The organism is Chitinophaga niabensis (assembly GCF_900129465.1).
GTDB classification, from domain to species: Bacteria; Bacteroidota; Bacteroidia; order Chitinophagales; family Chitinophagaceae; genus Chitinophaga; species Chitinophaga niabensis.
On sequence record NZ_FSRA01000002.1, the window covers coordinates 2,590,542 to 2,705,884 of the forward strand.

The 115,343-nt window shown below is 45.9% G+C and carries 93 protein-coding genes and 2 tRNA genes (1 of these 95 only partly in view); 45 read left to right on the plus strand and 50 right to left on the minus strand.

Annotation, left to right across the window (positions count from 1 at the left end; genetic code table 11):
* Positions 1 to 73: 73 nt before the first annotated feature.
* The 10 genes from BUR42_RS27930 to BUR42_RS27975 form a co-directional block, all read right to left on the minus strand.
* Positions 74 to 631: an RNA polymerase sigma factor gene (locus BUR42_RS27930; RefSeq protein ID WP_084185867.1), complete on the minus strand. Its 558-nt coding sequence runs from the start codon at positions 629 to 631 to the stop codon at positions 74 to 76.
* A gap of 87 nt (positions 632 to 718) precedes the next feature.
* Positions 719 to 2,038 carry an oxygen-independent coproporphyrinogen III oxidase gene (gene hemN / locus BUR42_RS27935; RefSeq protein ID WP_074242819.1) on the minus strand — a complete coding sequence of 440 codons (1,320 nt, stop codon included), beginning with the start codon at positions 2,036 to 2,038 and terminating at the stop codon, positions 719 to 721.
* Positions 2,025 to 2,699 carry a sulfite exporter TauE/SafE family protein gene (locus BUR42_RS27940; protein WP_074242820.1) on the minus strand — a complete coding sequence of 225 codons (675 nt, stop codon included), beginning with the start codon at positions 2,697 to 2,699 and terminating at the stop codon, positions 2,025 to 2,027. The genes hemN and BUR42_RS27940 overlap by 14 nt, the downstream gene beginning before the upstream one ends.
* On the minus strand, positions 2,696 to 3,133 hold the full coding sequence (locus tag BUR42_RS27945; RefSeq protein ID WP_074242821.1) for a FixH family protein: 438 nt from the start codon (positions 3,131 to 3,133) through the stop codon (positions 2,696 to 2,698). Before BUR42_RS27945 ends, BUR42_RS27940 begins: the two co-directional genes overlap by 4 nt.
* A 10-nt stretch (positions 3,134 to 3,143) precedes the next feature.
* Entirely contained in the window at positions 3,144 to 4,559 is a 1,416-nt protein-coding gene (ccoG, locus tag BUR42_RS27950; RefSeq protein ID WP_234979817.1) for a cytochrome c oxidase accessory protein CcoG, read from the minus strand.
* On the minus strand, positions 4,504 to 5,433 hold the full coding sequence (locus tag BUR42_RS27955) for a cbb3-type cytochrome c oxidase N-terminal domain-containing protein (RefSeq protein WP_084185868.1): 930 nt from the start codon (positions 5,431 to 5,433) through the stop codon (positions 4,504 to 4,506). Before BUR42_RS27955 ends, ccoG begins: the two co-directional genes overlap by 56 nt.
* A 1-nt stretch (position 5,434) precedes the next feature.
* Positions 5,435 to 5,614, minus strand: a complete 180-nt coding sequence (locus BUR42_RS27960) for a cytochrome C oxidase Cbb3 (protein ID WP_074242823.1) — start codon at positions 5,612 to 5,614, stop codon at positions 5,435 to 5,437.
* A gap of 4 nt (positions 5,615 to 5,618) precedes the next feature.
* Positions 5,619 to 7,733: a cytochrome-c oxidase, cbb3-type subunit I gene (gene ccoN, locus BUR42_RS27965; RefSeq protein ID WP_074242824.1), complete on the minus strand. Its 2,115-nt coding sequence runs from the start codon at positions 7,731 to 7,733 to the stop codon at positions 5,619 to 5,621.
* A complete protein-coding gene (gene ccoS, locus BUR42_RS27970) occupies positions 7,730 to 7,891 on the minus strand; it encodes a cbb3-type cytochrome oxidase assembly protein CcoS (protein WP_074243265.1) in 162 nt (53 codons plus the stop codon). Before ccoS ends, ccoN begins: the two co-directional genes overlap by 4 nt.
* A gap of 62 nt (positions 7,892 to 7,953) precedes the next feature.
* The gene (locus BUR42_RS27975; protein WP_074242825.1) at positions 7,954 to 10,290 is read right to left on the minus strand and encodes a heavy metal translocating P-type ATPase; all 2,337 of its coding nucleotides are present in this window, start codon (positions 10,288 to 10,290) and stop codon (positions 7,954 to 7,956) included.
* 134 nt (positions 10,291 to 10,424) lie between these two features.
* On the opposite strand from BUR42_RS27975, the gene BUR42_RS27980 reads away from it, so the two are divergent.
* Both BUR42_RS27980 and BUR42_RS27985 read left to right on the plus strand, forming a co-directional pair.
* On the plus strand, positions 10,425 to 11,834 hold the full coding sequence (locus BUR42_RS27980) for a hypothetical protein (protein WP_200798378.1): 1,410 nt from the start codon (positions 10,425 to 10,427) through the stop codon (positions 11,832 to 11,834).
* Positions 11,835 to 11,897: 63 nt separating this feature from the next.
* Entirely contained in the window at positions 11,898 to 13,550 is a 1,653-nt protein-coding gene (locus BUR42_RS27985; RefSeq protein WP_074242826.1) for a L,D-transpeptidase family protein, read from the plus strand.
* Between the two features lie 192 nt (positions 13,551 to 13,742).
* Here the strand turns inward: BUR42_RS27985 and BUR42_RS27990 are convergent, their stop codons facing one another.
* From BUR42_RS27990 to BUR42_RS28020, 7 genes are all read right to left on the minus strand, one after another.
* Positions 13,743 to 14,396: an NADPH-dependent F420 reductase gene (locus BUR42_RS27990; RefSeq protein WP_074242827.1), complete on the minus strand. Its 654-nt coding sequence runs from the start codon at positions 14,394 to 14,396 to the stop codon at positions 13,743 to 13,745.
* Positions 14,397 to 14,493: 97 nt separating this feature from the next.
* A complete protein-coding gene (locus BUR42_RS27995) occupies positions 14,494 to 15,111 on the minus strand; it encodes a Crp/Fnr family transcriptional regulator (protein ID WP_074242828.1) in 618 nt (205 codons plus the stop codon).
* Between the two features lie 9 nt (positions 15,112 to 15,120).
* Positions 15,121 to 15,717 carry a class I SAM-dependent methyltransferase gene (locus tag BUR42_RS28000; RefSeq protein WP_234979818.1) on the minus strand — a complete coding sequence of 199 codons (597 nt, stop codon included), beginning with the start codon at positions 15,715 to 15,717 and terminating at the stop codon, positions 15,121 to 15,123.
* Between the two features lie 67 nt (positions 15,718 to 15,784).
* Positions 15,785 to 18,835: a T9SS type A sorting domain-containing protein gene (locus BUR42_RS28005; RefSeq protein WP_074242830.1), complete on the minus strand. Its 3,051-nt coding sequence runs from the start codon at positions 18,833 to 18,835 to the stop codon at positions 15,785 to 15,787.
* Positions 18,836 to 18,985: 150 nt separating this feature from the next.
* Positions 18,986 to 20,494, minus strand: coding sequence for a RagB/SusD family nutrient uptake outer membrane protein (locus BUR42_RS28010; protein ID WP_074242831.1), 1,509 nt, complete (start codon positions 20,492 to 20,494; stop codon positions 18,986 to 18,988).
* A 17-nt stretch (positions 20,495 to 20,511) separates the two neighbouring features.
* A complete protein-coding gene (locus BUR42_RS28015) occupies positions 20,512 to 23,754 on the minus strand; it encodes a SusC/RagA family TonB-linked outer membrane protein (protein ID WP_074242832.1) in 3,243 nt (1,080 codons plus the stop codon).
* A 213-nt stretch (positions 23,755 to 23,967) separates the two neighbouring features.
* On the minus strand, positions 23,968 to 25,098 hold the full coding sequence (locus tag BUR42_RS28020) for a redoxin domain-containing protein (RefSeq protein WP_074242833.1): 1,131 nt from the start codon (positions 25,096 to 25,098) through the stop codon (positions 23,968 to 23,970).
* Between the two features lie 198 nt (positions 25,099 to 25,296).
* On the opposite strand from BUR42_RS28020, the gene BUR42_RS28025 reads away from it, so the two are divergent.
* Positions 25,297 to 25,779 (plus strand): hypothetical protein, encoded by a 483-nt coding sequence (locus BUR42_RS28025; RefSeq protein ID WP_074242834.1) that lies wholly within the window; start codon positions 25,297 to 25,299, stop codon positions 25,777 to 25,779.
* 293 nt (positions 25,780 to 26,072) lie between these two features.
* Here BUR42_RS28025 and BUR42_RS28030 read toward each other — a convergent pair whose 3' ends face one another.
* The 3 genes from BUR42_RS28030 to icd all read right to left on the minus strand — a co-directional run bounded on the left by BUR42_RS28030 (position 26,073) and on the right by icd (position 29,911).
* Complete coding sequence (locus BUR42_RS28030) at positions 26,073 to 27,203, minus strand: TlpA disulfide reductase family protein (protein WP_074242835.1); 1,131 nt, start codon at positions 27,201 to 27,203, stop codon at positions 26,073 to 26,075.
* A gap of 86 nt (positions 27,204 to 27,289) precedes the next feature.
* The gene (locus BUR42_RS28035) at positions 27,290 to 28,522 is read right to left on the minus strand and encodes an NADP-dependent isocitrate dehydrogenase (protein WP_074242836.1); all 1,233 of its coding nucleotides are present in this window, start codon (positions 28,520 to 28,522) and stop codon (positions 27,290 to 27,292) included.
* A gap of 72 nt (positions 28,523 to 28,594) precedes the next feature.
* Positions 28,595 to 29,911 carry an NADP-dependent isocitrate dehydrogenase gene (gene icd, locus BUR42_RS28040; protein WP_262488017.1) on the minus strand — a complete coding sequence of 439 codons (1,317 nt, stop codon included), beginning with the start codon at positions 29,909 to 29,911 and terminating at the stop codon, positions 28,595 to 28,597.
* A 60-nt stretch (positions 29,912 to 29,971) separates the two neighbouring features.
* Between icd and BUR42_RS28045 the strand changes: the two genes are divergently transcribed.
* The 5 genes from BUR42_RS28045 (at position 29,972) to BUR42_RS28065 (ending at position 33,678) form a co-directional block, all read left to right on the plus strand.
* Complete coding sequence (locus BUR42_RS28045; RefSeq protein WP_074242838.1) at positions 29,972 to 30,634, plus strand: FAD-binding oxidoreductase; 663 nt, start codon at positions 29,972 to 29,974, stop codon at positions 30,632 to 30,634.
* 120 nt (positions 30,635 to 30,754) lie between these two features.
* Positions 30,755 to 31,468 carry a LiaF transmembrane domain-containing protein gene (locus BUR42_RS28050; protein WP_074242839.1) on the plus strand — a complete coding sequence of 238 codons (714 nt, stop codon included), beginning with the start codon at positions 30,755 to 30,757 and terminating at the stop codon, positions 31,466 to 31,468.
* A 78-nt stretch (positions 31,469 to 31,546) separates the two neighbouring features.
* Positions 31,547 to 31,900, plus strand: a complete 354-nt coding sequence (locus BUR42_RS28055; RefSeq protein ID WP_074242840.1) for a DUF4288 domain-containing protein — start codon at positions 31,547 to 31,549, stop codon at positions 31,898 to 31,900.
* Positions 31,901 to 31,904: 4 nt separating this feature from the next.
* Positions 31,905 to 32,972 (plus strand): sensor histidine kinase, encoded by a 1,068-nt coding sequence (locus BUR42_RS28060; RefSeq protein ID WP_084185869.1) that lies wholly within the window; start codon positions 31,905 to 31,907, stop codon positions 32,970 to 32,972.
* On the plus strand, positions 32,947 to 33,678 hold the full coding sequence (locus tag BUR42_RS28065; RefSeq protein ID WP_074242841.1) for a LytR/AlgR family response regulator transcription factor: 732 nt from the start codon (positions 32,947 to 32,949) through the stop codon (positions 33,676 to 33,678). Before BUR42_RS28060 ends, BUR42_RS28065 begins: the two co-directional genes overlap by 26 nt.
* A gap of 27 nt (positions 33,679 to 33,705) precedes the next feature.
* Here BUR42_RS28065 and BUR42_RS28070 read toward each other — a convergent pair whose 3' ends face one another.
* Genes BUR42_RS28070 through BUR42_RS28080 form a run of 3 tightly spaced genes read right to left on the minus strand, consistent with a single transcriptional unit; the run spans position 33,706 to position 36,660 of the window.
* Positions 33,706 to 34,101 (minus strand): thioesterase family protein, encoded by a 396-nt coding sequence (locus tag BUR42_RS28070; protein WP_074242842.1) that lies wholly within the window; start codon positions 34,099 to 34,101, stop codon positions 33,706 to 33,708.
* 9 nt (positions 34,102 to 34,110) lie between these two features.
* Positions 34,111 to 35,991, minus strand: a complete 1,881-nt coding sequence (locus BUR42_RS28075; protein ID WP_074242843.1) for an Nramp family divalent metal transporter — start codon at positions 35,989 to 35,991, stop codon at positions 34,111 to 34,113.
* Between the two features lie 9 nt (positions 35,992 to 36,000).
* Positions 36,001 to 36,660 (minus strand): metal-dependent transcriptional regulator, encoded by a 660-nt coding sequence (locus BUR42_RS28080; protein WP_074242844.1) that lies wholly within the window; start codon positions 36,658 to 36,660, stop codon positions 36,001 to 36,003.
* Between the two features lie 107 nt (positions 36,661 to 36,767).
* On the opposite strand from BUR42_RS28080, the gene BUR42_RS28085 reads away from it, so the two are divergent.
* Positions 36,768 to 37,694, plus strand: coding sequence for a hypothetical protein (locus BUR42_RS28085; protein ID WP_143197619.1), 927 nt, complete (start codon positions 36,768 to 36,770; stop codon positions 37,692 to 37,694).
* Positions 37,695 to 37,699: 5 nt separating this feature from the next.
* Entirely contained in the window at positions 37,700 to 38,089 is a 390-nt protein-coding gene (locus tag BUR42_RS30065) for a VOC family protein (protein WP_074242846.1), read from the plus strand.
* Here BUR42_RS30065 and aat read toward each other — a convergent pair.
* Both aat and BUR42_RS28100 read right to left on the minus strand, forming a co-directional pair.
* The gene (aat, locus tag BUR42_RS28095) at positions 38,084 to 38,728 is read right to left on the minus strand and encodes a leucyl/phenylalanyl-tRNA--protein transferase (protein ID WP_074242847.1); all 645 of its coding nucleotides are present in this window, start codon (positions 38,726 to 38,728) and stop codon (positions 38,084 to 38,086) included. The genes BUR42_RS30065 and aat overlap by 6 nt on opposite strands.
* Complete coding sequence (locus BUR42_RS28100) at positions 38,729 to 39,025, minus strand: ATP-dependent Clp protease adaptor ClpS (protein ID WP_234979819.1); 297 nt, start codon at positions 39,023 to 39,025, stop codon at positions 38,729 to 38,731.
* An 88-nt stretch (positions 39,026 to 39,113) separates the two neighbouring features.
* Between BUR42_RS28100 and BUR42_RS28105 the strand changes: the two genes are divergently transcribed.
* Complete coding sequence (locus BUR42_RS28105; RefSeq protein WP_074242849.1) at positions 39,114 to 41,288, plus strand: cation:proton antiporter; 2,175 nt, start codon at positions 39,114 to 39,116, stop codon at positions 41,286 to 41,288.
* A 47-nt stretch (positions 41,289 to 41,335) separates the two neighbouring features.
* Complete coding sequence (locus BUR42_RS29935; protein WP_200798379.1) at positions 41,336 to 41,482, plus strand: hypothetical protein; 147 nt, start codon at positions 41,336 to 41,338, stop codon at positions 41,480 to 41,482.
* Here BUR42_RS29935 and BUR42_RS28110 read toward each other — a convergent pair.
* The gene (locus tag BUR42_RS28110; RefSeq protein ID WP_074242850.1) at positions 41,463 to 44,339 is read right to left on the minus strand and encodes a glycosyl hydrolase; all 2,877 of its coding nucleotides are present in this window, start codon (positions 44,337 to 44,339) and stop codon (positions 41,463 to 41,465) included. The two genes, BUR42_RS29935 and BUR42_RS28110, sit on opposite strands and share 20 nt — an antisense overlap.
* 131 nt (positions 44,340 to 44,470) lie before the next feature.
* On the opposite strand from BUR42_RS28110, the gene BUR42_RS28115 reads away from it, so the two are divergent.
* Complete coding sequence (locus BUR42_RS28115; protein ID WP_074242851.1) at positions 44,471 to 45,967, plus strand: PepSY-associated TM helix domain-containing protein; 1,497 nt, start codon at positions 44,471 to 44,473, stop codon at positions 45,965 to 45,967.
* Here the strand turns inward: BUR42_RS28115 and BUR42_RS28120 are convergent, their stop codons facing one another.
* Positions 45,968 to 46,429, minus strand: coding sequence for a YciI family protein (locus tag BUR42_RS28120; RefSeq protein ID WP_074242852.1), 462 nt, complete (start codon positions 46,427 to 46,429; stop codon positions 45,968 to 45,970).
* A gap of 163 nt (positions 46,430 to 46,592) precedes the next feature.
* Here BUR42_RS28120 and BUR42_RS28125 point away from each other — a divergent pair, with 163 nt between their 5' ends.
* Positions 46,593 to 47,438 carry a TIM barrel protein gene (locus tag BUR42_RS28125; RefSeq protein WP_074242853.1) on the plus strand — a complete coding sequence of 282 codons (846 nt, stop codon included), beginning with the start codon at positions 46,593 to 46,595 and terminating at the stop codon, positions 47,436 to 47,438.
* 45 nt (positions 47,439 to 47,483) lie between these two features.
* On the opposite strand, the gene BUR42_RS28130 is transcribed toward BUR42_RS28125, so the two are convergent.
* Positions 47,484 to 47,921 carry a VOC family protein gene (locus BUR42_RS28130; protein ID WP_074242854.1) on the minus strand — a complete coding sequence of 146 codons (438 nt, stop codon included), beginning with the start codon at positions 47,919 to 47,921 and terminating at the stop codon, positions 47,484 to 47,486.
* 243 nt (positions 47,922 to 48,164) lie between these two features.
* On the opposite strand from BUR42_RS28130, the gene BUR42_RS28135 reads away from it, so the two are divergent.
* From BUR42_RS28135 to BUR42_RS28145, 3 genes are read left to right on the plus strand one after another with little or no spacing between them, the layout of a single operon-like run.
* Positions 48,165 to 49,724, plus strand: coding sequence for a hybrid sensor histidine kinase/response regulator (locus tag BUR42_RS28135; protein WP_074242855.1), 1,560 nt, complete (start codon positions 48,165 to 48,167; stop codon positions 49,722 to 49,724).
* 13 nt (positions 49,725 to 49,737) lie between these two features.
* Complete coding sequence (locus BUR42_RS28140) at positions 49,738 to 53,271, plus strand: response regulator (protein WP_074242856.1); 3,534 nt, start codon at positions 49,738 to 49,740, stop codon at positions 53,269 to 53,271.
* Positions 53,268 to 54,095 carry a CheR family methyltransferase gene (locus tag BUR42_RS28145; protein ID WP_074242857.1) on the plus strand — a complete coding sequence of 276 codons (828 nt, stop codon included), beginning with the start codon at positions 53,268 to 53,270 and terminating at the stop codon, positions 54,093 to 54,095. Before BUR42_RS28140 ends, BUR42_RS28145 begins: the two co-directional genes overlap by 4 nt.
* On the opposite strand, the gene BUR42_RS28150 is transcribed toward BUR42_RS28145, so the two are convergent.
* Complete coding sequence (locus BUR42_RS28150) at positions 54,092 to 54,475, minus strand: response regulator (protein ID WP_074242858.1); 384 nt, start codon at positions 54,473 to 54,475, stop codon at positions 54,092 to 54,094. The two genes, BUR42_RS28145 and BUR42_RS28150, sit on opposite strands and share 4 nt — an antisense overlap.
* Positions 54,476 to 54,553: 78 nt before the next feature.
* Here BUR42_RS28150 and BUR42_RS28155 point away from each other — a divergent pair, with 78 nt between their 5' ends.
* Both BUR42_RS28155 and BUR42_RS28160 read left to right on the plus strand, forming a co-directional pair.
* Complete coding sequence (locus BUR42_RS28155; protein ID WP_074242859.1) at positions 54,554 to 55,705, plus strand: multiheme c-type cytochrome; 1,152 nt, start codon at positions 54,554 to 54,556, stop codon at positions 55,703 to 55,705.
* A gap of 82 nt (positions 55,706 to 55,787) precedes the next feature.
* Positions 55,788 to 56,294 carry a VOC family protein gene (locus tag BUR42_RS28160; RefSeq protein WP_074242860.1) on the plus strand — a complete coding sequence of 169 codons (507 nt, stop codon included), beginning with the start codon at positions 55,788 to 55,790 and terminating at the stop codon, positions 56,292 to 56,294.
* Positions 56,295 to 56,454: 160 nt separating this feature from the next.
* Here the strand turns inward: BUR42_RS28160 and BUR42_RS28165 are convergent, their stop codons facing one another.
* The gene (locus BUR42_RS28165) at positions 56,455 to 57,492 is read right to left on the minus strand and encodes a bifunctional transcriptional activator/DNA repair enzyme AdaA (protein WP_074242861.1); all 1,038 of its coding nucleotides are present in this window, start codon (positions 57,490 to 57,492) and stop codon (positions 56,455 to 56,457) included.
* Between the two features lie 248 nt (positions 57,493 to 57,740).
* Here BUR42_RS28165 and eat point away from each other — a divergent pair, with 248 nt between their 5' ends.
* Genes eat through eutC form a run of 3 tightly spaced genes read left to right on the plus strand, consistent with a single transcriptional unit; the run spans position 57,741 to position 61,124 of the window.
* The gene (eat, locus tag BUR42_RS28170) at positions 57,741 to 59,051 is read left to right on the plus strand and encodes an ethanolamine permease (protein WP_074242862.1); all 1,311 of its coding nucleotides are present in this window, start codon (positions 57,741 to 57,743) and stop codon (positions 59,049 to 59,051) included.
* Positions 59,041 to 60,414 carry an ethanolamine ammonia-lyase subunit EutB gene (locus BUR42_RS28175; RefSeq protein ID WP_074242863.1) on the plus strand — a complete coding sequence of 458 codons (1,374 nt, stop codon included), beginning with the start codon at positions 59,041 to 59,043 and terminating at the stop codon, positions 60,412 to 60,414. The genes eat and BUR42_RS28175 overlap by 11 nt, the downstream gene beginning before the upstream one ends.
* The gene (gene eutC / locus BUR42_RS28180; RefSeq protein ID WP_074242864.1) at positions 60,411 to 61,124 is read left to right on the plus strand and encodes an ethanolamine ammonia-lyase subunit EutC; all 714 of its coding nucleotides are present in this window, start codon (positions 60,411 to 60,413) and stop codon (positions 61,122 to 61,124) included. The genes BUR42_RS28175 and eutC overlap by 4 nt, the downstream gene beginning before the upstream one ends.
* Here eutC and BUR42_RS29840 read toward each other — a convergent pair.
* Positions 61,119 to 61,283 (minus strand): hypothetical protein, encoded by a 165-nt coding sequence (locus tag BUR42_RS29840; protein WP_159442361.1) that lies wholly within the window; start codon positions 61,281 to 61,283, stop codon positions 61,119 to 61,121. The two genes, eutC and BUR42_RS29840, sit on opposite strands and share 6 nt — an antisense overlap.
* An 89-nt stretch (positions 61,284 to 61,372) precedes the next feature.
* On the opposite strand from BUR42_RS29840, the gene BUR42_RS28185 reads away from it, so the two are divergent.
* The 4 genes from BUR42_RS28185 (at position 61,373) to BUR42_RS28200 (ending at position 65,319) form a co-directional block, all read left to right on the plus strand.
* A complete protein-coding gene (locus BUR42_RS28185; protein ID WP_074242865.1) occupies positions 61,373 to 61,981 on the plus strand; it encodes a phosphatase PAP2 family protein in 609 nt (202 codons plus the stop codon).
* A 5-nt stretch (positions 61,982 to 61,986) separates the two neighbouring features.
* Positions 61,987 to 63,594 carry an ArnT family glycosyltransferase gene (locus tag BUR42_RS28190; protein ID WP_074242866.1) on the plus strand — a complete coding sequence of 536 codons (1,608 nt, stop codon included), beginning with the start codon at positions 61,987 to 61,989 and terminating at the stop codon, positions 63,592 to 63,594.
* A gap of 74 nt (positions 63,595 to 63,668) precedes the next feature.
* A complete protein-coding gene (locus BUR42_RS28195) occupies positions 63,669 to 64,010 on the plus strand; it encodes a YciI family protein (protein ID WP_074242867.1) in 342 nt (113 codons plus the stop codon).
* 64 nt (positions 64,011 to 64,074) lie between these two features.
* The gene (locus tag BUR42_RS28200; protein ID WP_074242868.1) at positions 64,075 to 65,319 is read left to right on the plus strand and encodes an RNA polymerase sigma factor; all 1,245 of its coding nucleotides are present in this window, start codon (positions 64,075 to 64,077) and stop codon (positions 65,317 to 65,319) included.
* Here BUR42_RS28200 and BUR42_RS28205 read toward each other — a convergent pair.
* Genes BUR42_RS28205 through BUR42_RS28215 form a run of 3 tightly spaced genes read right to left on the minus strand, consistent with a single transcriptional unit; the run spans position 65,301 to position 70,351 of the window.
* A complete protein-coding gene (locus BUR42_RS28205; RefSeq protein WP_084185870.1) occupies positions 65,301 to 67,193 on the minus strand; it encodes an alpha-amylase family protein in 1,893 nt (630 codons plus the stop codon). The two genes, BUR42_RS28200 and BUR42_RS28205, sit on opposite strands and share 19 nt — an antisense overlap.
* An 11-nt stretch (positions 67,194 to 67,204) precedes the next feature.
* Positions 67,205 to 69,325 carry an alpha-galactosidase gene (locus tag BUR42_RS28210; protein WP_074242869.1) on the minus strand — a complete coding sequence of 707 codons (2,121 nt, stop codon included), beginning with the start codon at positions 69,323 to 69,325 and terminating at the stop codon, positions 67,205 to 67,207.
* 9 nt (positions 69,326 to 69,334) lie between these two features.
* Complete coding sequence (locus tag BUR42_RS28215; RefSeq protein WP_074242870.1) at positions 69,335 to 70,351, minus strand: GntR family transcriptional regulator; 1,017 nt, start codon at positions 70,349 to 70,351, stop codon at positions 69,335 to 69,337.
* 172 nt (positions 70,352 to 70,523) lie between these two features.
* On the opposite strand from BUR42_RS28215, the gene BUR42_RS28220 reads away from it, so the two are divergent.
* The 15 genes from BUR42_RS28220 to BUR42_RS28290 all read left to right on the plus strand — a co-directional run bounded on the left by BUR42_RS28220 (position 70,524) and on the right by BUR42_RS28290 (position 93,122).
* On the plus strand, positions 70,524 to 71,519 hold the full coding sequence (locus BUR42_RS28220) for a LacI family DNA-binding transcriptional regulator (RefSeq protein WP_074242871.1): 996 nt from the start codon (positions 70,524 to 70,526) through the stop codon (positions 71,517 to 71,519).
* Between the two features lie 242 nt (positions 71,520 to 71,761).
* Positions 71,762 to 74,875: a SusC/RagA family TonB-linked outer membrane protein gene (locus tag BUR42_RS28225; RefSeq protein WP_200798380.1), complete on the plus strand. Its 3,114-nt coding sequence runs from the start codon at positions 71,762 to 71,764 to the stop codon at positions 74,873 to 74,875.
* 19 nt (positions 74,876 to 74,894) lie between these two features.
* The gene (locus tag BUR42_RS28230) at positions 74,895 to 76,730 is read left to right on the plus strand and encodes a RagB/SusD family nutrient uptake outer membrane protein (protein WP_074242872.1); all 1,836 of its coding nucleotides are present in this window, start codon (positions 74,895 to 74,897) and stop codon (positions 76,728 to 76,730) included.
* A gap of 21 nt (positions 76,731 to 76,751) precedes the next feature.
* Positions 76,752 to 77,954, plus strand: coding sequence for a glycoside hydrolase family 172 protein (locus BUR42_RS28235; RefSeq protein ID WP_074242873.1), 1,203 nt, complete (start codon positions 76,752 to 76,754; stop codon positions 77,952 to 77,954).
* Between the two features lie 19 nt (positions 77,955 to 77,973).
* Positions 77,974 to 79,803 carry a sodium:solute symporter family transporter gene (locus BUR42_RS28240; protein ID WP_074242874.1) on the plus strand — a complete coding sequence of 610 codons (1,830 nt, stop codon included), beginning with the start codon at positions 77,974 to 77,976 and terminating at the stop codon, positions 79,801 to 79,803.
* A complete protein-coding gene (locus tag BUR42_RS28245; RefSeq protein WP_074242875.1) occupies positions 79,800 to 80,591 on the plus strand; it encodes a glutamine amidotransferase in 792 nt (263 codons plus the stop codon). The genes BUR42_RS28240 and BUR42_RS28245 overlap by 4 nt, the downstream gene beginning before the upstream one ends.
* Before the next feature lies 1 nt (position 80,592).
* The gene (locus tag BUR42_RS28250) at positions 80,593 to 81,804 is read left to right on the plus strand and encodes a hypothetical protein (RefSeq protein ID WP_143197620.1); all 1,212 of its coding nucleotides are present in this window, start codon (positions 80,593 to 80,595) and stop codon (positions 81,802 to 81,804) included.
* Positions 81,801 to 83,909 carry a hypothetical protein gene (locus BUR42_RS28255; RefSeq protein WP_074242877.1) on the plus strand — a complete coding sequence of 703 codons (2,109 nt, stop codon included), beginning with the start codon at positions 81,801 to 81,803 and terminating at the stop codon, positions 83,907 to 83,909. The genes BUR42_RS28250 and BUR42_RS28255 overlap by 4 nt, the downstream gene beginning before the upstream one ends.
* Positions 83,910 to 83,913: 4 nt before the next feature.
* Positions 83,914 to 85,089, plus strand: coding sequence for a glycoside hydrolase family 172 protein (locus tag BUR42_RS28260; RefSeq protein ID WP_074242878.1), 1,176 nt, complete (start codon positions 83,914 to 83,916; stop codon positions 85,087 to 85,089).
* Positions 85,090 to 85,098: 9 nt separating this feature from the next.
* Complete coding sequence (locus BUR42_RS28265; RefSeq protein WP_074242879.1) at positions 85,099 to 86,250, plus strand: glycoside hydrolase family 172 protein; 1,152 nt, start codon at positions 85,099 to 85,101, stop codon at positions 86,248 to 86,250.
* A complete protein-coding gene (locus tag BUR42_RS28270; protein ID WP_074242880.1) occupies positions 86,238 to 87,302 on the plus strand; it encodes a glycoside hydrolase family 43 protein in 1,065 nt (354 codons plus the stop codon). Before BUR42_RS28265 ends, BUR42_RS28270 begins: the two co-directional genes overlap by 13 nt.
* A gap of 19 nt (positions 87,303 to 87,321) precedes the next feature.
* Positions 87,322 to 88,596 carry a histidinol dehydrogenase gene (hisD, locus tag BUR42_RS28275; protein ID WP_074242881.1) on the plus strand — a complete coding sequence of 425 codons (1,275 nt, stop codon included), beginning with the start codon at positions 87,322 to 87,324 and terminating at the stop codon, positions 88,594 to 88,596.
* Positions 88,593 to 89,531 carry a family 43 glycosylhydrolase gene (locus BUR42_RS28280; RefSeq protein ID WP_074242882.1) on the plus strand — a complete coding sequence of 313 codons (939 nt, stop codon included), beginning with the start codon at positions 88,593 to 88,595 and terminating at the stop codon, positions 89,529 to 89,531. Before hisD ends, BUR42_RS28280 begins: the two co-directional genes overlap by 4 nt.
* A 13-nt stretch (positions 89,532 to 89,544) precedes the next feature.
* Positions 89,545 to 91,722 (plus strand): DUF2961 domain-containing protein, encoded by a 2,178-nt coding sequence (locus BUR42_RS28285; RefSeq protein ID WP_074242883.1) that lies wholly within the window; start codon positions 89,545 to 89,547, stop codon positions 91,720 to 91,722.
* Positions 91,723 to 91,727: 5 nt separating this feature from the next.
* Complete coding sequence (locus BUR42_RS28290; RefSeq protein WP_084185911.1) at positions 91,728 to 93,122, plus strand: sialate O-acetylesterase; 1,395 nt, start codon at positions 91,728 to 91,730, stop codon at positions 93,120 to 93,122.
* Between the two features lie 190 nt (positions 93,123 to 93,312).
* Here BUR42_RS28290 and BUR42_RS28295 read toward each other — a convergent pair.
* The 4 genes from BUR42_RS28295 to mtaB form a co-directional block, all read right to left on the minus strand.
* Positions 93,313 to 93,387 (minus strand) — tRNA-Val (locus tag BUR42_RS28295).
* A gap of 70 nt (positions 93,388 to 93,457) precedes the next feature.
* Positions 93,458 to 93,715 (minus strand): hypothetical protein, encoded by a 258-nt coding sequence (locus BUR42_RS28300; RefSeq protein WP_074242885.1) that lies wholly within the window; start codon positions 93,713 to 93,715, stop codon positions 93,458 to 93,460.
* Between the two features lie 280 nt (positions 93,716 to 93,995).
* A tRNA-Val gene (locus BUR42_RS28305) sits at positions 93,996 to 94,070 on the minus strand.
* A gap of 91 nt (positions 94,071 to 94,161) precedes the next feature.
* A complete protein-coding gene (gene mtaB / locus BUR42_RS28310; RefSeq protein ID WP_074242886.1) occupies positions 94,162 to 95,439 on the minus strand; it encodes a tRNA (N(6)-L-threonylcarbamoyladenosine(37)-C(2))-methylthiotransferase MtaB in 1,278 nt (425 codons plus the stop codon).
* 116 nt (positions 95,440 to 95,555) lie between these two features.
* Here mtaB and BUR42_RS28315 point away from each other — a divergent pair, with 116 nt between their 5' ends.
* Both BUR42_RS28315 and priA read left to right on the plus strand, forming a co-directional pair.
* A complete protein-coding gene (locus BUR42_RS28315) occupies positions 95,556 to 96,320 on the plus strand; it encodes a lysophospholipid acyltransferase family protein (protein ID WP_074243270.1) in 765 nt (254 codons plus the stop codon).
* The gene (gene priA, locus BUR42_RS28320; protein ID WP_074242887.1) at positions 96,317 to 98,761 is read left to right on the plus strand and encodes a replication restart helicase PriA; all 2,445 of its coding nucleotides are present in this window, start codon (positions 96,317 to 96,319) and stop codon (positions 98,759 to 98,761) included. Before BUR42_RS28315 ends, priA begins: the two co-directional genes overlap by 4 nt.
* A 30-nt stretch (positions 98,762 to 98,791) precedes the next feature.
* Here the strand turns inward: priA and BUR42_RS28325 are convergent, their stop codons facing one another.
* Positions 98,792 to 99,424 (minus strand): NAD(P)H-binding protein, encoded by a 633-nt coding sequence (locus tag BUR42_RS28325; RefSeq protein WP_074242888.1) that lies wholly within the window; start codon positions 99,422 to 99,424, stop codon positions 98,792 to 98,794.
* Positions 99,425 to 99,469: 45 nt separating this feature from the next.
* Between BUR42_RS28325 and murB the strand changes: the two genes are divergently transcribed.
* A complete protein-coding gene (gene murB, locus BUR42_RS28330) occupies positions 99,470 to 100,486 on the plus strand; it encodes a UDP-N-acetylmuramate dehydrogenase (RefSeq protein ID WP_074242889.1) in 1,017 nt (338 codons plus the stop codon).
* Here the strand turns inward: murB and BUR42_RS28335 are convergent.
* The 6 genes from BUR42_RS28335 to nagB form a co-directional block, all read right to left on the minus strand.
* Entirely contained in the window at positions 100,479 to 101,435 is a 957-nt protein-coding gene (locus tag BUR42_RS28335) for a YpdA family putative bacillithiol disulfide reductase (protein ID WP_074242890.1), read from the minus strand. The genes murB and BUR42_RS28335 overlap by 8 nt on opposite strands.
* Before the next feature lie 9 nt (positions 101,436 to 101,444).
* Positions 101,445 to 102,116, minus strand: a complete 672-nt coding sequence (locus BUR42_RS28340; RefSeq protein WP_074242891.1) for a type 1 glutamine amidotransferase — start codon at positions 102,114 to 102,116, stop codon at positions 101,445 to 101,447.
* Positions 102,089 to 102,589 (minus strand): GNAT family N-acetyltransferase, encoded by a 501-nt coding sequence (locus BUR42_RS28345; RefSeq protein WP_074242892.1) that lies wholly within the window; start codon positions 102,587 to 102,589, stop codon positions 102,089 to 102,091. The genes BUR42_RS28340 and BUR42_RS28345 overlap by 28 nt, the downstream gene beginning before the upstream one ends.
* Positions 102,586 to 103,305: a YqjF family protein gene (locus tag BUR42_RS28350; RefSeq protein ID WP_074242893.1), complete on the minus strand. Its 720-nt coding sequence runs from the start codon at positions 103,303 to 103,305 to the stop codon at positions 102,586 to 102,588. Before BUR42_RS28350 ends, BUR42_RS28345 begins: the two co-directional genes overlap by 4 nt.
* Before the next feature lie 5 nt (positions 103,306 to 103,310).
* Positions 103,311 to 104,675 (minus strand): DNA recombination protein RmuC, encoded by a 1,365-nt coding sequence (locus BUR42_RS28355; RefSeq protein WP_074242894.1) that lies wholly within the window; start codon positions 104,673 to 104,675, stop codon positions 103,311 to 103,313.
* A 69-nt stretch (positions 104,676 to 104,744) separates the two neighbouring features.
* Positions 104,745 to 106,667, minus strand: a complete 1,923-nt coding sequence (nagB, locus tag BUR42_RS28360; RefSeq protein WP_074242895.1) for a glucosamine-6-phosphate deaminase — start codon at positions 106,665 to 106,667, stop codon at positions 104,745 to 104,747.
* A gap of 356 nt (positions 106,668 to 107,023) precedes the next feature.
* On the opposite strand from nagB, the gene BUR42_RS28365 reads away from it, so the two are divergent.
* Positions 107,024 to 107,434: a hypothetical protein gene (locus tag BUR42_RS28365; protein ID WP_074243271.1), complete on the plus strand. Its 411-nt coding sequence runs from the start codon at positions 107,024 to 107,026 to the stop codon at positions 107,432 to 107,434.
* 145 nt (positions 107,435 to 107,579) lie between these two features.
* On the opposite strand, the gene BUR42_RS28370 is transcribed toward BUR42_RS28365, so the two are convergent.
* The 5 genes from BUR42_RS28370 to BUR42_RS28390 all read right to left on the minus strand — a co-directional run.
* Positions 107,580 to 109,904 carry a glycoside hydrolase family 20 protein gene (locus tag BUR42_RS28370; protein WP_074242896.1) on the minus strand — a complete coding sequence of 775 codons (2,325 nt, stop codon included), beginning with the start codon at positions 109,902 to 109,904 and terminating at the stop codon, positions 107,580 to 107,582.
* A gap of 27 nt (positions 109,905 to 109,931) precedes the next feature.
* Positions 109,932 to 112,844, minus strand: a complete 2,913-nt coding sequence (locus BUR42_RS28375; RefSeq protein WP_074242897.1) for a GH92 family glycosyl hydrolase — start codon at positions 112,842 to 112,844, stop codon at positions 109,932 to 109,934.
* A 115-nt stretch (positions 112,845 to 112,959) separates the two neighbouring features.
* Positions 112,960 to 113,739, minus strand: a complete 780-nt coding sequence (locus tag BUR42_RS28380; protein WP_074242898.1) for an endonuclease/exonuclease/phosphatase family protein — start codon at positions 113,737 to 113,739, stop codon at positions 112,960 to 112,962.
* Between the two features lie 91 nt (positions 113,740 to 113,830).
* Positions 113,831 to 114,715, minus strand: coding sequence for an alkaline phosphatase family protein (locus BUR42_RS28385; protein WP_074242899.1), 885 nt, complete (start codon positions 114,713 to 114,715; stop codon positions 113,831 to 113,833).
* A gap of 115 nt (positions 114,716 to 114,830) precedes the next feature.
* Positions 114,831 to 115,343, minus strand: the 3' portion of a protein-coding gene (locus BUR42_RS28390) for a copper homeostasis protein CutC (RefSeq protein WP_074242900.1). Its footprint extends 249 nt past the window's final position; the window shows 513 of its 762 coding nt (coding positions 250-762); its start codon lies off the right edge, out of view; its stop codon occupies positions 114,831 to 114,833.

A 115,343-nucleotide genomic window follows, 5' to 3' on the forward strand; every position in this document is an offset into this window, starting at 1 on the left:
CCTGAATAGATACTTTATCCGTTCCTCCATATACCTGTTAGACGAAGCAGCGAACAAATGTTCCTATCCGGGATCAAAAAAAGTTGAAAAAAAGTATGCAGAGGGGGCCGGTAGTTCTGATAACAAAACTACGGATGGTCTGTAATGCAGAAGAGAGCTGGTTTTTAACCGTATGCCGGGAGATGTGCAGTTCGGAAGCTATTTCCTGGTAATTCATACCGGCTTCCCGGTTCAGGCAATAGATCAGTTTCCGCTGAGGGGGAAGGAGGGCAATTGCTTTCTGGAGGATGTGATCATATTCATTCCCCGTTACCATGGTTTCGGTAGAATGGGCATTCTGGGGAAGGTTGTTCCAGATGGTTTCCCGCAGGCGTTCGTCAGCAGCAGCTTTACGAAGGAAGTCGATCACTTTGTTCTCGGTGAGCCGGTAAAGCCATGCTTCCATGTTCCGGATCTGGCGGATGTCTTCCCTTTGTTCCCAGAGCTTCAGAAATACTTCCTGGATAATGTCCTGTGCATGAGAAGCTGATTTCGTGAGTTTTAGCGCCAGGGCATATAACCTGCCTTCGTGTTTACGGAAGATATCCATAAACAGTAGCTCCTGGTCCATATTTGGCTGTTGGTTACTCATGAATAGCGGGGAATAGTTCTACATACATCGTCCATTTAAAAATAGTTAAAAAAAGTTACAATTCCTGCTACTTCTTTTACTTGAAAATTAAATTCCGCTGCTGAACAATGTCTTTTGAGGTAGGTTCCGCCACAAATGTGCATCAAAGGCCATACAAATATTCCGGATGAAGGGAGTTCCTTTTTCGGTTACCGTCAATCTCCCCGGTTCAATATATACCAGTCCCTCCCGCTCCATTTCTTCCAGGCGCGGCAAACATTCCGGTACCTTATACCACCTGGTTTCATGGTAACACATCAGTTCTTCAATATGTTGCCGCAAAAGCCGGTCTTCCCGGCTGAGTATATGCCCGCGGAACAATGGTAAATTCCCTTCCTGTACCCTTTGCCGGTAAAGGGCCAGCTGTTTTTCATTCTGGGCATAGGCATGCCCGGTATCACTGATAGCAGATACGCCTAAGCCAATCAGCAGGGAAGTATGGGTAACCGTATAACCCATAAAATTACGGTGCAGGCTGCCGTTCTGCCGGGCCAGGTTTAATTCATCATCCGGCAGCGCAAAATGGTCCATGCCTATTTCCTCATAAAAATATTCCTGTAACATACTTCTTCCCAATTCATACAAAGCCCTTTTGGCTGCATCTTTCGGAAGGTCTTTTTCTGAAAAGAGCCGCTGCCCGTTCCCTTTTATCCAGGGTACATGCGCATAGCTATAGAAGGCAATACGTTCCGGGTAAAGCTGCATCACCTGTGTAATGGTGCTGCTGATACTTTCGGATGTTTGTAAAGGCAGTCCGTATATTAGATCAAAGTTGATGGAAGTATAACCTATGCGCCTTGCTTCCCGTACTACTTTTTCCACGGTGCAGAAAGGTTGTACCCGGTTGATCACTTTTTGCACAACAGGATCAAAATCCTGTATGCCCAGGCTTAATCTTCTGAACCCTAATGCATACAATGTTTGCAGATGTTCCAACGTGGTATTGTTCGGATGACCTTCAAAACTCATCGCTGCATCCGGCATTATTTCGCAGCTACTGAAAATAGCCTGCAACAAGTGCGAAAGATGGGAAGCACTGAAAAAAGTAGGGGTACCTCCTCCCAGGTGCACTTCCCTGATCTTCGGCGGATATTTGAACAAGGCCCGGTAAAGTTGCCATTCCTTCAACAGCGTATCTATATAAGGTGATTCATATCCATGGTTCACGGTAATGTATTTGTTACAGCCACAGTAGGTACAAAGGCTTTCACAGAAAGGCAGGTGAATATAAAGGCTGATACCTTCCTCCGTATCCCTGATACCTGCTTTAAACTGTTCCTCACTAAAAGAGGTACTGTTCCAGTAAGGCACCGTGGGATAACTCGTGTAACGGGGAACAGGTATATTGTATTTTTCAATGAGTTGCATGGCAGGATTGTATGTTTTGTGCTTTAATAACAGGACTGATATAAGGTATCCCAAGGTTCAACCCCCGGAGGATCAATAACACAGCCATGATCGTGATCATCACCGGGATCATTTGCCGGATGCGCTGGCGGATGGGAATGCTGATCAACTGGCTGAACCAGGTTACGGCCATCATAGCAGGTAAAGTACCTGCTCCAAAAGCTCCCATAAATATCATCCCATGCAGGATGCCACCGGTGGCCAGGGCGCCTGCTATACCAAGATATACCAGCCCGCAGGGCAGAAAACCATTAAAGAACCCTATGCCGAATAAAGTGCTGAAACGTTGTTGAGCTAATAACTTCCCCAATATCTTTTTTACAAATACCAATTGAGGAAAAAAGTGCATCCTTTTTTGAAACAGCACCACCAGCAACAATAAGGTCCCCAATGAAATAGATAACCATTGCTGTAACCCTCCAAGAAAGAACTGCTTGCCCAGCCAGCCGAAAATAACGCCCATAAACATGTAGGCAACAATGCGCCCAAAGTTGTACAGGAGTATTCCGGCAATTTTACGGGGTCCTGAAAGATGCCGCACCGGTAAGGTTAATGCAATTGGCCCGCACATACCAATGCAGTGAAAGCTGCCCATAAATCCTAATAATAAAGCGAACATCATTGTATATAGTATGGCGTTTCCTGGAAAAAGGAAGCACTGTCTGCCTCCCATTGTATCTTGATCCGGTAGCTGCCTTTATCGAACAGAGATCTGCTAACGGATAATTTACCGGATGCATCTAAACGTAAGGGCACCGTAAAGTCCCTGTGCGAATCAGATGGACGGTAAAAATGAATGCTACCGGCCAATACTTTATCCCGCATCTCAGGAGGAAAAGTGATCTCAACACTGTCTGCCAGTTGTGCGATACTAACAGGAATGGATAACCGTTTCGCGTTTTGCTGCGCATCTATGTTCTGCTGGTATTTGATCTCTGCAGCATAATAATCTGGTGTTGCCATATCAATGCGGGTACGCATGCTTTTGATCACCAGTGTAAGGATGCCACAGGCAAATACAATGAATACTAAAATGATCTTATGTCCCCAGTTCATATGTAATGTTTTAAAGGCCTGGTCCCAGGAATGTTGTTTGCTTCGATCCTACCTGTTTGTTCCCTTCATACAATCCTATCGTAATGGATGATTTTCTTTTATGAATATGCTTACGGGGCAATACAATGAAGAAAGTGCCTTCTCCCTGTCCCTCCGCTTTTACCTGTATATGCGGATTCCCTATCACTTCTACCGAGCCGCCTGCATCTTCCAGTTTTAAACGGAGTTGCACTGCCGCCGTGGTTTTATTCACCAGTTTAATGCGATAGAGGTTACTGATGCTATCGGTCCCTCTTTCCTGGTAAAGCATCCCTGCTGTACGGATAATAGTGCCACTCACCGGTTTGCGGCTGATGAGCATAAATGTTACAGCCGTGGTAAGTAACAACAGCACAACGCTATACGCCTTCATACGTGGTGTAAACCGTAGGGGCTTTTTAGTAGCAATACCATTCTCGGAAGCAAAGCGGATCAACCCTTTCGGATAACCCACTTTTTCCATGATATGATTGCAGGCGTCTATACAGGCCGTACAGTTGATACATTCCAGTTGTGTGCCGTTACGGATATCTATGCCGGTGGGGCATACGTTCACACACTGCATACAATCAATACAATCTCCTTCATTTTTTGAGAACTTACCCCTTGGCTCTCCCCGTATATGATCATAGGCCACTACTACAGAATCTTTATCCAGCAACACGCTTTGCAATCTACCATAGGGGCATACAACAGTACACACCTGCTCCCGGAAGAATGCATACACTGCATAGAAAACGCCGGAAAAGATCAGCATAGCTGCAAAGCCGCCTGCATGTTCGGAAAGCGGATCTGTGATAATTTCCCCCAATGCCTTTACGCCAATAATATAGGCCAGAAAGGTATTGGCAATCACAACAGATAAAGCAAAGAAGAGAATATGTTTACTTGTCTTCTTAATTATTTTGGAGGTATCCCATGGTGCCCGTTGCAACATTTTCTGTGCAGCAGCATCACCTTCTATCCAGTATTCTATCCGGCGGAACAACATCTCCATAAAAACTGTCTGCGGGCAAACCCAGCCACAGAACAGTCGTCCGAAGGCCATCGTGAATAACACAATGAATAAAATGAAAGCCAGCATGGCCAACCCGAAAATAAAGAAGTCCTGCGGCCAGAAGATAGCACCGAAGAGGATGAACCGCTCTTCCAGGATGTTGAATAAGAACAAGGGCCTGCCATTTATTTGTATAAACGGCAGGCTGAAAAACACAATGAAAAATAGCAGACTGACTATGCTTCTGATGGTATATAATTCTCCTTTGGGCCTTTTAGCATAGATCCAATTGCGTTTACCTTGTTTATTAACAGTGGCGATACTATCTCTGAATTCATTCTCCATCTTTTTCTCCTTCTTTCGCTTTAGGATTGGGAGGGTTGCTGCCATGCACCGATTTGATAAAACTTGTGAGCTGTGCCAGTTGTTTGGGAGAGAAATCATCTTTCCAGGATTTCATCCCTTTCTCCGGTACGCCGTATTTAATGGTCTTGAAGATCGCTGGTACTTTGCCGCCATGCAGCCAGTAATCGTCTGTAAGGTTGGGCCCTACCAGTCCCTGTGCCTCCGGCCCATGGCAGGCAGCGCAGTTAGCAGAGAATAATTTTTTACCTGTTTCGATATCAGTTGCTTCCGTGAGCAGCTGTACATTGTTCTCATCAATGTTATTAGCCGCATTCTTCAGGTAAGCTTCTTTTTTTATGGCAGCTTCTGTTTCTGCTATTTTTAGTTCTTCCAGTTGTAAAGGCGCTGTTTCAGAAATATGGAACCGCCAGAGGTACACGATGCCAAAAAATATACTGAAGTAGAAACCCCATCTCCACCAGGGAGGGGTGGGGTTATTCAATTCCCGGATGCCATCGTAATCATGCCCCATGTCTGCCTCTGCCTCGGAGACAGCATCCAGGCTCTTCGTTTGGTTCAGTTTTTCTAACCAGTTTATTTTTTTCTTCTTTACCCGCACCGGCCTGACCTTTGTTTTAATCCCGGTAAGCACCCTTAACGTATGCAGCAAAGCAAGGATCACCAATAATTCCACCCCTATCATAGTTACCAGCAGGTAAAAGATAGGATCAGGGATCCCTTCTACCACCGGAATAGCGGCAAAACAAAGAGAGGTGTATCTATTCTTGATCTTCTCCCGGTAGATGTCCATCGCAGATAACACAGTATATCCAAGAAGAATGATCGCCAGCAGTAACCCGAAACTGATCACCAATAGCAGGATCACCACCGGGTGAGATAATGTGGAAAGTAAGAGCATACTATTGGTTTTTAGGTTCGTCGTTGTCTAAAGGGATATGACTGATCTGGTCCATCATCTTTTTATCTGCACGCAAAGCCCAAAAGGCAGCCAGCAGAAAGAATACAGAGAAGATCAGCAGTGATGCCATCGGGTATACGCTGATGCCGGTGATCGTTTCGAGGTATTTAATGAATTTCATGCGCTTAGTTTTTAACTTTTATATCTTTCCCAAGTCTTTGCAGGTAAGCGATCAATGCAACAATTTCCCGGTCTGGCTGGATCTCCATTTTGTCTTTGTGTAAGGCCGCGGTGATCTGGAGCGCCTGGATCTCATAATCTGCTTTGGCCTGCATCTCATAACCATCGGGATAAGGCACACCCAGTTTTCGCATTACGTTGATCATAGCAGGTGTAGCTGCTTTGTCTACCCGGTTATCAAACAACCAGGGATAGGCTGGCATAATGGATCCGGGAGACATAGAAGTGGGATCGAGCATGTGATTGTAATGCCAGGAATCGGGATATTTTCCACCCAGCCTTGCCAGGTCTGGCCCTGTACGTTTGGAACCCCATTGGAATGGATGGTCGTAAATGAATTCACCTGCTTTGGAGTACTCTCCGTACCGTGCTACTTCATCCCTGAATGGTCTTACCATTTGAGAGTGACAGGTGTAACAGCCTTCCCGGATATAAATATCCCGCCCGTGTAATTCTAATGGTGTATAAGGTTTCACGCTGCTGATGGTGGGAATATTACTGCGTATGAGGAAGGTGGGTACCAGTTCAAGTATCCCGCCTATGCCCACCACAATAAGACTGAAAACCGCCATCTGCACAGGTCTGCGCTCTATCCAGTTATGCCAGTGTGCCTTGCCGTAAGTAGTCATTACTTTAGGCAGAGGCGCTGCTTCCGCTGGTTCATTAGCTACAAACACACCGCGGCGGATAGTTTTAGTGAGGTTCACGATCATCAGTATCAGGCCGGATACATACAATAATCCACCCAATGCCCGTAAAGCATACATCGGCACAATAGTGGTAACTGTTTCCAGGAACTGGTACTTCAGTTGCCCTTCTTCCGTAAACTGTTTCCACATCATACTTTGCGTGAACGCGGCCCAATAAAGCGGAATAGCATAGAAGATTATTCCCAGCGTACCGATCCAGAAGTGTGTATTCGCCCATTTGCGGGAATAGAGGGTAGTAGAGAACAAACGCGGTATCATCCAGTAGAGGATGCCAAATGTGAGGAAACCATTCCAGCCCAGTGCCCCAATGTGTACGTGTGCAATCGTCCAGTCTGTATAGTGGCTGATCGCATTTACATTCTTAAGTGACAGCATCGGCCCTTCAAAAGTGGCCATACCATAACAGGTAAGTGCTACTACAAAGAATTTAAGAATGGCATCTTCCCGTACTTTATCCCATGCGCCGCGTAAAGTGAGCAAACCATTCAGCATACCACCCCAGGATGGCGCAATCAGCATAATGGAAAATACGGTGCCGAGTGATTGTGCCCATTCCGGCAAAGCCGTATATAACAAGTGATGCGGCCCGGCCCAGATATAAATAAAGATCAGTGCCCAGAAGTGAATGATAGACCAGCGATAGGAATAAACAGGCCGGTCAGCAGCCTTCGGCACAAAATAATACATCAGGCCCAGGTAAGGTGTGGTGAGGAAAAAGGCCACCGCATTATGCCCATACCACCATTGCACCAATGCATCCTGCACACCTGCATACCAGGAATAACTTTTGAAAAGCGATAAGGGCATTTCAAATGAATTGATGATGTGCAGCATTGCAATAGCTACCCAGGTACCGATGTAAAACCAGATCGCTACATACAGATGTGCTACCCTGCGCTTTAAGATGGTTCCCAGCATATTGGCCCCGAACACAACCCAGATAAGGGTAATGGCGATATCGAAAGGCCATTCCAGTTCTGCATATTCTTTACCAGTTGTATAACCCAGGAATAAAGTGAGGGCACCGCCGGCAATAATAGCCTGCCAGCCAAAGAAGTGGACCTTGCTGAGCAGGTCGCTGAACATGCGTGCTTTACAGAGGCGTTGCAAAGAATAATACACGCCCATGAAAATACCGTTCCCCACAAAAGCAAAGATCACGGCATTGGTGTGTACCGGTCTTAAACGGCCAAAGGTAACAGGCGCAAAACCCAGGTTCATTTCCGGGAATACGAGTTCAATAGCAGCCCAAAGTCCTGCCAGCATACCAATCAGCCCCCAGAACATGGTAGCGTAGGCAAACCATTTTACCGGCCGGTTGTCGTACGAGAATTTTTCGAGAGACGTCATACAGTTTTTTGTTTATCGCTTTTGTCTTCAAAGAGGATGCGGTGTGCAGGGGAGAAATCATCTTCATATTGGCCGTCTTTTACTGACCAGATAAAGGCTATAAGAAAAAATAGCGCTACCGCCAGGCTTGCGCCCAGTAATAATAGAATCACGCTCATGAGGGAAGTTTTATATGATATGTAAAAATAAGCCGGTATAGTGGCCTGTCTGATGATGGCAATCAAAGGCGGTACTGATACTCATCAGTCCGTAACCTGAGCCCGGCCCATTCACTTAATCCATAGGTGAGTAATACAATGCTGATGGAGCTGGCAGGCATTAAGATCGCCGCGGTTAAAGGTGATAAAATGCCCTGTACCGCAAAGTATAAACCCGTTATGTTGTAGAGCAGGGAGAAAATGAAACTGATGATAATGATCCGTTTGTTGGCTTTGCATAAACGGATGAATGCGGGGAGTTTCGGTAACTGTTTTGCTTCCAGGATACCATCGCTGGCAGGTGTGAAATTGTTGCTGTTCTCTGTGAGTGAAATACCAATGTCGCTTTGTTTTAACGCACCTGCATCATTCAGCCCGTCTCCGATCATCAGCACATGATGTCCTTTTTGCTGTAAGTCTATGATATAATCCAGCTTTTCATGTGGCTGTTGTTGGAAACGCAGGGTGGCATCTTTGCCCATGATCTTCCTCAAACGTGGTGCTTCTCCTGCATTATCCCCTGATAATACGGAGAGCGTATGTGTTTTTTGGAGTTGTTGCAGCATGGGCGTGATGCCTTCCCTGTATGTATTACCCAGTATAAAATAGCCTGCATGATCACCATTGATATTCACATGTACCGCACTGTCCTTTGTATCCTTAGCACCTACATAAGCTGCGTTACCTAATTGCACATGCATTTGGTGTACCCAGCCCTGTAATCCTCTCCCTGTATCTTCAGCAAAACGGGCAACATGGGTGATCACCGGTTTGCCGCAATAAGCAAGGATGGCTCTGCTGGCAGGATGTTGTGATTGTGCTGCAATAGCCGCAATGGCTTTTGTTTCTGACAATAAAAGTGATCTCCCATTCCAGCCGGCCTGTGTGGTAGTAGCGCCAGTGAGGGTACCTGTTTTATCAAATACAATATGATCTGCGTTCGCCAGGTTCTCTATGGCCTGTGCGTTCCGCAGGTATAATTTATTTCTGCTGAGGATCCTTAATATATGCCCATTGGTAAAAGATCCCGCCAGCAATAAAGCGCAGGGGCAGGCAACAATGAGGATGGAAGTAACTGCCGGCCAGATCTTTGATTGATCATAGATGCCCCAGTAAATAGCGGTGACTGCTGCAATGAATAATACCGTCCATGCAAAATATTGCCCGGGCAGATGAATAAAGGATTTGGAGGATTTCTTATGTTCTTCCCTGTTCCATAAACTGGTGAGGTAACTTTGTGCCACTTCTTTAATGGTCAGGACCTCTATATTGCCGGACAGTTGTTTACCACCTGCATATACGATCTCACCCATCTGCTTTTCCACCGGCATGGATTCCCCGGTCACAAAACTATAATCGATCACCGCGGAACCTTTTACCAGTATACCGTCTGCCGGTATCAGTTCCTGGTGATGGATGAGCAGTGTATCACCTGTTTTAACTTCCGGTAACTGCACCGGGCCTTTTCCGGTAACATGTACGGCTATGGGAAAATAGGCGGTATAGTCGCGATCAAAAGATAAACCCTGGTAAGTTTTATCCTGTAAGATCCGCCCGATGAGCATGAACAGCACAATGCCCGTCATCGAATCAAAATAACCACCACCGGTTCCGGAAAGCACGTCCGTTACACTGCGTACAAACGTAACAACAATTGCCAGTACAATCGGGGCATCTATATGCAGGAACCCATGTTTCAATCCGCTCCAGGCCGATCTGTAAAAAGCCTGCGCACTGAAGAAGAACACCGGAAGTGATAAGACCAGGTTCAGGTACCTGAAAACAGGCATCATGGCCCCTTCCCCTGAAAAGTATTCCGGAAAGCTCAGCAGCATGATATTAGCAAAACAGAAACCGGCCACACCCAGCTGGTAGATCAGCATGCGGTTAACAGGAGGTTTTTTCTTTTTCAGGTCCTGCAGGCTGATATAAGGCTCATAACCTGTACTGGTGAGCAGTTCTGCTACTTTTCGTAAGCTCGTTTGTTCCTGGAAGAATACAACGGTAGCTTCCTTTTTACTAAAATTAACATTCACCTGTTGTATGCCCGGATCAAGCCGGTGGAGGTTTTCCAGCAACCAGAGGCAGGAACTGCAATGGATGTTGGGGATGTGGAAGGTAATATGTGTTTGTGCTGCATCCTGGTAATGGATCAGTTGTTGTTGGATCCTTGCATCGTCCAGGAACGCAAATTTATCTTCCCGTACAACAGTACGTTGCGCCACACCTGGTTTGTCGTTCAGCTGATAGTAAGTACAAAGGCCATTCTCCTGTAATAGCTCATAGACCATTTTACAACCGTTGCAGCAGAACTTTTCATGAATGGTCAATTCCCCGCAGTGGACACATTGTTGTTGCATACCCAAAAGTAACGGCTGTTAACTCCCTGGCCGATGAGTGCCATCACAGGAAAAGATGATTATCGTCATAATCTTACAACAGCCCGCCATAATTGTATAACAATCAGTTAGCAGGATGGTCGTATTTTTGCCCCATGGGAAAGGTTATTATGAAAGTGCTCCGGTTCTTTGGATCGCTCTTCGTTAAAAAGGATTGTTGCAAGGTGCTTATCGGGTTAGTATTATTAACATCATTAAGCGCACAGGCACAGCATGACCATCACATGCCTGCAAAGAAAGATACCACCATGCAGCACGATCATGCTGCCATGATGAAACAGGATGAACATGCCGGGCATAACATGCACACCATGACCCACGCCTATTCCAAAAATCTCCCCATGAACCGCAACGGCTCCGGTACCAGCTGGCTGCCGGATAACAGCCCTATGTATATGTACATGGCCGGGAAAGGCAACACCAGTTTTATGCTGCATGGAAACATCTTTTTAAGATACACCTCCACAGATTTTACCGCCAAAGGCTCCCGGGGTGCCACTAAATTAGACGCCCCCAATTGGCTCATGGGTATGATGAACCACCAGGTAGGAAAGAAAGGCTTGCTCAACGCCACTGTTATGCTGAGTTTCGACCGTCCCATTATGGGTGGGGAAGGTTATCCGCTCCTATTCCAATCCGGCGAAACCTGGCAGGGCAAAGCATTGGTGGACCGTCAGCATCCGCACGATATGTTTGCCGCCATCAGCGTAGGTTACACATACGCCATTAACAAAAACATGGATGTATATGGTTATATAGGATATCCCGGAGAACCAACCATCAGCGCCCCTGCTTTTATGCACCGTGTATCTGCCATGAATAATCCCGATGCCCCTTTAGGCCATCACTGGCAGGATGCCACACATATTACATTCGGTGTGGGAACAGTGGGTTTCCGTTACAAACAGGTAAAAGCAGAGTTCTCTTCTTTTGCAGGCCGCGAACCGGATGAAGACCGCTACAATTTTGATAAACCTTTATTCGACAGTTATGCTTACCGCGTAAGCTATAATCCTGGTAAAGCATGGGCCTTACAATTCTCACAAGCCTTTGTACACAGCCCCGAAGCACTGGAGCCGGATGAGGATGTAACCCGCACCACAGCATCTGTTATTCATACAGTGCCCTTGCACAAACAGGGTAGTTTTATTGCTTCCTCCGCCGTATGGGGGTTAAACACCCGTGACCATGGGCATAAGGAACATTCCTTCCTCGCAGAATCCAATCTCCAACTACAAAAAAATGCCATATATGGCCGATATGAATTTGTAGAAAAATCCACCCACGAACTCCAGCTGGAAGATACTTTCGGCGAAGCAAAATTTAACGTTCACGCCTTCACGTTAGGTTATGCAAGGACCCTGGCAACCGCCTGGAAAACCAATCTGGCATTAGGTGTGCAGGGTACGGTGAATGTGGAAGATAAAGCCTTGTATGGCATTTACGGAAAGAACCCGCTCAGTGCACAGATCTATTTAAGGATCAGTCCTGCCATACATAAATAAGTTAATATAAAATCCCACATTAATTTCAACACAGTTTTTGCAATTTATCCTACTTTAGCTGTGATGAAGTATCTTTCGAAGGGCTGGATATTACTCCTCATCTTAGCAGTAGCCGCCTGTGGCCGTAAAAAGGGGCAACCCCGGCAACAGGAGATCGTAAAAGACCTGCGGCAGCTGGATGAAGTGGTGCCAGAGCAAATAGCAGAGCGACTGGAATATATTGCAGGCAACGATGGGGCTATGGAGGACAGTATAGCTGTTTTCCGCCTCTCCGCCCTCCAATACGTTTACCAGCAGAACAATGGAGCCGCAAAATGGTCCAAAGACGGCAGAGCGAATGCCGCGGTGTCTTCTATGTTGCAGCTCATCAACACGGCCGATGATTACGGCCTGGTAAAAGCCCATTACCATGCAGATCCCCTCCGCACCTCATCAGCACGATTAAAGAACGAAAAACGGGATGCCGCCCTCTGGGCAAAAATGGATGTATTCCTAACAGATGCATTCCTTAGGATGGCTTACCAGTTACATTACGGTATTGCTCCCCGGGATAGCATCACCCTCCGCAAAGATTCCCTTCTTTCTGATACGGTACTGGCTGGTCTTTTACAGGAAGCCCTTTCAAGAGGGAATGTAACGTCTGTGCTTGCACAGCAGGAACCTATCCACCCTGGTTATACTGCTCTCAAAGAAGGCATACAATTATATAAACAACATTACGGCAACCGCCACTGGGATACCTTGCCACAGGCATACACAGATACACTGCAGTTTCGGCATCAGTTAGGTCTGCGCTTATTACAAAGCGGGCACCTGGATACTACGGGTGTAGGATTAACAGATTCCCTCGCACTGAGAAAAGCCGTAAAAGCATTCCAGAATGAATTCAATATCTACCCGGATGGCGTGGCCGGAAAACGTACTATCCAGGTACTCAATAAACAGCCGGAAGACTGGCTCCTGCAAGCCGCCATCAACTTAGACCGCTGGCGCAAACTACCGGATACTTTGCCGCTGCGTTACCTGATGGTAAATATCCCTGCCTTCCGTTTAAACGTATACGAAAATGGTGATTCGGCTGTAGAATCCCGCGTGATAGTAGGTAATCCCCGTACACGCACACCCGTATTGAATTCCGTAATGACCAACTTTGTGTTGTATCCTTACTGGCGGGTGCCCTACAGCATTGTGTTCAAGGAAATGCTGCCACAGATCAGGAAAAATGTAAACTACCTCGCAGAAAAGAACCTGGAAGTGGTAGATCATCAGGGCAATGTGATCAGCCCCGATTCCATTAACTGGTCTAAACTTGGAAGGAATTACTTCCCTTATGTGTTACGGCAGATGGATGGCCTGGATAATTCCCTCGGCATCATGAAGTTCAACTTCAGCAACAAGTTCAGCGTATACCTCCACGACACCAATAACCGGAGCCTTTTCAGCAATTCCAACCGCGCACTCAGCCATGGCTGCGTACGTGTGCAACAATGGGATAGCCTGGCCATGTATATGGTCCGCCATGATCCCAAACCTTATATCCGTGATAGTGTGCGTACCTGGCTGGTGCGTGAGGAAAAGAAACAATACAATCTCACAGAAAGGATCCCCATCTATATCCGTTACTTCACAGCCGAATTGCGTAACCACAAAATGCAGTTCTACGAAGACATTTACGGAGAGGATAAAACACTGATGAAATACTTTACGGCTAAATAAGATATTGGGCCAAACGGCAGCTTATTAATTAAGCTGCCGTTGCGTCGCACATTTGTACGGAGGGAATTCTTTTGAGGAAAGAAGGGCTTTCCTCAAAAAGGAAACATACGCACACGCTGAACTTAGTGGCTGCAGTTCTCAAAAAGGAAAGCTGATCAATAGCGATCAGTTTTCAACCTTTACTTCTATATTTTATAATTTCGATTGTGCCGCTGCAAGGGTCACCGTTTTTCCCAACGCGCCAAATTCATGCAGATCACCAAACACTTCAATACGGATAGATTGGTCCAGACCTCCAATACGAATAGGATCAAAACCGCTGTCTTTAATCAGTTCTTCAACGGTGCCGTTGATACTGCTGTTGTCAGTAGCATAAAACAGCACAGATCGTTCAGGCTGTTGGAAAGCTGCACTCTCCAGGGTGGCAACGCCTAAAGTACCCAAGGCCTTCACCAGTTTCGCATTTTTAGGAAGGATAGCTTTGTTGATCTGGCCGGCGGACTGGTTGGCATCAATAATTTTCTTAAACCCGCCATTGTCGTCCGGAGCAATTGGGTTAGAAGGGTCCACGATTATCTTACCTTCAAATTCAGCAGCATATTTTTCAAGCAGTTCTTTGATAGTATTAAACCAAACAGCCAGAACTATAATATCCGCTTCTTTGATCGCTGCCTGAATGTCCCTTGATTGAGCAAGCGCGCCTAATTCAGCAGCCAGCGCCTGCGATCTCTCTGGTTTACGGTCAGCAATAATTACGGAACGGTTTCCTTTTACGAGATTGGCAGCTACTACCGTACCAATATTTCCTAAACCGATAACTGCAACTTTTGAAATGGACTGTGACATATTTTGTGTTTTTCTGTTGAATAATTTATAATGCAAATTTCCAACAGAAAGGCATGTCCGGCCAATGACCTGGTTTAAGAAATATTCTTGATCTGGTTTAAGATTTTGGCAGTTTTTTGGTTGTTTTCCTGCCTTTGAGCCTGCTCAGGAACTCTGGTGTGATACCCAGGAACGCGGCTATTTGGATCTGTGAGAGCCTGCCTGCCAGATGGGGATAGCTGTCCAGGAACGATTGATAACGTTCTTCAGCCGTTGAACTGATATTTTGCAGTAAGCGCTGTTGCAGCCTTACAAAACTGTTCTCTATTAAAACCCGGAAGATACGGTCAAACTTTGGTGCGGATGTATATAAAGTAATGAGATCATCGCGGCTGATCTGCAGCACAACCGTGTCTTCCACGGCATCAATGTTCAGCGCTGAAGGTTGCAGGCCATGAAAACTTCCCAGGTCACTGATCCAATGATCCTCAATGGCAAATTGCAGTATATGGATGACGCCGTTATCATCTATTTTGTACATCCTTAAACATCCACGAACAACAAAGTTGAAGTGTGTGCAGATCTCGTCCTCCTGCAACACGTATTGCCTTTTCCGGAAAAGACGGTGCTGGAACTTTTCCCGTACAAGGTCCTTTTCCATTTTATTGAGCGGAAGAAGGTCATCAAAATAATTAATTAAGGGTGCTACGGCGTCAGTGAGTGTCTTTTTTGCCATATCTTTATTTTATTTCCTGCATTTGATCAGAAAGAAAGGATAGTTTTCGGTAACCTCAGTGATCTCAAGCAATCCAGCCTGGTCAAACTCCGCATGAATGGATTCCCTGTCGTAAAAGAACATCTTAACACCACCGAACATCTCATAACGGTCCTTGCTTATTAATGTTCCCTGCCCATAGGTCTGCGCTTCCTTTGTAATAACCGTAAATACCATATACCCGCCTTCGGACAGTTGATGATAGCAATCACGGATCAATTTCGCCCTTTCATTACTATCCAGCAGATGTATCAAAGCATAACAAAAGATCCCGTCATACAGGTTATTGTCAAATGGCATATCAGTTACAGACCCATGATGGATCACCATATCCTGGCCATAATGTTTCCTCGCCATTTCAATAGCAGTTTTGGAGATTTCAATCCCCGTTACTTCCATGCCGCTATCCACGAAGATCTTAGCGTTCCGCCCATAGCCAATGCCAGGAATAAGCACCGTACGCACAGCGTGCTGAACAAAAAGATCCTTCGTTAATACAGCAGACTTTGCCGGCTCTAAGCCCCACATTTCCTGTTTTTCGTTAAAAGCTGATTCCCAGAATTCCATCATCAAATATAAAGAAAGCCCTCAGGAAAACATGTTTCCTGAGGGCTTTAATATAACATTGCTCCTCTTAATACTTCACAATCACCCGCAATGCATTACGTGTTCCTTCCAATACATGCAGATAATAAATGCCATCTATTGAAGAACTGATATTGAGGCTTACTTCGAAATATTTAGCATCATTCGGCGTAGCTACAGTAGACAATACAACATTTCCGCGATAGTCAACCACCATAAAAGTATGCGGCCGTGCCGGTGCATTTTCCAGTTTTACTTTGAACTGCCCTGATGTGGGGTTCGGGTACACTGTTGCCCTGATCTCCGGGATCAAGGTGCCAAGCCCTAATACAAGTATTTGTTGTGGAACAGGGGCGGCGGCCTCATAGTTATCATTACCTGCCTGATCAGCCTGGATGGTGATCAAACCTTCATAGTTTAACTTTAACATATTGCCATTGAGGTTCCCATTTCCTGATACAATAGAGAACCCAACCGGTAAACCGGAAGAAGCCGTGGCAGTAAGGTTCACCGTTTGCCCTTTTACTTTTGCAGCAATAGCGCCGAAGTCAATTGTCTGTTGTGCTTTATGCACTATAATAGTTTGCTCAGCAGCAGCCGGATCATAATTCTCATTCCCGGCCTGTATTGCTCTTACAATGATGGTCCCTGCTCCGGTGATCGTTACCAGTGAATCTGCCAATACACCCGGCCCGCTGACTAACTCGAACCTTACCGGTAAACCGGCATCAGAGCTGGCATGCAACACAAAAGCGCTATCCCCGAAAGTCTTCTCAGGCACCGCCTCAAAACTGAGCTCCTGTGAAGCTTTAGCAACGTTTATAGAGATCTCCGCTGTAGCCGGGAAATAATCTGTTGACCCCGCCTGTGTAGCCCTGATCACAATCGTTCCTGCACCTGTAAAATGCAAAGCAGAATCTGTTAATGTACCCGGCCCGGAGATCACTTCTAAAGTAACCGGCAACCCAGATGTACTTACTGCCCCAAAAAGTTCCAATGGTTCATCGCCATAAGTGATGTCCGGCACTTCATTAAAAGATACAGATTGGTGACGGCGCTCAAACAATTCCCACTCTGAAAACTGCGTACCCGTATGCCCATTATTGGCTGTAACATTCAATCTATAATAACGATAAGCGATAGTATTACTATCAACAGAAAATGTTCTCGTCAGCTTTCTCGTAGCAAAGCTTTGATTGATCTGGCTATCGATCAATGCCCAGGTTACGCCGTCGTTAGAACCAACAAGGTTCCAGTTCCTGGGATCACGCTCCGGAACATCATTGCCTGATGTTAAAGTATAACGCGTAACAATCCCCGGCTGCGTAGAAGCATATTGCACCCACAATGCTTTCCTTCCGCTGATATAATATTTGGTACTGGTATTGTTATCTATCAGACTGGTAAAATTCTCAGTAGGTTTGGAAGTATTGGGATATTGCCCTGTAATAACACCACCATTGTCAGTGAGGTCAAGAGAAGCAATAACTGTATCTGCACCATACCGCACCTGAGGTTCCGCAAGGATACTTTGTCCGCGTGCGCGCAATGAATCCCACAGCGGTGCAAGCAGCTGTTTGGGAATGGCAATATTGGCCACCGCAGAATCTCCAAGACGCTCCTGTAACTGTTGCAGGTAAAGACTTCTGGGTATTACATGTGTGCCCCAGCTTTCCCAATACCCATTGCCACTTTGCTTTTTACCGATGTTACCGATGCCCCAGTTCCTCGCACCAAAAGGACTGGACACGAGAATATCGCTCGTGTAGGAATAAGCATTCCAGAACAAGGTCTGTGCGCCAGACCATCCATGCCCTGTTCCTGATGCACCGCGGTTCTGCACCCTGATCTGTCCGCCATAGATATTATCATACAACTGCCCGGTAGACCATCTGTGATGCGGCCCTATATCAGCCTTTGTATTTTCAGAACTGCAATCCAGGAATACATTCGGCCCGGGAACTTTGGAACCGCTCACCAGGTCGTGACGTCCTCCCCAGGTAATGCAACGTTGGTATAAGTTACTGGTAGCATTGCCATCCAGGTTAAAGGAATATTTCCTTCCGCCGGTAGTAATGGATTTTGGATCAATCATTGCACAATCTTCCACCGTATTAAAACGGCTCATATTACTAAGGCTCACCAACCCATTGCCAAAGTACTTGCCGGTCACATGTTTGATCCAGCTGTTTTCCGTACGGGTAAAAACAATTGCATACCAGCCATGGCTTTCATCTTCATCATTCTGAAAATAAGACTCTATCCGCATTTGCTCCAGGCCACATTCACTGATCCTGCCTGTAATATTGGAACGATAAACCTCACCACCACCCAGGGTAGTTTCAATGGGATCTACGATAGGAATGTCAATGGTGATGGTAGATCCGCTAACCGCAGTAATGGTTCGCTCATAAGTAGTTTTATACCCTGAAGCCGTCCATCCATACTGGCGCATATCCAGTGTATCGATCCAGAGATCGTTGGGCGTTTTCTGTACCACTACTTTATCACCTGCATGGAAAGTGTGATTGGCAGCCACATCAAAAGTTTTACTACCGGTAGGCACATAGGAAGAAGTAATGCGGAATTTGCTGCCGCTCACTTCTCCATACCCACTACCGGCACCCTGTACTTTGATGAGGTCATGCTGTGTTTTCTGTGTGGCAATGATCACCGTTCCGTTTACCCCGTTTCCTGCTCCCCGCAGAACAACCCCGCTGGCCTTAATGAAAATGGAGCCTTCCACAGGATATACCCCGGCCTTCAGTAACAACACTCCGCGATGCCCGTTAGCTTGTAAAGGCAATGCAGATACCCTGTCGATCGCTGCCTGGATATGTGCGCGATTATCTCCTTCAACAGGGGAGATACTGTCTGAAACACTCCATACCGGAATGCGGACCCCGCCACCGCGATACCCTGCATTTGAAAAGTCAGGTATCTGGTTGACCGTATCGGTCTGTCCCTGGTTGGCATATTTTTTATAGACCAACCTTCCATTTTCCATGGAAATTAATTGTGCCTGTGTGCTGTGGCTAACAGCGAGCAAAAAGGGCAAGAGAAGCCCGGCCAAAAATCCTTTGAGTGTAGATTTTTTCATAAGTGGAATTTTAATATCCCAAAAAATAGAGATATTATCTCAGCCATGTTAATACCATATTCGCTTCCTGCGATACCATTTTCATAAAGAAAGAAGGCTGCCTCCCATTACAGGAAACAGCCTCTTTTTTCGGCTTTAAAAATAGAAAGGTTAGAAAGGCCTGGTGTCCAAAGGAATACCCCAGTTGGGATTGAATTTCAGGATAACATTAGAGATAGGTAAAATGAAAGTGCCGGAGTTCACCGTTCCTTCAAAACTTTCAGTCCCTATTTTATGTACGATCTTTGTTTTGCTCCATGGTTTGCCTGCCTCGAGCGAAAACCTCTTCAGATCGAGGAAACGTTTAATGGAACCTATTGGCAGTTCACGTCTTCTCTCATCCAGTACTGCCTGTATCACCTGGTCAGCACTTAAACCTGCGTCAGACAACTGAGGCGTACCAGTTTTGTAACGATACCTGCGCAGGGTGTTCAGATCAGCAATGGCCTGTGCTGGTTTATTTGTACGTGCATATCCTTCAGCACGCAGCAGCAATACTTCAGGGTAAGTGATCCCGGATGTGATCTGGCTTTTAGAACCGCGGAAATTCTGCACGCGCGTACCATCATCATAGGTCACCCCATTGAAGGTAGCTTTATAGCCAGGCGCAGGGAGATAGAAATAAGTATAACGAAGATCGTTCTGCTGATCATGTAATGCAATCAGTTCCGCAGAAGGATAAGCACTGCCTGTTCTGCCTGTACCTGCATCTGCACTTCTGAAAAGCAGGATCTCTTTGCTATTGGGTTGTGTGAAGAAATTGTCGCCTGCGTTGATGCCGCTGTTGATCAGGTTGGCAGGGTCTTTCCAGGAAAAAGTATTGTAATCATACAACACTTTATCTTCTCCGCCTGCAATAGCAGCCGTCCAGGCAAGATTGGCATAGTAGGCAACACTGTCGTATTTCTGTGTGAACAAATGGATATTGGCCAGTAATGCATAAGCCGCAGTTTTATTAGGGCGCGATGGATAATTGGTTTTCAACGGAACGTTGGGTAATGCATCATAGAGGTCCTGCAATACACGGGTAAATGTTTCAGCCTGTGTGGAAAGGTCTGGTGCTTTCCCTGCTGCGTCAATACCAGTTACATAAGGAATGGTCTTGGTCTCATTTTTACCTCCCGGCTGATAAACCGGGCCATATACCAAAGTAGTATTGAAATAAGCCCATGCTCTTCCTACCAATGCCTGTGCAATCACTTCCTTGCCATATGTTTCTGTATCTGCTGTAATAGAAGCACGAACACCTTCTATTACATTGTTGAAATAAGCCGCGGCGCGGTAAGTACCCCAATCCCAGAAATAATCAGAGGTGTTGGGATTCTTGAAGGGTTGGCGGAAAATGTATGCGTAATAACGGTCCAGGTTAGGATGGTTATTAGCGAGGTAACTGATCTTGCCCAGGCCTTCGGAAAGTTCCACATTATCTGTAAGGTAGGCCAGCATACAGCCGGTATTATTATCGAGGAAAGTAAATTGAACAATATTCACATTGTCCAGCAGGTGATCAAAGTCCGCAACCGTAGAAGGGATCAGTTTCCCCTTTGGTTTTACATCCAGGTACTTGTCACAGGAGCTGAATAACAGTACAGTTAAAGCAGCAGTATATAAGAATTTCATGATCTCGTATTGGTTGGTTAGAAAGTAAATGATAAACCGGCATACAGTTCAGGCCTTAATGGGAGGGAAGTAAATCCCTGTTCTGTGAAAGCGCCTGTACCACCTGTAGTATTGATCTCAGATATTTCCGGATCAAGCCCCTGGCTGTTAGCTACCACCGTGATGAGGTTCCTGCCCTGAAGGTAAAGTTTCACAGAGCCGAGTCCTGCCCGTTTCACTAAACTCCTGTTCAGCTGATAGGATAATGTAACATCCCTTAACTTCAGGTAATTGGCACTTTCAAGGAAGGTATCGGAATAGGGATAATAGAACATATCCATGTTCCAGGAACTTAACAGCGGATAAATGGTTGTCTTTTCATCTCCTGGTTTACGCCATCTGTTGGCTACATACCGGTTGATGTAATTGGAGCCGGAGAATACATCCTTCCTTAGCACATGACCCAATTTTGCAATGATCATAAAAGACAGGTCAAGATCTTTATAGCGGAAAGAATTGGTAACATTGATCACATGTTTGGGTCGCAGCGTACCACCATATACAAGATCATTCACGGCTACACTTCCACCTACTACTTTTGTTCCCTTTTCTGTATAGAACTGCGCTATACCGTTATTGTCCAAACCTGCAAAACGATAGGCAAAAATGGCATCCAGCGGATAACCTTCTCTTTTGATAGCGCCATTGGTAGCTGTGCTGGTATATTGATAGTTGATATTGTAGGTAAGTACTTTATTCTGATTAAAGCTGTAATTGGCAAATACGTTCCAGGAGAAATCCTTCGTACGGATCACATCTGCATCTATACCTAATTCAATCCCGTTATTTCTTACACGGCCCACATTTTTGGTGAGGGAAGTAAATCCTAAAGAAGGATCGATGGCGTCACTGGCTAACAGGTCCACGCTGTTCTTGAGATAATAGTCTATGGTAAGGTTCACCCGGTTATTCAACAAGGCAATGTCTGTACCGATATTGGTGATCTTTGTTTTCTCCCAACGCAGGGAATTGTTAGGAGGGGAGGAAATACCATAAGAGATATCGCCTGTTAAAGCAGAATAAGAACCCGGGGAAATGATCAGGAAAGGGCCTGAAGTAAGAGAGATATTTCCATTAAAACCATAAGAGCCTCTCAGGTATAATTTATCGATCCAGGAAACATCAAAGAACCTTTCATTGGAAAGTTTATAGGTACCACCCACAGACCATAAAGGTTTGTAGCGGTATTTAGGATCAGTGCCGAAAAAGTTGGTCTGGTCCAGCCGGATACTACCGCTTACAATGAACCGGTTATTATATTCATAGGAACCATTGGCATACCAGGATACAAAACGGTTATCCCTGAAGCCGAAACTACCGATACTGGCAGATGGCCTTCCGCCGGAAAACAGCATATCACTGTTATAGGCACCCGCATTGTAATCCGTATAATTAAAAGTACTGAATATACCAGCCTGGTCATCGTGCCCGAAGCGGGTAGGATAAGCATTATTCTCATAGGTATCTTTACTTATCTCATAACCGCCGATCACAGAGATGCGGTGTTTGCTGAATAATACTTTGTTGTAGTTCAGCTGTGCCCTGAAAGTATAACTTTCATTGATGTTACGTGCCTCATTCAAAAATCCTCCTTCCGGGATGTAATGTTTAGCTGTATTGGTAACAGAAGTGGCATCGTTGAAAGCAGACCTTACACGGAATGCATTCTTTGAATAGGTTTGCCTGCTTACGGTATTTCCCCTTGTCCATGAACCACCTGCATCTCCCGTGAGGCCAGGTAATATGTTCACGCTGATATTACCGCCAAAACGTAATTGCAGGTTTTGTGATTTATCCGTTTCTTCAGCCAGGTCGAGGATGGGATTATACTCAAGGGATTTCAGGCCGGGAATGGCTTTATAGCGGTCTATCTTTTTACCATTCACTGCATCTACTGCCTGGGGCTGACCGGTGGCAGGGTTTACAATAAGATCATATGGTTGCAGGAGAGAAGTGGAAGTATAGCTCACAAATTCTTTCCATGAACGCACAGGTGCCGCAGTTCTGGAATAATTCACATTGGAGAACAGGCTGAAGGAAACATATTTATTAGGTTTCCAGTCATTGCTGATATCCACGATCAACCGTGAATCTTCATTTTGTATGGTGTTGTTCTGATTACCAATAAATTTGATGGCAGCATTTAATCTGCTGGTTTCCGTTCCGGCATTCAGCGAAATGTTATGTTGCTGTACCTGCTGGTTCCTGAAGATATATTTTTCTATCTGCCCTATTCCATCATTCGTTTTCAACTGCGCGATCTCATCATCGGCAGCTTTTGCCGTGATCCATCCCTGCGATTTAGCGATCAGCAGGTAATTCACACGGGAAGTGGCGCCGTAGTTATTATAAGTAGTGAGCAGGCTGTTGGCATTCTGATTGTACAGTTCAATTTCCGCATCAATATAATCAGCAGAATTTGCTCTGTGCAAATAAGACAGTTTAGGTTTCAATACTGTGCCGTAAGATCCCTTATAGCCGATCTGCAAAGAGCCGGCTCGGCCTTTTTTAGTAGTGATCACAATCACGCCATTGGACGATTTGGATCCATAGATTGATGCAGCTACCGCATCTTTTAAGATCGTTAATGTTTCGATATTATCCTGGTTGATGCTTTCCAGGCCGCCAGTGATCTGGAATCCATCCACAACTATCAATGGTTCTTTATTGGCTACAAAAGTAGAAACACCTCTTATTTCAATGGCACCTTCTTTGGTGAGTACTACGCCGGCAGCCTGTCCTTCCAGGTTGGTTTTAAGATCAGGTTTTAGTTTGCCTTCCAGGCGCACCGGGTTCACCACAGAATAGGAGCCTGTAGCACGTTCCCGTGAAATGGTCTGGTAGCCGGTGCTCACCACAGTTACGTCCTGGATATTGCGCACAGCGGCCTGTAAAGTGATAAAGAAAAAGGTCTGATGTTGAACCGCTTGCTGTAAGGGTTTGAACCCAATGCTGGAAATAGCAAGTACAGCATCGGAGGGCACATTGTTGAGTTTGAATTGACCCTTATCGTCTGTAGTAGTGGCCTGTTTGGAACCCTGGATGAGAATGGAGGCCCCGCTGATAAGTGCCCCGTTTGAATCGATCACCTGCCCCCGGATATTGATCCTGGTAGAGTCGTTGGCACTGAGTGTGCAGATGGACAGGAAGAAAAATGAAAGGAGTAGCGGGATGCTCCGCCGCGAAAATATCGCGACGGGCTGGCGTGTAGATCTCGGCATAGTAAAATGATTGGTTGGTTAGATAAATTACGGATTGGGCAATAGGATGACAGGTAACGTTGATGGGCCGTTACAAGTGCTCTATAATTGCAGGTAACATTGGTGGACTGTTACATAAGCGCTCTTCAAAGTAGCGTTGACGGATTGCAGCGTTGGCGCATTGCTACGGGTGTTCTGCAATACAGGATCAGCCTGTTGAATAATTTCTGATCCTTAGTGAATAACTTCCGCGAGCTTTTTGCTCAACTCTTCGCCTCTGAGGTTTTTAGCAATGATCTTTCCTGAAGGGTCCAGCAGGAAGTTCTGGGGAATGGCATTGATCGCATATTGCTGTGCTACGGCATTCTTCCAGAAGGCCAGGTCTGACACCTGTGTCCAGGCCAGTTTATCATCTGCAATAGCTTTCAGCCATTTGTCTTTAGCGCCTGGCTGGTCTAATGATACACCCAGGATGGTGAAGTTTTTATCCTTATATTCATGATACGCTTTCACAACCGCAGGATTCTCCGCACGGCATGGACCGCACCAGGATGCCCAGAAATCAATCAGCAGATATTTACCTCTGAAAGAAGTAAGCTTCACAGGGTTACCAGTCGTATCATTTTGTATAAAGTCCGGTGCTATCTGCCCGATCTGTGTGGCTTTCACTCTTTGGATCCTTTCCAGGTATTTCACCCCATCCACACTGTTTCTTACACTGGCATCCAGTGTATTAAATACAGCCTCTGCCTGTTCAGGATCAAATGCATAACCTGCCCATGACCGTAGTGCGTCCAGCGCTACAAGGGATTTGGGATGTTTGTCAATAAAGGTGCGTAATACTTTTTTCCTTTCATCTCCCAGCTCTTCATAGGAAGTTTTAAAAGCGGCAGCTGCTACAGAATCTTTCCTTTTTTCCGTCGATTGGGAATAATAGTTGTCCGTAAGGGCTCGCTGCTTTGTATTCACAGATTTAAGATCAGCCTCCAGTTGCTGGTTGTCTTTATTCAACTGCGGCCCTTTTACGACAGCATGTTGCAATGAATCTTTACTGTTTACGATGATAGTACCTTTTTCCAGGTAAACAGAAAGAAGGTCGTACTGAGTGTAACCCTTAGGGATAGCAGGATTATAATTGACCCTGATATATCCTTTCACGGGGTTGGCAACATCGCCTTTGAAGCTAAAAGAACCATTGGTAAGAGCAGAGGAATCCAGTTTTTGTGTACCGTCCACTGAATACTGAAGATAGATCTTGGCTGGTGTGTTCAGTTCCCCGATTTTTCCTTTAAGGGTAAATTCCTGTTGTGCGCTCGCCAGCACCGGGAGCAATAGCAGTGCCGGTAGAAAAGATGTCGTTTTCATGATAGAGATTTGAAAAAATGGTTGGTTTGTTCCTGGTGGCAGTACAAAGATATAAAAGGGATATTAATCTACCAAACTAGTAGACTAATAAGTTTGGGTTGAGCAGGGAGATCTTATAGTCCTCCTATATTTGATATTCGCTTGACATAGGCTTAAGATAGGTATTGCTATATGCCATCTTTGTCTTATCTTAGCAGTATGGCAGTATCTGAACATAACGTCATTATCCGCGGGGCAAGCGGCATGTTCGCGGACCAGATCGTCTTCCGCCAGCGGAATGGCAAAACCGTGATGTGCAAGCCCCCCTGCAAGTACCCTCCCAAAACCGCCAAACAGCTGGCCAACCAGGAGCGCTTCAAAAGGGCCAACGATTTCGCTAAAGCTGCCATCAAAGACCCCGAAAAGAAAGCCTACTACCAATCCATTGCCAAACCCACGCAAACAGCCTTCAACGCCGCCTTCCAGGACGCTTACAACAAACCGGAAGTAACCGTCACCATAAAAGATCAAACCGTAATCGTTAAAACAAAAGGAAAACACCGCGTAGAAAAAGTAACCATAGGAACTGCGAAAGCAATACAAAAGAACACCCACTGGGAATCCCCCCTGAAAGAAAAAACCTTCACCGTACAGGTACATGACGTTGCCGGCAATATCTGTACCATCGTCATGAAAACATAATAAGTAAGATTTTATTTTAGTCAGTCTTAGCTTAATATCCAGTCACCAACGCGTTGTGTAAGGCTATTATTGATATGAAAGAAAAGACCTGAACCCCACCCCAAAGCCCACCAGCGGAAATAAGCATAAAAAAAATTCGTCCGAAAACTGTTCCCTATTGCCTCTTATAACCACTGGGCTAGTTTTTTCGGTCGAATTTTTTTTATGCTTATTGGGAGCGGCGGAATAATTAAGAGTTCAAAAAAAAAGAGCACCCTCTCAGGCACTCTTTCTTCAAAAAAAATAAACCAATATTATTTGATCACCTCAGCCAGTTTATCCTCCAGCTTCTTACCACGAAGGTTCTTGGCAATGATCTTCCCGTTAGGGTCCAGCAGGAAGTTCTGAGGAATAGAATTCACCGCATATTGCTGCGCCACTGCATTCTTCCAGAAAGCCAGATCAGATACCTGCGTCCAGGTCAGGTTATCATCTGCGATCGCTTTTACCCATTTATCGTGCGCACCTTCCTGATCAAGTGAAACACCCAGCACTGTAAAGTTCTTGTCTTTATAAGCATTATACGCTTTCACTACAGAAGGGTTCTCTGCACGGCAAGGACCACACCAGGAAGCCCAGAAATCGATCAACACATATTTACCTCTGAAAGAAGCCAGGGAAACCGGTTTGCCTTCTGGATCGTTCTGTGTAAAACCAGGTGCGATAGCCCCAATAGCCACAGCCTTCACCCGCTCCAGCCGTTCTGCATACTTCACACCCGCCTCACTTTTTTGCACATTCGCAGCCAAAGTATTAAAGAGCGGTTTTATTTCCTCATAATCAGGGAAAGAACCAGCATATTCCTGTAAAGCCTCCAGGCCAAGAACAGACCTAGGTTTGGAAGCAATGAACTTCTTCAGCACTTCTTTGCGGTCTTTGACGATAGCATCGTTAGTAGCCATCACGCCTGCATAGAACACAGAATCTTTGCGTTCAGCTTCTGATTTGCTCATCCAAAGCTCCATCAGATCGGCGTTGCGTTTCTCCAATGGCTTCAGCAAAACATCCAGGTCATTACTTTCCTGGTTGGCAATACCGCCTTTCACTTTAGCGAATTTGATAGAATCCGCGCTCTCAACAGAGATCGTACCATTTTCCAGGTATACTTTAACCCTTTCTGTACCGTTCACAAAGCGGGAAGCAGTAGGGCCATAATATAAGGATACCGTAGCCCTGGTAGGTTCTTTCACCGTGCCTGCGAACTCAAAGGAACCATTTGTGAGCGTAGCGGAATCCGTTACCTGTTTACCATCTGCCGCATAACGGAGATAAGCCTTGATAGGGGTGTTGAGTTGCCCAACCTTGCCTTTAATGGTATAATTAGTTTGTGCGCCGGCCAAAGCGGGTAACAACAGTAGGCCGGGGAGGATAGATGATAGTCTCATTTTAATGTTTGTTGGTTTGATTTACTCCCGTAAAATAAAAAAAGTCCCGCAATTCCTGCGGGACTTTGTGATTATCGGTCAAAGCCTTATTTGTTCAGCTTCACTTTCAGTGCTTTATCCAGTTCCTCCAGGAATTCCTCTGTGTAGAGGTAATGTTTGCCATGTTCCACTTTGTTACCATGGATACATACTGCGAGGTCCTTCGTCATTTTACCGCTTTCTACCACTTCGATGCAAACCTGTTCGAGAGACTGGCAGAAGTTGATCAGGTCCTGGTTGTTATCCAGCTTACCACGGAATTCCAGGCCGCGTGTCCATGCAAAGATGGAAGCGATGGGATTGGTAGAAGTTGGTTTGCCAGCCTGGTGATCACGATAGTGGCGGGTTACAGTACCATGTGCTGCTTCTGCTTCCATGGTTTTACCATCAGGCGTCACCAGGGTAGAGGTCATCAGGCCCAGGGAACCAAAACCTTGTGCTACGGTGTCAGACTGTACGTCACCATCATAGTTCTTACAAGCCCAAACGAAGTTACCATGCCATTTCAGTGCGCTGGCTACCATGTCATCTATCAGGCGGTGCTCGTAAGTAAGACCGGCTTTATCGAATTCAGCTTTGAACTCTTGCTGGTAAGTTTCTTCGAAGATATCTTTAAAACGACCATCATATTTCTTCAGGATGGTGTTCTTGGTACTCAGGTACAAAGGCCATTTTTTGATGAGGGCCTGGTTGAAACATGCACGTGCAAAACCACGGATAGATTCATCGGTGTTGTACATAGCGAGTGCAACGCCATCACCTTTGAACTGGTATACTTCATGTTCTATCACTTCACCGTTCTCGCCTTCAAATTTGATGGTGAGTTTACCTTTACCTTTCACTACGAAATCGGTTGCACGATACTGATCACCAAAAGCGTGACGGCCGATACAGATAGGAGCGGTCCAGTTAGGCACTAAACGTGGAACGTTCTTCATCACGATAGGCTCACGGAATACAGTACCATCCAGGATGTTACGGATGGTTCCGTTGGGTGATTTCCACATTTGTTTCAGCTTGAACTCCTTTACGCGTTCTTCGTCCGGCGTAATGGTAGCGCATTTGATACCAACGTTATATTGTTTGATAGCATTGGCCGCATCGATCGTAACCTGGTCATTTGTCTGGTCACGGTATTCCATGCCAAGGTCATAATATTTTATATCTAACTCCAGGTAGGGGAGGATCAGTTTGTCTTTAATGAACTTCCAGATGATCCGCGTCATTTCGTCGCCATCCAGCTCAACCACAGGGTTTGCTACTTTGATTTTTTGAGACATTGATTAATAATTTTTTAAATGTGTGTCGATAGTAAACACGAAATATACAAATAGCCTGAATAATATGCAAACTTAGAGCTGTTTGATGATCTCATCCGCAAACTCGCTGCATTTTACCAGGGTGGCATCATCCATCAGTTTGTAGAAATCGATCGTTACTCTTTTACGCATGATAGCAGTGCTGAGGCCATGTACAATGATCTCTGCGGCTTCCTTCCAGCCCATGTATTCCAGCATCATTACGCCGGAAAGGATCACGGAAGAGGGGTTCATGGTATCTGTGTTGGCAAAGCGGGGAGCTGTACCGTGTGTTGCTTCAAATACGGCATGGCCGGTAGCATAGTTGATGTTACCACCTGGTGCGATACCAATACCACCTACTGCGGCGGCGAGGGCATCAGAGATATAGTCACCGTTGAGGTTGAGGGTAGCGATCACGGAGAAGTCCTGTGGTGCCAGCAGGATCTGCTGCAGGAAGTTATCTGCGATCACATCGTTAATGATGATCTTGTTATGTGCCTGCGCTACTTTGATCTCGCGGTTGGCTTCTTCTTCACCTTTTTCTGCTTTGGTTTTCTCCCATTGCTCCCAGGTATATACTTTATCGCCAAATTCGCGGGTGGCCAGTTCATAACCCCAGTTCTTGAAGCCACCTTCCGTGAACTTCATGATATTTCCTTTGTGTACAATGGTCACAGAAGGTTTTTTATGTTCAACAGCATAGGTGATAGCTGCGCGTACCAGCCTTTCCGTACCTTCTTTGGATACCGGTTTGATACCAAAAGAAGAGGTTTCGGGGAAGCGGATCTGTTTAACGCCCAGCTCTTCCTGTAAGAACTTCAGGAGTTTATCAGCGTTTGGCGTACCGTACATATATTCAATACCGGCGTAGATATCCTCTGTGTTTTCACGGAAGATCACCATATCTACCTTCTCAGGATGTTTAACGGGGGAAGGCACTTTATTGAACCAGCGTACAGGACGAACGCAGGCGTAGAGGTCAAGCTCCTGGCGCATGGCCACGTTCAGGGAACGGATACCGCCACCAACAGGCGTACTCAGGGGGCCTTTAATAGATACGAGGTACTCTTTCAAGGCATCCAGCGTAGTTTTAGGGAGCCATTCGCCGGTTTCCTGGAAAGCCTTTTCGCCAGCCAGTACTTCTTTCCATTCAATCTTACGGCTGCTGCCATAAGCCTTTTCGATAGCCGCATCAAACACCCGCACACTGGCACGCCAGATATCCGGCCCGATGCCATCACCAATAATGAACGGAATAATAGGATGGGCAGGGACCTTGATCTGCCCGTTAATCATCTGAATTTTTTCTGCCGGCATATTCTGAGTTATTGTTTTATTAATTGACCGCAAAGGTAACACATTTGTCATACGGATAGGGTATCCCAATTGTGATAATTACCTTAAATTAGATGAACAATTGGGTGAGTTATGACAGAACATATTGTTGCAATATTGGATATAACCCCTGTAACCCATAATGTTAAGAGATTCAGGATAGAAAAGCCCGCTGGCTACAAGTTTGTGCCGGGGCAAGCTACAGATGTGTCCATTAACAAACCCGGCTGGGAAGCAGAGCTTCGCCCTTTTACTTTCACGGCCCTTAACCACTGGGATTTCCTGGAATTCACCATCAAGATCTATAACGACCATCCCGGCGTTACTAACCAGCTCGGGCAGCTCAAGGTGGGAGACAGTCTCCGGATCCACGATGTATGGGGAGCCATCCATTACCAGGGGGAAGGTGTTTTTATTGCCGGAGGAGCCGGCGTCACCCCCTTTATTGCCATTTTCCGGGACCTGGAAAAGGAAGGTAAAGTGGGTAATAATAAACTGATCTTTTCCAACAAAACCCGCCAGGACATTATCCTGGAAGCCGAATTCCAACGTATCCTGGGCCCTAATTTCATCAATACCCTCACTGATGAAGCCATTCCCGGTTATGATCATCACCGGGTAGACGAAGTGTACCTGCGGGCCAAGGTGAAGGATTTTAACCAGAATTTCTATATCTGTGGCCCCGATCCCATGGTGGCTGCTATCCAATCCACCCTCAAAAAATTAGGCGGTAAATCCATCGTCGTGGAATTGTGATCATTTTCACCGGCAATTTCCCCGGTTTTACCGGCAATACCCCCATTCCTGCCTAAGCAGTATTGATACAGATACAGCCCCGGAGTAGATTTGTATCATAAAATTCAAAAACACAAAATAATGAGCAGACTTAATCGTCAACAAGATAATAGCGGTAATGGCCTTTGGGCCGGCGTGATAGTTCTTTGTATCGGTTTATTCTATTTCCTGGACCGTCTGGACCTTCACCTTCCGCACTGGGTATTCAGCTGGCCCATGTTACTGATCGTGATCGGTTTCGTCATGGCGGCAAGGCGTAAATTCCAGGGACCGTCGGGGATCATCCTGATGCTGGTAGGTACAGTGTTCCTGGTAGATGACATTGTTCCTTTTGCATGGGACCTGCGCCGTTTTATGTGGCCGATCATTATGATCATTATTGGTGTATACCTGATCGGTAAAGCCTCCACCCGTAAACAGCAATATGATGAATACGTTGTGCGGGGTGGCAGTACCAGCGATGATTTCCTGCAGGCCACCACTATTTTCAGCGGCTCCAATAAAGTGGTGCTGTCCAAAGATTTCAAGGGAGGTAATATCACCACTGTTTTCGGCGGCACAGAACTGAACTTTATGCAGGCAGACATTAACGGAGAAGCCGTATTGGATATCACCACATTATTTGGCGGTGTAGAGATCATGGTTCCTGCCAGCTGGGATGTAAAATTAGACGTGAACACCATATTTGGTGGGATTGAAGATAAACGCTTAATAGGAGTGATGCCCACACCAGGCAAAGTTCTGATCATCAAAGGTTCCTGCACATTCGGCGGGGTAGACCTGAAAAGCTATTGATCCTTTCCTTCCGCCATCCTTTGATCTATTTGTTTTTTAGCCCCTCCATCCTTATCATCACCTGTAAACCATAATAACATGTATTGGTTTGTTGCAAAGATCGTTTACCAGATAATATGCGGAAAAGGAGAACACCTCCCGCAATTCGACGAGCAGTTGCGCCTGATCAGTGCCATCAATAAACAAGAGGCCTGGAAAAAAGCACTGCAGATCGGAGAACAGGAACAGTATGCATTTAAGAATCAAAGGGAAGAGCTGGTAGAATGGCGCTTTATCAATGTGCCTGAACTCTACACGCTGGACGATCTGAAAGACGGAATGGAACTGTATTCCCGTGTGGAAGAACCTGAAAATGCCAGCAGCTATGTGGCCCTGTTGCAAATGAAAGCAGCGCAGTTACAATCCCAGAAGTCTTTTGAACTAAACGTATAGAACTGTGGCTACACACCTGTTAAAAGAACAACCTTACCGTTGGACGTTCATCATTGGTTTCGTTGTTTTCCTCAACCTGCACCGCATTATTTTATTCAACTGGCTGCACCTGAGGATAACCATTGCCGTAACGGAAAGTCTTGTTCACAACGTGCTGCTTTTTTTAGCCGTGGCGGCCATCACGCAAATGCAGGCATATTACCGGCCGGTTAACAGGAGATATGTGAATGTGGCCATCCTTACCACGGTAGTAAGCCTGATCTGGCTGGCAGCTGTGTATTGCCTGCTGAAAGCTTTCTTTGGAGATGAAGCAGTATATGCACAATGGTTATCAGACACACTGCCTATCCGTTTTGCATTAGGCTGGATGCTGATCACCGGCACAGGTTTCATCAGCTTCTTCATGTACGAAATGGAAGAAACAAGGCAGGCCCTCGCCAGGAAAGAAGCTGCAGAGAAATTATCTAAAGAGGCAGAGCTTTATAAACTGCGGCAGCAATTGCAGCCGCACTTCCTGTTTAACAGCCTGAACTCTATCAATGCCCTCGTATCCATCCGCCCTGAAGAAGCACGGCAGATGATCCAGAAACTGAGCGATTTCCTGCGTGGTACGCTCAAAAAAGAAGATCAGCTCTGGATACCACTAAAAGAAGAACTCGTGTACCTGGAATTATACCTGGACATTGAAAAGGTTCGCTTCCGCCACCGTTTAACCACCACCGTTAATATTGCGGAAGATATTTCAAACATGCAGATCCCGCCGATGCTGCTGCAACCCATAGTGGAAAATGCCATTAAATTCGGGTTGTATGATACAACAGAGGCGATCAATATAGCGATCGAAGCCTGGAGAGAAAATGATGTGCTCATCGTATCTGTTTCCAACCCATTCGATCCATCCTTACAACAGCAACCTTACCAGGGAACAGGTTTTGGCCTGAACTCTATCAACAGGAGATTGTATTTATTATTTGCGCGGCAGGACCTGTTGGAAACTAAGATCAACGACCATACATTTACCACCATCATTAAAGTACCACAACTCCATGATAAAAACAGTTCTGATAGATGACGAGCCGCTGGCCAGGGAACTGGTGAAAGAATTCCTGCAGGCACACCCGCAGATAGAAGTAGTAGCGGAATGTAACGATGGCTTTGAAGGACTGAAAGCCATCCAGCAGCATCAGCCTGACCTGATCTTCCTGGACATCCAGATGCCGAAGATCAATGGATTTGAAATGCTGGAACTCGTGGATAAAATCCCCTGTGTGATCTTCACCACCGCTTTTGAAGAATATGCCATCCGTGCGTTTGAAGTGAATGCTATTGATTACCTGCTCAAACCCTTCTCCCGCGACCGGTTTGATAAAGCCCTGCAGAAGATGCTGGAGCGGCGTACAGAAGTAACGGCTGCCATACTGGAAAGCACCTCACAGGAAATGCCCATGCAGCATAACAGGGTAGTGGTAAAGATCAATGGAAAGATCAAGATCATCCCGGTGCAGGATATTCATTATCTCGAAGCAGCAGATGATTATGTGAAGATCGTTACACAGGAAGGGTCTTTCCTGAAGAATAAAACAATGGCTTTCTTTGAGAAGATGTTGGATCCGCAGCAGTTTATCAGGGTACATCGTTCTTTCATCCTGAACGTGAGCCAGATCACACGTATTGATCCTTATGAGAAAGAAACCTATCTCGCTATTCTGAGAGATGGTAGTAAGATATTAGTGAGCAAAACAGGATATCCGAAACTGAAGGAAGTGTTGGGGCTATAGGCGCTGACACTTCTTAGCAGCCTGTTGCTAGTGCTGCAACTTACTAAACACCGCTTCCAGTTTCTCTTTTTTTAGAATTTTCTGCCCGTTTTCCCCTGTGGCAATAACTCTATCCCCCACCTTTATTTCCAGCGCACAAATGATCTCATGCCCGTTTAATGCTTTTACGGTTGCCGTGAAGTCCACAGTGCTGCCTTCCAAAGCAGGAGATACATGCTGCAAGCTAAGCATCGTTCCGATCCCTTCTTCGTCTGCCTCTTTCATGTCCAGCACAAACAACCGGCAACACCATTCCGCATCACGCGCCAGCGCGAATGTAGCATATACCGGATGCACCAGCCCGCTGTCAAATGCGGCACAATCTTCTTTCCGCACCACACGCCGGAAAGTTTTAACATCCCCTGGTTGAAATAATGTTTGCATGAAATGTTTTTATTGTACCACCAATACGGGAATATGCACATAGTGCCGTACGTTATTCACCGTTTCCCCATAGATCCAGTCCTTAATACCCGTATGCCCATGCCCACCCAGGACCAGCAGGTCTGCCTTTTCCTGTTTCACGATCCGCACAATTTCTTTTGCACGGTGGCGGTATCCTAATATTCCTTTTGCGGTAATGTTCTTGCTTTTCAGCAGCTCAAGGTAAGTATCCAGTTGCTCCTGGTCTTTCCGTGTTTCAAAGTCATCCGCATCTTTCCCGAAATACCTTGCGGAAGCACTTTCCACAATATGGATCAGTACATATTCCGTATCCTGTTGACCCTGGGCCAGTGCATTGGCAATGATCTTTTCATCGAACTGTGAAAAGTCCAGCGCCAGGGCAATCCTTTTGTATTTTGGTGCTTCCAGGCTACCCAATGTAACCTGCGTAGGATGCATGCGGGCAGAGCCTTTCTGACGGTAGCGGCTGAGGAAAGGATAGATAATGGTGATCACCAGCAATGCCACAAATACCACCCCGATGAATATGATCAGGGCATCTACCCATCCATTTTGGTTTTCACTGATAAAGGTACTGGCTTCGGAATATACCATACGTATATTAAGATACACCAAAATGCTGGCAATCAGCCATGCAAGCACTTTTACATGCCACCTGATAGCAAACTGCCCCATCGTTTGTTTATCACTTACAAAGTGGATCAATGGAATAACGGCAAAGCCTAGTTGTAAACTCAGCAATACCTGGCTGAACACCAGCAGTTGCCCGATCTTTTCTTCTCCGGAAACCCATATCACAATCAGGGCCGGCACAATAGCCACCAGCCTTGTGATCAATCTCCGCAACCAGGGATTGATCCGCAAACGCAGGTATCCTTCCATAACGATCTGCCCTGCGAGGGTACCTGTAACAGTAGAGCTTTGCCCTGCCGCAATCAAAGCCACCGCAAAAAGGATAGGTGCTAACTTGCCGCCCAGCAAAGGTTCCAGCATGCGATGCGCTTCATGCAGATCTGCAATTTCCGTATGCCCTGCTTTAAAGAATACCGTGGCCGCCAGTATGAGGATGGCCGCATTTACAAAGAAGGCCAGGTTCAAAGCAATGGTGGTATCCCAGAAATTTATCCTGATGGCTTGTTTAATACCTGCATCTGTTTTTTTGATCTTGCGTGTTTGCACCAATGCAGAATGCAGGTATAAATTATGCGGCATTACCGTAGCGCCAATGATGCCGATGGCAATATATAAAGCTGTTTCATCCGGGAGGGAAGGAACAAAACCTGTTACCACTTCCGATACATCCGGTTTGGCGAGTAATAACTGTATGAGGAAGGAAGTACCCACAATGGCCACCAGCGCAATGATAAATGCTTCCATCTTGCGGATGCCATAACGTTGTAACAGTAATAAAAGGAAAGTATCCAGCACCGTTAGCGTAACACCCCACATCAGGGGCATCCCTGTTAAGAGTTGTATCCCGATGGCCATACCCAGTACTTCTGCCAGGTCAGTAGCCGCAATTGCTATTTCAGCCAGGATGTACAATACAAAGTTCACCGGTGCGGGATACGTTTCCCGGTTAGCCTGTGCAAGGTCCCTTCCGCGAACAATGCCCAGCCGGGCACTGAGGCTTTGCAGCAGCAGGGCCATCATATTACTCATCAATAGTACCCAGAGGAGCGTATAGCCGAATTTACTACCACCCGCGAGGTCTGTAGCCCAGTTTCCCGGGTCCATGTATCCCACACTCACTAAATAAGCGGGGCCAAAGAATGCTAATATCCTGCGCCATTTGCTGGTGCTTTTGCCGGTTGTATCTATGCTTTGATGTACTTCGCTGAGAGATGCCGCGTGGTCCTGCAGTTTCATAAGGTTTTCTTACAATGATTTTACCATGATTGTTTTCGACACCTGCTCGCTGATGGTAAAGGCAGATTGATTTTTGATCTTGATCTCTACAGAGTTGTCAAAATCGTAGCGTTCAATGATTTCAATCTGTGTACCCAGCCTGATGCCCTTGGCATTCAGGAATTCCAGCAAAGAGGAGGATTGATCAGACACGCCGGCCACCTCCAGCCTTTTGGCCGTAGCTTTGTCCAGCGAAATGAGCTGTTTTGATCTGCTCATTTTGCCCTGTGCATCCGGAATGGGATCACCATGCGGGTCTGTAGTAGGGTTCCCCAGGAATTCACTAAGCCGGTTCACGAGTTTTTCACTCTTCACATGTTCCAGTTCTTCCGCGATCTCATGTACCTCATTCCAGCTGAAAGCCAGTTTGTCTACCAGGAAACATTCCCACAACCGGTGGCGGCGAACGATCTGCAAAGCATACCTGCGGCCTTCCGCTGTAAGCGTAATACCCTGGTATTTTTCATAGTCTATCAGTTTTTTCTCCTTCAGCTTTTTGGCCATGTCCGTCACCGAAGCCGGTTTGGTATCCAGGTCATAAGCGATGGCATTGGTACTCACCACTGCAGTACCATCCTGTAGCTTGAAAATAGCTTTGATGTAGTTTTCCTCCGCGTTCGTCAAATTCATGGTATCTAAAATATAATTTAGGCAAATCTAAATAATAATTTTCAAATTAGGAAGTTATGGGAGATATATGGAATTATATTTACCTTTTCGCTCAATTACAGCATGATATGAGCAGAATCCTACTCCTGACACTGATGTTTGGCCTGTTGATGGCCTGTACGAATACTTCCAAACCAGCCAATGATGAAGATCGTGTGCTCACTTTTAAGGATTTCCGGGAATTTTTCCCTGAAACGGCTTTAGCTTACCGGCTCAATGCAGATTCTTTGAAACACCGCATTCCGGACACATTTGCCCTCAAGGCAAAAGTGGTAAAGCAATTCCTGCCGGATACCCTGGCCAAGGGTACTTTTACGGCAGCAGAGAAACCTAAATTCTTTCCCCGTGCTTATATCAAAAAAGGAGACCAGCAATTCTTTATAGTAGAAGGAGCTACCAAGGCGGGGAATGTTGCCTGGCTGCTGATCTATGATAAAGAAGGAAAATTCCTGCAACGCCACCTGGCAGCAAAAAATACCGCCGCAAACAATACCCGCATGGGATTTGTAATGGATGCCAAAAATGATCTGAGGGTGACCACGGAAACCCAAAAAGCTCCCGGCCAGATCTCCACCCGCGATGACGTATATGCTATTAATCCGGATGGCAGCCTGGCATTGATCATGACCAATTCCAATGAACCTGCTGCTACAGGTTTATACAATCCCATAGATACCCTGCCCCGTAAACACAAGTTCTCCGCTAATTACGCTTCCGGTGAACAGAACCTTGTATCCATCCGTGATGGGGAAACTGCGAAAGAGTTTTTGTTCTTTATACATTTTTCGCGTGACAATGGCCAGTGCGTAGGAGAGTTAGATGGTGTGGGCCGTTTCACTACAGCCACTACCGGCCAGTTCAGAGATAAACACACTTCCTGCATCGTGGATTTTAAGTTCAGCGGCGGAAAGGTGAGTATCAGGGAAACAGGTTGTGGTGCGTATCGTGGGATCAAATGTTTCTTTGAAGGTACTTTTATCAAAAAGAAAAAATAACACACATGAAACGTGTAACCGGTATCGGCGGCGTCTTCTTTAAATGCGAAGATCCCGCAAAAATGAAGGAATGGTATGGTAAACATTTAGGTTTACCTGTTACCGAATGGGGCGCCAGTTTTAGATGGAGAACGGTGGAAGATCCGGAAAAGGTGGGCCGCACGGAATGGAGTACTATGAAGAACGACACGGATTATCTGCAGCCCAGCGATAAACCTTTTATGATCAATTACCGGGTAGATAACCTGGTGGCACTACTGGAACGATTGAAAGCAGAAGGCGTACAGATAGCAGGAGAGATGCAGGAATTTGAGTATGGTAAATTTGCCTGGATCATGGACCCTGAAGGGCATAAGATAGAATTGTGGGAACCACCTGCGGAGGAGCCGCTATAAGTTCCGCTGCACAATATCTGTAAAGGTGACCCTGCTGATAAAGCGGGCACCCAGCGAAGCTAAGTGATGTGTATGTACCTGGCAGTCCACCAAGGCCAGCTCATTTTCGTTTTGGCGGATAAAAGTGATGAAAGCAGCTTTGGAAGCATTGCTCACTTTTGCGAACATACTCTCCCCAAAGAAGCAACGCCCCATTTTTACACCATATAAACCACCCACCAGTTCTTCATTTTGCCAGCACTCCACAGACAGGGCATAACCTGCCTTATGTAAGCGCAGATAGGCTGCCATCATATCTTTGGTGATCCAGCTTCCATCCTGCCCCTCTCTTTCAATACTGCTGCAATTGCTGATCACCCCTGCAAAGTTTTCATTGACGGAAATACGGAAAGGTGATTTCTTCAACAGCTGTTTCATACTGTTGGATACTTTCAATTCAGCAGGGAATAATACAAAACGGGGATCGGGAGACCACCAGAGGATGGGTTTATGGTTAAACCAGGGAAAGATGCCGGAACGGTAGGCCAGTAACAGCCTTTCCATACTGAGATCTCCGCCGATGGCCAGCAGGCCGTCTGCTTCCGCCTTATGGAGGGGAGGAAAGATCAGTTCATTATCAGGTATCTGGAAAAGGGGCATTTATGAAGCTACAGTTTCTTCGAGGGTGGCGCTGATACCCCTCTCGAGCAGTGCTTCGAGCATGGGCTTCAGGTCTGTGTATTCACCTTCTTTCACGGCATATTTACCATTATGATGAATAATGAGCGCACATTGTTCCGCCTGCTGCTCCGTATGTCCGCAAACTTCCATTAACGACTGTATCACCCAGTCGAAAGTATTTACGTCATCATTCCAAACTACCAGGCTGAATGGATATTGTTCTTCTGTTTCTACCAGCACTTCCGTTTTTTCCTGAACGGAGGTCCTCGTACCCATATAACTCATATTCTGCAGATGTTTCCACAAAGTTACATTTTTTTGGCAATGACCATGGTTTTGGCAGAATGATCGTAAATTAACAGCCATGAAAGGATTGGTTTTATTAATGGATTTCAGCTTACCGCTGAAGGATCCAGTGCCTATATTCTCGTTGGTTTTGTTCATTATCCTGCTGGCGCCCATTATTTTGCGAAAATTCCGGATTCCCAGCATCATAGGACTGATCTTAGCGGGAATGACCATTGGAGACCATGGGTTTAAGATCGTAGAGAAAGGAAGTATCGACCTCTTCGGAAATGCCGGGTTATTATACATCATGTTCCTCGCCGGTCTGGAACTGGACATGACGGAATTCCGGAAGAACCGCCACCGCAGTCTTGTTTTCGGTGCCTTCACCTTTTTTATTCCGCTTATTATGGGATATGTGCTTTGCACGTATGTGCTGCACTTTAATCTCATGGCTTCCCTGCTGATCTCCAGCATGTTCGCCACCCATACCCTTGTAGCCTATCCATTGGCCAGCCGCCTGGGCATCACTAAAAATGAAGCAGTGACGGTAGCCGTAGGGGGCACGATTATTACAGATACTGCCGTACTACTCATACTCGCCATCATTACCGGGGCCGAAGCCGGGAATCTGAACACGGCCTTCTGGTTAAAACTGGGTATTTCCCTGGCGATCTTTGCAGGCATTGTGTTGTGGGGATTCCCCATTATTGGCAGATGGTTCTTTAAAAAGATCAAAGACGATAAGACCTCCCATTTCATATTTGTACTGGCACTGGTTTTCCTCGCAGGCTTTTTAGCAGAACTCGCCGGTGTGGAAGCTATCATTGGGGCTTTCCTGGCAGGGCTTGCCCTCAACCAGCTGATCCCGCATACTTCCCCACTCATGAACAGGATGGAATTTGTGGGCAGTGCGTTATTTATTCCTTTCTTCCTGATCAGCGTAGGCATGATCGTAGATCTCAGGGTATTGATGAAAGGCCCTGAAGCATTGATCATAGCTGGTGCTTTAACGGCCATGGCCCTATTCAGCAAATGGCTGGCCGCATTTTTCACCCAGCTTTCCTTTGGTTATTCTGCCACACAGCGGAACATTATATTCGGCCTCAGCAGTTCGCATGCTGCTGCCACCATTGCCGTGATCCTGATCGGTTTTAAGATGGGCATCATCAACGAAAATGTACTTAACGGCACCATTATCCTCATACTGGTCACCTGCATGGTAGGCTCATTTGTAACAGAAAGCGCCGGCCGTAAACTCGCGATCAGGGAAGCAGAGAAAAAGCCGGAGATCACCGGTGGCCCTGAAAAGATCCTGATCCCCATTGCCAATCCGGAACGCATGGAGTCCCTGATAGATTTTGCATTGATGATAAAAGACCCCGCCAGCAGTGAACCTATTCATCCACTGGTAGTGGTGCAGGACGATGCGGAAGCCCGTGATAAGATCTTTGTAAGTAACAAAATGATGGAGAAGGCAGTGATCCATGCTGCTGCCTCTGAAAGTAATGTGCAGGTAGTAACGCGTGTAGACCTGAACGTTACAGACGGTATTTCCCGCACGGTGAAAGAACTATTCATCTCTGATGTGATCCTGGGCTGGAGTGATAAGAACAGTGCCACAGACCGCCTCTTCGGCAATATCTTTGGTACCACCACAGATAACGTTTTGCAAAGCGTATGGGAAACCGTATTCATCTGCCATTTTAATCATCCTCTCAATACCACCAAAAAGATGGTGCTGGTATTGCCGAAGAACACCGAATACGAACTGGGATTTGCGCATTACCTGCAAAAGATCGTACTGCTTGCCAAACAGGCCGGTGCTAAAATGGTGATCTATGCAGGCCGTAAAACACAGGCTGCCGTGCAGAAATTTATCAGCAATACCAAAATCAGTGTGGAAGTAACTTTCCGTGATCTTGAAAACCTGGAAGACTTCTTAGGGCTGGCCCGCAGCATTTCCCGCGATGATCTGCTGGTAGTGGTTGCTGCCCGTAAAGGAACCCTGTCCTACCAACCATACCTGGAAGGTACACCTGCAAGGCTGGGCAGGCATTTCAAGGATAACAACGTACTGCTGATCTATCCTGAACAAACTGCCACAGAAAACAGTGAGCCGGGTATACAGGATGGTGATATCACCCTGATGCCGATCCAGGAACAACTGGTAAATATCAACCGGATCAGTAAAGCTGTTAAACGCATTTTTAAAGGAAATAAACCGAAAGGAAAAATGGAGGACGAAGAATAGGCTGGCATGGTTTTCCTGGTCTCTTTATTTCATCAAATCTTTCAAAGATGAAAAGTAAACAGCAAATGCCCAGGCCAGAGATCAGGGACAATCTTGACAGCCGTAAGAATGAAGAGCAGGATTTTAAAGGGGATGATATGACCCACAATAAAAAAGCCCGTAAGGACGATAAGCCTAAAAAGAAGAAGCCCTGATCGTCACCGGGCCTGTAAGGCCTGATGGCAGCAAAGGTGAATCAGGTTTATAAGGACTATACGTTGTAAAAGTATATCGTCCGCTTGTCCGCTTTTTGCCTTCCAGCAGCCACGCAGGCCATTGACCGTTCTTCACACCATCATCCGGTAGTTTTGCATCCCCTATCAGCCTGTTGGGCCAGAGGTTCACCACTTCTATTTCCAACAGGTTGTTTTTTTGCAGGGCGGTTGTAATATCCACGCTCCATGGTGCTGTCCACAATATGCCGAGGTCTTTGCCATTCAATTTTACACGGGCCAGGTTCTTTACTTCTCCCAGGTCTAAATAATAACGTTGATTGTTTTTTGCGAAAGGGAATTGCTTGCGGTAAATAGCTGTGCCGGAATAATATTTAATTCCTTCCTCCGGCCGTGTAGTCCAGTCCTGCAATTGATCAAAAGTGATCTTTGAGGGGCCACCCCATTTAGGGTCAAATGAAACCTGCCATGCGCCTTCTAACGTATCTGCAATATTTGTTTTTATAAAATTCTTTTTACCCGCCATTGCAGCTTTGCCTTTTTCAAATACAATAAAGAAGCTCTGGTATGGTTCAAATGTGAGCGGAATAGTAGTAGTACCGCTTTCTGTTTTAAACTCAGGCAACATGCGGGTAGTGCCTGTCAAAGGATCCCAGAGTTCCGGCGCACCCAGCGTTGTACGGAAAGTATTTTCGGTTTGTACCGCTTTATCCGTACGGTTGGATACAAAATAGATATCCCTGTTCTCCGTAACGCGGTGCGTATAACGGATGGCCCCTGTTGAAGAGAAGTCTTCTTTTACATCCAGTAATTTGGTGATGGCATCATAAGTTGGATATAATGAATCATAGGTTACATGCTGCAACTTTATGTTTTGAGCGATGGCCTGTAATTGCCCATCTGCGTTAGGATAATCCGTTAAACCTGGTGTTCGTGCAGGAGGCATGCCCACTACCAATGCGCCTTCTTTCACAAGAGATTGGATCTTTTTCAATAAGGGGATCGTCATTGTTTCAGAAGCAGGTAATACCAATACCCTGTAAGTGGCACCACCAGGGAATACAATACGTTTATCTTTCACACCGGCTTTGTATAATTGCCCGGGAGAGCAGCCATCAAAATTGTATCCTCTCCTGTCCGGCAAAAATTCATCTGCCGTTAATGCAGATAAAGGAGGTCTGAAAACATGTGGAGCGCCTTCCGGTGTAAGGTATAATATATCAGCTACCGAGCGCCCCTGTTGCAGGATGTATTGGCATCTTGAAATGTACCGGTGATAAGCATCTGCCATAGGCCACCAGGTTTGGCCCCTGTCCCAATGCACACCATAAGGTCCCATCGTCATGCCCGGTCTTAAAGAATCATTCAGTGACTGGTTGATGAAAGTATGATAGAAGAAGCGGTTAATGCCCATGGCGAAAGCCCAGTCTCCCTGGTTCTTTACAGACCCGGGATATTGTTTCCAGGATTCATTGTTCTCTGCCGTAAACGCTTCCGCCGCAATAACAGATGAGCCATTGATATGCCCGATGGAAGTGGCTTCAATGCAACTGAAGGAAGTATTATAGCCATATCCTTTACTCCAGAACTCACACATGGGAATATCTGCAAGGGCACCTTGTTCCAGGTCTGCAGTAGGATTCATGTCATAGGGTTCAATGGATAATTTAAACCCATTGCGGTGGCTGTAATCCTTTAAATGTTTTACATGGAAATCGAGTACCAGCTCCTGTGATGTCTGGCGGAGGTCCCAGAGGAAACGTTCACTGATAGCTGTACTTTCCACCACCTGGCCTAAATAAACAGGATAGAAAGGCTGGGGATCATATCCTCTCCGTTTGATGAACTCCTGCCTGAATGCTGCCGTCCAGTTCTGTGCGCCCATTTCCCAGCTATCCATATGCAGGTTCCTGAGCCCGCCACCGCTTGTTTTGCGTGGCCCTATCTTTCGTAAGAGTTTTCCCGTATAGGCTTCCAGGTGAGCATTCATGGCCACGGTATCAAACTTGTCCGCTTCAAATCCTAATCCGGGAAAAGGAGCGGGCCTTGTTACTGCTCCATTATTCCTGCTGCCGAACCGCATGATGGTCCAGTTGCCGGGAGGTACTTTCCACTGAAGCGTACCATCCTTTTGTAATTTATCCGTGAGTACAATGATCTGATCTTTGTTGATGGCGGGGCCTTCAGTTATTGCTGGTGTGAGGTAAGGTTTTACGCCTTTTACAGAGCTAAAGGGTGCGCGGTAATACAGCGCTTTTTCATCTGCATCTTTTATTTGATGTTCAGCGGAAGGAGTCGGGAAAGCCAATACGGCCACATCTTCATAGAACGCTTTCCACTGTGTTTTCATTACAGGGGTTAAACCCCCTTCCCCAAAGAAAGGTTTGCGCGGTTCAGGTATGGGGAGATTAACCGGTCCGGCAGATCCGCCAATCACTTTGGTAGTACTGGCTACGAGGTGTTGCATAGATTGGTTCGGAGTTACCCAGGGGCCGCCACTGCCGCTCCATCCGGGGCCAACACCTAATGTTATTTCAATGCCCAGTCTTTCCGCTTCATGAACAGCATGTGCAAACAGCTCCTGCCATTCTTCACTCAGAAAATCTACTTTACCACGCGGAACGCCCACATTCACTTCCAGGAACACCAGGTTCCCGATCCCCGCACGTTTCATGGATTCCAGGTCTGCCGTCATAGAAGTTTTGGATTGGTTGCCATCCATAAAGTACCAGTAAACACCCGGTCTTGCAGCAGGAGGTGGTTGCAGGAACCCGGCTTTTAAACTATCCGGCTTTTGCTGTAAAAGCATGATAAACAGAAAGAGTTGGGCGAGCGTCATAAAACTAAGATAACTTTTAGGAGGCTACAGGGCATCCTGTAGCCTCCTGCCTCTTCTTTTTCCCTATTGCGTAAAACTCTTTCCCTTTTGCGTAAACCAGGCACGTTGTTTTTTATCACATTTACGGTCTTATGAGACTTCAATGGGCAAAACATCAACAACGCTGGTTTGGGAAATGGCATGTATACCTGGGGATCATTGCAGGCGCTATTGTGGCATTTGTAGGAGTCACCGGCAGTATATTGGTGTTCCAGGATGAAATAGACCGGGCCTTGAACCCCGGGCTGTTCACCGTGATGGAGCAACAGCACAAGATGTCCTTTGCCGAGATCGTTCCGCTGATCCGGGAAAAACATCCGCAACTGCAATTCAGTTATATGATGATGGAGGTGGATGATAAACCCAACCTTGCTTACCGTTTATTCAATTTCAAAACAGAAGACGAATATTTCATCAACCCCTATACAGCAGAATTAAGTGGTAAACGCCTGCATGAAAGTTCCTTCATCCATATCGTAACAGAATTACACCGCACTTTACTTGTTCCCACAGTGGGAAGGTATATTGTAGGGATAGCCACGCTCTGCCTTTTAATTCTCACCATCAGCGGCCTTCGTTTATGGATCCCTGCCAAATGGAATCAGCTAAGGTCTGTACTGACGGTAAAGTTCAGCGCCGGTTTCAAACGTCAGAACTACGACTGGCACAACGTGCTGGGTTTTTATTCTGCTCCGGTAGTAACCCTGCTCTCCCTCACGGGCGTTTGCATCACTTTTTCTCCCCTGGTGATCGCATTGCTTTTTGTGCTGAATGGCCAATCGCCACAGGGTCTGGCAGCATTGTTAGGCGCTAAATCCGCTTATACAGAAGGAGCGCGTACCCTGCCTTTGAAGGACATTGTATCGCTGGCCGGTGAAGCCATGCCCGGCGGAAGGATTGCCGGGGTAGCTTTTCCTTCAGACAGTACTGGTAATTACCACCTGGATATAATAGGAGAGGGCCTGCCTAAAAGCGGTAAACGGGAAATGCTGATCCTCGATCAATACAGTGGTAAGGTACTGTTGAACAGCCGGACTGATTTCCCGAACGCGGGCAGCGCTTACTTAAGCTGGCTTACGCCTATTCACTATGGCAGCTTTGGCGGTATGCCCACAAAAATATTAGCGTTGCTGGGGGGGCTGATGCCCCTGGTCTTATTTGTAACCGGCTTCATTATCTGGTGGCCACGCTTCCGCAAGCAGAAAGAAAAAGTACGCAATGCAGAGATAGCAGACCTGATCGTGTTAACATTCCGCTATCGCTGGCATTATTTTTATTTCAACCTGAAAAAAGGATTCCGTTATGCTTTCTGGGTAGTGCTGAGTAGTATTGCCATTGGGGTTTTGTATGGCCTTCCCTCAGGCATAGTAGTACAACCTGCTGTATTTGCCGTTGCCTTCACCTGCCTGCTGGTGGTTGTTAATTTTGTAGTGGCACTGCCGGTTTGGGGCATTAACCTGCTTTTCTTTGCACCATTCCGGAGAGGCAGCCGGGGCATCATCCGTTATTTCGCCTGGTCTTTTTCTTTCCTGGTAGTATACCTTGCCTGTTATTTGTTATTGATGAATACAGGGATGCACATCTTCTGATCAGTGTTTCGTCTGCTCTACTTTTTCGTGGTACTCCAGGTATTTGGGCAGAGCGGCGGAGCCATACCAGGGATATATTTCAACATCGAATACTTTTTCTTTGATGGCTGCATCTCCTTCCAGCAGGCTATCTACTTCTTCCTTCGTTTTGGCGTTTAATACAAAGATGCCGCGGTACTGTTTATCATTTTTGCCCAGTGGCCCGGCAATAACCATCTTGCCATCCTTTACGAGTTTGTTGATGTTATCCATATGGCCTTTGAAAAGCTGGCCCATTTTTTCTTTGTCCGTCACCTGGTTACTGCCTGTTTTCAGGATCACCAGGTAATACATTTTCATACCATACTTATCGGCACCAAGGCTATCTGCCAGTGCTTTATCGTATTTGGGATTTTCTGACTGTGCGGAGGCATGTAAATAAGATGTGCAAACGAGCAGCAGGAGTAGAATGAGATGTTTCATGGTAGCACTGTTTGGCTCAAATATATCATGATTTGGCAGATCAGGGCTATTTTTGTAAATCACTGAAAATCATACACTTGACTATTTTAATTGCAATCCATTGCAAAAGCCGATTTTTTTAGAGAACTTGGCTTATCAGTCATTTACAATTAATCCATTAAACATGTCATCAAGAAGGGATTTTCTATTGCATGCCGCATTGGGTGTAGCAGCTACCACTGTTGCTCCATTCGTGGCCTCTGCCGGTAACGCTACTCGGAATATTGATAAGAAAGATCACCTGCCAGTGGGTATGGCAGGTTACACATTTGCCAAGTTCGATGTGGACAAGGCCATCGCGATGATGAACAGGGTAGCCATTAAGTATATTTCCATTAAGGATATCCATCTGCCGCTGAACAGCAGCGAGGAAAAGATCAAGGAGGTGCTGGGTAAATTCTCCGCAGGCGGTATCAATGTTTATGCAGTAGGAGTGATCTATATGAAAACAAAAGCTGCGGTAGACGAAGCATTCGCCTATGCGAAAAAAGTGGGTGTTCCTTTGATCGTGGGCGTACCTAATCCTGAACTGCTGGATTATACAGAAGAGAAAGTAAAGGAGTATAATATTAAGATCGCTATCCATAACCACGGTCCGGAGGATAAATTATATCCCGGCCCTAAAAATGTATACGACCTGATCAGGAACAGGGATGCGCGGATGGGTATCTGCCTGGATATTGGCCATGCCATGCGTGCCGGTGAAGAACCAGGGAAAGCGATCCGCGAATACAAGAACAGGATCTTTGATCTGCATATTAAAGATGTGACCCTGGCCGCGAAAGACGGAAAGGCAACAGAGATCGGAAGAGGGGTGATAGATTTCCCGGGCCTGATAGCTGCGCTGGATAAAGTGAAGTACCAGGGCATTTGCAGTATAGAATTTGAAAAGGATATGAATGATCCTTTACCCGGTATTGCAGAATCCACCGGTTATTTCAGAGGAGTGATCAATACCGTTGAAAAATAATCATCAAAGAGGGAAGTACACTACATACTTCCCTCTGCTTTTTATTTATGATGCATATGCCTGCTGTAATCCCTTCACATCTATCTTATTCATCGTAAGCATGGCATCCACTACTTTTTTCGATTTAACGGGATCTTTATCTCCCATCAGTTTCCCAAGGATAGAAGGGATGATCTGCCATGACAGGCCAAACTTATCTTTCAGCCATCCGCATCTTCCTTCCGAGCCGCCGTCTGCTGTTAATTTATTCCAGTAGTAATCCACTTCCTCCTGTGTTTCTACATTCACATAAAAAGAAACGGCCTCATTGAACTTGAAATGCGGCCCGCCGTTCAATGCCATGAATTGCTGCCCTTCTAACTCAAAGGTGGCAGACATGGGATTAATGTTACTGATCTTCGCATTTGTAAAAACGGTAGAATAGAAATTAATGGCTTCTTCCAGGTTGTTATCAAACCATAAGAATGGGGTGATCTTTTGCATTGTTGCTGTTTTAGGATACAAAACTACTGGCAGAAAACAAATTACAGTGGTGGTAAACGCGACATTAATGAGGTGGTTCACGACAATCGAAGAAAACCCCGGAGGCAGGCCCGGGTTTCCGCAACACATATACTGTGCCAATGTTAATCAGCTGTAAAACAGTGCTTTAGGTGTAGAGAAGAATCTACAGGCCTAAGGCTGTAAAATGTAATAAATTGCCTGCCTTTAGCTGCCCATTAAGTTATGATTCTAATAGTAGATGACCGTCCCGAAAATATTTATTCCCTACAAAAGCTGCTGGAGTTAAACCGCTATAAGGTTGATACCGCTTCTTCGGGGGAAGAAGCTTTACGGAAGATCTTAAAGAATACCTACTTTCTGATCATCCTCGATGTGCAAATGCCTGGCATGGATGGATTTGAAGTAGCAGAAGCGATCACAGGATATAGTAAATCGAAAGATATCCCTATCATCTTCCTTTCCGCCGTTAACGTGGAAAAGAAATTCATTGAAAGGGGGTATCTCACCGGTGGTTTGGATTATGTCACCAAACCCTTCGATCCGGACATCCTCTTATTAAAGGTGGGTACTTTCTACCGGTTGCATCAGCAGGCCCGGGAATTAAATGAGATGCAAAAAGTATTGCAGGATGAGATCACCGAACGAAAGAACGCCCAGGAGGCACTCGTGCAGAGCCTGGAGGAGTTACGTTCTGTACTCGAGTCTATTCCGCAGATTGCATTCACCCTGAATGAACATGGCCAGATCGAGTATGTGAATCAGTACTGGTATCGTTTTTCACCGGATAGATCACAGTTCCCGGATAATGACCATACGGTGATCCACAGTGTGGCTAAAGCTGTGGAAGATGGTCAGCCACAGGCTGTGGAAGTACTGCTCAAATCACTGGATACACAGGAATACAGGCATCATTCCCTTACTTTAACACCGGTACGCAAACAGGGCCAGGTAGTGAAGTGGGTAGGGATGTTCACAGATATCCATGAACAGAAGAAAACTACCCAGTTACTGGAAGAACGCGTGCATGAACGTACCAAAGCCTTGCAGGAAGCGAATAAAGAACTGGCGAACAGTAACCACGAGCTTCAGCAGTTTGCCTATGTAGCTTCGCATGACCTTAAAGAACCACTCCGCAAGATCCAGGTGTTCAGTAATATGATCAGCAGCAAGTTCGGGCACGAACAGCCGGAAGCGAACGGGTACCTGAACAGGGTAGTGCATTCTGCTGCAAGGATGAACAAACTGATCACAGACCTGCTGGACTATTCCAAATTAGCGATAACAGATGTTTTTCAACCTGCCAACTTCAATACCATTATCCTGGAGATCATGGATGATATGGAATTACTGATACAGGAAAAACAAGCAGTGATCAATGTAGGGGAGATACCTGTAATAGATGCCATCGCGGCACAGATCCGCCAGGTTTTTCAGAACATCCTCAGCAATGCACTCAAATTCTCCCGGGAAGGAGTACCACCAGATATCCGTATCACTGCAGATATTGTACGGGATCTGGCACCGGATAGCATAACAGATCAAAATGGTGCTTATTGCCGCATTGCAGTACAGGATAATGGAATTGGATTCAATGAATCTTATCTCCATAAAATATTCGTGATCTTCCAACGCCTGCATGGCAGGGCTGAATACGAGGGTACAGGTATAGGTCTGGCCATTGTGAAGAAGATCATTGATACACACAGCGGATTGATCACTGCCAGCAGCGAAGAAGGAAAAGGCAGCACTTTTTACATTTTACTACCCTTAAAACAATCATAATTTGTACAGGAAAATGAAATCAACTTTCCAGCGGAACCTGTTAATAGGTTTCGGGTTTTCATTAGTGTTGCTCATTTTTACCTCGGTTGCCTCTTATGTGAGTATACAGAACCTGGTCTTCAGCGCAGATATGGTAGATCATACCAACCAGGTATTACATGAGCTGGAAGCATCTATTTCAGGTATGAAAGATGCAGAAACCGCTCAACGCGGATTCCTGATCACAGGAAATGCTGATTTCCTGGAACCATACAAAGGTGCTGAGGATTCCATTAAAGCACATATCAATAACTTTCGGGACCTGACCACAGATAACCCGGCACAGCAGGAGGATGCTAAACGCCTGCAGGAAGCATCCACAAACCGGATGAAGATATTGAAGATCAATATCGATAAAAGTAAAAGCGGCCAGGAAGTAACATTGGCCGACATGGAAAGGGGGAAGCAGTACATGGACCAGGCGCGTGACCTGGTGAGCGCAATGAAGGACCGCGAACAAAAACTGTTACTCTCCCGTACAGAAAGGCTGAACGATTTTGCCGCCACTACTCCTACATTCATTATTATCGCCGCTTTACTGGCCATACTGATCACGGTGGTTTCATTCCTGAAAGTAAGCGCAGATTTCAGGCGCCGCCTGGAAATGCAACTGGAGCTGGAAGGGAAGGATGCTGATATCAGCAGGCGGATCAGGATCATCCAGGAGGTAGCTGCCAGGGTATCTGACGGGGATTATGAAATTCGTGTGGCAGATGAAGGAAAGGACGGATTAGGCATCCTGTCTGTTGCACTGAATAAAATGGCCGGCTCACTGAAATTTTCATTTGACCAGCTGAAAGATAAAGAATGGCTGCAAACAGGTATTGCCACACTGAACGACCGGATGCTGGGTGAATATGATATGCGCGTACTGGCCGGCCAGATCGTAGATCATATCACGGCCTATACGGAAAGCCATATAGCAGGATTTTATATAGCAGAGAATCAAGATACCCTTCGTTTTATAAAAGGTTTTGGTTTTGATGGAGAAGGAAATGAATATATCCCTTATGGAAAAGGCCTGGCAGGGCAGGCTGCGGAAAGCAAACGCATCCTGCATCTGAAAGAAGTAAAGGAAGACCTGCTGTTATTACACCATGCCTCCGGTACCATAAAACCGGCTAACATCATTGCCGTACCAATGTTCCATGAACGTATAGTGGTAGGGGTGATAGAACTGGCTGCGGCACAACCTTATCCGCAGCGGGTGCTGGAATTCCTCGAAGCGGCATCTCACACGATCGGTACGGTTATATTCGGAGTAGAAGGCCGTAAACGTTTACAGGAACTGCTGGAAGAAACCCAGTCACAGGCGGAAGAATTACAGGCACAGCATAACGAACTGGAAAATATCAACAGCGAACTGGAAGCACAGGCAGAGAAATTGCAGGCTTCGGAAGAAGAACTGCGTGTGCAACAGGAAGAACTGGTACAGGCTAATGAAGAACTGGAAGAACGTAACCAGCTGATCTTTGAACGGAACAGGGATATCCAGCAGAAAGTTTCTGAACTGGCGCTCAGCTCTAAATATAAATCAGAGTTCCTGGCCAATATGAGCCACGAATTACGGACCCCGCTGAATTCTATCCTCCTCTTGTCGCGCCTGATGGGAGAGAACAACAAACAGAACCTCACGGAAGAACAGCTGGAATACGCCGAAGTGATCCAGAATTCCGGGAAAGGCCTGCTCTCTCTTATCGACGAAATATTAGACCTCTCCCGCATTGAAGCCGGTAAAATGGACCTCAGCTTCTCTGAAGTGAACCTTCGGGAAGTGGCGCAGGAAATGAATGCGCTGTTTGCACCTGTTGCCAAAGAAAAAGGACTGGCTTTTGAGGTGCATACGGATACAAGGATGCCTGCCATGATTGAAACAGACCGGCAAAGGCTTGAACAGATCATACGCAACCTGCTTTCCAATGCATTGAAATTTACAGCAGAGGGAATGGTTTCGCTGAATATCGCACAGGATGATGATCCCGGTATGGTGGTATTTACAGTAAAAGATACCGGCATCGGCATTTCAAAAGATAAACAGGATGTGATCTTTGAGGCCTTCCAGCAGGAAGATGGCTCTACCCGCAGGAAATTTGGGGGTACGGGATTGGGGCTTTCCATTAGCAAAGAACTGGTGAAATTGTTAGGTGGCAGCATCCGGGTGAGGAGCGAACAGGGAACGGGCAGTGAATTTGAAGTACGCATACCTGTTACACCTGCAGCATATACTAACGCCATCACGGAAACAATACTGCAACCTGCAAGAGAGCAACGGTTTGTAAGTGCCGTGATCCCGGAACATGTGCTGGACGATCGTAAGGATGTAAACCCCGGCGATCCGGTGATCCTTATCATTGAAGACGACAGGACCTTTGCGCAATACCTGCTCGATTTCACCCGTCAGAAAGGATATAAAGGCATTGTAACTGTAAGAGGAGATGAGGCCCTGCCACTTACATTGCAATACCAGCCCAAGGGCATTCTGCTGGATATCCAGCTGCCGGTGAAAGATGGCTGGGAAATAATAGAAGAACTGAAAAATAACAGCGCTACCCGCCATATTCCGGTACATATAATGTCTTCTTACGAAGGCCGGTTTAAAAGCCTTTCTAAAGGTGCCGTTGATTTTATTGACAAACCGGTATCCTACAGCCGGATGGATGATGTATTCGCAAGGATAGAACATATCCTGAATAACAACTCCCGCAAGGTGCTGATCGTGGAAGAAAATGTAAAACATGCCAAAGCACTGGCTTACTACCTGGAAAACTTCTCGGTACATACACAGATCAGGAACAGTATCACAGATAGCATAGACAGCCTGCAGCAAAAAGAGGTGAACTGCGTGATCCTGGATATGGGAGCTTCCGGAGAACAATCATATGATATGCTGGACGAGGTGAAGAAACATCCCGCCCTGGAAAATATTCCCATCATCATCTTCACCGGCAAAAATATTTCCGGCGAAGAAGAGCAGCGCATCAGGCAGTATGCTGATTCCGTTGTTATTAAGGTGGCTAACTCTTATCAGCGTATTATGGACGAAGTATCGCTGTTCCTGCATCTGATGCAGGCCAAAAAAGAGGGAGAACGCCCGGGGAATGGTCTTGGTTTATTACAGGATGTATTGAAGAATAAAACAGTGCTGCTGGCGGATGATGATGTAAGGAATATCTTTGCGCTCACGAAAGCGCTGGAAACATATCAAATGCGTGTGATCTCTGCTATGGATGGTAAAGAAGCATTGAAGCAACTGAAAAAGAACCCACAGGTAGATATTGTACTGATGGACATGATGATGCCTGAGATGGATGGATATGAATCTACCCGCCAGATCAAAGCAGACCCTCAGTTTAAAAAACTGCCGGTAATAGCAGTAACAGCAAAAGCCATGAAAGGAGACAGGGAGAAATGTATTGCAGCAGGAGCTTCTGATTATATCAGCAAACCGGTGGACATTGATCAGTTATTATCATTATTACGGGTGTGGTTATACGACAGCAGCAAATGAGCGGACCTGAAGAATTGACGGATGATCAGATAGCACTCCTGCTTAAGGATGTGATGGAGGAGTATGGTTATGATTTTAGTGATTATGCCTTTCCTTCCCTCAGAAGAAGGTTGAACAGGTTATATACCCTGGATAAATTCCCGCACTTTGGAGCGTTTTATCAAAAGTTGATGCAGGACCCTGTTTACTTCCGGCATTTTGTAGAGGAGCTGACGGTGAATGTAACGGAGATGTTCCGGGACCCGGTATTCTTTCAGCGCCTGCGCGAAGAGGTACTGCCGGAACTGGCCCGTCATCCTTTTATCCGTATCTGGCATGCAGGTTGTTCCACAGGGGAGGAGGTCTATTCAATGGCCATCCTGTTAAAGGAAGCCGGTCTGCTCCAGCGTTCACTGTTATATGCAACAGATATAAATCCAGCCGTACTGGAGGTTTTAAAGAAGGGCATATATCCCCTTCGTTATATGAAGCAATATTCTGAGAACTATATTCAGTCCGGCGGCACACAGGATTTTTCCAGGTACTATACTGCCAAGTATGATTGGGCGAAGCTGGATGAAGGGCTGCAGAAACGGATGGTCATTTCCCCGCACAACCTGGTGTCTGATAGTTCATTTAATGAATTTCAACTGATCATTTGCAGGAATGTACTCATCTACTTCTCCAAAAAGTTGCAGAATAAAGCGCTGCAACTGATCGATAATAGTCTTGAGCCTACAGGTTTTATTGCATTAGGCGGAAAAGAAAGCCTCAAGTATTCCACCATTGCCCCACGCTATAAACAGTTGCCGCACCGGCAAAGGATCTGGCGGAAGATGGCTTAGAAATATTGTGCGAGGATATCCTTTAAAGAATTAATGTCGAATTGCTTAACGATGTAATCGCTGGCACCCAGTGATCTTGTTTCCGTTATATCCCTGGGGTCAGAAGAAGTGGAATAAATGATCACAGGAATGTCTGAAAGATGTGGGATGTTGCGGATAGCCGCCAGGCAATCCTTTCCACCCATACGCGGCATGTTGAGATCGAGGAAGATATAATGTGGCATAGGATTTTCCGGAGTGCTTAATAATTGCAGGCCGGCAGCGCCGTCATTGGCAGTAAGGAAGGATACTTTGTCATTTACATCCTGCAGGGCCAGTTTGAATATCTCCTGGTCATCCAGGTCATCGTCTATGAGCAGACAAGTGATTTTTTCCGCCATGGTTGTTTATTGTCTTAAGTAAAACAAATATAATAATTCCCACGCTGAGATTTGTATATTTAGTAATAATCCCGCGTTATGTACTCACGCCAGCTGTTTGTTTGCGGCCTTATTATCTCCTGTATCATCATCCTTTCCCAATGCATCGGAAGAAAGGTGGAAACAGATATCAGGGGGGAACAGTATGCAGTAGCTACCAGTTGCGCTACCTGTCACAAAAGCATCTGGGATACTTACCTGGCTTCCGCACACAACAATACCTCCGGCCTTGCTTCAATCTCAAATGTTAGCGGAAGTTTTCTTCCGCCGGATAATGTTTTTCATTATAGTAACGGATCAAAGGTAACAATGGAGCAGCGGGATAGCGGATTGTTCCAGGGAACCTACCGCTTTGATATCACCATTGGCTCCGGCAGAAAAGCACAAACCTATCTTTACTGGAAGGAAGGAAAATATTTCCAGTTGCCGGTTTCTTATTTCGTGCCGGCCCGGCAATGGGCGAACAGTCCCGGTTTTCCTGCCACACATCCTAAATTCGACAGGTTGATACCCGGCACCTGCTTTGGCTGTCATAGTTCCATGGTAGCACTGAAGGAAGTGAAGATGGAAAAGCTGCATATAGCAGAAGAATTTGAGCGGAACAAAATGGTGTTTGGAATAGATTGCCAGCGCTGCCATGGCCCCGCTGCTGAACATGTTCAGTTTCATACGGAACATCCGGAAGAAAAAGATGGCCGGTACATGGTTAGGGTAAGGGCTTTGGGAAATCAGCAGCAATTGGATATGTGCGCCATCTGTCATTCAGGATTAAAGACCCCGCAAAAGGCACCGTTTGGTTTTAGACCCGGAGATGCATTATCTGATTACTTCTATCCTGATCTTAGCCGCCCGGTGAAAGCAACAGAAATGGATGTGCATGGCAACCAGTACCAGTTGCTTTCAGCAAGCGAATGTTTTATAAAAAGCAAAGGGATCATGAATTGTTCCACCTGCCACGATCCGCATACGAACGAGCGGAGTAATATGCAGGTATTTTCCCGGCGCTGTATGAACTGCCATAGATCTGTAGAACATAAAAATACTGCTGTTCTTACTGAGAATTGTATTGATTGCCATATGCCAGCCCTTCCTTCCAGCGCTATCACTTTATTAACAAAGGGACAGGCAAGCCCAACACCGGATTCCGTTCGTACACATTTGATTGCCATCTATACCCGCCTGTCGCAATAACCCCTATTAATGTCGCCGTTACACCTCTTCTAAGTTAAATGCCAGGCCTATTTTTGTGATACAACACCAAAAATAGTAAACAATGGAAAAGAGACTTTCAACACAGAAGATCACCTCAAACCTCTGGTTTAACATGCAGGCAGAGGAAGCCGTTAATTTTTACCTCACTGTATTTAAGGACGGGAAAATTGGCCGGAAAACTTATTATGGTGCTGAAGGAGTAGAATTTCATGGGATCCCTGAAGGCACTGTAATGACAATAGAATTTATCATAGCAGGACAGGAGTTCGTGGCACTGAATGGTGGCCCGCACTTCCAGTTCACAGAAGCTATTTCCTTCATCGTTAATTGTAAGGATCAGAAGGAAGTGGACTATTACTGGGAGAAGCTCAGCGAAGGCGGAGATGAAAAAGCACAGATGTGTGGTTGGCTGAAAGATAAGTTCGGTGTATCCTGGCAGGTTGTTCCGGAAGGATTGACCGATCTGCTGCAAAGCCCTGATAAAGCTAAAGTAGCCAGTATGAGCAAGGCATTGTTCCAAATGAAGAAACTGGATATTGCAGCGCTGGAAAAGGCTTTTGGGAAATAAAATAAATGCGGTCTGTAAAGACCGCATTTATTTTTAATGTTCACAATGGATCATGAGGGAACGATAATATGCCATACTTAGTGCATAATAAAAAACGCCTAATATCCTTATCCCTGGGGCAAGCGATCTTGCATCGCTTTTTTCTTTTCAGTGAATTACCCTATTGATGTGATCTTTCGAAGTCCAGCAGCCATTGCTTTCTGAATATGCCGCCGCCGTACCCTGTGAGGTGCCCGTCCTCCCCGATCACTCTATGGCAGGGGATGATGATAGAGATCCTGTTCATGCCGTTTGCATTGCCAACAGCGCGTACTGCCTGTGGTTTGCCGAGAGTAACAGCTTGTTGGGAGTAAGAGCGGGTGGTACCATAGGGGATGGTTTGTAGTTTCTCCCATACTGCCTGTTGAAACGCAGTACCGGGAATGAATAAAGGGACTGTGAATACTTTTCTTTTGCCTTCAAAATACTCTTCCAGCTCTTTCCTTAACTGGTCAAAGTGTTTGTTGGCTCCCTGGATAATATTGGCATTAACCCTTTTAGCCAGGATCTTTAACTGGGATTCCAGCATTTTACGGTCTGTGAATTCCAGCAGGCAGATCCCTTCCTCTGTTGCGCAGGCAAACATAGTACCTAATGGCGTTTCAATCCGGGTGATATTGATGATCTTTTTATCCTTGCTATGAGAAGGGGATACGCCAAATACAGATTTGAAGGAATCAGAAAACCCACTCAGTGATTCGTATCCTGTATCATAAGCAACAGAACTGATCGCTTCTCCGCTTTGTATCTTATTGAAGGCAGAATTGATCCGGAACATCCTTTGGTAAGCATGGAAGGTTACCCCATGATTCTTCAGGAACCATCTTCTTATTTTGCTGGGTTCAATTCCTTTCTGCAGCAGGTCCCAGTCTTTGAACTTCAGGGAGGGATCAGCATTCAGGGCGTCTAATATCTCTTTGATCTCATCTGGTGTTTCACCCATTTTTTCTAATGGACTACAAACCTTGCAGGGTCTGTAACCTCTTAAGATAGCTTCCTTCGGGGTCTTGAAGAATTCAACATTTTCCTTTTTGGGTTTCCTTGCTGTGCAGGTGGGCCGGCAGAATATACCAGTGGTTTTGACGGCTGCTATGAATGTTCCCTCATAGGAAACATCTTTGTTCAGCAGTGCTTCATACATCATATCGTTCGTCAACATTCTCAGTTCTTTTTATCAAAAGTAGGCCAGGCAGACCGGCTGAACAACCGGAAAATTGACAAGTATTTTTTTAGTTAGCAGGCTCTGCAAACCTTCTTATGAATGAATATTAATTATTTATATTTATTCAAACCCGTGTATTTGATGTTAATATTAACGTTTGAAATTATTGATAATTAAAAGTTTGTTGTATTTTATTAAAATAATCAGAGTATTTACTTAATTATTTATATAGTTAAAATAATAATATGGCTGAAGCCCATACCTCCTCCTTAAAAAAAGCTATCCGTCCTATCCATTTATGGGCTATTTCAGTAGGCCTTGTTATATCAGGTGAATATTTTGGCTGGAACTATGGATGGGGGGTAGCAGGTACAATTGGCTTCCTGCTGGCTACCATCATCATCACCATTTTATACATTACTTTCATCTTTAGTTTCACAGAGCTGACTACAGCCATTCCGCAGGCCGGAGGCCCTTTTTCATATGCCCAAAGAGCACTGGGACCCATCGGAGGGTTGATAGCCGGTTACGCGACGCTGATCGAATTTTTACTGGCCACACCAGCCATTGCTTTAGCCTTAGGCAACTATCTGCACTTCCTGCATCCTGCTATTCCTGTATTATGGTCCGGGATTGCCGTATATGTTTTACTGACTGCCATTAACCTGCTGGGTATTAAAGAATCTGCTTCTTTTACATTGCTCTTTACTTTACTGGCGGTAGTGGAATTGTTAGTATACCTGGGCATAGTAGCACCTCATTTCCAGGCTGCCAACTTTCTGAAAGATGCATTACCTTTTGGTTACAGCGGCATCTTTGCAGCCCTGCCTTTTGCAATATGGTTATATGTTTGTATTGAAGGGGTAGCGATGGTAGCAGAAGAAGTAAAGAATCCGGCACGCAATATTCCGATAGGATACATTTCCGGGATATTAACGTTGGTGATCCTGGCTATTGCGGTGATGGTCTTTACAGGTGGCATTACCAACTGGCAACGTTTATCAGCTATCGACTACCCATTGCCGGAAGCCATCGGCATTGTGCTGGGTAAGGATAACAGCATCACTAAAATATTTGCGGGCATCGGATTATTTGGACTGATAGCATCCTTCAACGGCATTATCATCAGTTATTCCCGTCAGATCTTTGCATTGGCAAGGGAAGGTTATTTACCTGTTATACTGGCTGTGATCAGCCGGAAAAGACAAACACCCTACATGGCTTTGATCATCGGTGCATTAGCTGGTATGGTTGCACTGGTGGTTGGAAGAACAGATCAGCTGGTGATCCTTTCTGTATTAGGTGCTATTGTGATGTATGTGATCAGTATGGTGAGCCTTTTTGTGCTGAGAAAAAAAGAGCCTCAATTGGAAAGGCCATTCAAAGTGCCTTTTTATCCTTTGTTCCCTATCATTGCATTGGGTTTGTCAATCGTTTCCCTGGTAGCTATTATTTATTATAACTTTTGGCTGAGCATTATTTTTTTCATGGGACTGCTGGTTGTCTGGCTTTCCTACATACTGGTACAGAAACAAAAAGTAAAGTATGGCTTATAAGACCACCATACAGCAACATACTTATTCCTTCAGCGATCTGAAAACATTATTGGCGAAAGCCTCTCCATACAGGTCAGGAGATGTATTGGCAGGGCTGGCTGCGGATAGCTATGAAGAAAGGGTGGCCGCTCAGATGGCATTGGCTGAAGTGCCGCTGAAGAACTTCCTGCAGGAAACAGTGATCCCTTATGAAGCAGACGAGATCACCAGGCTGATCATAGATACACACGATGCAACAGCTTTCGCGCCTATATCTCATTTTTCAGTGGGTGCTTTCCGGGACTGGCTGCTCAGCGATTACGCAGACCTGCTCACGTTACAGCAGATCGCAAAAGGGATCACCCCTGAGATGGCCGCAGCTGTATCTAAATTAATGCGTAACCAGGACCTTATCAGCGTTGCAAAAAAGATAGAAGTGATCACCCGTTTTCGTAATACGATCGGTATGAAAGGCCGGCTATCTGTTCGTTTACAGCCCAATCATAATACAGACGATGTAAAAGGCATTGCTGCTGCTATGATGGATGGATTATTGTATGGCAGCGGTGATGCGGTGATCGGCATAAATCCTGCAACGGATAGTCCTGCTGCAGTAACAAACCTGTTAACACTCATCGATCAGCTGCGGCAGCAGTTTGATATTCCCACGCAGTCCTGTGTATTATGCCATGTTACCACAGCATTGCAGATCATGCATAAAGCACCGGTTGACCTGGTCTTTCAGTCTGTTGGCGGTACGGAGAAAACGAACAGGAGTTTTGGCATACAACTTTCTCTTTTGGAAGAAGCTTATCATGCTGCTTTGTCCCTTCAGCGTGGCACGATAGGAAATAATGTGATGTATTTCGAAACGGGGCAGGGAAGTAGTTTATCAGCCAACGCGCATGAAGGAGTGGACCAGCAAACCTGCGAAACGAGGGCTTATGCTGTGGCCCGGCATTTCAATCCCCTGCTGGTGAATACCGTTGTGGGATTTATTGGCCCTGAATATTTGTTTGATGGTAAACAGATCATCCGGGCTGCATTGGAGGACCACTTCTGTGGTAAACTGCTTGGATTACCGATGGGTGTTGATGTATGTTATACAAATCATGCCAACGCAGACCAGGATGATATGGATAACCTTTTAACACTTTTAGGAGTAGCAGGTTGTACTTTTATTATGGGCGTACCCGGTGCAGATGATATCATGTTGAACTATCAATCCACTTCTTTTCATGATGCCTTGTATATCAGGCAGGTACTGGGTTTACGGCCTGCACCGGAATTTGAGCATTGGTTGATAAAATATGGCCTGATGGATGGAAACGGGAGATCATTGCCAGTGGCGCCTTCTAATTTGTTACTAAAGAACTATCTATGATCATAGCTGACCCATGGCATGGATTAAAGGCATTCACCGCAGCGCGCATTGCATTAGGCCGCACGGGTACGGCGATACCTATGCAGGAGGTGTTGCGTTTCAAGCTGGCGCATGCACATGCCAGGGATGCTGTTCATTCTTCTTTGGATATTACCGCATTCCCCTGGGAAATAAATCTGCTGCATAGTAATGCAGCAGATCGTGCAGAATACCTGCAACGCCCGGATAAAGGCCGCCAGCTGCAGGAAAGTTCCCGTTTATCATTAACACCCGGGCATGCAGACATCGGAATTATACTGGTTGATGGTTTATCTGCTACCGCAGTTAATCATCATGCAGTTCCGGTACTGGCATACCTGTTTCCTATGTTGCAGGCAAAGAAAATATCCTGCGCGCGCATACAACTGGTGCAACAGGGGCGCGTTGCCATAGGGGACGAAATAGGCGAACTGTTGGGAGTGAAGCTGGTATTAGTATTAATTGGGGAACGGCCAGGCCTTACTTCTCCTGACAGCCTGGGTGCATATCTTACCTGGCAGCCAAGGCCCGGCTTAACAGATGAAGCCAGGAATTGCATTTCAAACATCAGGCCTGAAGGATTGCCTTATCAACTGGCAGCAGAGAAAATGTTCTACCTCATCAACGAGGCCCTGAGACTACATCTTACAGGAGTGATGCTGAAAGATAATTATAGCCTGCGCATCTCATAACTCCTCTTTGTTCCCTTGCTGCTCCTTTTTCTCATCAGACACGGCATCGCCTGACCCGGGAGGAAAAAGTTCTTTCCTGTCGCGCCGGTTCCTGTTGATCAGGAATGCCAGCAATGCTATAACAGCCAATGCAATAACAACAATGATAGCAGCGTCCATAATTCCTAATTTAAGGCCTTTTCATTAATTCCATGTTAAGGAATGCCGCTCTTAACAATAAGGAAACATCTGTTTAGGAATTTTTCAGGATGAACTGGAAAGATTGGTTACAAAACTTCGATGAAAACCTTTTCATCCATATTCACGATATAGGTACCAGTGAATACCTGGACCCGTTTATGCTGCTGTTGCGCAACGCAATCACCTGGGTGCCCCTGTATCTTTTTGTACTGATCTACCTCATTAAATACCGCCGGAATAAAGCCCTGCTTTTCCTTATAGGTACCCTGATCACATTTGCCATTGCTGATTATGGAAGCGCCAGTATCCTGAAGCCTTTATTCCAAAGGGTCCGGCCCTGTTATAATGAAGACCTGGAAGGGCACCTCCGTCATATAATTGGTTGTGGCGGACGATATGGTTTTCCTTCTTCCCATGCCTCCAATCATTTCGCCCTGGCTGCATTCTGGTTCTGGAGTTTCCGTTACATGGGCATTCGCAACTGGTATTGGGTTTGGATCTGGGCATTAGCGATCGGTTATGCGCAGGTGTATGTAGGAAAACATTATCCGCTGGATATATTGGGAGGAGCCATCTTTGGATTCATAACAGGCTTTTTGATCTCCCGCCTCTTTATCTGGTGGAATGAATCCGGTATCAGCTTTCGCAAGCACCCTCATCCCGATGCATTATCTTAGTACCCATGCAAACCTATCCTCTTACAACCAGGTATACCTGGTGTATTGCTATCATCATCCTATCCCTTATTCCGGGATTATTTACCACATTAATGGAGCCGGATGCGGCCCTTTATGCAGGCATCGCAAAACAGATCGTATGGCGTAATGATTGGGTGAACCTGTTTGCAGATGGAACAGACTGGCTGGATAAACCACACCTGCCTTTCTGGATCAGCGCCCTGAGCTTTAAAATATTCGGTATCAGTACATTTGCCTATAAACTGCCTGCCTTCCTCTGCTGGCTATCAGGTGCAAGATTTACTTATCTCTTTGCCCGGCATTTTTATGGCACAGCTACAGCACAAATAGCAGCGCTGATTTATCTTACTGCGCTTCATGCCATTATCAGCAGTAATGATGTAAGGGCTGAACCTTATCTTACCTGTTTCCTGGTTGCAGCCTCCTGGTACCTGGTGCAATCGCTAAGATCTGCCTGGTACATTATACCTGCTGCACTTTTTACCGCTTTTGCATTAATGACCAAGGGCCCCTTTGTATTGATCACCATTGGAAGCGGGCTATTGCTGCATTGGACCATTCAAAAGGACTGGCGGCAGTTCCTGCAATGGAAATGGTATGTTTATCTGTTGCTTGCAGCTGTTTTTACTTTGCCGGAGATCTGGTGCCTGTACCTCCAGTTTGATGCACATCCGGAGAAGGTGATCTATGGTCAGCAGGGAGTTTCCGGTATCCGGTTCTTCCTTTGGGAAAGTCAGTTCGGGCGTTTCTTTAATACAGGGCCCATCAAGGGCCATGGAGATCCTTTCTTCTTTTTACATACCCTGCTCTGGGCCTTTCTCCCCTGGAGCCTGTTATTTTACCTGGCACTTTTTCAACGGCTCAGGAAGCTAAGGAAGGGCGTGGAATGGATCACCCTGGGAGCTTCGTTGTGCACACTTTTACTTTTCTCCTTTTCCGGTTTTCAGTTACCCCATTACCTGAATATTTTATTTCCTTATTTCAGTATACTCCTTGCGGCCTGGCTTATTGATCTGCCGTTAAAAAAAGCAATGATCACTCAGCGTGTGATCGCATTGCTGATGGTGGTACTGCTGCTGGCCATCACCTTGCTGTTCCGTCCTCACTACTGGATAGCCTATGTTATTGTAAGTGCTGCTGCATTAACAGGATGGTGGCTGCTCCGTTCTCCTGATGATATTATTAAGGTAAGTATGCTGGGCAGTGTATGTGTTGCTATTTTCATCAACCTCTTCTTTTATCCTACACTGCTGGATTACCAGGGAGGATCGGTAGCGGCTGAATGGAAGAACAGGCAATTTCCGGGGGAGATCGTTCACTTTTACAGGAGTAACTCCCAGGCATTTGAATTTTATGCTGATGCACAGGTAGAGAGGAGGGATACTTCTTTTAAGAAAAAAGAATTAGTGTTCACCGGAAGAGCAGGAAGGCAGGCATTAGATCTTGCCGGAAAGGAATATAAAGAAGAAGCTGTATTTTCAAGTTACCCTGTTACCAGGCTGGATGGACAATTCATTAACCCTGCTACCCGGCATGAAGGTTTGGATACCGTCTGGCTGCTACGTGTGAATGCTTTATATAGCAATAAATAAAAAATATATTATTCCTGTCCAAGGCTTAAGCGTTGAGTTGTTATGATGTTTTAAAACAATTAAAATTTAAAACAATGAAAGAGTTCTTATTTGTATTCAGAGCGGACTTTAGCAAAATGGGTGAACGTTCTCCTGAACAAATGCAGGCGTCCATGAAAAAGTGGATGGACTGGATCAGTGGTATAGCTGCCCAGAACAAGCTGGTGGACCGTGGGAACCGCCTTGAGCCGGCAGGGAAAGTATTGAGACCGGATAACATTGTAACGGACGGGCCTTTTACGGAGATCAAAGAAACACTGGCCGGCTATACTATTGTGAAAGCTGATACATTGGAAGAGGCAACCGAATTGGCAAAGGGCTGCCCTGTTCTTGAAACCGGCGGAAATGTAGAGATCCGCGAAATAGGTAAGATGTAATTTAACCGCTGATGAAATTCGCAAAAGCCTTTGTAATTTACAGGATTACAAAGGCTTTTATCTTATGGCCAACGATGAATTGATACCGCATTTGTTCAGGACCGAATACAGCAAGATAACGGCTGTGCTATGTAAACTTTTTGGCTTTGAGAATATTGAAATAGCAGAAGATATTGCCAGTGATACCTTTCTCTCTGCTTCAGAGCTATGGGGCTTGAACGGCCTGCCGGAAAACCCTGTGGCCTGGCTTTATACCGTTGCAAAAAATAAAGCGAAGAATCACCTCAAACACCAGGCTGTTTTCCATAACAGGGTTGCCGGGCATCTCAGCCGTTCAACAGAAGGAATGGAGTGGCCGGAAATTGATCTGTCTGCCGGAAATATCAGGGACAGCCAGTTGCAAATGATCTTTGCTATCTGCCATCCTGCGATCCTGGCAGAGGCACAGATAGGCCTGGCGCTTCGCATTCTATGTGGTTTTGGCATCGGAGAGATCGCGGACGCTTTTTTAACGAATAAGGAAACGATCAATAAAAGATTGCTGCGGGCAAAGGATAAGCTCAGGGTAGAACATATAAAAATAGAATTCCCCGGTAAAGTTGAAATAAACAAAAGGCTCGAAACTGTACTCAGAACGCTTTACCTGATCTTTAATGAAGGGTATTATTCTGCCGGCAATAATATCACCCTGCGGAAGGAGCTTTGCTTTGAAGCCATGCGCTTAACACATTTACTGCTTGAGAATGAAGAAACGAATAAACCAGCCGTCAATGCATTGTTCTCATTAATGAGCTTTCAGTCATCAAGGTTTGAGGCAAGAATGGACCAACAGGGGGAGATCATTTTATATGATGAGCAGGATGCCAGCCTGTGGAACAGAGAGATGATCGAACAGGGGGAGCAGTTCCTCAATCTTGCATCAGAGGGAGATAAACTTTCAAAGTACCATTTAGAAGCAGGGATTGCTTATTGGCATACCATTAAAGCAGATACAGCAGAAAAGTGGGAGAACATCCTGCAGTTGTATAATCACTTATTGCAACTGGAGTATTCACCCATTGCTGCACTGAACAGAACATATGCCCTCTCAAAAGCAAATGGGAAAGCAGCAGCCATTACAGAAGCAAAAAAACTGAACCTGGCTAACCTTCATCTCTATCACCTGCTCCTGGGAGAACTTTATACAGGTGTTGATAACGGCGAAGCGAAATCATATCTGGAGCAGGCTTTAAAACTTACCAGCTCTGCTGCGGATAAAAAGATCATTATGCAAAAGATCGAAAGACTGGCTTATTTAGATAACCTGTAGATCACAGCATCTGCTGCGTCAACAGTGATACTTGTTTTTCCTTTGAAGCCGGTTATTTTTCCGGAGAATAATTCCTTCCCCTTACTATATTTTCGAAGATCTATTTCAAACGTGGCAGGTTGGTTATTATAATTTATAATAGCCAGGTAAGCATCATTCATAAAGATACTGGAAGGTGTTTCCCCCGTATGATGGTCCACCGGGCGGAAGATCCCTTCCTGCCGCGCTGCTTTGAGGATGTCCGGGTTTTGCAGCAGGAGTTGTGCAGCCGGTGAGGCATTACTGTATACCGAGTAATCGTCGCCGGTGATGAGTGTTCCGGTAACAATAGAAGATGTGAGCCTGGCCCTGTTGGCACCGGGTGTTTCATCTGCAAATACCACATGGTCCGCATCCGCGAAATCATATACTTTATTCTGCCACCAGCCCAGGCTGGTTCCATTGAGTGTGTAGGCTGTTTCCTGGATGCTCTTGTATGCATCACAGGCAATACGGCGCATGTGTACATATCTGCCGGTAGCCATATTAGGTGAGATAGCAGCGTATACCAGCATTTTTCCTTCCAGTTGGTCTATGAGGAATTCCATGCCCTTCCGGAAAGCCTGCATGCCTGTACGCACGGAAGGATCATAGAATGAATCCGCTTCAATGGCAGCATGCCCTATAAAGTCTATTTTGATCATTTCAAACCCTGCATCTTTAAACTGTTTGATGCGGTAAATGATCCTTTCCTTCGTAGCAGGGTGGGTAGGGTCCATGGCACGGGCGCCATCAAAATCGTGGTATTCACCATTTACTTTCGTCCATGTTCCTTTATAATTATAATTGCTTCCTTCTACTGTTCTGGCCTGTTTTCCCCAATCCACAAATGGTGCCCAGTAAATGCCGGCTTTACATCCTTTCTGTTTGCAATAACTTACAAATGCGGCAAGTTCTTCCTGCTTCATGTTATCCCAGTAGGAATCCAGGTCAATGTAGATCTGGCCATCTTTACTGCGGAACGCCTTGCAGGAGTCTGCGAAGAAATCAACTACTTTTTTGGCTTTGGCCAGTGATAGTTTTGTTTGCATACTTCCCCAGCTATTCCAGCCGAAAGGTTTAGCAGCTGTCCATGAATGGATGTAACGGGGTTCAGCTAAGCGGTTGGCACTGCCATATTGTTCCATACCCGCACGCCAGTCTGCAGCAGGCAATACCAGGACCTTTGGAGAGATACCTTCTGTAACAATGCCATGTTTTATCCTGTCCCGTGTACCTGTGCTATCCGTCCAACCGGCTATAACGGAGATATTATTTCCTTCCGCTTTAATGCCAGTCTTCCAGTTATTATGTTCTACTGATCCAATGATGAGCCCCCTGTTGCTCACACTGTCAAACAGCGCCGTTACTTCTGAACTGGTGAAAGAGGGTTGTTGCAGATCCGCTACTTTATATTTAACCCAGGCATCATTATCAAATGGAACAACCACAGCGCTGGTAAAAAGGCTCCTTTGGCCTGTAAGCGGGCTCATATAACGGGAACCTGCACCCTTTAATATAAGCGCAGTGCAGAACCCGTCTGTTCCATTGTATACATAGAATACCTGTTGCTTCTGACTGCCATTCGCAATTACGTACTGTTTCCCGTTTTTTATGGGAGAAACGGTAAAGGTCCGCGTTGCCTTTCCGGTATCGGGTTGTTGTGTTTCATCATAAAAGGCGTAGGCATCCTTTATCACTTCTTTTCCTCCTATCCATACAGAATAAATGCCCCTTTGCAGATCGTAGGCAATACGATCGTTTTTCCCGAAAGGGATGGTCTTTACATTTTGTGCCTTTGTTGTTAATAATGAACAAAGCAGTATTATAAGTGATAAAGGATACCTGGGATGCATATTGTTAAACTTTACATGGCTGTTATTTCAAATACCTTGCTGGTTAATTCTTTTTCCGAAGAAACCGGTAAACCTATTTTCATCAGATAGTCTCCTGAATAGGCTGATTCCTTTCCTTCCGCGTTGATCTCTTTCACTGTATATTTCTTTTGTGGATCAAGCCCGTTTAAACGCACCTTACGGAATTGTTCCCCATATTGTGTATGAAGATTGTAAGCGAATAATACGGACTTCGTTTTATTATCATTGACATACATCAGTACGGCCCTTCTTTCTTTATAAGGAGATACCAGGCGGTATAATGCACCATGCGCGATCACATCTTTTAAGCGATTGTAGTTTTTGATGGCCTCCTGGCTGAAACGCCACTCTTCTTCCGTGAACTTGTTCACATCTATATCATAACCCAGGCGCCCCATCATGGCTACATCTGTTCTGAACTTCAGGGATTGTTTGCCCCAGGAGGTAACATGGCTGGAAATTGTAAAGGAAGGGAAGAAGTAAGAATATCCCCACTGCATAAACACCCTTTCCAACCCATCTGTATTATCGCTGGGCCAGAATTCCGTGAAGTAACGTAATGCCCCATAATCCACCCGGCCGCCACCGCCGGAGCAAAGCATCATGGGAAGATGCGGATACTTTACACGGAGCTTCTCCAGTATTTTATACAGGCTTTGTGTGTAGGCAATAGATAAAGAAGATTGTTGTTCTTTCAGGAAGGGAGACCATGCATTCGTCATCATACGGTTGCAATCCCATTTGATATAAGCAATGCCGGGATTTTTTGTCAGCAGTTTATCTACCACATCATATACAAAATCCTGTACGGCCGGATTTACAAGGTCCAGCACCAGCTGGTTGCGGAAGTAATCTTCCGGGCGGTTAGGTAGTTTCAGTACCCAATCCGGATGATCTTCGTACAATTTACTCCTGGGGTTTATCATTTCCGGCTCCAGCCAGATGCCAAACTTTATCTGGTTGGCAGTGGCTTCTTTTACCAGGTGACCAATGCCATGTGGCAGTTTGGCTTTATTTTCCTCCCAGTCGCCCAATCCGGCATGATCACTATTCCGGGGGTATTTATTAGCAAACCAGCCATCGTCCAGCAGAAAGAGGTCTGCACCGAGTTTACGGGTTTCGGCAAAGAGGGAGGTCAGTTTTTGTTCATCAAAATCAAAACCTGTGGCTTCCCAGTTATTGAGCAATACCATCCTGGAACTATCTCCATCCATTACCCCATATTTACCTGCCCAGCTATGAAAGTTCCGGCTGGCAGTTCCTTTACCCGTAGTGGAATAGGTGAATATAAATGCCGGTGTAATAAAAGATTTACCAGCCGGTAAAGGATAATCAGCAGCATAATTATTCATGCCGGCTATCATACGCAGCGCATTCTGTTCATCCACTTCAAACGCAAACCGGAAGTTACCTGACCATGCCAGTGTACCTGCCAGTACTTCTCCATTGTTTTCATCAGCCGGCTGATCTAAGGAGAGAAAGAAAAAAGGTGGCTGGTACATATGCGCACGGGAACCTAATTTACTGTCCAGGATCTTGATCCCGCTGGTTAATTCTGTTTCCTGGACCTTCATTTCCTCTGCCCAGTCGCCATGGAATTGTGTAAGCCAGTAATGTGGCGCATCAAAATGTAACATCGCAGAAGCATAGTTGTGCAGGGTGACGGTCCCTTTTTCCTGGTGTGTGATCTCTGTAAAGCTTTTAAAGATGTTCTCCCGGTAATAGGCCGTGAGATGCAGCTTTACCTGGATAGGGTATACGGGATCTTTTAAGGTGATAATAGTAGTACTGGTGTTGGCATCTTCTTTTTTTGTTTCAACTCCTGCAAATACCAGGTCTAAAGAAGGATTGCCGTCTTTGTGGGTCACTCTTATAGCAGGTTCAAAAAGGTCGTTCATACCAGCTGCTATATACGCCTGGTGCCGGCTGGCTTTTACTTCTGCCGGTGTGGATAGTTTTTCACCAAGGTAACTTTGGTACAGTTTTCCTTTTTCATTTACCTGCAATAGCCATTGCAGGTGATTTGTTTCAATTGCGATCTGTTGCTGCGCCAATAGCTGCGCAGCCGGATAGAATACAGACAATACGATGATGAGTAGTTTCCTTTTCATTACTTTATTTTACAATGATTTCCTTCTGATAAGGATAGTGGGTAATACTTCCTGAATCTTTTCCCTACTCAGTACAAAGTCTGCAGCTTTCGCTGCCATGAGTTCAAAGTCCGTGGAATAAGTGGTGATACCGTTACAAATGATCTCCTTCACGATATCATCATTATGTGAGAGTATGCCTACATCCTTTCCGGGTATCAGTTCCTTTTCTGTACAATCTTTCAGGATGGACCATAGCTCTGTGTTATTGATCGTATAATAAACCTTCCCTTTGGCTACGGTACCGGGCAGATATGCTGTTTTGATCACGCCCTTTATTTTACAGTCTTTGATAAAGCGTTTGAAGGCTTTGAGTATTTCTATGGGCGTATCCGTAGCCGGACGATAATAGAAGATCATTTCGTCATAACGCCGGATGGTTTCTGCTAAAGAGCAGAATACCTGGTAGGATGATTCCCCGAATTCCTGTACAATGTAGGAGTAGTCTGCCTCTAAGGGTTCATGCCGGTCGATCATCAGGAATTTATCCATTGGCAGCACTTTCAGGATCTCCGCTGTTTTAGGATGTGGAATGGGTGCTACAACATACATACCGTACCGCCCTTTAATGGTAGACACAATGGATTCGAATACCTCTATATTATTATGATGGAAGAAAACATCCAGCTGGATGTTTTCGCCGATATTAGCGCGGAAGGTTTTATAGAACGTTTCCTGGAAGGTGTCGAAGGCAAACAGGAGCAAAGCTACTTTCAGTTGCTGGCCTGTATCATTGCTGCTTACAAAAAAACCTTTCCTGTTGCGGGAAGTCACAATACCTCTTTCTACTAATTCCTTATATCCCCTGGCAATTGTTTCCCGGGCAAAGCCCAGTTCGCTGATCAGTTTATTCACGGAAGGCAGGGCATCTCCCCTGGACAATAACCTGGCATTAATAGTATTGATGATCCCCTGCACCAGCTGCTCGTGTTTGGACATACCGGGTATCCCTTCCAGCTCATGTATCTGTTCATATATATCCTGCATCTGTTCTGTACTATACTATTCTACTAAACTAGTGTCTTTTTTTAATTCCTGCAACTCTTTTCCTAAAAAATAGAATTTCTGAGATTTATGTTCTTTTTTCCGAAAAGGCTATTATATTTGTAGAAATGAATGCGTAGTCATTTTTTATTCCACCTTCAGAAAAGACATTCTATTGGAGAAGAAAAATTATACATCACAGGATGTAGCAGATATGGCAGGGGTTTCCCAGTCTACTGTTTCAAGGGTTTTTGCCGGAAATACGAATGTTTCTGCCAAGAAGAGGAAAAAGATCCTCGAAGTGGCGGAGAAGCTGGATTATCAGCCTAATGCTATCGCCAGGGGCCTGATAACCAATAAAACGAAGATGGTGGGTATTGTGATCAAGTATTTTCATAATCCTTTTTACTCTGAGGTACTTTCTGCATTTTATAACAGGTTATCCTCATTAGGCTATCACCTTATTTTTATCAATTCAGATAACGATGAGATCCAGGCCAGCGAGATCAACCTGTTGATTGACTATAAGGTAGAAGGAGTGATCATCACCGATGCTATCCTCTCATCTTCCGCAGCCAAAAAACTATCGCGTAATAATACCACCGTTGTACTGTTCAACCGCTATATCAAAGACTCTGAGTCTAAAGCGGTGTACTGTGATAACTACTTTGCAGGCCGGCAGCTGGCCACCTATCTTGTAGAAATGGGGCATAAGTCGATCGCGTTTATATCAGGACCATTCAATACCTCTACCACAATAGACAGGAAACAAGGCTTCGAAGAAGTGCTGGCAGAAAGAGGGCTTCCTCCCTTACACGTTGAAAGCGGAATATATACATATGAGAGCGGGTTTAAAGCCGCCCAGGCTTTAGTGGCCATGAAAGAAAAGGTGGATTGCATCTTCTGTGCAAATGACATTACGGCCCTTGGTGCCATAGAAGCGATCCGGGAAATGGGATTAAGCATACCCGAAGACATTTCTGTTGTTGGATTCGACGATATCAATATGGCAAACTGGCCATCCTATTCCTTAACCACCTGGAAGCAGCCGATAGATGAAATGGTGGACAATGCCGTAAAACTATTATTGGGAGAAGAAACAAACCAGGAGAATGTAGTGAAACTAAAAGGGAACCTTGTGATCAGAAAATCAGTTAAGGCAAAGAAATGACGTGCCCTTTTTTTTGAATTAATATGACTACGTATTCAAATTGATATTTAATACTCAGCAATTGAATGGCTGACCAGGTACCGGTCAGTCAAACGATACACTATTGACCAAAATCAGCCATAGCTGCTCCTTGGAGCTATGCAGCAGATCAATCTATGTCCGGAAGAGAGGCAAGGAATGTATGATTCCTTACACGTGCGCAATTGTTAAATAAGGCAGAACCTTTTTAAACCTATTTCTTTATGCAATTGTTTACAAGTTCCATGTTTACCGATCGTCTGTTCGGAAAATGTTTATTGCTGATGCTGTTATGTTATTGCATCAGTCCACTTTCAACCAAAGCCACCATTACGCCTCTTTCTTTTGTTGTTTCCGGAACGGTCACCAATGAAAAGGATGAAGTGTTACCCGGATCATCGGTACGTATTAAAGGATCCGCAAAAGGTGTTACTACAGACATGAATGGAAAATTCATGATCGAAGTACAAAGGGAAGAAGATTCCCTGATCGTTAGCTTTGTTGGCTATAAGAACACTACCATTCTTGTGGGTAGCCAAAGGACCGTGATCGTTAAATTACTGCCGGATGAAGAAAGCCAGAAATTAAATGAAGTACAGGTAGTGGGTTTCGGAACGCAAAGGAAAAGCACCATGGTAGGTGCGGTATCCACTGTTTCCGTGAAAGAGATCCAGAAGGTGGCCACACCCTCCCTTACCAATGCTATTGGTGGTAAACTAGCTGGTGTGATCACCCGCCAGACTTCCGGCGAGCCGGGATATGATGCTGCCAAGATCTTTATCCGTGGCCTGGTTTCACAAAGTGGTACCAACAAACCACTGATCATTGTGGATGGGGCGGAACGTGAATTGCAGGATTACTGGACCACCATGAACATCCAGGAAATTGAAAGCTTTTCTGTATTAAAAGATGCTTCCGCTACAGCCGTATATGGTAACAGGGGAGCCAATGGTGTGGTATTGATCACTACCCGCAAAGGTACTGTGGGCAAACCCACCGTCACCCTGCGTTCAGAAATGGCTGCGGTGATACCGATGCGTATAGAAGATAACATCGATGGCTTTGAATATGCATCATTGCATAATGAAGCATTGGCGAATGTTGGGCTGCCGCCTAAATATTCTCCGCAGGAACTGCAAAAGTACAAGGATGGATCTGATCCTTATCTATACCCCAATGTTAACTGGTACGATGTTGTGTTGAAAAGGCGTACCCGCCAGCTCATGAATAACCTGGGTGTATCCGGAGGTTCAGAGGCTGTGAGATATTATGTGAACCTGGGGTATACTATCCAGGAAGGTATCTATAATGAAGATCCCGCAAATGCCTACAAAACAAACGCTGCTCTTAAACGATATAACTTCAGATCCAACGTAGATATAAAACTGCGCAAGAACCTTACCCTGGAATTAGGGCTGTCTGGTATCATATCCGGTGCTAATTTCCCCGGTCGTGATGCCGGCGGTATTTTCACTTCGCTGAAACTTACAGCACCCAATGCTTACCCTATCAAAAACCCCAATGGCAGCCAACCCGGTGCATTCGGCGACCTGGCATTGAACCCCTACGCTGTTGTTACGCAAACAGGCTATACAAAACAGTTCTACAATACACTGGTAAGCAACCTGGGTGTTAAATGGGACCTCTCGTCTGTAACGCCGGGATTGTCTGTACGGGGCCTCACTGCTTTTGATGTGGTGGATATTACACAGAACGTAAGGCAGAAAAGCCCGGCTACTTTCTTTTATACAAAGGACCCTGTTACCGGTGTTGAATCATACAGACCCATTGCATCAGAATCTGCACTGGGTTTCTATAACCTGAACGAAACTTACAGGACCATCTATGGGCAGGTTTCTGCTAATTACGACCGCTCTTTTGGAAACCATAATGTAACCGGGTTATTAGCTGCGGAAAGAAGGGAGTACGTGAATGTGAACACCACCAGTTCCATCGCTAACTTACCTGAACGCCGCCAGGGGTTGGTAGGCCGCTTTACTTACAATTACGATTTCCGTTACCTCTTTGAAGTGAGCGCGGGGTATAACGGATCGGAGAATTTCCCTAAAGGCAGACAATATGGATTGTTCCCTTCAGTGGGTGTTGGCTGGTTGATCTCCAATGAAAACTTCTGGAACAAGAATGTGGTGAGCACATTGAAAATAAGAGGTAACTACGGCGTAGTGGGCAACGACAGGATCGGGGGAGCAAGGTTCCTTTTCCTTTCAACCTATAATAAATCTGCCGGTGGTTATACATTCGGCCTGAACCAGAATATTAATCCCGGTGGTAAAAGTGAAGCCCGCATCGGCAACGAGAATGTGACCTGGGAAACAGCTTACAAATCAGATGTGGGGCTTGATCTTGAATTGTTCCAGGGCAAAGTGACGCTTACTGCAGATGTATTCCATGAACGCAGGGAAGGCCAGTTGCTGGAACGGAAGATCTTCCCGATCTATACCGGTTACCCTTCCGGATCTATTCCTTATGGCAACGTAGGTATCTCTACTAATAAAGGAATAGATGGAAGTATCCAGATCAGGAACACTACCAAAAGCGGTTTCTATTATTCTTTCAACGGCACCTTCACCTATGCTAAGAATGTGATCATTGAGAACGATGCGCCCAAAGCTTTGTACCCCTACCAGGACCTTAGAGGAAGCGCCATTGGATCCAACCTGGGTTACAGGGCATTGGGTTTCTTTCAGGACCAGCGGGATATAGATAACAGTCCTACTCAAACAGACCTTCAATCCATCATCCGCCCGGGAGATATTAAATATGAAGATATCAACAAAGATGGCAGGATCAATGATGCAGACCGTGTGATCATTGGCAGTTATGGTTCAGAACCGCAGATCATGTTTGGCTTTGGTGCCACAGCAGGATGGAAAGGTTTTGATGCAACGATCTTTTTCACCGGCGCAGCCAGAAGGGATTTCTTCTTCACACAAGGCTGGACGGCCTGGGCTTTCTCGGGAACGATCGGAAGTTATAATGTAATGCAGCAGGTATATGATAAACGCTGGGTTGCAGGGGCTGATAATTCAAATGCTGAATTCCCTGCTGTAAGGGCCGGTAGTACCAATAACTATATTGGTTCCACCCTCTGGCAGCGCAGTGGCGATTACCTGCGGATCAAGAATGCGGAGATAGGATATACGATCCCTGTGAACATCACACACAAAGCCACGCTTAAAAGCATCAGGGTGTTTGTGCAGGGTACCAACCTGGCTACCTGGGATCATATAAAAGTGATCGATCCTGAATCCAATTTTGGAACGGGTAACTACCCTGTTACACAGAACTTCAATTTTGGATTAGAAGTTAATTTTTAGCCTTTCAAAACAAGCTATTATGAAATCTATTATAACGCTGGTGCTCATTACGCTGCTTTTAATAACACCGTCCTGTATGAAGGACTACCTGAATAAAACACCGGATGAAGATCTGACGGTTGATAAGGTATTTACCAACCCTGCTTTTGCAGAGCAATACCTGGCCAATATTTACTGGCATCTGCCAAAGGAGATCGCTTTTGTGGATAATCCGGGAGCAGGTAATCCGCCCAATAATCCGTTTACAGCAGCATCCGATGAAATGGAGCTGAGTTACGAAAACAACTTCGCACAGGTGATGAATACAGGCAACTGGAATCCCACTACTTACACACAGGATATCTGGTCACAATGTTACATCGCTATCAGAAAAGCGAACATCTTCCTGGAGAACATCGACAAGCTGCAACCTTCAGAACTGGCCACTGCTGAACGGATCAGCCATTGGAAAGGGGAAGCGCTTTTTCTACGGGCTTTCTATCACTTCTGCCTGATCAGGGTATATGGACCGGCGCCGATCGTAGACAAAACCATTCCGCTGGACAATGACTTCAAAGCTACGAGGCGCCAGCCTATTGATAAATGTGTTGATTTTATTGTGAGTGAATGTGATAAAGCGGCTGCATTATTACAGCCGAGGATCACAGCAGAGAATGATTATGGCAGGCCGTCGAAGGCAGCCGCAGCAGCCCTGAAAGCAAGAGTGCTTTTGTATATGGCCAGTCCCTTGTGGAATGGTAACCCAGAGTATGCAGCCCTGAAAGATAAAGAAGGGATGCGCTTATTTCCGGATGCACAACCTGCCAGGTGGCAAACCGCTGCTACAGCTGCAAAAGCCTGTATAGATCTGGCGGAATCCGCAGGATTTAAACTATACAAATCTGCTACCAACGATCCTGTAAAGAACTATCAGGAAGTATTTTATGTTAACTTTAATGACGAGGTATTTTTTACCAGCAATGATCCCGGCTATAATAATATTGATGCATACAGCGAGCCAAGAGGTATGCCGGGTGCCTTCTGGCCATTGCAAACACCTTCCCAGGATATTGTAGATGATTATGAGATGGCGAATGGCCTGCGTCCCATTCTTGGATATAATGCAGATATGACGCCCATTATTAACCCGGCTTCAGGATATAGTGAAAACGCACAGGCTGCTACAGCAACTAATTATTATTATGCCGGTACACGCACGATGTATGTAGACAGGGAACCACGTTTTTATGCAAGCATCAATTTTACCGGCGCAAAATATAAAACAACACCTCCGCAAAGCAGAACTACGCCATTGCAGTTTTGGAAAGGAGGTCTGGATGGCCGCCCCGTTGCAAGTGGTGAAAATTTCAGCAGAACGGGGTATCTTCTGAAGAAACTTACACAGCCGGCTTTTGTGATGCAACCCAAGGCAGACCCTCCAAGGGTTTGGATCTTCTTCAGGCTGGGTGAACAATACCTGAATTATGCGGAGGCACTGAATGAAGCACAAGGCCCTGTTGCGGATGTTTATAAATACCTGAACCTGATCAGGGAACGCAGCGGCCTGCCTGGTTTACCATCAGGATTGTCGCAGGGGGACATGAGAGAAAGGATCCGCCACGAACGCAGGATAGAACTGGCTTTTGAAACACATCGTTATTTTGATACACACCGCTGGCTAACCGCAGAAGGCATTGATAACAAAAACATCTACGGCCTCGATGTGTTGACCTCAGGATATACCATAGCCAGCGATGCATTTTATAAAAGAACAGCAATAGAAAAAAGGGTTTTTCAGAAGAAACATTACTTATGGCCGATCCAGCAGCGGGAAATTGAAAAGAACCCGAACCTGGTGCAAAACCCCGGCTGGTAGAATTGATAAATTATTTTTCGGATGATAAGAACATTGTACGGTACGCTCCTGTTGCTCCTTTTTTGCGGGATAGTACAGGCACAGGAATTATACGATCTGCCAGCCGGCGCTGAAAGCCGTTGGATCAGTTTAGAGAACATTACCGGTGCCAAAGGAAAAGGCGGCATGGAAAACAAGGGAGCAAAAGGGCATGCTTCTGAATGGCTGAAAGCAGGTGAAAGTAAAGTAATGATGGACTATGAGGGTGCCGGTGTGATCAACCGCATCTGGCTGACCATCATAGACAGAAGCCCGGCAGCACTGCGTTCCATGTATATAGAAATGTATTGGGACGGTGCCACCAAACCTGCGGTATCTGTGCCGCTGGGGGATTTCTTTGGAATTGGCTTAGGCCGCAGAACAGCTTTTCAGAGTGCGTTGTTCTCAGATCCTGAAGGCAAGTCTTTCAACTGTAATATTCCCATGCCTTTTAAAAAGCATGCAAAGATCGTACTGGTGAATGCATCAAAAGTTAACCAGCTGTTGTTCTATGATATAAACCTTACACGCCTGAAGAAGCATCCGAAAGAAATTGCTTATTTCCATGCATGGTGGAGTACAAATGCGAATAGCAGCAAACTGGGAGAAGACTTTGAAATACTGCCACGCATAAAAGGGAAGGGCCGCTTCTTAGGTACTAACCTGAGCATTATCGCCGATAAAATTTATGGAGATACCTGGTTTGGTGAAGGAGAAGTGAAAGCATACCTGGATGGCGATAAAGAATATCCCACACTGGCAGGTACCGGTACGGAAGACTACATAGGCTCTGCCTGGAACTTAGGCGCTTTTTCGCACTTATACCAGGGCGCACCGATCGTTGACAAAGCAAAGAAACAATTTGCTTTCTACCGCTATCACATCCCTGATCCGATATACTTTAACACGGATTGTAAGATCACCATCCAGCAAATGGGTGGAGCAGGAAGGGACCTGATCAGGGGAATTGCTAAGGCTGGCGGTAAAGTAAAACCGATCTCGGTGATGACGGCAAAAGGATTGATCAAGCTATTGGAAGAACCCGCTTTCCCCGATATCAATGATGATAAATTCCCGGCGGATGAATGGGTGAACTTTTACAGGGTGGATAATTATTCTGCCACCGCTTATTTCTACCTGGATAAACCAGAGAATGAACTGCCTCCGCTGCAGCCATTAACAGAACGACTGACAGGCATACTTTGATAAACCGGAAATGTTGCATATGAATTGGCATCAATTAGACATTTTGATCGTAGCTGCGTACATCCTGCTGATGCTCGGAATCGGGTTCTGGCACCGCCGTTTTGCTAACAGGAGCATGGATAACTTTTTCCTGGGAGGCCGTAAGATCCCCGGGTGGTTAAATGGTGTGTCCTACACTTCGGCATTGGTGAGCCCGGACGCGGCTACAGGTTACGGAGGATTGGCTGTGGCAACAGGAGGTTTTATCTGTTGGTGGTACCTTAGCCGGTTTGGACTGGCTTTATTCCTTGGAGGTGTATTATTTGCGGTTTTCTGGAGGAGGTTGAATTTATTTACCACGCTGGAATTCTATGACCTGCGTTTTCCAAAGAAAGCAGCAGCTGCTATGCGGTTATGGATCGCTATCCGTACTTCCCTGATAGCCATGCCGGCCTGGACGGGTATTACCTTACTGGCTGCTTATAAGATCATGGGCCCTGCCTTTGATCTTACCAAACTGCAAACACTTTATCTCGTTGTTCCTATATCCCTGTTATTTGTTTTTTCTTCCGGATACAAAGGAGTAGTAATATCCAACTTTATACAGATGATCATTTTCCTGGCTGGTACTTTAATGCTGGCCTATCTCACCCTTGATCATTTTGGTGGAGCAGCTGCGATGGTGGAAGCCATTGGCAATAAATTCGGGCCCACTGGTAAGGAAATCCTGGGTTCGGTACCACCTAAAGACCATGCGATATTCCCATTGGCCGCAGCTTTCGGCTGGCTCTTAGGGCAAAGTATCGGTTATGGTGGAGACGCTGCTCCAATGGGTGGCGCGATGGAGGGGCAACGGATCCTCTCCACGCGTACTCCCGCGGAAGCATTGACCATGTATGTTGTGGCAGCTATCAGTATGTTCTTATTGCTTTTGCTGGTTACACTGCCAAGTATAAGCGCAGCGGTGATCTGGCCGGAATTGCGTGAGGTTGGCGCAGACAGGGAATTGGTATATGGGCGTTTGATGAAACTTTTATTACCCACCGGTGCCATGGGATTAATGGTGGCAGCGATGCTTGCCGCAACCATGTCTACCGTTGGAGACAACCTGAACTTTGGCAGCCAGGTATTGGTGAGTGATATCTACCGCAGATGGTTTGTACCTAAAGCAAAAGAATCGCATTATATGCTGATGGGCAAAATAGGCATGGTGGTTATCCTGGCTTTGTCTGTAGCAGTGGTATTCAATGTGCTGATCATTACGGATGTGGCCATATTCATGCTCTCGCTCAGTGCTGCGGAATTACCGGCAAACTGGGCACAGTGGTGGTGGTGGCGGTTCAATGGGCCAGCACGGGTTACTGCATCTTTTGGTGGAGCCGGTGTTTTTTGTCTTGTTGTAGTAGGACCCAAATTACTCGCCTACTTCGGAGTGCCCTGGGCAGACAGCCTGATCATTGCCTGGTATTGGCAAACATTATTAGTGATGGGCTTAACTACTGTATTATGGGTGGTGGTGGCCTTATTCACCAAACCCGATCCTGAGGAACTGTTGCAAAGCTTTTACCTCAGAGCACATCCATTAGGCTGCTGGACGCCGTTTAAACACCTTGATAAACCTGGCACAGAGGGTTCATTTAAACCCGTTTTCCAGGGGATCTTCATTGCCATCATCGGCACGGCAGCTGTTTCATTTTTTATTCTCGGGCTCACGCATGTCTGGTTTGCAAGATACCTGTCCGGCACATTAACAATAGCGGCATCCGTGATCGCATTTATTGTTTTCTGGCAACTGGCAAAGAGATATCTCGCCTTCCTGGCCATCCGTGCAGCTGATAACACAATAACGTATAAAAATAGTGCAACATGAAACAACGCGATCATTTACTTTACCTCGGAGATTGGGTATTCAGCGTAGGACCATTATTTATTGAAACACCTTTTGGCACTGAAACAAAAGATGCGGACCTGCATTTCTATGGCAGAAGACTGGTAAAAGCCATTGATCCGGTAGTGGATGTAACCAGCATGGCTAACTGGGAACTATATCGCATGCAGCCAGGCAGGCTGGAAGAGATCCTGGAAACCTCTGTAGGGCTCATCATCAGCGATGTGGAAGCAAAATGTTTTCACCTGTTCCCCAGCTTCTTTGATCGCGCGCTGCGTAAGGACACGGTGGTTACTTTCCCTGACAGGCTTACCTCTATAAAAAGCTGGATAGAAAAAGGTGGCGGATTAATGATGCTGGGAGGCTGGTTGTCTTTCAGCGGTGCTTTAGGTAAATCAGGCTGGGGAAGGAGTTCTTTCTCCAATGCATTGCCTGTTCAGTGTATGGCCACAGAAGACCTTGTAGAATCTTCCGCAGGTTTCACGGCCGAAGTATTAGTGCCAGACCATCCTGTGGTAAAAGGACTTTCATGGGAAACTTTCCCACCGATCTTCGGATACAACGAAGTGACGGAAAAACCGGAAGGAGAAGTACTGGTGCGTGTAAAAGAAACCGGGCATCCGCTGGTAGTAGTAGGAACTTATGGTAAAGGCCGTGTGCTCACTTATATGTCCGACCCCGCACCACACTGGGGGATCAATTTTGAATTGTGGGACAGCTATGATGCCTTCTGGCAGCAATCACTGAACTGGATCAAAAAGCAAAGCTGAAATGAATAATTTACAAGCAGGCACTGCCCAGGTAGATATTACGCCACCACTTGAAGTAGGCTTACTCACTTCGTCGGTGAAGGGTCTTTATGAACCATTTCAATCAGTGAGGCTGCCATTGAAAGCGCGCATCCTTGTATTGAAATCGGGAGAGGATATACTGGCTTTAGTATCGCTTGATCTGCTGGCCCTTAACGATACGGCTGTGGGTGGATGGCATAACTTCAAAAAGGCCTTGTCTGATATTATTCCGATTGAAAAGATCATTATCACTTGTACGCATACGCATAATGCACCGGAATCTGTTGCTTTATCCGATCTGTATCTGGATGCCGCCTACAGAAAATGGTTGTCGCGCATACAGGATGGCATTAAAAATGCCATCCTGCAGGCAGCCATTGCTACAAAGCCCTGCAGCGTAGCGATGGCTTCTTCTAAACTGGAAGGGTATTCCATGCAACGCCGTATACCTACGCCGGAGGGGATCATTATGTCTGATTCCATACAACCTGTCGCGCCTGCACTATTGAACAGGGAACCGGTAGACAGGCGTGTACGTTCTGTTATTTTCCAGGATGCAACAGGCCATGTGATCGCTACACTGGTACATGCTATTTGCCATCCTGTACATGAAATGTGTATGCCGCATATCTCTGCAGAATTCCCGGGTGAAATGTGTTTAGCCCTGGAAGCAAACGGAGAGAACGGAATGCCAATATTCTTAAACGGCGCGGCAGGAGATATCAATCCTCCCACCGTTTCCGAAGGGCCGGCATTTGCACAACGTCATGGGAATGCCTTAGCAGAATTGGTACAGGAACAGGGCAGGCTGTTTGTTGAATCATCCGGATTCAGATCCGTACATGAGGAAATAAAAATGCCGGTAAGGAATGAAGTGAAGCTGGCTAATGATAGAGATGCACTGGCCCGCTTAAATGTGATCAGCATCGGACCATTAGCGATCGTATTCATACCCGGAGAACCATTTGTAGAAACAGCGCTGGCAATCGAAAAAGAATCTCCTTTTAAACATACTATCGTAGCTGCCTATGCTGAAAATACGATAGGGTATATTCCCACATTACAGGCATCCCGCGAGGGTGGTTATGAAGCCGGGCCTGGTAAATGGTCGTTCCTCGAAAAAGGAACAGATGCATTGATCACAAAAGAAGCACTCAGGTTGCTAAAAGAATTATTTAATCAAGAAAGATGAAAAAGATTTCATGGATCTGTATCCTCCTGCTTACAGGGTTGGCGGCAAGTGCTAAAGACATCTATTGTTATGGCAGCCTGCAAAATGATCTGTACCAGCTGCTGAAGCGGGAAGGATTTTCCATTAAACAATACAATACACCGGAAGCTGCAGTAAAAGCTGCACCCAAAGGAGCAGGCGTATTTATCATTGCTGCCAGATACCCTGCAATGGACCCGCTGAATAAGATCAGCCAGCAGTTGCTTGATGAAGCGGGTAAAAAATCTCTAAAGCTATACATCGAATATCCTACGGCATTTCCGGACTTGAGCATTCCTGCCAAACCACTGGAAACCCATCTGGAACGTGGTGTTGTTACGGCCGATATTTTTGGGGCACAATTACCGCAGATGAGTTTGCTGGGTATTCATAACTGCCATGTATTACCTGTTGAAGTAAAAGACCCATTGATCGTACTGGCAAAGGTGGTGGGATTTGATAAAGCAGAATATGGGCTTGCAGACACCAAATCCTACCCCTTGCTTTTTGAACAGGGCAATGCATTGGTTTGTATGACCGGGCTCAGCAATTTTGAAACAGGACGGTATGGCCCCGAAGGCTCCATCAAAACGGTATGGAGTTATATCCTTTCCCGCATGGGGGTTAATAACCTGGATGCCTGGAAAGAAGATGTACATCCCATGTTTGGGCGGAATGATAAACTGCCTGCAACAGCAAGAGCTAACAGCATCAAAAAAGGCGTGGCCTGGTTTGATAACGGACGCTTCTTTATTCATCCCAGCTGGAAGCAGGACTGGCTCAAATATGGCTCCAACGGATTAACACCTGTAGGCCCAATGGTAAGTCAAAGTAAACCTAATGGAGATGGTAGCCTGGGTATACTGGAAGGGCATACCTCTACTATTTATTACGATGGAACACAGCAGTACCGTTACTGGATGCGTGCGGATGTGCAGGGAGAAGTAAGTATGGCACTTGCTGCAGCAGGAAGTTTTTTAAACAACAAAACATACAAAGAAAAATCTGCGAACCTCATAGATTATCTCTTTAAAACCTCCAACATGCGCGCCGGTGCAAAGAATGATCCGACCAGTGCAGCCTATGGACTCATTGGCTGGGCTACTACCAATGCAGGCACTTTTTACGGAGATGATAATGCGCGCGCAATACTGGGCATGATAGGCGCTGCCGGATACCTGCATACCAACAAGTGGGATAAAGAGCTGGCCGAAGCGATCATGGGTAATTTCAGAACAACGGGAAAATATGGTTTCAGGGGAGAACGGCTGGAAGAGGGAGATATCATCAAGAACGGCTGGCAGCATTACGAGAACAGGGATATCATATTTCCTTCTCCCCATTTTGAGTCCTGGATGTGGGCCTGTTATCTATGGCTGTACAATAAAACCAATTATGCACCATTGCTGACAAAAACTAAAGAAGCCATCAGGATCACCATGGAATCCTATCCCGATAAATGGAAATGGGGAAGCAGTATGCAAACCCAGCGTGCCCGTATGATCCTGCCATTGGCCTGGTTAGTGAGAGTGGAAGATACCAGAGATCATAGGGAATGGTTAGATAAAATGGTACATGAAATAACAAAATACCAGGATGAAAGCGGCGCTATCCGGGAAGAATTAGGCAAAGGAAAAGGTATGTTCAAATCACTGAGCAAAAATGAAGATTATGGCACAGATGAAGGATCGCTGATCTTCCGCAACGGAGAAAAAGCTGCCTGCATGTTGTACACCTGCAACTTTGCGCTGTTCAGCCTGAACGAAGCATACACCGCAACCGGAAAGTATAAAGACGTAGTTGATAAACTCTCAGATTTCCTGACAAGGGTACAGGTAAGCAGCCAGGTACATAAGGACCTTGATGGCGCCTGGTTCAGGGGTTTTGATTATGGCCGCTGGGATTACTGGGCCTCCAACTCTGATGCCGGCTGGGGTACCTGGTGTACATTAACCGGATGGATCCAAAGCTGGATCGTTACCACGCAGGTGCAGATCCAACAACAGCAAAGCTTCTGGGACGTTACAAAAAATTCTGCCATCGGTGGGCCCGGCAAAGCGGTTATCGAATCAATGATGAAAAAGTAAAAGCATGAAAATAAGAATGATCGTATGCCTGCTTGGTATTCTGACTACGCATGCATTCGCACAAACACCACAGAATGATCTTTCCTCATTAGCACAGATCCAGCAGGGCGTTACATCAAAGCGTGTAAGCAGCTATGATAGGAGTGGTGGTAACGATGATTTTCTCAAGATCGCAGATGGGGAGAAGAAAGTGATCTTTGACGAAAGCGGCGCAGGGATCATCAATCATATCTGGATCACCATGGCCCCTCATCCCGGAGCCATGAACCGCAACGATATTATTATCAGGATGTATTGGGATGGAAAAGAGTATCCCTCTGTGGTATCACCTATCGGTCCCTTCTTTGGCCAGGGCTGGAATGAAGCATATGAATTCAATGCTTTACCACTATCTGCCAGTCCTGATCATGGAAAAGGATTGGTGAGTTACTTTAATATGCCTTTTGGTAAAGGTGCAAGGATTGAAATAGAGAACCAATCCGGCCGCCCTATAGACGCTTTTTACTTTTATGTAGATTATGTAAGCATGGATAAGCTCCCTCCCGGTATGGGCCGTTTTCACAGCTGGTATAACAAACAGCTGATGGGCGCCTCCAAAGAAGAAGGGGAAAACGAATGGGCTATTTTAGGTAAATACGGAAACAATACTACCGGTAAGGATAATTATGTTTTTGCGGATATCAAAGGGAAAGGGCATTTCGTAGGCGTGAACTATTATGTGCATTCACCCACACCTATGTGGTATGGAGAAGGAGATGATATGATCTATATCGATGGATCTGAGAAACCCACGCTTCATGGTACAGGAACAGAAGATTACTTCAACACCGCCTTCTGCCCAAAAAATGTTTTCTCTCATCCTTATTACGGTTATGCAAGGGTAAACAATGATATGGGATGGCTGGGCAGAACACATCTGTACCGCTTCCATGTTACAGATCCCTTATTCTTCAATAAGTCATTTAAGTTCACAATAGAACATGGCCATAATAATGTGCTGACGCTCGATCTTGCCAGTGTAGCGTACTGGTATCAAAGTGAAGCATCGCCTGTTCCGCCTATTCCTGATAAGGAAACCAGGAGGCCTAAACCTTTCATCGGTACCGGGGATTTCCACAAATGGCGGAACGAGTGGAGAAAGAGTAAAGGCAATGATCCTCAGTTATGGGGCAACGAATAACGCAGACTTATGAAATGGACATTCCTCCTCATCATGATATGCAGCAGTTCATCTCTTTACGCACAGGAGATGACGGAGCTGAGCATCATCAAACAACAGGTGAAGTCGAAACGCATCAGCAGTTACGACAGGTCTGGCGATAACCATGATAATTTACAGCATATAAAACATGGGGAGAAGCGCGTGATCTTTGATGTAAAAGGCACAGGTATCATCCAGCATATCTGGATCACCATGGGGCCGGAGCCTGCTATACTGAGCCGGAATGACATCATCATCCGCATGTACTGGGATGGGCAGGCTTATCCTTCCGTTGAATCACCTATCGGCCCTTTTTTCGGACAGGGATGGAATGAATCTTACCTGTTTACTTCTGCGCCATTGGCAGCAACGCCAACGGATGGTATGGGACTGGTCAGTTATTTTGCCATGCCTTTTGAGAAGGGAGGCAGGATAGAGATCGAAAACCAATCCGGCAGGGAGATCAACACGCTTTATTTCTATGTTGATTATGTGGAAATGAAACAACTGCCACTACATGCCGGCAGGTTCCATGCCTGGTATAATAAGCAGCTTACCGGTCCTGTAGATAGTGTTGAAAACGAACATTGGATGTTTGGCCCGGGAAAGCCCAATAAAACCGGAAAGGATAATTATCTGATCGCGGATATAAAAGGTAAGGGGCATTTTGTGGGAGTGAATTATTACGTTCATTCTCCCACACCCTACTGGTATGGAGAAGGGGATGATATGATCTTTGTTGATGATAATGTTTTAAATGGCACAGGAACAGAGGATTACTTCAATACATCATGGGGAGCCCCCCAAGCACCCTATGCCACACCTTATTTCGGTTATGCCCGCGTGAATAACGATATCGGTTTCCTCGGCAGAACACATCTGTACCGCTTTAATATTGCTGATCCGATCTATTTTGATTCCCTGTTCAGATTTACAATAGAACATGGCAGCATGAATGTGCTCACACTTGACCTGGCCAGCGTTGCTTACTGGTACCAGGATAAAGCTTCACCAGTTCCTGCCATCCCGGATGCGGCAGCAAGAAAACCACAGCCCATGATCGGGCCATCGGAGATACACAGATGGCGTAACGAATGGAGAAAAAGTAAAGGTAATAATCCAACATTATGGGGAAATTAGTATTCAGAAGAAGTTATATAGTTAGCCTGATGGCCCTTATGCTTTCTTGTTCAGAAACGAAGAAAGCAACAGATTATCCGCCGCCGGATAAGGTAACCACCTTTTATAATCCACTGCTCGGCAGCGGCCCTGATCCATGGGTATATAAAAAGGATGGCAGCTTCTACTATATGCATACCATGGTAAATAGTATTGCCATCTGGAAAACACGGGCTATCTCCGAACTGGGTAAAGCGCCTGTTAAAACAGTATGGACGCCACCCGCTTCCGGTAACAATACAAAGAATATCTGGGCACCGGAGTTACATTTCCTGCAAGGGAAATGGTACCTGTATTATACTGCCGGCGCTACTACCAACCTGGCCACACAGCGGTGTTTTGTATTAGAGAACCCCAACCCCGACCCCACTACAGGCAGCTGGACGGATAAAGGGAAACTGGCTGACCCATTAGGTGATTATTTTGCTATCGACGGTACCATACTCGAATACAAGGACAAACTTTATTTCATCTGGAGCGGACAGATCTCAGGCACAGACATCAGCCAGCGGATCTATATAGCAGAGATGGAAAATCCCTGGACACTTAAATCTTCCCGCGTACAACTTTCCTTTCCACAGTATGATTGGGAAAAGAAAGGTTCTGCCGTGAATGAAGGGCCGGAAGTATTAAAGAACCCCGCCGGGAATGTTTTTGTGGTGTACTCCGGAAGTAATTGCGCAACGGATGATTACGGACTGGGTATGTTGAGGCTGAAAGAGAACGGCGATCCTTTAAATGCGGCAGACTGGACAAAAAGCCCGGTACCCGTATTTACAAAGAGCATTAATAATAATGTATTTGGTCCCGGCCATAATGGGTTCTTTAAATCCAGGGACGATAAAGAGGATTGGATCATTTACCACGCCAATGTACAAAGCGGACAGGGCTGTGGCGGTACACGGAGCCCAAGGATCCAACGGTTCACATGGAAGAGTGATGGCACGCCGGATTTTGGTGAACCCGTTGATGTATCCCAGAAATTAACAAAGCCTTCGGGCGAATCAGAGTGAAAACAATTAAATCATACGAATGACCAGGTTTTTGAAAAAAGGGAAAAGTGAATCTGATCTTAAGAACGCAGATTCAGGCGTGAGAAAAACAGTAGGAAAGATCATTAAGGATATTGAGGAGAACGGGGACCTTGCTGTTAGAAAATATGCCGCATCGTTTGATAGCTGGCCTCCGGATGCATTCCGGCTAACGAAAGACCAGATAAAGGAAATAGTGCAGCGTACGCCGGAACAGGTGATACAGGATATCTTGTTTGCACAACAGCAGATCAGGTTTTTTGCAGAAAAACAGCTGGCTTCTATTGCTGATATTGAAGTAGAAACCTTACCGGGTGTTTTCCTGGGGCATAAGAACATCCCGGTGAATAGTGTAGGCTGTTATATTCCGGGTGGGAGATACCCCATGGTAGCTTCTGCGCACATGAGTATCCTCACGGCAAAAGTAGCTGGTGTAAAAAGGGTGATCGCCTGTACACCACCCATCAATGGGAGGATACCCGAAGCCACTGTATGCGCCATGCATTTTGCAGGAGCAGATGAGATCTATATCCTGGGAGGTGTACAGGCATTGTGTGCCATGGCCATCGGTACAGATTCCATTAAAGCGGTGGATATGCTGGTAGGGCCTGGTAATGCATATGTGGCAGAAGCTAAAAGGCAATTGTTTGGAAGGGTAGGGATCGATCTCTTTGCCGGACCTACGGAAGTGCTGGTGATCGCAGATGAAACTGCCGATGCTGAAATGATTGCCTGTGATCTGTTAGGCCAGGCTGAACATGGCCCAACATCTCCGGCAGCACTGATCACTACTTCGGAAAAACTTGCACAGGAAACTTTAGTGGAAATAGAAAGGCAGCTGAAACAGCTGTCTACTGCCGATATTGCAGGTGTTGCATGGGAAGAGTATGGTTCTATCATATTGGTAGATTCCCTTGAAGAAGCCGTTCAAGAAGCTGATGCACTGGCATATGAACATGTTGAAGTATTGACCCGCGACCCACAGTACTTCCTGGATAACATGACCAATTACGGTGCCTTGTTCCTCGGCCCTGAAACCAATGTGGCCTACGGTGATAAAGTGATCGGTACGAATCATACCCTGCCTACCATGAAAGCTGCACGGTATACCGGCGGATTATGGGTTGGTAAATTCCTCAAGAATTGCACTTATCAACGATGCACACCTGAAGCAAGTGCCATGATCGGTAAATACGCTATGCGTTTATGTGAGCTGGAAGGGTTTGCAGCACACAAAGAACAGGCAGCATTACGGGTAAAACGTTACAGCAAATGAAATTCCCACTGATCATACTCTTACTGCTGAACTGCATTCCTTCATTCGCACAACTTATCCCGGAAATAAGCGGACCCTTTGTTCACATCTTCAACCCGAATGATCTGCGTAAAGAAGGAGATAGTTCCTGGTATACAAATGACCATACTTTTATTAAGGGAGAAGACGGTACATGGCATGCCTATGGCATCATTCACCATTTGCCTGTTGCACCCTGGAAAGAAACACGGCTTTTCCATATCTCTGCGAAATCCATCAAACAGGGAAAATGGGAAGATCACGGGTATGCATTAACGGCAAAACCAGGTGTGGAAAGGGTGCTATGGGCGCCTTATGTGATGCATGAAAAGGGTACGTATTATATGTTCTACAACGTAGGCAATATGCAGAAGAATGCGCCGGATTATGCTTCCTGGGGGCAATTATGTATGGCTGCCAGTAAAGACCTGTACACATGGGAGCGGCATAAACGTAATCCGCTCTTCAGTGATCCGGGGCATGCAAGGGACTCCTATATCATGCACTACAAGGGAAAGTATTATTACTACTATACAAGAACATACAGCGAAACAGACCTTCGTTCCGCCGTTGCTGTAAGGACCGGTCCCGATCTCTTTCATTGGAGCGGCCCGCAGATAGCCCATGTACAACCTTATGAAGTTTACTGGGGAGGAGATGCGGAAAGCCCCTTTGTGATACAGAAGGACGGTTTATTTTACCTGTTCATTTGTAAAGCCATGACGGAATACAATCTTACCGCCGTATATTGGTCTAAAGACCCGGAGAACTTTCCAATAGAAAACCTTGTATGTACTTTACCCGTGCATGCCGCTGAAATAATATACGATAAAAAGGACGGCTGGTTTATTTCAAATACAGGATGGGACAAGAAGGGACTTTACCTTGCTCCCTTACGTTGGAAATCAGCCAAATAAAATAAAGAAAAGTATGCGCTATTTATTGATCCTGGTATGTTGCATACCTGTTTATTCAAATGCACAAAAAATACCTATAGGCTATGATGCCTTCCGTTTATGGGAACAATTACCACAACAACGGATAGGTGTACGGGCATATATGCGTAGTACTTATTCCCGTACAGGCGGTTCCTATGATGCCTCCAATTTCCTCTTCATGAATAAAGAAGATGAGAATGTAACACTGGATGTAAAAGGAAACGGCGTATTGTATTTCTTTCGTACCAACCACTGGCATGGCAGTCCATGGCATTTTGTGGTAGATGGAAAAGATAACATCGTATCTGAAACAGCTACCGCTGACCCTGTTGATGCGGTGAAGAAATACAAGAACACGGTTTTTATTCCCACAAGCACTTTCCCGGAACCCCTGGCCTGGACCTGGGGAACAACCAAAGGCGCCAACCTAATCTGGACGCCGATGCCTTTCAGGGATTCCCTGCGGATTGCCTATTCCCGTACATTCTATGGAACAGGGTACTACATCTATCATCTGTACGCAAATCCAACGGGCCTTCCTTCCTGGAACCTTCATAAAACACCCGATAAAGATGTAGTAGACTTTGTGAACCGCGCAGGCACAGACATTGCACCAAAGGATATCAAAAAACTGGAAGGCACTATAAAGCTCAACAAGGAGCAGGTGGTACTGGCTAACATCACATCCTCTTCTTCCATCAGGGCCTTGAAATTGAGACTGCCGCTGGATAAAGCAGAAGCACTGGAACGTATCCGCATACGGGTAACCTGGGATAATGCAGCCTATCCATCTATCGATGCGCCGATCTGTCTTTTCTTTGGTGCCGGTACTTTCTTTAACAGGGAGCGCAAGGAATACCTGGTAAAAGGCCTGCCCATTAATATCCGCTACGATTATCCTAATAATAAAGTGGAACTGGCCTGTTACTACCCCATGCCATTCTTTAGATCGGCAAAGTTTGAATTGACAGGTATCACACCAGGAGACGCTGCCATCGATTATGAGATCCGTTATGAACGTTTCAAAACACCTGCCCACCAAAGCAGTTATTTTCATGCTACCTACCGTGATTTCCCAAAGCCTGAATTCGGGCAGGACATGACCTGGCTGGACACCAAAGGGGAAGAAGGACAGGAAGAATGGACGGGTAGTTTTCTTGGTACTTCCTTCATCTTTTCTCATAATGCCAACCTGCATACATTAGAAGGTGATCCACGTTTCTTCTTTGATAACAGCCAGTCGCCACAGGCATATGGAACAGGTACGGAAGAATGGGCCGGTGGTGGTGATTACTGGGGCGGGGAGAATATGACCCTTCCATTGGCAGGCCATCCCTGCGGCGCAACAGAAAAGAAAACAGCCGTTAACGATAAAGACCTCATTCAATCCGCATACCGTTTCTTAGTGGCAGACCTGATGCCTTTCGGGAACAGGGCTGTGATCCGTTTTGAACATAATGAAAACGTATCGCAGGAACACTACGAAGCGGTATCGTACTGGTATGGCCTCCCTGCATCTTCCTTAGTAAAGACGGATTCTATCGATATCGGTAAACCGGAAGATGAACAACGGCATGCCTACAATTCCCCACAAGCTTCCGAAGTTGAAACCATCCGCTCAAAATATGAATGGGGGCCGGATGTGTATCCTGCTCAAACATGGGGATATGATCTGCGAAAGAGGGACGAATATAAAGATCTGATCGGCAAGGAAATTTATCCGGCCCAGGAACAGGATGGCCGCCATACTACGGGCACTTCTGAATTCACGGTTAAACTCCGCAAAGATAACAAGGGAGTACTTTTACGCCGGACACTGGATTATAGCTATCCAAACCAGAACGCCGAAGTATTTGTTTCAACAGACGGGAAAAACTGGCAGAAAGCCGGCAACTGGTACCTGGCCGGTGCCAATACTTATATGATCTCCCGTCCTGAAGGAGAGCTCTCCCCCAGGAAATACAAAGTGGAGACCTCCAACCGCCGTTTCCGGGACGATGAATTCCTGATTCCCGCTAACTTGACAAAAGGCAAACCAGCAATACGTATAAAGATTAAATTTGTTCCCGGAAACCAGGAGTTATATCCCGGCCACCCATTTCCAAACGGAAGTGCCTGGAGTGAGCTGAAATATGATATCTACAATTACGTATTGCCAAACTTTAAATGACCGTTATGCGCAGAGTACTTACGATGGCACTTTTGTGTGCTGCCCTTTCTTCATTCAGTAATGTCCGGTTGCCCAGCATTATCAGCAGCAACATGGTGTTACAGCAGCAAAGCAAAGTAAAGTTCTGGGGAGCAGCTGACCCTAATGAAAAGATCTCCATTACCACTTCATGGAATAATAAAGCCTACGAAGCTGTTGCCACAAATAATGCCCGCTGGGAAGTACTTGTTGAAACACCTGCAGCAGGAGGCCCTTTTACCATTACGCTGAAAGGAAAGAACACCATCGTACTGAACAATATCCTGATAGGAGAGGTGTGGGTATGCTCAGGGCAAAGCAATATGGAAATGCGTTTAGGTAGTTTGAAGGACATCAAAGAAGAAGCGCCGGTTGCCTTCAATCCGAATATCCGTTTTTTCGACATCCCTAAAACCACTTCTTTGCACCCACAGGATAATTGTGAAGGAGAATGGACCATCTGCGACAGCAATACGATCAAATCGTTTAGTGCTGTAGGTTATTACTTTGGCAAGAACCTGCATAAAAATCTGAATGTGCCCATCGGTTTAGTGGATGCAAGCTGGGGAGGAACAGCAGCGGAGGTATGGACGCCTGATAGTATCATTTATGCTGATCCTGTATTAAAACAGGCTGCGTCAAAGATATCCATTCCGGGAGGCCGTCCATATATACCGGGTTATGCATACAACGGTATGATCGCTCCCATCACAAATTTTGATATTGCAGGTACTATCTGGTACCAGGGCGAGAATAACACCGGCCAGGCAAAAACCTATGCCAAACTGCTCCCTGTAATGATAGATAGCTGGCGTAATGCATGGAAGAAAGAATTTCCTTTCTACTTAGTGCAGGTTGCGCCCTATAAATATGGTATTAAGAACAGTGGTGCCATACTTCGGGAAGCACAGGCACAGGTAGCTGATCATCATCCTCATACCGGTATGGTGGTGATCACGGACCTCGTTGCAGATACCAATGATGTACACCCTACCAACAAAAAAGATGTAGGATTACGTTTGGCGAATCTGGCACTGGCGGATACTTATCATAAAGATGGTATCGCTTATAAAAGTCCCTCTTTCAAAGGGCTGACCGTAAAAGGAAATAAAGCGATCGTTACTTTGGATAATGCAGAGAAAGGTCTTGTAATAAAAGGTAAAACAGCCACGGAGTTTGTGATCGCAGGAGAAGACCAGGTATTTTATCCTGCAGAAGTTACTATTAAGAATAATACATTGATCGTTTCCAGCAAAGAGGTAAAGGTACCTGTTGCGGTACGTTTTGGTTTCCGTAATACGGCGGTCGGGAATGTGTTTGGTAAAGAGGGGCTTCCCTTGGCTCCCTTCCGGACCGATACCTGGGAAGTGGAAATGAAGTAATAAAAAAAGGGCTGTTTCTTTACCGGAACGGCCCTTTTTTGATTTTTGTGGATGGGCCATGGTAGCTTAATTCTTGCTTTATCCTTGCTTCATGTTGTGATTTGGTGCGGGTTTAAGCTACTTTAAAGCAAGGATAAAGCAAGGATTAAGGGCATAAAAAAAAAGGCCTTCGTAAAACGAAGACCTTTTGTGGGAGTTGACGGGGTCGAACCGCCGACCCTCTGCTTGTAAGGCAGATGCTCTGAACCAACTGAGCTAAACTCCCATTCCCTCTTTAAGAGGGTGCAAATATATAGAGTTTTTTATTTTAAAAAAATTTAAGCGGAATTTTTTTGTCAGCCTTCTGAATATGCACTGGCAGGAACTGCTGATGCATCTTCTTCAAATAAAGGAGGATGGAATATTTCCAGCAGCAGATATAATATCATATAGCAAATGCCTGCATAATTGTATCCCTGGTATAATCCGTAGACAGACATAATAAAGCCCATTACAATGATCCAGTTCGTCAATTTTGAATCACCTCTCAGTACATATGCCAGCGCATTTTCAGAAACAGTGGTGTGAACGTTTTTTTTAAGGCTGTAGATCAAAAGGGGAATCAGATTTAAAAAAGGCAGACAGTATAAAAAGCCATTATGGAGATCGATCGTTAAAGAACGGGGAAACCATAATATTCCGTAGCAGGGAGCCACTCAGCACAATGGTAGTAATAACATCAGCAGCCCGGGTATGAAGCTATATCTAAGCACGCTGAATTGAAGAGGTGACAGGTAGTTCGTAGGTGGTTTTCGGTTTACCGCACAAATATGTGATTTATTAAATATATAGGTATGGGCATAAAAAAAGGCCTTCGTAAACGAAGACCTTTTGTGGGAGTTGACGGGGTCGAACCGCCGACCCTCTGCTTGTAAGGCAGATGCTCTGAACCAACTGAGCTAAACTCCCTTTCTGTTGATCGTCTAACGCTTTTTCATTTGACGGGATTGCAAAGGTAAAAACTATTTTTATTCTGCCAAATATATTTTTAAAAATCCCCCTATCTCAGCTCCCAATCCACGATCTTGTTCTTCCATTCGTTCCGGAAAGGTGTGGTCACTTTGATATAGTTATCCGTAAAACCTTCCATGATCCCATCCTTTCCATGCTGCTCAAACAACACTTTCCTGGTTTGCCCGATATGCTGTTCATTAAAATACTGCTGTTTCTTGTGGCTCAGGTTCCTCAATGCTTTATTCCGTTCATTCCGCAGTTGAACAGGCACAATAGGTTTGATACCCAGGGCATGTGTATTAGGCCTTTCGGAATAAGTGAAAACATGCAGGTAGGATACATCCAGCTCATGCAGGAAATCATAGGTTTCTTTGAAATGAGCCTCACTTTCAGAAGGGAAACCCACGATCACATCCACTCCAATACTGCAATGCGGCATGAACTGTTTGATACAGGCCACTTTTTCTGCATATAATTCCCTGCGATAGCGGCGACGCATAGCTGCCAGGATGTCGTTACTACCACTCTGAAGGGGAATATGGAAATGTGGCATGAACTTTTTACTGGCGGACACAAATTCTATAATATCGTTGTTGAGCAGGTTCGGTTCGATAGAGGAGATCCGGTACCGTTCTATACCTTCTACATTATCCAGGGCCTGGATCAGCTCATAAAATGATTCTTCCCGTTTCTTACCACCCTCAAATCCTTTCCCGAAATCCCCCAGGTTCACGCCTGTGAGCACTATTTCTTTAACACCCGTAGCGGCAAGGGTTTGTGCATGCCCGATCACATTGGCCACACTATCGCTTCTGCTGATCCCGCGGGCCATGGGAATGGTACAGAAGGAGCAGTTGTAATCACAGCCGTCCTGTACTTTCAGGAAAGTACGGGTACGGTCGTTCAGAGAATAAGAAGCATGAAAGGTATGAACGTCTTCAATGTCGCAGGAGCAAATCTTAGCGCTGTCTCCTTTGGAGAGTTCGCGGATGTGTTCCACGATATTGAACTTCTCGGCGGCGCCTAAAACCAGGTCTACCCCTGGAATTTCGGCTATTTCTTTGGGTTTCAGTTGTGCATAACATCCTGTGATCACTACAAAGCTCTCCGGGGCACGGCGTTGAATGCGTCGCACTAACATGCGGCATTCTTTGTCTGCATTATCCGTTACAGAGCAGGTATTGATCACGTACACATCTGCCGTTTCCTCAAAATCCCTCTTTTCAAAACCATCCTTCTCCAATAACCTGCTGATAGTAGAGGTCTCGGAAAAGTTCAGCTTACAGCCGAGTGTATGAAATGCTACTGATTTTACCGCTGTCATAAGGAGGGCAAAGGTACGACATTCAAGGCATTTCAGCTATGCAGATATATGTAATATTTAATATGAATGCCAAAACGCTTTCGCCTGAACCTATTATTCTGTATCTTTCCGGTTTTATGCGTGTGCTATTGAAATGTTTGCAGGCTCTCTATAGCCTTTATGCCCTTATCGTTTGGCTGGGCATTATGTTCCTGATCCTACCACCCATCGTCCTGGTATCTTTCCTGGGAAAAGTGAGGGGAGGGAATATCGTATTTTATTTCCTCCGTTTCTGGGCGCATGTCTGGTTCCCTGCCGTAGGTATCTGGGTCACCAAAAAATGGAAATCTCCCAAAACAAACGATCCCTGCATTTATCTCGCTAACCACTCCTCTTACCTGGATGCTGCCCTGGCAGTAAAAGTGATGCCACTGGCATTTCGCCCGTTGGGTAAAAGTGAGCTTTCAAAGATCCCCTTATTCGGATTGATCTACAGCAGATCAGTGGTACCGGTGGATAGAAAAACAGCGAAGGGAAGAGCGCAAAGCATGAAGGATATGATGTACATGCTGCAACACCGCGTATCCTTACTGATCTTTCCGGAAGGTACTACCAACGAAACGGAGCAGCCTTTACTTCCTTTTCATAGCGGGGCTTTCAGGATTGCCATTGAAACGCAGACCCCTATCCGCCCGGTATTATACGTTGATAATCATGCACGGCTGGCCAAGATCCAGTTCATGTCCCTCAACCCGGGTGTCTGCCGTGTTGTATTTTTGCCGCTTGTTCCCGTGGCTGGGTTAACCATGGAAGATGTGCCACATCTGAAAAAACAGGTAAGGCAGATGATGGAAGAAGAATTGCGTAAGTACCGCCACTACCCGTCCTATCAGGCCATATGAAATATGTAGATGTCATATTACCCCTGGCTTTGCCGAGGAATTACACGTATGCCGTGCCCCCGGAGATGGAAAGTTCCATCCAGGTAGGGAGCCGTGTTGCCGTGCAACTGGGTAAAGCAAAGAAATATACAGGCATCGTTAAATCCATTCATGAACAGGCGCCTTCAGCTTATAAGACCAAACCGCTGATGGACCTGCTGGATAAAGATCCGGTGGTCTATCCTACGCAGCTGGCCTTCTGGGAGTGGATCGCGCAGTATTACATGTGTAACGAAGGGGATGTACTCAATGCTGCATTACCTGCTCACCTGAAACTTTCCAGTGAAACAGTATTGCTGATCAATGATGCATTCGGGGATGATTTTACCATGCTGGATGATCATGAATACCTGGTAGCGGAAGCATTGAATATCCGCAAAGAACTGCGCATCGGGGAGGTGCAACTGATCCTGGATAAATCAGATGTATACTCCGTGATCAAAAAACTGATCGAGAAGAAAGTATGCCTGGTGTATGAAGAGTTAAAAGAAGTCTATAAAGAAAAGAAGGAAAATTATATACTGCTCAACCCGCTTTACGAAAGTGATGAGCAGATGGCCCCACTGTTCGATGAACTGGCGCGGGCACCTAAACAGATGGAATTATTACTGGCTTACCTCCACCTGTTAAAAACACAGGGCGAAGTGATCCAGGGTGAGCTGTTGAAAAAATCGGGTGCTTCCGCTGCACAGCTGAAAGGTCTGGTAGAAAAACAGATCCTGCAGGTAGAGAAACGTACGGTGGACCGTGTGCCTATGGGGAAGATAGAAGCCCAGCTGGACTTTGATCTAAGCCCCGCACAGGAAGTGGCATTAGGCAAAGTGAAGGAATGTTTTGCAGAGAAACAGGTAACGCTGTTGCATGGTGTTACTTCCAGCGGTAAAACCCAGATCTATGTGAAACTGATGGAGGAAAGCCTGGCTACCGGCAAACAGGTATTGTACCTGCTGCCGGAAATTGCGCTCACGGCACAGATCATCCGGCGATTGAAAAAACATTTCGGCGGACAGATAGGTATTTACCATTCCCGGTTTTCAAATAACGAAAGAGTAGAGATCTGGAATAAAGTGAAGAGTGGTGAGATCCGCATCGTATTAGGTGCGAGGTCCAGCCTGTTACTGCCTTTCCGCGACCTGGGGCTTATCATCCTGGATGAAGAGCACGATCCTTCTTTCAAACAGCAGGAGCCTGCTCCACGCTACCATGCAAGGGATGCAGCTATTTATTATGCCAGTCTTTTTAAAGCAAAAGTATTATTAGGTTCTGCAACCCCGGCTATTGAATCTTACTTCAATGCAAAACAGGGCAAGTATGGGTTGGTAGAATTGAATGAACGTTTTGGCGGTATTGCCATGCCGGTAATAGAGATCGTAGACCTCAAACAGGAAACTGCTTTGAAAGAAGTGATCGGCAATTTCACTTCTGTATTACGACATAGTATCACACAGGCTTTACAGGATGGCAAACAGGTGATCCTCTTCCAGAACAGAAGGGGTTATGCGCCTTTCCTCCTATGTACTACCTGTGGCTGGATACCGAACTGTAAACAATGTGATGTATCGCTCACGTACCACAAACACCAGGATAACCTCCATTGCCATTATTGCGGTACAAGATATCCTTATGTATATACCTGTGCTGCATGTGGCAGCCAGACTTTAGTACCCAAGAACTTCGGTACGGAAAAGATTGAAGAGGACCTTCAGCAATTGTTCCCTGAAGCACGTATTGCCAGGATGGATATGGATGCTATCCGTAATAAGGATAGCCATAATAAGATGATCCAATCACTGGAACAAAGAGAGATCGATATACTTGTGGGTACGCAGATGGTGGTGAAGGGATTGGATTTTGAGAATGTGAACCTGGTGGGTATCATCAGTGCAGATAGTTTATTGAGCTTCCCTGATTTCAGGGTGAACGAGCGGGCCTTCCAGTTGATGGAGCAGGTGAGCGGCCGTTCCGGTAGAAAAGATGGTTTGGGAAAGGTGATCATCCAGGCCAATAACACCAAACATCCTGTGTTACAGTATGTAACGGCACATGATTATAAAGCGATGTTTGATACGGAAATAGCAGAGCGGGAGCAATTCGGTTATCCGCCATTTTCCCGTTTGCTGAAAGTAACCATCAAACATAAAAAACAACAGACCACGGAACAGGCGGCTTTGATCTTAGGGAATTGGTTAAGGAGTTTCCTGGGATATCAGCTGGTTGGGCCGGCGGCCCCTTTGGTGAGCCGTGTGCGTGGATTTTATTTGCAGGAGATGCTGATCAAATTACCGCGTGATAGTAAGAAGATCGCGCAGATCAAGAACAAGGTGAAAGAATTCTTCTCTCAGCTGCTGATAGAAAAACAGTTCCGCTCTGTGGTGATTATTCCTGATGTGGATTGCGTGTAATCAATTCCGGCATGCAAGCTGTGTGTAACCTCAATCGTCAAATCCTTCAATCACATGTACGCCCGGCTGAGGATCCTTATCCAGCCCGATCATCTTGCCGGCTACCGTTGCTGCTTTCACCGGGCGATATTTCTTTGGGAAGATCCTCATCAGTGGGGCAAACAATCCGGCTATCTGTTCTCCAATGCGCACTTCGGCACGGTCGCCCAATAAGAAAGAAGGACGAAGGAAATACAGGCTTTCAAAACCAATTTCCCGCAGACCATTTTCTGTTTCTCCTTTTGTACGCAGGTAGAAATTGGAAGAAGATGCTTTGGCGCCAACGGCAGATACCAGCTGAAAATGCCTAACGCCATTTTTATGGGCCACGGCCGCACATTTAAGGGGCAGGTCCCTGTCCACAGCCCGGAATGCAGCCTGGCTACCGGCTTTTTTGATGGTAGTGCCTACACAGCAGAACACAACATCCCCGGTGAGGGCTATTTGAAGCGCGTTTTCATCATCAAACCTTAATACCAGGTTGGTGAGCTTAGGGTGTTGGATGGCTAAGGGTTTGCGTACCAGGGCTCTCACAGAAGAATAGGCTTCATCCTGCAATAAAGCCCGGATCAGTAAATTCCCGATAAGACCGGATCCCCCGATCACAATAGCTGTTTTTGGCATTTTATAGTTAACTATATTTGTTCCGTTATTAAAGATAGGATTTCTATGAGCGTTTTAGAAAATGTTTCACTCCGGCCATATAATACTTTCGGCATTGATGCAACGGCCCGTTATTTCGCCTCTTTTGATTCTCCTGCAGTATTGCAGGCTATCCTGGAAGATCCGAAATGGGAGGGCGTACCAAAGATGATCCTGGGTGGTGGTAGTAATATATTGCTCACAAAGGATTATGAAGGGTTGGTACTGAAGAATGAGATCAAAGGGATCCATATCCTCAAGGAAGATGAGGAGCATGTATATGTGCAGGCAGGGGCAGGAGAGAACTGGCATCAGTTCGTGATGTATTGCATAGATAAGAACCTGGCCGGGCTGGAAAACCTTTCTTTAATACCCGGTAATGTAGGTGCCAGTCCTATGCAGAACATCGGGGCATATGGCGTAGAGATAAAAGACGTTTTTTATGAGCTGGATGCCTGGCATGTGAAGGACCAGCAATTGGTAAAGTTCAGTAAAGAAGCCTGCGAATTCGGTTACCGGGAGAGCGTGTTCAAACGTAAATACAAAGATCAGTTCGTTATCCTGCAGGTAACCTATCGTTTAAATAAAATCCCGCATTTTAATACCAGCTACGGTGCTATAGAACAGGAAATGGAAAGGATGGGCGTGAAGGAACTATCCATTCGCGCCATCAGTGATGCGGTGATCCAAATCCGTTCTTCCAAACTACCCAACCCCGCTGAAATTGGTAATGCCGGTAGTTTCTTTAAGAACCCGGAAATAAGTAAAGAGAAATATGAAGCACTGAAAGAAGCCTTTCCTGCTATTGTAGCATATCCTTTACCCCATGACCAGTATAAACTGGCAGCAGGCTGGCTGATAGAGCAATCCGGCTGGAAGGGTTACCGGGATGGCGATGCAGGGGTGCATGCCAAACAGGCACTGGTATTGGTGAATTACGGCCATGCTTCAGGAGAGGAGCTGGTAGAGCTGTCCTGGAAGGTGATTGAAAGTGTGAAAGAGAAATTCGGTGTGGTACTGGAAAGGGAAGTGAATATTATTTAGTAACAATATGCCGGATGATCTTATCCGCATGCTCCCTTGAATTCTCAATAAACCATACATGCGTGTTCATGCCGCCACAAACCACTCCCGCCAGGTATACGCCGGGCAGGTTTGTTTCCATGGTATCAGGATTATAGTAGGGTTCCCTGATGGCATCATCGGATAAACGGATCTTTGCTTTTTCAAGGAAACTAAAGTCTGGCTGATAACCTGTGGCTGCGATCACAAAATCATTGGGGATAGTGATCAATCCTTCCGGGGTCTGGATATCTACTTCCGTTTCCCGGATGGCTGTTAACTTAGAATGGTAATATGCTTTAATGCTGCCTTCACTGATCCTGTTCTCCATATCAGGTTTTACCCAATATTTTACCCGTTTGCCAATACCATCTTCGCGGATCACCATTGTAACTTCTGCTCCTTTACGGTAAGTCTCAAGGGCTGCATCTACAGAAGAATTGTTTGCGCCCACTACCACTACTTTTTGTGTAGCATAGTAATGCGGGTCTTTATAGTAATGTGTTACTTTGGGCAGATCTTCTCCGGGAATGTTCAGCAGGTTGGGGATATCGTAGAAGCCGGTAGCTATAATGATATTGGCTGCATGATAGGTTTGTTTGGAAGTGATCACTTCGTAACCGCCATTGGCAGGCTGAATGGTTTCCACTTTTTCAAATAGGCGGATGTTCAGGTCCTGTGAAGAAGCTACTCTTCTGTAATACTCCAGGGATTCCGGCCGGGTAGGTTTTGCATTATTGGATACAAACGGAATACCGCCAATTTCCAGTCTTTCGCTGGTAGAGAAGAAGGTCATATTGATGGGGTACCGGTACAGCGAGTTCACCAGGCATCCTTTTTCAATGATCAGGTAATCAATTCCTTCTTTTTTCGCAGCTAACGCGCAAGCCAGTCCTATAGGGCCTCCTCCGATGATCAATAACTTATGCATTCCTCTAATTTAAGCCAATTTTTCCAACCCGTTCAGCAGTTGGCTGATCAGGACATTTGTGTTTTGTGCATAATGTGCATTGCCGCGTATCTCTGCGGCTGTTTGCACGTAAGTATCTGGCACCAGTTCATGTCCGCAGTGAGTGATCATTCCTTCCAGTGCTTCAGGCGTTATTTCAAAATGGAACTGTAATCCTACCACACGATCTCCAATACGGTAAGCCTGGTTTTTACAGGCAGAAGTTTCTGCCAGATGTATGGCATTCTCCGGCAGATCAAATGTATCGCCGTGCCAATGGAATACGGTGGTAGGAGAGGGTGCTATCCCATCATGGAACTGAACCGGGAACCAGCCAATTTCCTTTTGCTTGTTGGGATATACGCGTGCCCCCAGTGCTGCAGCTATCAGTTGCGAGCCAAGGCAGATGCCCAGTACAGGTTTGCCTGCTGCAATGGCCCGGCGGATAAATTCTTTTTCAGTACTTAACCAGGGATGAAGATCTTCTTCATAAACACCCATAGGGCCACCCATTACGATCAGCATATCAAGATCTTCCAGCGCAGGTGGTATGGGAGCTTCGTACCATTTGGTTACTGTAACGGTATGGCCTTTTGCTTTTGCCCAATCTGCGATATAACCAAGGCCTTCAAATGTTACGTGTTGGAAATAGTGGATACGCATAAATGATAAAATTTTGTATCAACAGGCATGATGTATTTTCCATCCGGTACTTCATTTCTTGCTACCAGCTCAAATCCGTTCTTTTCATAGAAACGATGTGCGGCATGCAGTTTCTCCGCTGTTCCGAGATAGAGATCGGAAAAGTGTTTTTCTTTTGCCCAGTTGATCAATGTGTCTAATAACTTCTTTGCAAGGCCATGTGCAGCACCCCTGTAATCCCTATGCACAAACATTTTGCGCAGGGCACCTTTGCCGGAACCGAGGTCTGTAAGGGCAATGGTGCCGATCAGTTGGTCCCCGTCCACAGCTATCCAGAAATTACTATTGCCTTGCTGGAATTCAACGGGGATATTGGCCAGATCGCGTTGATCTTCTCTTTTGATGGGCAGGTTAAACTCATTCTGCTGAATGTCCAGTATGAATGAGATCAATGCTTCTGTAAATATGGGCTCAAATGGTTTGATCGTTATCATATCAATGCGTTGCCTTTCATGACTTCAATACCTGATCCTTCTGCCAGGAAAACAGATGCCGGTGCCTGGGATAAACTATCTGTAAAGTGCCTGCCATAAATGACTTCCGTATCACAGTGGAAGGAAAATTCATGTACAGGATGTATCCGCCAGCTGGGATGCGTTACCTGGTATTCAGATGTTTGCTGTGCATTCAGTTGTGTATATCCCCAGTAATGCTCTGTTATAAAATGTTCTTTGCTGCCGGGAGAAACAAAGGCTGCTGCTTTATCGGCTATTGCTTCAATATGGTTCCATTGCCTGCCGGATTGCCATTCATAACGCACTTTCATACGTTGCTGGTCAAAATCCTCCCAGGTATGGCGCATGGGCAGGGTGGCATATTTTTCGCCATACAGGGTATTAGCTACCATGGTGATCATCCTCTTAGGCACAAGTTCTTTTACAAACACCACACCTCTCCGCCAGCCTTCTGCATGTTTATACCGCACATAAAAACGGAGGTTCACTTCTTCAAAGTTTTTATGAAAAGGGAAGGAAAGCCCCCTTACGCGGGTATCCTTAAACAGGAATCCCACAAGGCTCACATAATGTTTACCATTCCATTCGTCTAACTCTGTGCCATAGGGAACATAACTGCGCAGTACCGCCGGGTCTGTTTCAAAATTGGCCATGAGCAGGTTCCGCCATTGGGCCGTCAGGAATTTTTTAGGCATAGGCTTTATTCTGCTTTAATATGCTCTTCCGGAAAGAGCAGGTCTATTTCTGTTAAGAGATTATCGGGCAAATGTTTTGTTGTTTTTGCATCGAGGTCTTTGATCATTTCAAATTTCCCGATGATGGTATCTCCTTTTCGTTTGCCATCTTTCAGCCGTTTCATGGCATCATCATAAGCATTGCCGGCCTGGCGGAGATTGTGGCCGATCTTATTCATTTCATCCAGGAATGAAATGAACTTGTCATAGAGCAGGCCGCATTGCCGGAAGATCTCTTCCACATTGCGTACACGGTTCTCATTCTGCCACAGGAGCCGCACGATCTTAAACGTAGCCACTAATGTGGAAGGTGTGATCAGCACGATCTTTTTCCTGAGGGCACGATTGAAGATCTCCGGGTTTTCGTTTAATGCCAGTGTGAGTGCGGATTCAAAATGCATGAACATAAAAACGAAATCCGGTGTGTTCAGGCCATTGAGCGCATGATAGTTTTTGGCGGACAGTTCATCTATATGTTCGTTGATGTTCCGTACCAGCTGCTTCATGTAGGCTTTCTTTTCTTCAGGATCGCTGGCATTGAAATAAGCTACATAAGCGTTGAGGGATACTTTACTGTCTATCACCAGGTGTTTGCCATCCGGCAGCCTGAGGATAATATCCGGCCGGCGGTTGCGGTCTTCTTCTGTATCGCGTAAAACTTCTTCACTGGTGAAGTCGATGTATTTCTGGAGGCCTTCGGATTCCAATATTAAGCGTAGCCTGTCTTCTCCCCAATTACCCTGCACTTTTACATCGGAACGTAAGGCTCCGGCGAGGCGTTGTGCATCTTCACTGAGTTGTACGTTGAGCTTGGAAAGGGATGCTATCTCTTTTTTGAGTGAGGTGAATTCCTGGATATCCTCTTTGCGGGTATCTTCTATGGTTTTCTTAAACTGGCCGATATCTGTTTTCAGCGGGGCGAGGATATGATCCAGTGATGTTTTGTTGGTTTCTTCGAAGTCTTTGCTCTTTTCGCGAAGGATATCCGTAGCCATGTTCCGGAACTGCTCCCGGTTGTTCTCCTGCATTTTGAGCAGTTCCTGCCCGAAATCGTTGAGCTTTTCGTTGAGCTTATCCTTTTCTACCTGGAGGCCGGAAAGCTGACTGCTGAGGCTGATGATCTCCTTTGCCTTGCGTTCTATCTCTTTTTCTCTTTCCAGCAGGGTGTATTGAAGATTATCATACATATCCCGGACCACATACTCCTCATTTACCTGTTGGCGTGTAAGGGCCTGATGGAGCGGAATGTAATGTTTCCGGAAGAAGAGCCAGGTCAGCAGGCCGCCGGAAAACAGCCCGATGATCAAACCAGCTAAAAGGGTAACATTCATAGTTCGCAAAGTTAATAAAAAAGGGCCCAACACCGTTGAGCCCTTTTTATATATAAAATCCGTTATTTATCAGAAGTGGTAGCGAACGAATGCTTCCATGGCTGCATACTTCTGTAAACCGAGGCGGTCGTACAGGTCTGCAGTATTGGCGTTACGTTCTTCCGCACGTTGCCAGAACTCACGTGCATCTGTTCCCTGGAACGGCACAACGTCTTTCTGACTTTGGTGAATGAAGATACCCAGGCGTTTTTGCATGATCTGGTCAGGGCTCATGGGCACTGCCATTTCAATTTCATGAATATCCCATTCCTGCCATGCGCCTTTGTACAGCCATACCCAGCAATCCTTCATCCATTCTTCATGTTTCAGCCTGTTGAGGGCTTCAAAGATCACATCCAGGCAAACTTTGTGGGTACCATGCGGATCTGCAAGGTCGCCGGCACAGAAGATCTGTTGTGGTTTCAACTGGCGAAGGAGGTCTACTGTGAGTTGAACATCCTCTTCTCCCATTGGTTTCTTTTCAACAAGGCCGGTTTCGTAGAAAGGCAGGTTCTGGAAATGAGCATTCTCTTCTTTGATACCTACATAGCGGCAAGTGGCCTTTGCTTCACAACGACGGATCAGACCTTTAATGGCGCGGATCTCGGCAGTATCTTTCTGGCTGGGCTTCTTGATCTGAATGAAGGCTTTCGCATCTTCCAGGATCTGGGAGCTTTTGCTTCTGTCTATATCGAACATTCCTTCAAAACCTACGGCGAAGTCGATGAAACGCAGCAGGAATTCATCCGTTACAGCGATGTTACCGGAAGTCTGGTAAGCAACGTGTACATCATGCCCCTGTTCGTGCAGGCGGATGAAAGTACCGCCCATGGAAATGATATCATCATCCGGGTGGGGAGAGAAGATCAGGGCGCGTTTATGTTCCGGTTGGGAACGTTCAGGATGATTAGGCAGCTGGGTACCGGGTTTTCCACCAGGCCAGCCGGTAATGGTATCCCGGATTGCGTTGAATTCTTTGATGTTCAGCTCATAGGCAGAACCATATTGTACAATAAGATCGTTCAGACCATTATTGTTATAGTCCTTATCTGTAAGCATCAGGATAGGCTTATTCAGTTTCAGGGCCAGGCTGGTTACGGCTTTGCGGATCAGCTTAGGCGTCCATTCGCAGTCGCCGGTGAGCCAGGGCTCTTTATTCCGGGTCAGTTCTGCTCCTGCCTGCTCGTCTATTACAAATGTGCAATTGCGATGCTGCTGGAGGAGGGAAGCCGGCACCTGGTCAGTGCTGTGGCCTTCTACAGAGCGGCAAACGATCTTGGCTTTATGAGAACCCCATGCCAGCAGGATCACCTTTTTGGCTTTCATGATAGTGTTGATCCCCATGGTCACTGCCAGACGGGGAACGGCGCTCATATTAGAAAATTCATATGCGTTGGCCAGGCGGGTGGAATTATCCAATGTAACCAGGCGGGTGTGGGAGTTAATGTTAGCACCCGGTTCGTTAAAACCGATGTGGCCGTTGTTGCCGATGCCCAGGATCTGGATATCGATGCCACCAGCTTCTTCTATCTTACGTTCGTAGGCTTCTGCGTAGGCTTTGATCTGCTCCTTGGGGATGGTGCCATCCGGAACATGGTAGTTCCCTTCCGGGATATCAATATGATTGAATAATTGTTCTTTCATGAAGCGGTTGTAGCTCTGTAAAGCATCCGGTTCAATGGGGTAGTACTCATCCAGGTTAAAGGTTACCACGTTCTTAAAACTGAGGCCTTCTTCTTTGTGGAGGCGTACCAATTCAGCATACAGGTATTTGGGTGTTGATCCGGTAGCTAAACCCAGCACTGCTGGCTCTTTTGCTGCTTGTTTCTCACGGATGAGGGCGGCAATTTCCTTTGCCACTGCTTTCGATCCGTCCTTTGCTGTAGGGTGGATGTCCACGGAAATCTGCTCAAAACTGTCTATCAGTTCAATTTCCTGGTGATTAATGGTCATTGTTCAAGTATTTTAAATGCGTTTTTAAAAACGAGCCCGAAAATTAGTCAAAATCTAGGGAATGTTGTTGAAAATTTATGATTTACTATTGAAAACCCCCTGCTAACGGGAGAAATTAACATATTAGCAACTTCCTGCAATGGATTGCGGTAGAAATGTTAATTGGCCCGTTTAAATCCAAAATCTTTTAACCTGCGTACTTATATTCAGCAACTTAATTACAAACCCTGCAGGAAAGTAATAAACATTCAGCGCCGGACCTGGATGGTAAGAATGAAAAATTCTAACCGATCGGCCGGGAAGAAGCAAACGTCCGGATGCATTCTTCTACGGCAAATAATCAAAACGAATTACTGATGAAAAAGATGTTATTAGTGGTATCAGGTGCATTCCTGATGCTCACAACAAGTATTGCCGTAACCCATGCGGTTACACCTGCCGGTCACATTACCGTAAATGACGCTGATTGGATGAAATCCAAAACAGGCACATGGGCAGGGTTGAAGGATGGAAAAACCTATTGGTACAAGTTAGATAAGAATGCCCAGTTATGGTGGAGCACAGACGGTAAAAAATGGGCCGCTGTAGAAGGTGGTATGTGGGCTGATAAAGATGGCAAATGGCTCAAGATAGGTGAAGGCAAATTGTGGTGGACCGCAGATGGCGGTAAAAACTTCAGCGAAGTACCGGAATGGAAATGGGAAGGACCTAAAGGTGAATGGTACAAGTTTGATGCTAAATGGACTTTGTGGGTAAACTCAAAATAATGACTCGGGGTGTAACAAGGGTCACGAATAGCAAAACAGTAAGATAAAACAACCGGTACTTTTCAGTACCGGTTATTTTTTTGTTTACTGGCTGCCGTATCGGGGAGCAGCCCTCCCTTTATACAATTACCTGGTGGTAGTAATGTTAGTTGATGATGATCTCATCCACAAATAACCATGCAGGATTTCCTGCTCCCTGGGCACCTGTTGGGATCTTACCTGCATTGAGGGCAATCACCTTTACGTAACGTGCTTTCACATCTGTTACAGCATGCCGCAGTTTGATGATGCCGTTGCCATCAAAAGTAGTTTCTTTATAGACTTCTTTATAATTCTTCCCATCAGCAGATACGAGGAAGGTGACCTGTTTAGGAGGATAGATCCATTGATCTTTAAAGCTCAGTGTATTCAGTCCTACTTGTTTGATCTCTGTGGAATCTCCGAGGTCCACTACAGCTTCCAGGTTGTCTCCACTGTAACCGGTCCATTGATTATCGTTGTAAGCTTTTACACCTTCAATGCCATTCACCAATGCAAAAGCACTGCCGGGGTTATAGCTCTGGTGAGGGGGCTTAGCCAGGGTAACATTTTTACCTACAGCTTTATGTAATACAAATGCCTGGTAGAATTCATTGCCATATTGTTTGCCATCCTGGAAAACTGCGGCGCGCACCACACCTGTTTGCTGAACAGGGATAGGAGCTGTGTAAGCGGCAGACGCAGCAGTAGGGCCACTGCTATCTAAAGTGAAAGTGATCTTACCACCATCCAGCTTGCTATCCAGTTTAACCTGCACACCACCTTTGCCATCGCTTTCCACTACACCACGTACTTCAAATACATGTTTGGCATAATTCACACCTTTCATGGCCAGCAATGGCAGATGTGTTTTTAAGCGTTCCAGGAAGTTATCGTAGTTCTTCTTTTCTTTCGGCGTCCAGAGTACCTCGGCTAATGCAATAGCACGTGGGTATACCATGTATTCTACATGTTCGGAGTTCTTCATATATTCCGTCCATACATTGCCTTGTGCACCACGGATGAGCCTGGCTTCTTCTCTGCTGAGTTCATCCGGAACAGGTTCGTAAGAATATACTTCACTTACGGGTGTGAAACCACCAATGGCCAAAGGTTCGTTTTTACCCTGGGATTGGTAGTGGTCCAGGTAACAATAATTGCCGGGCGTCATGATCACATCGTGATGTTGTTTTGCTGCGGCAATACCTCCTTCAATTCCGCGCCAGCTCATTACGGTAGCGTTAGGGGCAAGACCACCTTCCAGGATCTCGTCCCAGCCAATGATCTGGCGGCCTTTGCTGTTGAGGTATTTTTCAATGCGCTGAATGAAATAGCTCTGTAACGCATGTTCGTCTTTCAGTCCTTCATCCTTCATGCGCTTCTGGCACTTAGGGCATTTCTCCCAACGTACCTTTGGACTTTCATCTCCGCCGATATGAATGTATTTGCTGGGGAAAAGCAGCATTACTTCATCCAATACATCCTGGTTGAAAGTAAATACTGAATCGTTGCCCGCGCAATACACATCATCATATACGCCCCAACGGGTACCTACTTCATATGGCCCGCCTGTACAACCCAGGTGAGGATATGCGGTTAACGCTGCGAGTGCATGGCCGGGCATTTCAATTTCCGGGATCACGGTCACATATCTTTCTGCAGCATATTTCACCACGTCCCTGATCTGTTCCTGTGTATAGAAACCGCCATAAGGTTTGCCATCATACTTCTGATCGTTGTAATGGCCCATCATGGTTTCTTTGCGGCGGGAAGCTATTTCTTGCAGCCTGGGATATTTTTTGATCTCTATCCGCCAGCCCTGATCGTCTGTAAGGTGCCAGTGGAAAGTGTTCATCTTGTGCATCGCCATCAGGTCAATGTATTTCTTGACGAATTCCACAGGAAAGAAATGCCTGCCCACATCCAGGTGCAAACCACGATAGGGGAAACGGGGCTGATCGTAAATGTCAACGCCGGCTATCCAGAATGCTTTTGCTTTCTGCAGTGGTACCAACTGGATAAGGGTTTGCATACCGTAGAATGTACCAGCTGCATCATCACCCCTGACGATGATATTATCTTTCCCCACTTTCAGCGCATATGTTTCCTTCAAACCAGGTGTTAACATATTACCTGGTAGTTCTTCCGGCCCGCTTTTGAAAACAATGGCGTTTTGGGTACCACTGTCCTGTACTTTCAATTCATAACCACTCAATTCTTTCAGGAAGGTATTGAAAAGGGCAGCTGTTTGCCTGTCTTCAGGAGAAGCTGCTACCAATACTGTCTGCTTGTCCAGCAGGAAAGAATCCGCAACTTCTGTGAGCCTTACGGGTAAAGGGATGATGCTCACTTTGGCTTTCGGTGCTGTGGAGGCATCCCCTGTTTGAGAGCAGGAGGCAAATCCTAATGCAGCACAGCATGCAGCCATGTGTAATAATCTTTTTATGGTCATGTCCTTATGATTAGCTTCCGGAAAATACTATTCTATTATGATTTCATCTGCAAAAATATGACAGGGTTCTCCTTTGCCGGGATGCCAATCAGGAATTACACCATGGGTAAGGGCCACAACTTTCACGTAACGGGCTTTGGTTTGCACCGGCAGGCTCAGCACCTGGGTGAAACTACCATATTCCTTGTCTGAGAAAGTGTTTTTTACTACGCCCAGGGAAGTGAACGCTTTTCCATCATCAGAAGCGAAGAATTCTACCTGCGTGGGATACCAGATCCATACGCCCAGGTCCTGCAATACGCTTAAGCCCAGCTTTTTCAGGTTGCGGGGTGCTTTGAGATCTACGATGGCCTCCAGGTTGCCGGGATAATGGCTTTGCCATGCACCCAGGCGGAAATCTTCCTGTCCGCGGATGCCATCTATCAATGCATCAGGCCCGCCAGCTGTGAATTGCGGGTTGATCCTGGAGAGTACTTTGATGGTTTTATCTGTTGGTATCAGGAAGAAAGGGGTTTGCATCAACTGGCTGTACTGGCCATTTCTGAAAGCAATGGCCTTCAGGGTAACAGACTTGCTGATGTTAAAGGGCTGTGTATATTTTGTTGATTTGCTGGTAGGAGTGGAGCCATCCAGCGTGTAATAGATCAGGGTATTCGGTTCCACGGCCTTCAGCGAAACTTTCATCGAATGGTTGAACCTGTCTGATTCCGCTAATGCAAATGGCACCGGTACGATCATATCATCCTTTATACTGCTTACCGGAACATTGTTCCCACTGGCCCAGGCTTTATTGGCTGTAGCGCCCATGTTGAATTCCAGTACGCCACCATTCATGATGGCTGTGTGAGGAATGCTGGAAACGGGTAATGCAGCCCCGTCCAGTTTTACGGATTGTACATAGAAATTCTTAGCACTGCGGTCTTTTGCTTTGATGGTAAAGGTCTTTCCATTTTCCAGGTGGATCTTCACCTCGTCAAACAGCGGACTGCCGAGTGCATATTTTCCGTCGCCGGGTGTTACCGGGTAAATACCCATAGCACTCATTACATACCAGGCACTCATCTGACCACAGTCTTCGTTTCCGCTCAAACCATCCGGTGCATTGTGATAGAGGGTTGTCAGTACCTGGTGTACCAGTTCCTGTGTACGCCAGGGTTGGCCTACATAATTGAACAGGTAAGCAATATGATGACTTGGCTCATTGCCATGTGCATATTGGCCGATCAACCCTGTGATATCAGATTGATGACGGCCGGATAATTTATCTTCTGTAGTGAATAAGTGATTTAATTTATCTGTGAACTTTGCAGTGCCGCCCTGCAGTTTTACAAGACCACTTACATCATGTGGTACGGCAAAGCTGTATTGCCAGGAGTTGGCTTCTGTAAAGAAGTTGTTTACTTCTGTAGGGTCGAAGGGACTCATCCAGCGGCCACCTATTTTGCCCCGCATAAAGCCGGTGGAAGCATCAAATATATTCTTGTAGGATTGTGCTCTGCGCATGTAGCGGTTGTACACCTCATCCTGCCCCAGCATTTTACCCATTTGCGCAATACACCAGTCGTCATAAGAATATTCCAGTGTGCGGGAAACAGATTCCGGTTGTGTATCCATACTCAGGTAACCCTGCCGGATGTAATGCTGCATACCGAACTGCGTTCCTTCTGCATAGCTGCGCATGGCTTCCAGGGCATACTTTGCATCGTATCCGCGAATACCTTTCTGATAAGCATCCACGATCACGGGAACGGAATGATAACCGATCATGCAGAAGGTTTCATTTGCGCTGAGTTCCCATACCGGCAGCATGCCGCCATATTTATATTGTACGAGGAAGGTATTGATCCAGTCGTTTGTTTTCTGTTGATTGATGATGGTCATTAAAGGATGCAAAGCACGGTGCGTATCCCATAAAGAGAACACACTGTAGTTCTCAAAACCTTCTGCTTTATGGATCTTCTGATCCGTACCGCGATACTGGCCATCCACGTCCATATAGAGGTTAGGATTCAGGCAGGCATGGTACAATGCACTGTAGAAGATGGTTTGCTGGTCAGCGGTGCCGCCTTTTATTTCGATCTTGCTTAGTTCCTTGTTCCATGCACTCTTTGCTTCTGCCAATGTACCATTAAAGTCGAACCCGGGCATTTCTGCATCGAGGTTTTTCATGGCACCTTCTTCACTTACACCGGAGATCGCCACTTTCACATATACGGGATCTTTTACATCGAAAGTGAAATATGCTTTGATATTACCTCCTTCCGCCTGTTTCAGGGCACCATTCTCTGTATCCATCAATGCCACGTTGTGTGATTTAAATGGTTTGGAGAATTTCATGGCAAAGAACAGCACCTGGTCCTTTGCCCAGGAGGTAGAACGGCGCATACCGGTCACGGTACTATCGTTCACTACTTTCAGGCTGGAATTGATCACGATATCGCGGTGATAGAGGTCCAGCAGAACATGACCTTCTTTTGCGGATGCGGGGAATTCATATTTATGAAGGCCCACTCTTTTTGTAGCGGTGAGAGAAGCCTGGATATCGTATTTATCCAGCTTTACGCTATAAAATCCTGCGTAGGCCTTTTCATTTTTATGGGAGAAGGGAGAAGCATATTGTTCGTTGTTCCAGGCAGGTTTCCCTGTAACGGGCATCAGGAGTATATCACAATAATCTTCAATACCGGTGCCGCTTAAATGTGTGTGAGAGAAACCATACATGATGGAGTCCGTATAATGATAACCGGAGCATCCATCCCATCCTTTCAGCCTTGTATCAGGACTTAATTGCAGCATTCCAAAAGGCAGACTGGGACCGGGATAAGTATGCCCGTGACCGCCTGTGCCAATAAAGGGATTTACCTTTTCTGCATAATTCACCTGCTGAGCCTGCGCTGCAGACACTAGCCCAAGGGCTAGTACAACCAACCATTTTTTCATTCACTGTTTTTTTACGTTGCTAAAATAAACAAAATGGGGCTAAAACGTTTTAGTGTAAGGATTTTTAACAACTCAAATAAAAAGGCTCCCGATCCGGGAGCCTTTTTAAATAATTTTATTTTAGTAATAATTCGCAAATGACCGGCCGGTGATCTGAGGCAATGGTTTCTTCCACCACAAAGGCATTGATCACATGCCACTGTAGTTTGTTTGCCAGGAAAACGTAATCCAGTTTCTGCGTTGGTTTGTCTGAAGGCCAGGTGGGGCCCAGCTTTTCTGTGGCGTCCAGGAAAATATTCTTAACAGATGCGATCTCTTTTGATGGCGGCAAAGCATTAAAATCCCCGGCAATGATAACCGGCAGCTGGTTTGCAGAAAAATGCTGATTTAGCAGAGCAGATTGTGCCAGGCGGTCTGTAGGATCTTCCAGGTGATCCAGGTGTGTGCTGGCAAATTGCAGCAGGCTGTCTCCCGGTAATTTAACTGTTATCACAGCCGCATTGCGTGGTTCACTGCCGGTACCTTTAGCGGGTAATGCAATGCTGTAGCTTTTTTCGATAGGGTAGCGGGAGAGTACGCCGTTGCCAAATCCGCCACCATCATGTTCCATAGCTTTACCGAAATAAATGTACATACCGGTAGCTTCTGCCAGCTGTTTCAACTGGTTCGCTTTTTTGACACGGTTGGTAGAACTATCTACTTCCTGTAAAGCAACCAGGTCTGGATTGGTAGCAAGGATGATGTTGGCAATGCCCTGGATATCCACTTCGCCCTTCATATTTTCAGCGTGATGAATATTGTAACTGAGCACTTTGATCACCTGCCCTTGTACCTGTGCTGATACAGGTGCAGTGGCGGAGAGGGTTAGCATTAAAATAAAGATAAGTCGATGCATATATGTTAAAATTGAAATTTCCCGGACGTATATAATATGATCTGTATAAAGTTTACAAGTTTAGTGCCATCCAACACGCCCGGAAATCAAATTACTTTTCAAACGCATCTTTTACCGGCCGTCCCGTCCATACCTGTGGCATTTTCAGACCAAAGATCCATGCTATTGTTGCAGCGGTATCGTATGTGACCACACTTTCCTGTACTTCATGCCCCTTTTTAATACCTTTTCCGCGGATGAGCCAGGGAATTTGCATTTCCACCATGGTTTTGCCACCGTGGCCTTTATTAATCCCCCCATGATCTGCACTCAGCATGATCACGCTGTTTTCCCACATGCCGGCATCTTTTATGGCCTGCAGTATCTGGCCTAATAAAACATCGTTCTTATGCACTTGTTCATAATACTCGGGAATATTGTGCCCGATATTATGACCCACGCCATCCGGCTGATCGAAATGTATGAACAGGAAATCAGGTTTCTTCTCTTTAATATAGTTAATAGACGCTTCTGTAGTAGCGGTGTCGTTAGGGCATCCCTGATCTTTGTTCACTGCCTTTTTCGGAAAGAGGTAGCCAATACCTCCCCAGCTATATATAACGCCCACTTCAGCCTTTGGTTTTTGCTGACGTAATAAAGTAAAGATCGAAGGGAAAAGACCATACAGGTCAAGCTCCCGGGATTCCACTTCAGGGGTTTTACTTCCCCATTCGGTGAATCCGTGCAGTTCTGATCCGGCACCCATTAACATGGAAGCCCAGTTCACTGCGCTGGAAGATGGTAATACGCTGCGCGCCTTCAACGTCCAGCTACCCTCTGCCATTAATTGCTTCATATTCGGATTGTCTGCTTTTTGGATCGCATATGCACCCAATCCGTCCATCCCAATGAGGATGACATGTTTAACGCCTTTAAGTTGTGCCTGCACTGTTAAACCGCATAACAATACTAAGGCAATGAAGCCTGCTTTTCTCATGTCTTGACCAATTTAAAAATTATTTAATATAAAGAGCAGGAAGAAGCCTTCCTTTTATCCAGTGTGGATAAAAGTAGTAAATAAATACTATACAATGTTTAATATTTATAAATAATTAACCGGCATTTAATGCTTCTTCGGCATTGCTGCGGATGAGCTTTACCTGCTCTGCCTGGCTAACGGCAATACCATATTCCGGAACACCCGGAATGCCGCCCATGCTTACATTGGGATTGCGGTATTGCATCTGACTGTCTATATATGCTTTTGCGGTGGTATGATATTCTTTAGCGTGGGTGGTGTTTACAAGCGCTGCTACGTTATTGGCCCTTACGCCTGATCCGGCCATGATGGCAATGCGGCCTTCTGCTTTCTGTACGAGTTCGGCAATGAGGGAAGCACCTTCAGCGGCAGTATTCCTTTGACCGGAAGTGAGGATGCGTTCACAACCGGTGGCGATCACATCTTCCAGTGCCTGGAACGGATCGTCCGTCATATCAAAAGCGCGGTGAAAAGTAACACCCATGGGCCATGCCAGTTCTACGAGTTCTTTTGTGCGGGGGAGGTCTATTTTACCTGCTGCAGTGAGGAGGCCTATTACTACTCCTTCGCAGCCCAGTTGTTTACA

What these genes read in the sequence shown, in the direction of transcription:
- BUR42_RS27930 (WP_084185867.1), bottom strand. Translation starts at nt 631, where the DNA reads ATGAGTAACCAACAGCCAAATATGGACCAGGAGCTACTGTTTATGGAT.
- hemN (WP_074242819.1), bottom strand. Translation starts at nt 2,038, where the DNA reads ATGCAACTCATTGAAAAATACAATATACCTGTTCCCCGTTACACGAGT.
- BUR42_RS27940 (WP_074242820.1), bottom strand. Translation starts at nt 2,699, where the DNA reads ATGATGTTCGCTTTATTATTAGGATTTATGGGCAGCTTTCACTGCATT.
- BUR42_RS27945 (WP_074242821.1), bottom strand. Translation starts at nt 3,133, where the DNA reads ATGAACTGGGGACATAAGATCATTTTAGTATTCATTGTATTTGCCTGT.
- ccoG (WP_234979817.1), bottom strand. Translation starts at nt 4,559, where the DNA reads ATGGCAGCAACCCTCCCAATCCTAAAGCGAAAGAAGGAGAAAAAGATG.
- BUR42_RS27955 (WP_084185868.1), bottom strand. Translation starts at nt 5,433, where the DNA reads ATGCTCTTACTTTCCACATTATCTCACCCGGTGGTGATCCTGCTATTG.
- BUR42_RS27960 (WP_074242823.1), bottom strand. Translation starts at nt 5,614, where the DNA reads ATGAAATTCATTAAATACCTCGAAACGATCACCGGCATCAGCGTATAC.
- ccoN (WP_074242824.1), bottom strand. Translation starts at nt 7,733, where the DNA reads ATGACGTCTCTCGAAAAATTCTCGTACGACAACCGGCCGGTAAAATGG.
- ccoS (WP_074243265.1), bottom strand. Translation starts at nt 7,891, where the DNA reads ATGAGCGTGATTCTATTATTACTGGGCGCAAGCCTGGCGGTAGCGCTA.
- BUR42_RS27975 (WP_074242825.1), bottom strand. Translation starts at nt 10,290, where the DNA reads ATGCAACAACAATGTGTCCACTGCGGGGAATTGACCATTCATGAAAAG.
- BUR42_RS27980 (WP_200798378.1), top strand. Translation starts at nt 10,425, where the DNA reads ATGGGAAAGGTTATTATGAAAGTGCTCCGGTTCTTTGGATCGCTCTTC.
- BUR42_RS27985 (WP_074242826.1), top strand. Translation starts at nt 11,898, where the DNA reads ATGAAGTATCTTTCGAAGGGCTGGATATTACTCCTCATCTTAGCAGTA.
- BUR42_RS27990 (WP_074242827.1), bottom strand. Translation starts at nt 14,396, where the DNA reads ATGTCACAGTCCATTTCAAAAGTTGCAGTTATCGGTTTAGGAAATATT.
- BUR42_RS27995 (WP_074242828.1), bottom strand. Translation starts at nt 15,111, where the DNA reads ATGGCAAAAAAGACACTCACTGACGCCGTAGCACCCTTAATTAATTAT.
- BUR42_RS28000 (WP_234979818.1), bottom strand. Translation starts at nt 15,717, where the DNA reads ATGGAATTCTGGGAATCAGCTTTTAACGAAAAACAGGAAATGTGGGGC.
- BUR42_RS28005 (WP_074242830.1), bottom strand. Translation starts at nt 18,835, where the DNA reads ATGAAAAAATCTACACTCAAAGGATTTTTGGCCGGGCTTCTCTTGCCC.
- BUR42_RS28010 (WP_074242831.1), bottom strand. Translation starts at nt 20,494, where the DNA reads ATGAAATTCTTATATACTGCTGCTTTAACTGTACTGTTATTCAGCTCC.
- BUR42_RS28015 (WP_074242832.1), bottom strand. Translation starts at nt 23,754, where the DNA reads ATGCCGAGATCTACACGCCAGCCCGTCGCGATATTTTCGCGGCGGAGC.
- BUR42_RS28020 (WP_074242833.1), bottom strand. Translation starts at nt 25,098, where the DNA reads ATGAAAACGACATCTTTTCTACCGGCACTGCTATTGCTCCCGGTGCTG.
- BUR42_RS28025 (WP_074242834.1), top strand. Translation starts at nt 25,297, where the DNA reads ATGGCAGTATCTGAACATAACGTCATTATCCGCGGGGCAAGCGGCATG.
- BUR42_RS28030 (WP_074242835.1), bottom strand. Translation starts at nt 27,203, where the DNA reads ATGAGACTATCATCTATCCTCCCCGGCCTACTGTTGTTACCCGCTTTG.
- BUR42_RS28035 (WP_074242836.1), bottom strand. Translation starts at nt 28,522, where the DNA reads ATGTCTCAAAAAATCAAAGTAGCAAACCCTGTGGTTGAGCTGGATGGC.
- icd (WP_262488017.1), bottom strand. Translation starts at nt 29,911, where the DNA reads ATGACAAATGTGTTACCTTTGCGGTCAATTAATAAAACAATAACTCAG.
- BUR42_RS28045 (WP_074242838.1), top strand. Translation starts at nt 29,972, where the DNA reads ATGACAGAACATATTGTTGCAATATTGGATATAACCCCTGTAACCCAT.
- BUR42_RS28050 (WP_074242839.1), top strand. Translation starts at nt 30,755, where the DNA reads ATGAGCAGACTTAATCGTCAACAAGATAATAGCGGTAATGGCCTTTGG.
- BUR42_RS28055 (WP_074242840.1), top strand. Translation starts at nt 31,547, where the DNA reads ATGTATTGGTTTGTTGCAAAGATCGTTTACCAGATAATATGCGGAAAA.
- BUR42_RS28065 (WP_074242841.1), top strand. Translation starts at nt 32,947, where the DNA reads ATGATAAAAACAGTTCTGATAGATGACGAGCCGCTGGCCAGGGAACTG.
- BUR42_RS28070 (WP_074242842.1), bottom strand. Translation starts at nt 34,101, where the DNA reads ATGCAAACATTATTTCAACCAGGGGATGTTAAAACTTTCCGGCGTGTG.
- BUR42_RS28075 (WP_074242843.1), bottom strand. Translation starts at nt 35,991, where the DNA reads ATGAAACTGCAGGACCACGCGGCATCTCTCAGCGAAGTACATCAAAGC.
- BUR42_RS28080 (WP_074242844.1), bottom strand. Translation starts at nt 36,660, where the DNA reads ATGAATTTGACGAACGCGGAGGAAAACTACATCAAAGCTATTTTCAAG.
- BUR42_RS28085 (WP_143197619.1), top strand. Translation starts at nt 36,768, where the DNA reads ATGAGCAGAATCCTACTCCTGACACTGATGTTTGGCCTGTTGATGGCC.
- BUR42_RS30065 (WP_074242846.1), top strand. Translation starts at nt 37,700, where the DNA reads ATGAAACGTGTAACCGGTATCGGCGGCGTCTTCTTTAAATGCGAAGAT.
- aat (WP_074242847.1), bottom strand. Translation starts at nt 38,728, where the DNA reads ATGCCCCTTTTCCAGATACCTGATAATGAACTGATCTTTCCTCCCCTC.
- BUR42_RS28100 (WP_234979819.1), bottom strand. Translation starts at nt 39,025, where the DNA reads ATGGGTACGAGGACCTCCGTTCAGGAAAAAACGGAAGTGCTGGTAGAA.
- BUR42_RS28105 (WP_074242849.1), top strand. Translation starts at nt 39,114, where the DNA reads ATGAAAGGATTGGTTTTATTAATGGATTTCAGCTTACCGCTGAAGGAT.
- BUR42_RS29935 (WP_200798379.1), top strand. Translation starts at nt 41,336, where the DNA reads ATGAAAAGTAAACAGCAAATGCCCAGGCCAGAGATCAGGGACAATCTT.
- BUR42_RS28110 (WP_074242850.1), bottom strand. Translation starts at nt 44,339, where the DNA reads ATGACGCTCGCCCAACTCTTTCTGTTTATCATGCTTTTACAGCAAAAG.
- BUR42_RS28115 (WP_074242851.1), top strand. Translation starts at nt 44,471, where the DNA reads ATGAGACTTCAATGGGCAAAACATCAACAACGCTGGTTTGGGAAATGG.
- BUR42_RS28120 (WP_074242852.1), bottom strand. Translation starts at nt 46,429, where the DNA reads ATGAAACATCTCATTCTACTCCTGCTGCTCGTTTGCACATCTTATTTA.
- BUR42_RS28125 (WP_074242853.1), top strand. Translation starts at nt 46,593, where the DNA reads ATGTCATCAAGAAGGGATTTTCTATTGCATGCCGCATTGGGTGTAGCA.
- BUR42_RS28130 (WP_074242854.1), bottom strand. Translation starts at nt 47,921, where the DNA reads ATGCAAAAGATCACCCCATTCTTATGGTTTGATAACAACCTGGAAGAA.
- BUR42_RS28135 (WP_074242855.1), top strand. Translation starts at nt 48,165, where the DNA reads ATGATTCTAATAGTAGATGACCGTCCCGAAAATATTTATTCCCTACAA.
- BUR42_RS28140 (WP_074242856.1), top strand. Translation starts at nt 49,738, where the DNA reads ATGAAATCAACTTTCCAGCGGAACCTGTTAATAGGTTTCGGGTTTTCA.
- BUR42_RS28145 (WP_074242857.1), top strand. Translation starts at nt 53,268, where the DNA reads ATGAGCGGACCTGAAGAATTGACGGATGATCAGATAGCACTCCTGCTT.
- BUR42_RS28150 (WP_074242858.1), bottom strand. Translation starts at nt 54,475, where the DNA reads ATGGCGGAAAAAATCACTTGTCTGCTCATAGACGATGACCTGGATGAC.
- BUR42_RS28155 (WP_074242859.1), top strand. Translation starts at nt 54,554, where the DNA reads ATGTACTCACGCCAGCTGTTTGTTTGCGGCCTTATTATCTCCTGTATC.
- BUR42_RS28160 (WP_074242860.1), top strand. Translation starts at nt 55,788, where the DNA reads ATGGAAAAGAGACTTTCAACACAGAAGATCACCTCAAACCTCTGGTTT.
- BUR42_RS28165 (WP_074242861.1), bottom strand. Translation starts at nt 57,492, where the DNA reads ATGTTGACGAACGATATGATGTATGAAGCACTGCTGAACAAAGATGTT.
- eat (WP_074242862.1), top strand. Translation starts at nt 57,741, where the DNA reads ATGGCTGAAGCCCATACCTCCTCCTTAAAAAAAGCTATCCGTCCTATC.
- BUR42_RS28175 (WP_074242863.1), top strand. Translation starts at nt 59,041, where the DNA reads ATGGCTTATAAGACCACCATACAGCAACATACTTATTCCTTCAGCGAT.
- eutC (WP_074242864.1), top strand. Translation starts at nt 60,411, where the DNA reads ATGATCATAGCTGACCCATGGCATGGATTAAAGGCATTCACCGCAGCG.
- BUR42_RS29840 (WP_159442361.1), bottom strand. Translation starts at nt 61,283, where the DNA reads ATGGACGCTGCTATCATTGTTGTTATTGCATTGGCTGTTATAGCATTG.
- BUR42_RS28185 (WP_074242865.1), top strand. Translation starts at nt 61,373, where the DNA reads ATGAACTGGAAAGATTGGTTACAAAACTTCGATGAAAACCTTTTCATC.
- BUR42_RS28190 (WP_074242866.1), top strand. Translation starts at nt 61,987, where the DNA reads ATGCAAACCTATCCTCTTACAACCAGGTATACCTGGTGTATTGCTATC.
- BUR42_RS28195 (WP_074242867.1), top strand. Translation starts at nt 63,669, where the DNA reads ATGAAAGAGTTCTTATTTGTATTCAGAGCGGACTTTAGCAAAATGGGT.
- BUR42_RS28200 (WP_074242868.1), top strand. Translation starts at nt 64,075, where the DNA reads ATGGCCAACGATGAATTGATACCGCATTTGTTCAGGACCGAATACAGC.
- BUR42_RS28205 (WP_084185870.1), bottom strand. Translation starts at nt 67,193, where the DNA reads ATGCATCCCAGGTATCCTTTATCACTTATAATACTGCTTTGTTCATTA.
- BUR42_RS28210 (WP_074242869.1), bottom strand. Translation starts at nt 69,325, where the DNA reads ATGAAAAGGAAACTACTCATCATCGTATTGTCTGTATTCTATCCGGCT.
- BUR42_RS28215 (WP_074242870.1), bottom strand. Translation starts at nt 70,351, where the DNA reads ATGCAGGATATATATGAACAGATACATGAGCTGGAAGGGATACCCGGT.
- BUR42_RS28225 (WP_200798380.1), top strand. Translation starts at nt 71,762, where the DNA reads ATGCAATTGTTTACAAGTTCCATGTTTACCGATCGTCTGTTCGGAAAA.
- BUR42_RS28230 (WP_074242872.1), top strand. Translation starts at nt 74,895, where the DNA reads ATGAAATCTATTATAACGCTGGTGCTCATTACGCTGCTTTTAATAACA.
- BUR42_RS28235 (WP_074242873.1), top strand. Translation starts at nt 76,752, where the DNA reads ATGATAAGAACATTGTACGGTACGCTCCTGTTGCTCCTTTTTTGCGGG.
- BUR42_RS28240 (WP_074242874.1), top strand. Translation starts at nt 77,974, where the DNA reads ATGAATTGGCATCAATTAGACATTTTGATCGTAGCTGCGTACATCCTG.
- BUR42_RS28245 (WP_074242875.1), top strand. Translation starts at nt 79,800, where the DNA reads ATGAAACAACGCGATCATTTACTTTACCTCGGAGATTGGGTATTCAGC.
- BUR42_RS28250 (WP_143197620.1), top strand. Translation starts at nt 80,593, where the DNA reads ATGAATAATTTACAAGCAGGCACTGCCCAGGTAGATATTACGCCACCA.
- BUR42_RS28255 (WP_074242877.1), top strand. Translation starts at nt 81,801, where the DNA reads ATGAAAAAGATTTCATGGATCTGTATCCTCCTGCTTACAGGGTTGGCG.
- BUR42_RS28260 (WP_074242878.1), top strand. Translation starts at nt 83,914, where the DNA reads ATGAAAATAAGAATGATCGTATGCCTGCTTGGTATTCTGACTACGCAT.
- BUR42_RS28265 (WP_074242879.1), top strand. Translation starts at nt 85,099, where the DNA reads ATGAAATGGACATTCCTCCTCATCATGATATGCAGCAGTTCATCTCTT.
- BUR42_RS28270 (WP_074242880.1), top strand. Translation starts at nt 86,238, where the DNA reads ATGGGGAAATTAGTATTCAGAAGAAGTTATATAGTTAGCCTGATGGCC.
- hisD (WP_074242881.1), top strand. Translation starts at nt 87,322, where the DNA reads ATGACCAGGTTTTTGAAAAAAGGGAAAAGTGAATCTGATCTTAAGAAC.
- BUR42_RS28280 (WP_074242882.1), top strand. Translation starts at nt 88,593, where the DNA reads ATGAAATTCCCACTGATCATACTCTTACTGCTGAACTGCATTCCTTCA.
- BUR42_RS28285 (WP_074242883.1), top strand. Translation starts at nt 89,545, where the DNA reads ATGCGCTATTTATTGATCCTGGTATGTTGCATACCTGTTTATTCAAAT.
- BUR42_RS28290 (WP_084185911.1), top strand. Translation starts at nt 91,728, where the DNA reads ATGCGCAGAGTACTTACGATGGCACTTTTGTGTGCTGCCCTTTCTTCA.
- mtaB (WP_074242886.1), bottom strand. Translation starts at nt 95,439, where the DNA reads ATGACAGCGGTAAAATCAGTAGCATTTCATACACTCGGCTGTAAGCTG.
- BUR42_RS28315 (WP_074243270.1), top strand. Translation starts at nt 95,556, where the DNA reads ATGCGTGTGCTATTGAAATGTTTGCAGGCTCTCTATAGCCTTTATGCC.
- priA (WP_074242887.1), top strand. Translation starts at nt 96,317, where the DNA reads ATGAAATATGTAGATGTCATATTACCCCTGGCTTTGCCGAGGAATTAC.
- BUR42_RS28325 (WP_074242888.1), bottom strand. Translation starts at nt 99,424, where the DNA reads ATGCCAAAAACAGCTATTGTGATCGGGGGATCCGGTCTTATCGGGAAT.
- murB (WP_074242889.1), top strand. Translation starts at nt 99,470, where the DNA reads ATGAGCGTTTTAGAAAATGTTTCACTCCGGCCATATAATACTTTCGGC.
- BUR42_RS28335 (WP_074242890.1), bottom strand. Translation starts at nt 101,435, where the DNA reads ATGCATAAGTTATTGATCATCGGAGGAGGCCCTATAGGACTGGCTTGC.
- BUR42_RS28340 (WP_074242891.1), bottom strand. Translation starts at nt 102,116, where the DNA reads ATGCGTATCCACTATTTCCAACACGTAACATTTGAAGGCCTTGGTTAT.
- BUR42_RS28345 (WP_074242892.1), bottom strand. Translation starts at nt 102,589, where the DNA reads ATGATAACGATCAAACCATTTGAGCCCATATTTACAGAAGCATTGATC.
- BUR42_RS28350 (WP_074242893.1), bottom strand. Translation starts at nt 103,305, where the DNA reads ATGCCTAAAAAATTCCTGACGGCCCAATGGCGGAACCTGCTCATGGCC.
- BUR42_RS28355 (WP_074242894.1), bottom strand. Translation starts at nt 104,675, where the DNA reads ATGAATGTTACCCTTTTAGCTGGTTTGATCATCGGGCTGTTTTCCGGC.
- nagB (WP_074242895.1), bottom strand. Translation starts at nt 106,667, where the DNA reads ATGACCATTAATCACCAGGAAATTGAACTGATAGACAGTTTTGAGCAG.
- BUR42_RS28365 (WP_074243271.1), top strand. Translation starts at nt 107,024, where the DNA reads ATGAAAAAGATGTTATTAGTGGTATCAGGTGCATTCCTGATGCTCACA.
- BUR42_RS28370 (WP_074242896.1), bottom strand. Translation starts at nt 109,904, where the DNA reads ATGACCATAAAAAGATTATTACACATGGCTGCATGCTGTGCTGCATTA.
- BUR42_RS28375 (WP_074242897.1), bottom strand. Translation starts at nt 112,844, where the DNA reads ATGAAAAAATGGTTGGTTGTACTAGCCCTTGGGCTAGTGTCTGCAGCG.
- BUR42_RS28380 (WP_074242898.1), bottom strand. Translation starts at nt 113,739, where the DNA reads ATGCATCGACTTATCTTTATTTTAATGCTAACCCTCTCCGCCACTGCA.
- BUR42_RS28385 (WP_074242899.1), bottom strand. Translation starts at nt 114,715, where the DNA reads ATGAGAAAAGCAGGCTTCATTGCCTTAGTATTGTTATGCGGTTTAACA.